The organism is Sphingomonas sp. MJ1 (PH-R8) (assembly GCF_048058635.1).
Classification (GTDB): Bacteria; Pseudomonadota; Alphaproteobacteria; order Sphingomonadales; family Sphingomonadaceae; genus Sphingomonas.
This window is the reverse complement of the sequence record NZ_JBBEFX010000009.1, coordinates 1-112,854: the sequence shown is the minus strand read 5'-3', so window position 1 is coordinate 112,854 and position 112,854 is coordinate 1. Positions and strand designations below refer to the sequence as shown.

The following is a 112,854-nucleotide window of genomic DNA, read 5'->3' as shown; positions in this document are numbered from 1 at the left end:
TCGGTGATGGAACGGGCGATCAGCGCCAGCGACGCGAACCAGCGGTTCTCCGAACTGCTCCGAGAGGTGCAGGAGGGCGAAAGCTTCGTTGTCACCTCGCGTGGTCGCCCCGTCGCCAAGGTCACGCCAGTGGACGATGTCGCTCGGCAAGGCCCCGAGATCGACGCTCTGCTCGACTTCGTCTCCGCCCTGCCCCGCCGCAGCTGCCAGGGCTGGCGACGCGAGGATCTGTACGAGTGAGCCGTGTCGCGTTCGACACCAACGTCCTGGCCTACATCGCCGGGGTCGATCGCCATCCTGACGATGCCGCAAAGATCGACGCCAGCCGCACGCTCCTGAGTCAACTACGGGGGCGGGCCTCGCTCATCGCCCCGGTCCAGGTCCTGGGCGAGCTCTACGTTGTCCTGAACCGATCGGGTGCCTCACGCGAGGAGGCGCGCGAGACGGTGCTCCGCATGGCCCGAGCGTTCGGGACAGCCGACAGCAACAGCTCGGCCTTTCTCTCGGCGCTCGATCTCGCCAGCGCCCACCAGCTGCAGCTTTGGGACGCGCTGATCCTCAACGCCGCCGCCGAGGCAGGCTGCGCGCTGCTCCTGTCAGAGGACATGTCGAGCGGCTTTGCCTGGCGCGGCACTGTCGTGATCAACCCCTTCGCGGCGTCGGTCGACGAGCGCCTCGGCCGCCTGCTCGCCTGACCCGGCACCCTCCGCCCAACAACTGAGAGAGGAGGACGCGTCGGATGGCGCGAGCCGGCGTGAGCGCACGCGGGCTCGTCACCAGGAGTGAAGACGATGATCCAGACTATCCCGCTTGCCAAGCTCGTGCCCTCCAAGCGCAATGTCCGCCGCCGCAGCGATGCCGCCGCCGACGCCCAGCTCCGCGCCGACATCGAAGCGCGCGGCCTGCTCCAGAACCTGATCGTGACCGCCAACAAGAAGCCGCGCGGCACCTTCGCCGTCGAGGCAGGTGGCCGTCGCCATGCCGCGCTGAAGGCGCTCGCCAACGACGGCAAGCTCGCCGCCGACTTCGCGGTGCCCTGCCTCGTGCTCGACGATCTCGGCAGCGCGGTTGCCGAGGCGAGCCTGGCCGAGAACTTCCAGAAGCTGGCGCTGAACCCGGCCGACGAATGCCTCGCCTTCCAGCACTTCATCGAACAGGGCTCGGACGTGGAGGGCGTGGCTCGTCGGTTCGGCGTTACCGTGCGGTTCGTCGAAGGCCGCCTCCGGCTCGCGAGCCTCGCGCCGATGGTGTTCCAGGCACTCGCCGACGGCGAGATCACCCTCGACATTGCGAAGGCCTATGCCTCGACGCCCGACCGCGAGCGCCAGGCGCATGTCTTCGACCAGATGAGCCGCGGCTATGGCGGCGCGCACCCGGATAGCATCCGGCGCATGATGACGCAGGCGACCGTCTCCGCCGCCGATCCGCGAGCGCGGCTCGTCGGCGAGGACGCCTACCTCGCAGCAGGCGGCCGCATCGACCGCGATCTCTTCGCCGACGACACCTCCACCCGCTGGCTCGACATCGCCATCCTCGAACGGCTCGCTAATGAGAAGATGGAGGAGGCCGCCGCGACGCTCGCGGCAGAGACCGGCTATGCCTGGGTCCGCCCGACGCTCGACCGCTATGTCGACTGGCAGCAGACCGAGGGTCTCGAGCGGGTCGAACTCGAGCCTGCGGCGCTGACCGAGAGCGAGCAGGAGCAGATCGCGGCGCTTGAGGCTCAGGCAGCGGACAAGATCGCGCTGCTGGAGGACGAGGCGAGCAGCGACCAAGTCCGGGCGGAGGCCGAGACAGAGCTCGAGATCATCGAGAAGGCGGTCGAGGCGATCACCGACAAGCCGCCGGTGCTCGACGAGGCGCTTCGACCCCAGATTGGCGCCTTCCTCGTCCTCGGCCCCGACGGCACGCCGCGGCTGCACCAGACGCTCTACGCGGAGCAGACGCCGCAGGACGAGAATGGGCCCGACGATGCCGATGACGAGGCGGGCGAGCCTGCCCCGCGAGCCGTCGCTCTCTCGCAGCGGCTGACCGACGAGCTCGCGATCCAGCGCCGTGACATCCTCGCGGTCCATGTCGCGGCCGATCCCGACTTCGCGCTCGATCTCGCGATCTTCATGCTGGTCGACCGCGTCTGCAGCAGGTTCAGCATCATGCGCCCGAATTGTCCGGTGGCACCGTCAGGAAAGGTGCTTCTCACGTCACGGCGCCGGAGCCGCCCCTCAAATCCCATGGAAGGGACGGCAGATGTGGGTTGAGTGTCGATCAGGAGGCTCATCAAGCGCTTCGTTATGCTCGGCTCCAGCTGAAGCAACCGCTCGGCAGGCCGGACCCGCCCACTAGGAGCGCCCCGCGTCGATAGAAGCTCATCCTCCTATCAGCATCGACCTCGACCACCACGACGCCCATTTTCGGATCGCTCCAGGCTAATCGAGCACCGGCTGCCAAGATTGCGTTCATCGCCTCCGCTGGACGTACGCCCGGTGCAAAGACCACTGTGGTGTACTTCTGTCCTGGAGAAGGCCGAAGTGACCAGGCACCTAGCCCAATCGTAACAAGGCCAACGAGAAGCACCGCCATCGTCGATGCCCCCATCCGCGTTGCGGAAGCGGCGCGTTTGCGAAGCAGCAGCCAGCCGGAAACGAGTGGTATAAGGCTAAAGGCGACAAACCAGATCAGATCCCACATTAGGGGGTTAGGGCTGTCGAGCTTGATCCTGTGGATGCCGAGCACCCAGTGGGAAAGCACGCTATCTACTAAATGCCACAAGCCGAATCCGATCAGCAATGCGCCGATTAGCGCTCGACCCCATTGTTCCTGCACTTGGGCGCGAGCGCGCCACAGCCCCCATAGGCCAACAAGAGCAATCACATACATCAACGCATGAAAGTAGCCGTCCCATAAGACCTGCGCTCGAATCGAATTAACACCCGGAACAAGACTTAGAAGATGGTGCCACTGAAGGATCTGGTGGAGCAGGATACCGTCGAAGAAGCCGCCCAAAGCGAACCCCAGGGCGCCCCCCCATCGCGTCCAAGACTGTTTCATATGGCGTTCCAAGATAACACCAATAGCGTCGTATCTCTCCAGCTTCATTCACACAGGTTAGGCAAGGCGGGCGGTGCTTCACACCGTGCGAACGATGGCGCTGGGTAACCTCGACAGCCTGTCCTTGGCATGCGCAGCAGGGCATGGTTGCTATGATCGACCGTTCAGACCCGAGCCGGCAAGTGCGGTGCAGTGCCCGCATCAAACTCAGCCATCATGCGGTTTGAAATGGTTCAGCGGCACCTTCAGGAAGGCTGTCCCACAGGGCTCAGCATCCGGAAGTCGTCCCCCTCGGATATTGACCTGAAGCGCGGCGAGCATGAGGTCGGGCAGCGGCAAGGACGCGTCGCGCTTGCAACGGGTTGCGACAAACTTGTTCTCATCGATGCCATCGTGCACATGGATGTTGGAGCGGCGCTGCTCGGCGACCGTCGAACGGCCGACGACCTCGCGGCCATCCTTGCCATAGTCGTGACCGACATAGGTCGCCGTCTTCAACGGCAGATCGAGGATCGCGCGGACCGAACGATAAAGCGCCGTCGCGTCGCCGCCCGGAAAATCTGCCCGGCTCGTGCCGCTGTCCGGAACCATGAGCGTGTCGTGCACGAACGCAGCGTCGCCGACGACATAGGTGATCGAGGCAAGCGTATGGCCGGGAGACAGCATCACCCTTCCCTCCAGATTGCCGATGTTAAAGTGCTCGCCATCGGCGAACAGCTGGTTCCACTGGCTGCCGTCGATGGGCAGGTCGGGCAGGCAATAGATGTCCCGCCACAGCTTCTGGACCTCGACGACCTTCTCGCCGATCGCGGTCGGAGCGCCAGTCCGCTCGGAAAGATACGGTGCCGCCGAGAAATGGTCTGCGTGGGGATGCGTGTCGAGCACCCATTCGACCTTGAGATCGCGGGACCGGATATAGTCGAGCAGCCGGTCGGCGTTGGCGGTCGATGTGGCGCCGGCTTTCGGATCGTAGTCGAGGACAGGATCGATGATGGCAGCAGCCCGCGTTGCCTCATCAACGACGACATATTGGAAGCTTCCTGTCCGCTCGTCGTGCAACGACGCCACGGTCATGCCCTGGTGAGAATATTCGATCATCGTCTTCCTTTCCGCGTCATGCCGCTGTTCGCCCGCGGGCGAACAGTCGGGCAAAATCCTGTTGGTCGATGGCACCGATCACGAGCATCGGTCCGGCGAGAAATCCCGGCGTGCCTGCCAGTCCGATCTCCCAGGCCTCCCGGCCATTGGCGCGCAAGCGCGCGGCGATCTGTTCGCGATGACCTGCCAGAAACGCGGTCGCTCGCGTCCAGTCTCCACCCGCGTCCGTCACGACGTCCTGAAGAAAGGCATCGTCGATGATCCGGCTGTCTGTCATCAACCGGCGGTGGACCGCTGGATAGATGCCCTGTTCGGCACTCGCGAGCGCAATGCTCGCCGCTCGCTCCGAAGGCGGGCCGAAGATCGGCCAGTCCTTGTAAATGACCTGTACGTGCCCGTCTGCGCGCACTGCCTCCTCCATAGCCGGAAAAGCGCGCCGACACGCGGGACAGCGATAATCGGTGAAGACGGCGAGCTGCAGCGACGCATCGGCAGGCCCACTCGTGGGCGAGCCCTTGCCACTCAAGATTGCCGCGGCGGCTCCGGACCGGCTTACGTCGCGGCCGATTGGTGCTGCCCGTCGGAATACTTGCCCCACTGCCCAACCGCCGACGACCACCGCGCCGAGCTGCACCGCCTGACGTCGGCTGAGCGGCGCGGGCATCTTCAGTTCCCTGCCGGCTTGGCGCGGGCAGCGGTCACCAAGCGGCGCAGGGCCGCGGCGTCGACCGCGCCGGATACGACCTGCGGTCCCACGATCAGGACTGGGGTCCCGTTGATGCCGATCGCGTTGGCGATCGCGTCGGTACGTGCCAGCAGTGCGTCGATTTCGGCACCGTGCAGCTTGAGGTCGCGTTGCAGTCGTGGCCAGTCGACTTTCGCGCGCGTGGCCGCTGCGCGAATGCCGGCGTTGTCCAGCTTACCCGACGAGGTCATCAGTGCCGCGTGGAAAGGGGCATGACGGCCCTGCCACTGGCTGGCGATGGCAAGCCGAGACGCTTCGCGGGAGGCAGGCCCGAAGATCGGCCAGTCTCGATAGACCAACCGCACTTTGGCATCGGCCTTCACGAGCGCCGACAGCACCGGATCCATGCGCCGGCAATAAGGGCAGTTGTAGTCGAAGAACTCGACGATGCTGACATCGTATCCGGCGCGCGTGAGCTTCGGCGCGACCGGGTCATCGACGATCGCCTTGCGGGAAAGGTCCGGACGTTGCTGCGCACCCGCTGGCGACAGCGGCAGTGCGAGGGCGAGTGCCGCGAGGGCAGCGCGCAAACAGAGGGTTCGGCGGTTCATCGGTGTTTCCTTGCCAAGTCGATGCCGTCCTCCAGGGCGGCACGGGAGAGCTCGCCGAGCTGGAGCTGGACGATTGTGCCGTCAGCCGCCACGAAAGCGGTCGCGGGGTAGCCGGCAGTCTCGAAGGCGCGACTGAGTTGGCGATCGGGATCAAGCGCCACGTACCGGGGATTCACGCGCTCGCGGGCGAGGAACGCGGCGACGGTCGCAGGCGCCTCGCCTTGGTCCACGAGCAGGATCGGCACCGAGCCTTCACGGGCCGCTGCGCGTGCGAGCATCGGGAGTTCGCGCCGGCACGGGCCGCACCAGGTCGCCCACAGATTGGCCACGAAGGGCCGACCGCGCAGGCTTTCGAGCGCGACAGGCTTGCCCGCCGCCGTCGTGAGCGTCACGCCATAGGGGAACGGGCCGTAGGTCACGGCCGGGACCAGCGCCATGAGGGTGAACCAGAGGCCTGCGGAAGCGGCAAGCGCGGCTCCAGCCCCGATCAGCGCACGTGATCGCCCGAGCCGCACGACCAACACCACCGCGGCACCGAGGATGCCCGCAGTGGCGGAGAAGCCGCCTTGCCAGAAGGCCAGGATCGATAATGGCTCATCGCCATAACTCGACCAGTGTGCGACTACATAACCGATCCGCGCCGTCACCAATCCCACGATAACGGCGCTGGTGGCGACGCCTGAAGCGCGCATCGCACCATAACGTTCGGCCAACGTGGTGAGGCCGAGAAAGAGTGCGATGCACAGGACCGCAAGGCCGCGATCGGCAGCGAGCATCAGCGGCCCGATGGCAATTGCGCTGCCCATCAGGGTTTGAGCCACCAGCGGAGCGCGCCCGCGACGACACCAAGCGCGGTGACGCTGGCGGCCCAGATCAGCACCAACCAGCCGAGCCGCTTCCATAAGGGGGCGGAGTCCCTCATCAGTGATACCCGTGCGTTCCGACCTTCCCGCGGAAGACCCAATAGGCCCAGGCGGTGTAGGCCAGGATGATCGGCATGATGACGGCCGTGCCGACGAGCATGAAGATCTGGCTCTTCTCGGGTGCGGCCGCGTCCCAGATCGTAAGGCTGTCAGGCACGATATAGGGGAACAGGCTGATCCCGAGTCCGGCAAAACCAAGCGCAAAAAGCAGGAGTGACAGCAGGAAGGGAGCGAGGGTCGCACCACCACGTAACAGCTTGAAGAAGAAGAAGGAGACGATCGCCGTCACCAACGGCACCTGCGCAGTCGCCAGCACACCGGGCATGTCGAACCACCGCTTCCAATATTCGAACTGAAGGAAAGGTGTCGCAGCGCTCACGGCCGCCATGGCGATCAGTGTTCCGATGCCGGCGAAGAGAGCCAGACGACGCGCGTGCGCTTCGGCCGTTCCCTCAACCTTCCAGACCAGCCATGTCGCGCCGAGCAGCGCGTAGCCGACGACGACGCCGGCGCCGGTCAGCAGGGAAAAGGGGCTAAGCCAGTCGAGCCAGCCCCCGGCATAAGCCTGGTTTTCGACGCGAACGCCCTGCAGAATCGCACCAAGGATGACCCCCTGCGCGAATGCAGCGAGAAAAGAGCCCAAGCTGAACGCCGCGTCCCAGACGGGGCGATGGCGAGGGTCACGCCAGCGAAACTCGAACGCGACTCCGCGAAAGACCAACCCGAGCAGCATGGCGATGATGAGCGGATAGGTTGCCGTCAGGATCACGCCATAAGCGAGGGGAAAGGCCGCGAAGAGGCCGCCGCCGCCCAGGACCAGCCAGGTTTCGTTGCCGTCCCACACCGGTGCGATCGAGTTCATCGCCTGATCGCGCTCCTCCCCGACCTTGAAGGACGGGAACAGGATGCCGATGCCGAGATCGAACCCGTCCATTACGACATACATGAAGACCGCGAAGGCGATGATGAACGCCCAGACGGTGGTGAGATCGAAGTTGATAGCCATTGCGCTCAGTCCTTCGCGCCCACGCCGAGCGCGGGGGCCGGAGTGATACCGGCTGTGCGGACCGGCGTTGCGTCAGGCTCGGGTTCTTGCGGCCGAGCTGCGTGCCGCATCAGATGCAGGATGTACCAGGTCCCAGCGCCAAACACGGCGAAATAGACCAGTACGAAGGCGACCAGCGAGGCGGCGACGGCGGGCGCCGCAAGCGGCGAATGGGACTGCGCGGTCAGGAGATGTCCATAGACCGTGTAGGGCTGCCTGCCGACCTCGGTGGTGATCCAGCCCGCAATGACCGCGATGAAGCCGGTCGGCCCCATGACGATTGCAGCCCTGTGCAGCCAAGGCCACTCGTAGAGCTTGCCGCGCAAGCGCGCGAGGAGACTCCACAAACCGAGCCCCAGCATGGCGAAGCCTAGCCCGACCATGACCCGAAACGACCAGAATACCACCACGACCGGCGGCTCGCGATCATCGGGTATCGTGTCGAGCCCGGCGAGCGGTGCATCAGGGTTATGCTTGAGGATCAGCGAGGAGGCTTTCGGGATCTCGACCGCATAGTCGATCCGCTTCTTGTCAGGGTTCGGAATGCCGAACAGGATCAGCGGGGCGCCATCAGGGTGGCTCTCGTAATGGCCCTCCATCGCCATCACCTTGGCGGGCTGATGCTCCAGCGTGTTGAGGCCCTGCATGTCTCCCGCGAAGATCTGAATCGGCGCGACGATGGCCGCCATCCACATCGCCATTGAGAACATCTTGCGGGCATGAACGTCGGTGCGGTCGCGGAGGAGGTGCCAAGCGCCCACCCCGCCGACGACCAGCGACGTCGTCAGGTAAGCGGCGATGACCGTGTGGACGAGGCGATAGGGAAAGCTCGGGTTGAAGATGATCTCCAGCCACGACCCCGATGGAAGGAAGCGGCCGGCAGCGTCGATCGTGAAACCGGTCGGCGTTTGCATCCAGCTGTTGACGCTGAGGATCCAGAACGCCGAGATGAAGGTGCCGAGCGCCACCATGCACGTCGCGGCGAAATGCAGACCGCGCCCGACCTTCTGCATGCCGAACAGCATCACTCCCAGAAAGCCGGCCTCAAGGAAGAAGGCGGTCAGGACCTCATATGCCATCAGCGGGCCGACGACTGGCCCGGCGCGGGTCGAGAAAACCGACCAGTTGGTTCCGAACTGGTAGGACATCACGATGCCGGACACGACGCCCATGGCGAAGGCGACCGCGAAGATCTTCACCCAGTAGCGGAACAGGTTGATGTAGATGTCGCGTCCGGTTTTCAGCCACAACCCCTCCAGCACAGCCAGATAGCTCGCGAGCCCGATCGAGAATGCCGGAAAGATGAAATGGAAGCTGACGGTGAAGCCAAACTGGATCCGCGCGAGTAGCACCGGGTCGAGATTTTCTAACATGGCCAGTCCTCACAGCGCCTGTGCGCTCTTCCAGAGCATGTAGGCGGCGACCACGAAGATCAGGAAGGCAAAAACCGTGGTGAGCTTGCCACCCGTACCCAGCCGCTTTGCGATCCGCGTGCCGACAAGGCCGCCGATGACGCCACCTCCGATGAATACGAACGCGAGCGGCCAATCGACCAATCCGGAGAAGGCATAATTGGCTGCCGTCGTCAGGCCAAAGGCGGTCACGGCGATCAGTGAGGTGCCGACCGCATTGAGGATCGGCATGCCGGTCGATCCGATCAGCCCCGGCACGATCAGGAAGCCGCCACCAATCCCGAAAAACCCCGAGAAGAGTCCAGTGCCAAGGCCATAGCCCAGCACCTTGGGTGCCTTCTCGCGATTACACTCTGCGCCGGGATTGCCGACGTTTTTGCGTCCTTTGAGCATCACGACACCGACGACGATCATCACGAGGGCGAATAGGAAGAGAAGTTTGGCCCCGTCTACCGCCTTTCCCGCTGTCGATCCGAGCAGGGCTCCAACGATCCCTGCGGTTGCGTACATACCGCCGCACCGCCATTTGACCGTATGGGCCTTCGCATGACCGATCAGTCCGGTTGCGGCGTTCGCAGCGACGGCAAAGGCGCTTGTGCCGATCGCCAGGTGAGCGTCCGGCACCTTTACGAGATAGACCATGAGCGGGACGGCGAGGATCGACCCGCCCCCGCCGACCAGTCCAAGGGTGAAGCCGACCAGCACGCCCGACAAGGCGCCGAGCAGATATTGGATCGGCTCGAGGATCATGCCGGTTCACCGATCCTATGGGGAGCGGCCATCCACTCACGCCCCTTCAACATGCCCTGCCAGTAGATCGGCGGTAGCATCCGCTCCTTCAGGAACCAGGCGGCTTTGCTCGGACGTGTGCCATCGAGCAGCCAGGGCGGGAAGCTCGGCAGCAGCTTGCCGCCGTAGCCGAACTCGGCGAGCACGATCTTGCCCCGCTCGACGGTCAGCGGGCACGAGCCATAGCCGTCGTAATCGGCGACCGGCGGCTTGCCGTCGAGCGCCGCCAGAACGTTGACCGCAACCACGGGAGCCTGCTTGCGAGCGGCCGCAGCCGTCTTGGCATTGCTGGTGCCGGCCGCGTCGCCCAAACCGAAGACATTCTCATAGCGCTTGTGGCGCAACGTCGCCTCGTCGACTTCGACGAAGCCGGTGGCAGCGGCGAGCGAGCTTTTGGCCACCACATCATGCGACACCTGCGGCGGCACAACGTGGAGCATATCGAACTCGCGCTCGATCCGCTCGGCCGCGCCATCCTTTTTGCGCTCGAAAGTTGCGACTTTCCGATCGCCATCGACGGCAACCAGGTTGGACTCGAGCCGCAGGTCGATCCCGTACTTCTGAACATACTCCATCAGAGCGGGAACGTAGGTCGCGACCCCGAACAGGACGGCACCCGCATTGTGGAACTCGACATCGATCGCCGGCAGCACACCCGCCTCGCGCCAGATATCGCACGACAGGTACATGGCCTTCTGCGGCGCGCCCGCGCACTTGATGGGCATGGGCGGCTGCGAGAACAGCGCCCGTCCCTTCTTCAGCCCCTCGACGAGTTGGTAGGTGTAAGGTGCCAGGTCGTAGCGATAGTTCGACGTTACGCCATTGCGTCCAAGCGCCTGTGTCAGACCTTCGATCTTTTCCCAAGCGAGCCGCAGGCCGGGCGCGACGACGAGGACGCGGTAGGTGAGCGTGCGACCGTCCTCGAGTTCGACTGCGTTGCGGTCTGGATCGAAGCCAACTGCGGGCATGCGCATCCACTCGACGCCGCTGGGCATGACCTCGGCTTCGTCCTTGCGGGTCTGCTCCGGTGTGAAGACGCCTGCCCCCACCAACGTCCAGCCGGGTTGATAATAATGGTCCTTGGCCGGGTCGACGATCGCGATCGTCACCTTGGAGTTGCGCTTGAGGATGCTGGAAGCGGTGGCGATGCCGGCCGCGCCGCCCCCAACGATAACGACGTCGTAGGTCATGGTACGTGCTTTTCTGCGACGCTGAAGCGCAGGCTCGAGTGCGGCGATGTCGTGGGCCGCGGAGGCTTTCCAGATGAGTGCGGTGGGGTCCGCGCGGTCGGCGTTGGCGAGCGCCCACAACGTGGTCGAGCGTGCGCCGCTGCGGCAAAACCCGAGGACCGGCCCGGGCAATGTGTCGAGCGCCCGCCGCATCTCGTCGGCATCCGCATCCGTCGCTTTTCCGGACTCGATCGGGATATGCGCGAACGCCAGGCCGTGCCGCTCGGCTTCGGCCCGGATCGTGGCAGCCGTTGGCTGCCCTGCTTCCTCCCCGTCGGGGCGGTTGGAGATGATCGCGCGATAACCCTCCCGTGCCGCGCGTGCGACATCGCCGAGGGTGAGCTGTGGCGAGACGGCGAAGCCGTCATCGAGCTGCTTGAAGGCCATGTCGCTCTCCTTGCTTCTTGGTTCGTGATGCCGGCAGCAGGCGAAACAGGCCGAAGCCGACCGCCATGCCGAGGCAGAAGATGAGTGCCGGTCCGGGCCGGATCGCCAGTGCGGCAACGGCCGGGCCAGGACACAGGCCGGCCAGGCCCCAGCCAATGCCGAACAGCGCCGCACCCCCTATCAGACGTGCGTCGATCGGCGTCGTCGCCGGCAAATGGAACTCGCTTGCCACGATGGGGCGTGAGCGGCGCCGCACGACTGCCCAAGCCAAGACCATCGGGATCAGCGCGCCGCCCATCACGAAGGCGAGCGTCGGGTCCCAGGCCCCGCCCACGTCGAGGAAATCTCGCACACGCGCTGGATCGACCATGCCGGAGACGGCAAGCCCGGCTCCGAACAGGATGCCACTTGCCAGCGAGACAACCACCTGCCGCGTCATGACGGCCATCCCGCGATCCGCAGCAGCGTGACGGTCGCGATGCCCGTCGCCATGAAGGTGGCCGTAGCGGCTATCGATCGAGGAGAGAGCCGCGCCATTCCCACGACCCCGTGTCCACTCGTGCAACCTGAACCGAGCCGCGTGCCGAAGCCGACGATCACGCCGGCGAGGGCAAGCAGAGGAAGCGACGACGGGACGTGCACCTCGACAGGACCGAGCAGAGCAATCAGTCCTGCGCCGATCGGCAAGCCGAACACGAAAGCGAGCGCGACAGCGCGTGGCGCTCCCTCGGCCGACAAGCCGACCGCTCTGGCGAACAGGCCGCTACATCCGGCGACCCGACCGTTTCCAAGCAGCATCAATGCCGCAGCCAGGCCGATCATCAGGCCACCTGCGAGGCCTTGAACCGGCATCGCTTGAGGGAACCAAGAGCTCACAGCGCATCCAGCGGTATGCGCAGATAGCGTTTGCCGTTCGCCTCCGGCTCCGGAAGCCGTCCGGCGCGCATGTTGACCTGAATGGCCGGAAGCATCAGCCGCGGCGTACCTAGCGTAGCGTCACGGGCAGTCCGCATGGCCGCAAAGGCATCTTCGTCCACGCCGTCACGGACATGGACATTGCCGGTCCGCTGCGCCTCGATCGTGGTTTCCCAGACGAACGTATCGCGACCCGGGGCCTTGTAGTCGTGGCACAGGAAAACCCGTGTTTCGCCGGGTAGCCGCAGCAGGCGGCGGATCGATCGATACAGCTCCCGTACGTCACCGCCCGGGAAATCGGCCCTGGCCGTGCCGTAGTCCGGCATGAACAGCGTGTCGCCGACAAAGGCGGCATCACCAATGATGAAGGCGACATCCGCTGGCGTATGACCCGGAACATGAAGCACGCTGGCGTCGAGGTCGCCGATGCTGAAACGGTCGCCATCATCGAAGAGCCGATCGAAATCGGAGCCATCACGGGCGAACTCTGTGCCCGAGTTGAACATCTTCCCGAAGACGTCCTGCACGCGAGTGATCGCGCGGCCGATTGCGAGCTGCCCGCCGAGTTCGCGCTGAAGGAAGGGCGCCGCCGACAGGTGATCGGCATGAACGTGTGTTTCCAGCAGCCACTCGACCGTCAGATTCTGCGCCCGGACGTGCGCAATGATCGCCTCTGCCGGAGCCGTGTCGGTGCGGCCCGCGGCCGGATCGTAGTGAAGCACGCTGTCGATGATCGCCGCCCGACCTGTCTGCGGGTCGGCGACGACGTAGCTCACGCTGTTGGTCGGTTCATCGAAGAAGGACGCGACGCTTGGGATCGCACCGGTCGAGCGCGCTGACCCGATCTGTAACGCGGCAGCTTGCAGGTTCTGATCGATCACACATACGACTCCATAACTTCACAATTAAGATATGTATGTAATCATCTTGCGTCAACCGGGCCGGCCTGCCATGTTTGCGAGCATGGATGAGACCGACACTCCCTCACGCCCACTGCGCATCGGCGACCCTGCGCCCAACTTTTCGGCGCGCACGACAAAAGGGGATGTGAGCCTCGATCAGTATCGCGGCCGCTGGCTGCTCTTCTTCTCGCACCCGGCGGACTTCACGCCGGTTTGCACAAGCGAGTTCATTGCGCTTGCCGAAGCGGCACCGCTCTTCGAGGAGATCGACTGTGCGTTGCTCGGTCTTTCGGTGGACAGCCTCTACAGCCACGTCGCCTGGATGCGTGCGATCCGGGAACTATCGGGGGTCGAGGTGCCCTTCCCCGTCGTCGAAGATCCGTCGATGGCGATCGGCCATGCCTATGGAATGCTCGATGCGAGCGCGACCGACTCCTCAGCCGTCCGCGCCACCTACTTTATCGATCCCGAAGGCGTGATCCGGGCAACCACCTGGTATCCGATGAACGTCGGGCGTTCGGTCGATGAAATGCTGCGCACTGTGAAAGCACTTCAGCGCGTCGCGGACGGCAAGGTGCTGACGCCTGCGGGTTGGCAACCGGGCGACGACATTCTGCTGCCGCCCGAATTGCCGACAGATGGTGCGGCTGACTGGTTTCACCGGTTAAGGCCGGACACATGAGCGAAATCCTCGACCGTGGTCAGGCGGATGCAATGGTCGAGCGTCTGCGCGCGATTGCACAGCCGCAGCGGCTCATGGTGCTTGCCGCGCTACTCGATGGGGAACACGCCGTCGGTGAGATCGAGGCAGCGACGGGTATCGGGCAGCCTGCGCTCAGTCAGCAGCTTGCCGAGTTGCGCCGAGCCGGTTTGGTGACGACCAGGCGAGAGGCCCGGCTGATCTACTACAGCATGGCCGATGAGGATGCAGAAGAGCGTGTCCGTGCGCTGTTCGCAGCATTTGGCGCCGCGCGTCCTGTGAAGCGCCCGTCACGCACGGATACCCCGCCTCGGCGGAGGGTCGGCAGTCCTTCCGGCGCTGCCGTATTCGCGCGCATCGGTTGATTTCAGGAGTGATGCTCGATGTTCAGGTCGCTGGTTATTGCCGCGCTGGCAGTGGGAGTCTTGGGGAGTGCGGCCATGGCCGCTGATGCCCGCCATCCGGCGGTTCAGGCGTTCGGTGCGATTACGCCTATGCCGGATGCCAAGGAGCGACCCGACCGGTCGCTCCGCTACCGGGTTCTTTTCAACATCACCAAGGCAGCGCCCGCGGCCGATCAGCTGAACCCGAGTTTGGAGAAGGTCGCACGGTTCATCAATCTGCTGGGTGCTGACGGCGTCCGCCCCAAGCCCGGCGACGTGGTCGTCATCATCCACGGACCTGCAACGCCCCTCGTCCTCTCTGACAGCCGATATGCCGATCGGAACAAGGTAGCCGGCAATCCGAACCTTACCCTGGTCGCGGCGCTGCGTGCCGCGGGCGTGTCAGTGCGAGTATGTAGCCAAGCTCTAGTAAGCAACCGGATCGATCCGGCCGACGTTGCCGGCGGCATCGAGGTGGACGTGTCCGCGCTAACGACACTGGCCACCCTTCAGCTTCGCGGATGGGCGCTAATTCCCGACTGAGACACGCAGTCAGCCCCCGTTTCGCGATCGACTGCAGGATAGTTGAGGGCGCTTAGATGAGGTGAAGCTCGCCAAGCCAGGGCGATGTTTATCTGCCATCCCGCAGACAAGGCCGAGTGGAGCCGGGGGAGCCTGCACTCGTCGCAGTCCGCCCCTGGGACATTCACGGTGCAGCGGCCGCGGGAGGGGAAGACGCTACCTGACTTACTCGACATCTCGCGGCTCTGTAGCAGCGGCTCGGGTGGGTTAGCCGCGTTCTCTGAAGGCAATTCTTGCGGGCCAGCTAATCGCCGAGATGAACAAACGGCAGCTTCCCGGAGAGCGGCGAACCGCACCTGAATGCCTGAAATTGGGTCGGTAACGGGCTGGGTGGCGTGCGATCGAATCTAGGTGACCACGTACAATTGGCCGCCATTAAACGGCAATGGCCAACCGGTCGCGGCCTTCGTCTTTGGCACGATAGAGGGCCATATCTGCCGCCTTGATGACGTCGTCGAGTGTAAGACCCTCGTTGATCTGAGTGAGGCCGGCACTGACTGTGACATGTAGCACGTGCTTATCTCCGAACGAAAAGCGTTCCGTCCCGAACTCGCGGCGCACCCGGTCGCATACCCGGTGCGCCTGTTCGATGTCGGCTCCGATCAGCAGGGCGGCGAACTCCTCGCCCCCTAGCCGCGCGACCACGTCGCTGGCGCGCACCGCCAATTTCAGCGCGTTTGAGAAGCTTTGAATGACGACGTCGCCCGCGTCGTGGCCAAAGCCATCATTGACCCGCTTGAAATGGTCGAGATCGAATACCGCGAGGCAAACGGGCGTTCCCTGCCCGATCGCGGCGGACACCGACTTCTCGAATGCCGCCAGCAGCGATCGCCGGTTCGCCAATCCCGTAAGCGGGTCCGTGTCGGCCGCGCGTGTCAAATCCAGCTCTCGCGCCTTACGGCTCGAAACCTCGCGGATGATGTTGACGGTTCCTGTGACACGCCCTTCTTCATCCACGATTGCGCGACCATGGGTTTCAAACCAGCCCAGATCGCCCGAGGCACGTGGCGCCCGAAACTCCACCATGAAGGTCTGGTCGGGGTTGGCCACCGCCTGGGCGTGCTTATCCGCGACGCGACCGACGTCTTCTGTAAAGACGATCTCGAGGGCCTTGCGGCCCAGCCACTCCCGCGGATCATAGCCGCCGATCGTGCGCAGCGATGGCGAAGCATATTCGATGGTACCGTCGAGCTTCACGGCCAGGATGATGTCGCCGGTTCGATCCGCGATCACCTTGTAGAGCGCGGAGCTCTGCTGAAGTCGGTTATAGAGCTTTTTGCGCCGCTTCAACTCGGCGGCGGCCGGCAATGCCATTAGCATTGCAACGACCAGGTAGAACTGGAAGAACTGAACCTTCAGCCCCGCGCCGCCACGGATCAGGTTGATCGGCCCTTCGCCGCCCAAAGTCAGTGCCGTTCCGACAATGGTCAACAATAGGAGCGAGGCTGTCGCCCCCAGGCGGCCCAGCCTGAACACGGCCAGCATCATCGGCGCGAAGGGCAGGAAGAGAAGCGGTAAGCGCTCCTGAGCGAACACGCCTGCGGAGATCGCCACCACCCCCAGAAGAAGGCACCCGGCCTCGAGCCACTCGGCCCGCCGCGCCTGTTTCGCCCAGCCAGAGACATCGCCATTCAGCGCTAGGTTGAGAAACGGCACGACGGTTAGGGTGCCGAGCGCATGTCCGGCAAACCAGCCCATCCAGTTCGGCCAGTACGGCACCCCTGCGAGATTGTGGGCGACAACGGCTGCCGGGAAGGCGGTCACCGCAGGCAGTATGACACCGGCGACGAGAGTAAGGGTGCCGATTTCGGCGAGCGAGGAAAGGTGGCCTGCCATGGGCCTGACTCGCCGCATTAGCACTGCACAACCAAGAGCTTCTACGATGTTGATGATCCCCAGCGGCAGCGCCGCCGCAGGTCCGAGACCGAAGAACCACGTAGCGATGACACCGCCGAAACCGCAGGCCAAGCACCGGGCAAGCCACGAGGGTTCGGGCCTGTATCGCAGGTCCGCAAACAGAATAGCATTGGCAATCCAGATCAACGCGATGCCGCCTTCGAAGCGGGCGTAGCGCACTGCGAGGCATGCCGCGAGGAAGTAGGTCGTGCCGAGCACCGCCGCGCGCATCACCTCCCGCGCAGGATTGGAAAAGATGATTGCGGACCAGGACACCCGTGAACAGTACGGGTGAAATGGTTAATGGACCGACCCCATTCGCCCTTCGGCGCACAGTATTCCGCCGCGCTGAGGCTCGAACCGGATACGGGTTTGGCTGTAGGCTGTTCGGACCTTCCGTGTGTCGTCCGTACTGTCCCTGGCTCCGAGTGCCAACGGCCTGTCAACCAGGCTAGCCAATGCTAGGCATCAAAGCGCGTGAGGAGCAGGGAAGTCCTTATGTCAGCCAGTGACATAGTCACGCTCGAGGCTGAACGAACGGCAAATTTCAGGCGACACGTTTCGACGGTCGGATGGCCGAGAGCCGGCACTGACTGTGACATGTAGCACGTGTTTATCTCCGAACGAAAAGCGTTCCGTCCCGAACTCGCGGCGCACCCGGTCGCATGCCCGGTGCGCCTGTTCGATGTCGGCTCCGATCAGCAGGGCGGCGAACTCCTCGCTCCCTAGCCGCGCGACCACGTCGCTGGCGCGCACCGCCAATTTGAGCGCGTTTGAGAAGCTTTGAATGATGACGTCGCCGCGTCGTGGCCAAAGCCATCATTGACCCGCTTGAAATGGTCGAGATCGATACCGCGAGGCAAACGGGCGTTCGCTGCCCGATCGCGGCGGCACCGACCTTCGCGGATGACATACTTGCGGCTTTTTTTGGGGGGGCTGTAGCCGTTCGGGGCCACCGTTTGGAGTTCAGAGCGGCGGGGCCGGACCACCCAAGGCTCGCATCAAAAGGCATGCCGTCTTGTTGCTTATCTGATCTACATCGCCCGCCGACCCGATCAACGTGCGATGACCAAGACCAAAGAAGCACGCCATCATGATCTCGACATAGGCCTCCAGCTCACCTGCCGTTGCCTCGGGTAGGGTGAGCGCAACCAGACCGTGAACGCCACTGCGGTAGCATTCAACAAGCGCCGTCAGTCGCTCTGCGACGCGCGGGTTGCGGCAGGCCTCCGCAAGAATTTCGAACGAAAGACCGCCGCCGCTCCTGATGATCGAGATGCTTGCAATGGCCCCGATTGCTTCGAATACCGATTTCTTGCCCTGCTCGGCCGCGCCGAAGACCCCACCCATCTCGGCGATGCGGGCTCGCGTAATCTCCTCGACAAGGGCGATGATGACGTCATCCTTGTTCTCGAACAATCGATAGATCTGGCCGATGCTGACCGCTGCTTCGGTAGCGAGTTCGGCTGTCGTCGTCGCGTGAAATCCCTTTGCGGCGAACAGCTTGCGCGCTGCCTCGATGATCCTCTGCCGCGGGGCGTCTTGTCGTACCTGGTGGTCCATATGTCGAATCTCCCAGGTTGCGCCTTGTTCTTAAGCTCACCTTGATGCAATGCTTCGAGCGGAATGAGCGCTCACTCCGCAGGTAGGAACCCGATTTGGAAAACCACAGCCAGTCGCGAAATGTCTACACGGTCTCGCGAGATTCCTTTGCGCCGGTCGGAGTACCGCCTTCATCACTTTTCCAACACACCCAGGCTCTTGCCAGCCCTCCGCGATTGGCGGCAAAGTTCCTTCGGAGCCCGCCTCCGCTATGGGCTTCGCCTGCCATTTGATGTCTACCCCTCCGGTGGACCAGGTCGGAGTGCCAGGGAACCGATCGTGCATCTGCGCCAGGAGATCGGCTCGACCAGTATATCCTGCACCGAATCAACGTCTCGATCGGGCGGCGGAGCAAGGCACCGGCGGCGATCGCCCCGATGCCGCACGCCCAAATTCGATGGCGGCCGGAGCGAAGAATTCAGCGGGTCATGTTGGGCACGCTGCGGCACCCAAGCGTCCTATTTCGGACTGATGCGAGTATTCTGTGTATGACTTCATTCAAGGGCATTGCTCACCCGACACGGTCGGCTTTGCTGTTGGCCGCCCTGGCACTTCCAGGAGCGGCCAGCGCCCAGTCACGTGACCATGTAACGCTCGGCGCCGGAGCCGGCGTCGTGCCCGATTATCAGGGTTCCGATGACTATCGTTTTCTCCCGGTGCCGGTGATCGACGCTCAGTTCGGGCAGTTCTTCGTCAGCCTGCGGAATGGCATCGGTGTCAACATCATCGAGACCGGGCCCCTCACGGCGGGAGCCAGCGTGGCGCTGGTAGGCGGCTACAGACGGCGAGACGTCCCCGACGGTGTCCAGCGCGTCTCGACGACTGCCGGCGGCCGGCTCTTCGCAAACCTCAGGTTCGACCAGCTCTCTTTCACCGTCGGCGCCACTAAGGCCGTGGCCGGGGGCACCCGGGGCGTGGTGGCGGATGCCAGCGTTTCTTACGCCCTTGCCCTTTCGGACCGGATGACAGTCATCCCCACGGTCGGCACGAGCTGGGCGAACGGCAAGCATATGAACCGCTATTTCGGGATCGACGCGGGCGAAGCCATCGCCTCGGGCCTGCCTTTCTATCGTGCCGGAAGCGGCTTCAAGGACGTATCGGGGCTCATCACCGCCCGCTACCGCCTCGATACACATTGGAGCCTTGGCGCGACCGGCGGAGTCACCCGACTGCTCAGCGACGCTGCGGACAGCCCATTGAACAAGCGTCGTTGGCAGCCGAGCGGCTTTATGTCCGTCGCTTATACCTTCTGAGTGGGGTGCAGAGTACCCGCCGCGCTGAGATCGAAGCGGCCATTCGGTGGAAATCTCGGTTGTCAATCAAGCCACCAGACACTTGGAGCGACAGAAGAACCCGGATTGCCATGCTGCGCAGGGTCCGGCCAATGACTAGATATGGTGGCGCTCTGTGGATTGCGCGCTGGTTGGCGGCGGGATCGGCCCGCGCGGAGAGAGAACGATGACGCGGTCGGATAAGGCGGGGCGTGGCGCGGAGAACGCACTGCGCGAGCACAACCGTCTCGCGCAGGTGGTCGCTCTCTTCGGGAAGCACGGTCTCAGGGCGGTAGCTGCTCGGTTCGGTTTCACCGAAGGCCAGAAGGCGCCACTCGGCAGCGCGCGCCCTGAGGCGGTTGTTGGACTTCTCCGCGATATCGGTCCGGTAGCGATCAAATTCGGTCAGATCCTGGCCATGCGAAGCGATCTGCTGGATCCCGAATGGATCGAAGCGCTCACTACGCTTCAGGATCGCGTTCCAGCACTTCCGTTCGAAATCGTGCGGCCGATGATCGAGGAGGCCATTGGCGGCTCGATCGAGTCCTGCTTCGCCCGCTTCGACGAGGAGGCGCTAGCCGCCGCCTCCATTGCGCAGGTCCACGCGGCGACGTTGCTCGACGGCCGTGAGGTGATCGTAAAAGTTCGGCGGCCAGGGATTGAGCGGATCGTCGATGTTGACCTACGACTCTTGCGGCGGCTCGCCCGAATGGCTGAGCGAAGCGTTCCGGAAATCAGGCGATTGAAGCCTGACGAGATGCTTCGCCATTTCGCCGAAAATCTTGACCATGAGATGGACCTGAGCGCCGAGGCACGAAACAGCGAGGCGATCGGCGCCTTTCTGGCCGGTCTGGGCGTCCGGACCGCGAAGTTCGAATGGGAGCTAACCGGCCGCCGCGTCAATGTGCAGGAGCGATTATACGGATCACCCGCCTCCGCCCTGGATCACGCGCGCGAGCGCGGGATCGACCTGCAGGGAATGGCGAACACCTACTCCCAAGCGGTTCTGCGGATGATCATCATGAATGGTCAATTCCACGCCGACCCGCACCCGGGCAACGTGTTTTTCCTCGCCAACAATCGCCTCGGATTCATCGATTTCGGCTCGGTCGGGACCTTGTTGCCCAAGCGGCGCGACGAACTAGTCCGGCTCGGTCTTGCGATTGCGACCGAGGACGTCGCAGGCGTCGCCGACGTCTTGATGCTCTGGGCCGGCGACCCCGAGGTGGATCGCGACCGGCTGGAACTAGCTCTCGCTGCGCTCATCGACCGCTTCCGCGACATCGTACTCGGCCAGATCGACTTGTCCGAGGTATTTCAGCGGGTGTTTGCCCTTCTCCGCGAATTCCAACTTGCACTTCCGCCTGACCTCGCGCTCGTTCTCCGCACACTGCTTACCGCCGAAGGATTCGTACGACGAATCGACCCATCGTACGATATCGCCTCTCAGCTTGCCCCCCTTGCCAAGGAGTTGCTTCGTGAGCGGATCAGCCCGGCACGGCTACGGGCCGAGGGCGGCAAGTTGTTCGGGGCTCTAGGGCGCGCCACGCTATCGGCCCCCGCCATGATTAGTCAGCTCGAGAAGCTGGCCCGGACCGGGACCATTCCCGTCAGCATCGCTGGTTCTGACCTCGACAAACTGATGCGTGGATCAAGGCCCCGAAATGGAAGTGATTACCAGGTTTACCCTGCCGCCCTCGCGATATGCGCCGCAGTTACTTACTCAACTGAGCCCACTCTCTCTCTCGTGCTCGCGCTGATCTCCGCCGGGTCGCTAGCGGTCGGGCGGTTATGGAGCCGGTGATGGCAGAGAAACAAAGACGGCATGCGACGGCGCAGGTGCGAAGAAGATAGCTCAATGGAGACAAAATCGAACTGGCTGGCAGTGGGCGTCGTCGTGACGCTGCTCGTCTCCACACTGCTTCTTGTCGTCATTTGGTTCTATCAGGCCCAAAATGCAAATGGACCAACATATGAGATCCGTTTCAAGCAGTCGGTTTCTGGTCTGGAGAAGGGTGCTGCTGTCAAGGTGCAGGGGGTGCCCATCGGCCGGGTCACGGAGGTTAGGCTGAACCCGAGTGATCCCGCATCTGCGATCACCCGCCTTGCGATCACGGAGCCCGTACCCATCCTCGAGGGAACCCGAGCATCGATCGAGAGATCACTGCTCGATGGTTCAGCGACACTTAGCCTTGACCTCGGGCGCGGAAAACATCCGCTCTTGGCGGTTCCGGGGGAACCGCTACCCGTCATCCCGGAGAAGAGCAGTTCTCTCCTGGGAGGCGGCTCCGATCCGGCGGCACTCATCGCGCGTATCTCGACGAGTGCCGACGCAGTCTCCGAACGGTTAGACGCGGACGGGCTGAGCGAAATCGAGAAGGATCTGACCAGAACCGCGAGGGAGTCCAACGCTTGGCAAAGCAACGCCGGCCGTGTGGCGGGTCAGCTAACCCGTTCCGACAAGATAGCCGCATTAGGCCGCACGATCGAGCGGGCGGGTAACGAAGCGACCAGATTGCGCCGCAGCATGGAAGTTTCGCGTGGCGCTTTGGGGACCCGCTTAAGGTGGCAACTAAAGAGGGCCGACGAAAGCGCGTCGGCAATCGGCGAGGCGCTCGAGCGGCGCCGCCCAGCAATACGTCGGCTCGACGATGAACAGAGAGAGCTTCAGCAGACGTTCAAATCGCTGCGCAATCCCATCCGGAGAGTCGGCGAGGCGGCAGAACGACTCTCAACTGACGGCATCCAATCCAGAGGTCTTCCAGACTACCATCCGACACGAGAGAAACCTTGATGAGCGGTACCTCCGCCGTACGGCTCAGACCGGCGTGGGTTCATGAGCAAGGCTTGCGCGTGTATGGCGAGCTGGAATCGCGCCTGGCGCCTCTTGTCTGGCGTCAGCTCATCGCAATAGGTAAGCCTCCCACGCGTCGTCAGCCGCGAACCTGTTACGGAACTCAGAATGTGTGCGGTCTCTGGCCAAGCCGGAAGCGTTTGCCCATCTCGAGGCGACATCCGCGGAGACCGTTGAAGAGATGCTTTGCTGGGCGGCCTGCGAACGAGTTCGGCGGCTTTCTCGTCAGGTGATATGGGCCAGGACAGCTGCTCACCAAACGTTGTCGACTTCGGCACCTGTCAGGCAGCGCTCCATCCGGCGTCGTCCATTGCGGCGGCCGCGGCGTCCGCCTCTGAACCCTCTCCCTTCCAGCGAGAGGCATCGAGCCGCCCTCCCGTCACCCCGGACGATGCTTCGGAGGCAAGCCAGAGAAGGGGCGGCACGACGATTGTCGGATTGAGCAGCTTGGCATGGCCATCCTGGGGAAACCCGTCCGGGATCATCCCCGTCGCCGTCGCGCCGCCCGGGGACAAAGCGTTCACCGTAACGCCGGTGCCTTCGAGGTCCTGCGCCCAAATGATGGTTTCGGACTCCAGCGCGGCCTTGGAGGGCCCGTAGGGCGAGAAGCCGCGCCGACGCATCGTGGCATGGTTCATGGTGATATTGACAATTCTCCCGTAACCGGCGGCGATCATCCCCGGTACGGCCGCCCGCGCCATCAGGAACGGCCCGTTCACGTTCGTGTCGATCACCATGCGCCAGACGTCCGGGTCGGTTTCCCAGAACCGAGTGGGTTCCGTCAGGAAACGCTCGCTGACGTACTTCATTCCCCGCCCGGCGTTGTTTACGAGTATGTCGAGCCGACCGAACCGGTCGTGCGCCATTGCGACAACACGGGCGCAGTCTTCGTCGCGTGCGACATCGGCGATCATCGGGACGATGCCGCCGTCTAGGCTTTCGGCTGCGATCGTCTCAACTTCAGCTGCTTCGCGAGCGGCGGTCGCGATCACGCGCGCGCCCGCCGCCGCGAGGCCAAGCGCCATTGCTCGGCCGAGCCCTCGCCCGCCGCCTGTGACGATTGCGACTTGGCCGTCAAGCCTTCCGGCGCTCACCGGTTCAGCGCCTGCATCTGCGGCGCGGCATAACGGGTCCCGGCCGCGGCACCCGGCGGCAAAATCGCGTCGATCCGCGCGCGGTCCTCGGCTGTGATCCGCACGTCGAGCGCCCGCACATTTTCCTCCAGCCGAGAGCGCTTTTTCGTCCCCGGGATCGGAACGATGTCCTCTCCCTGCGCCAGCAACCAGGCCAGCGCGAGTTGGGCTGGCGTGCAGCCCTTCTCCCGCGCCATCGTCCCGATCTCCTGCACCAGATCGAGGTTCTTCTGGAAGTTTTCGCCTTGAAAGCGCGGCGCATTGCGACGGTAGTCGTCCTCCGCGAGGTCATCGATGCTTCGAATCTGCCCGGTGAGGAAGCCGCGTCCCCAAACATCTGATGGGCAACTCGATCGTCGTCGCATTCGGCCTGACCCAGCTGCCCCTGCCGATCGCTTGGCTGCTGTCGCCCGCGCTGCTCGATCTCGGCGATTGGCAGACGCTTTACCTGTTCGAGTTCGCGCTTGCCGTGTGCACCCTGGCGGCAGTGGTGTCGCTCAAGCTGCCGCCGGGCATCCGGATCAAGGTGATCGAGCGGACCGACTTTCTCACCTTCGCACTGGTCGCTCCCGCCTTTGGGCTGATCGCGGGGGTGCTGGCGCAGGGGCGGCTGCAATGGTGGAGCGAGCAGCCCTGGATGGCCGGGGCGCTGATCGCCGCCATGGCGCTGCTCATGATCGCCTTTCACATTGAACACCACCGCGCCAATCCGCTGATCCAGACGCGCTGGATCGGGACGGCGGAGGTCGCGCGCTTCGTGATCGCTGCGCTGGCCTTCCGGCTGATCCTGTCGGAACAGAGTTTCGCGGCGGCCGGGCTGCTGCGCACATTGGGGATGGGGCCGGACCAGTTCGGGCTGTTCTACGTGGTCATCATCGCCGGCACGCTGGTGGGCATCGCCATTGGGGCGCTCACCTTCGGGCCCAAGACGATGATGCCGATGGCCATCGCCGCGGTCGTGCTGGTGCTGGCCGCCAGCCTGACGGACAGCGACGCGACCAGCGATACGCGGCCGAACACCATGATGGTCAGCCAGTTCATGGTCGCGATGGCGGGCGCGTTGGTGATGGCGCCGCTGATCCTGAACGGGGTGATGGGGGCGCTGAAACGCGGGCCGGACCACCTCGTCACCTTCGTGGTCCTGTTCACGATGACACAGAGCGCGGGCGGGCTGCTCGGTCCTGCGCTCTACGGCACGGTGCAGCAGTATCGGGAGCACGAATATTCCGGCCAGCTGACTGCCCACGTTGACCCGTCCAAGCCGGTGGTGGCGCAGCGGCTCGCGATCCAGCGTCAGATCTATGCGAGGCAGGTTACCGATCCGGTGTTGGCCGGGGCACAGGGCACTGCCCTGCTCCAGCAGGTGACGACGCGCGAAGCCAATGTTCGCGCCTATAACGACATCTTCCGGCTGAACGCCGCGATAGCCTTCGTCTTCCTGCTCTGGTGCCTCTGGCGTGGGGGCGCACAGATGCGTGCCGCGCGTAGCGCTCCGCCAGCTGCGACCGCAGCGGCCAGCTCCTCGATGTGAGATCGTCATGACCGATGCCGTTCAGACCCGCGACGCCGCGTCGCCTGCCGCCCTGTCCAATCAGGATCCGGCGACCGACGCCGGCGTGCCGGACGCACCCCCGCCGTCCAAGACGATCAAGGCCAGCGGGCGGACGATCGCGATCATGGCGGTTGTGTTCCTGGCCGGCGTGCTGCTGATCCTCTACGCTTGGCGGCTGTGGCCGTTCACTAGCCCGGTTGTCACAACCGAGAACGCCTATGTGCGCGGCCAGATCACGGCGATGGCGCCGCAGGTCGCGGGCTATGTCGTCGAGGCCGACGTCCGCGATTTCGCGCACGTCCGTCGCGGCCAGGTGCTGCTGCGTATCGACGATCGCATCTACCGCCAGCAACTCGATTCGGCACTGGCCCAATTGCAAATCGCCAAGGCCGAGCTCGCCAACTGGTCGCAGACCGTCGCCCAGAACCAAGCGACCTTGCGGACGCGGCAGGCCGATCTCGCGCAGGCAAGCGCTGAACGTGCGCGGGCGCAGGCAGATATCGCGCGGGTCAGCGAACTGGCCTCGCGCGGGTCCGTCAGCGTGCGCGAACGCGACCAAGTGCTCGCGACCGAGCGCGCCTCGGCGGCCTCGATCGAACGCGCGCAGGCCGCGATCGAGGGGCAGCGCCAGACCATTATCGCAACCCAGGTATCGCGCGAGTCTCTCGCCGGCCGCGTCGCGCAGGCGCAGGCGCAGGTCGATCTCGCCCGCATCAACCTTGCCAACACCGTGATCCGCGCACCGCGCGATGGGCAGATCAGCGAGGCTTCAGTGCGCGTCGGACAATATGTACAGGCCGGCTCGCAGCTGATGTTCCTGGTACCCGAGCAGCTGTGGGTCGCCGCCAATTACAAGGAGACGCAGACCGCCCGCATGCGGTTGGGTCAGCCCGCCAGCTTCACCGTCGATGCTCTTGACGGTGCACGGCTGACCGGCCACGTCGAGGAGCTGGCCCCCGCCACCGGGTCCGAGTTCAGCGTCCTGCGGCCTGACAATGCCAGCGGGAACTTCACTAAGGTCGTCCAGCGGATCACCGTGCGCATCCGCATCGATCCGGGGCAGCCGCTCGCCCTTCGCCTTCGTCCCGGTATGTCGGTCGTGGCGCAGGTGGATACGACAGGTGCGGCGTCCCCCGAGGATGCGGAACGATGACACTCGGACGTCTTGGAGCGGCGGCAGCGTTGGTCTTTGTTGCTGGCTGCGTGCCGGGCGATCGTCCGCCGCCATCTCGAGCGACCGTCGCGGCGCCGGTCGCCTGGCGGGAGCCGGTCCCGGGGAACAGCGTGCCAGTTACGGCAGACTGGTGGCGGCAGTTCGGCGATCCCGCGCTTGCGGCCGTCGTGGAGCTCGCGCTCGTAAACAATTCCGACGTGCTGATTGCGGCGGCCCGCATCGAGGAGGCAGAGGCGCAGGTGCGTCTGGCTGGTGCCGCGCGGCTGCCGACGCTGGCGGCAGGGGGAGGGGCGGCGTACGACCGCTCCCTGAGCGCGGCCACCGGGCGGCCGTCAGGGGTATTCGCCCTTCAGCCGCAGCTTTCGGCAAGCTGGACGCTGGACCTGTTCGGGCGACTGCGCGCGCTGACCGCCGCGGCCCGTGCTGCGTATGTCGCAACGGCGGCCGATCGGGATGCGGTGCGCCTGTCGGTCGCCGCCTCGACGGCGCAGGCCTATATCACCCTGCTGTCGATCGACGCGCAGCTCGCGGTGACGCGCCAGACGCTGACCTCGCGCACCGAGGCACGTCGGATCGCCGAAGACCGAGCAAACCTCGGCTACAGCTCACAGCTGGAACTCACACAGGCGCAGTCCGAATATGAGGCGGTGGCGCAGACTATCCCGCAGCTGGAACAGGCTCGTCAGTTGCAGGAGAACGGCCTCCGGTTGCTGACGGGTAATCTTCCCGCCGCGGTGCAGCGGGGCACGCTCGTCGCACTCGCCATGCCGCCTGTCCCCTCGTTGCTGCCATCAGAGCTCATGAGGCGCCGGCCCGACATCGCGGCGGCCGAAGCGCGGCTCGCCGCAGCCGACCGCATCATCGCCTCGCGACGGGCAGAGTTCCTGCCCGACGTCAGCCTGTCGGCATCGGGAGGAGCGCTGATTGTCGATCAGCTCAGCTACGATCCGGTTTCGATCTGGAGCCTGGGGGCGAGCATCCTTGCACCGCTGTTCCAGGGCGGACGACTGACTGCGCAGCTCGATCAAGCCAATGCGCAGCGCAATCAGGCCGCGTTCGGTTACCGAAATACCGTGTTGCGCGCCTTCGGCGAGGTGGAAAATGCGCTCACCAGCGAACGACGGCTGCGGGACCAGATCGCTCGCGCGGTTGCACGACGGACCGCCCTGCAACGGTCCTTGGTGTTCGCCAGTGATCGTTATCGGGGCGGCTATGCGTCCTATTTGGAACAACTTGATGCTCAGCGAAACCTGTTTTCGGTCGAGCTGAACGCCATCGGTGTACGCGAGCAACAGCTGAATGCAATGATCCAGCTGTGGGCGGCGCTCGGAGGCGGGTGGGACATCGCAGGAGTGGCAGCGACGACGACAGAGCCAAGCCCGTAGCTGACCTTGCCCTCCGAGCGGCAAGTGCCCGGGCATGCCTTACAAGGGAGAGTCAACGTGAAGCTATCAAAGTCGGCATCACCGGGATGCAGATCGACCGCAGCTGGGGCGCGTTTTTCGCCCGTACCGAGCGCGTGCCGCTGAGCGCGGGCCGGATCGCTGCGGAAATGGTGTCACCCTATCCGCTGGGGATCCCGCGCGTCCTTCCGGGGGAACGGATCACCCAAGCGCAAGTGAAATACCTGGAGATTTCGATGGCGCTCGGGACATCCCCCTCCGACCGGTGAGCGCAGGCTCCGCAACCGCAGACCCGGATCGGGAGCACGCCATCGGGCCGGTCGAGGTGGAAATACGCCACTGCGCTCACATCATCGCTCCGGTAGTAGTTGGTGTGCCCGTCCGTGGCCGCGGCGCGCACAGTGGAGCGCGCCGACCAGGCGATCGCGACAGTGGATGGCGGTCGCGCGGTCGCCGACCAGGCGGTGCAGGCGATGGGCCGCGTGTCCGACAGCGCCAAGGGCATCGACTCGGTGATCGAGGGCTTGGACAAGATCGCCTTTCAGACCCGGGTCTTGGCAATGAATGCCGCCGTCGAGGCGGGCCGCGCGGGCGATGCCGGCCGCGGCTTCGCGGTGGTGGCCGACCTCGTCTCCGCGCTTGCCATGCGCGCCGAGGAAGAAGCCAAACGCGCTCGCAGCCAGCTCACCGTCACCCAGACCGACATCGTCACCGCCGTGGAAGCGGTGCAGAAAGTGGACGGCGCGCTCGCCGACATCTCAGGGGACGTGGGCGAGGTGCACCAGCTGCTCGGCACAATGGCCACCGACAACCAGGCGCAGTCGTCCGCGATCACCGAGATCTCGGCCGCGATCGGCACCATGGACCAGTCCACTCAGCAGAACGCGGCGATGGTGGAGGAAACCTCGGCCGCTGCGCGCAATCTTTCGAGTGAGGTGGTCGCCCTCACCGAGCAGGCCGCCCGTTTCAAGGTCGGCGGGAGCGAGCGCTCCAGGCACGCGCCCCCAGGCAGGGCCAACCCGGCCTCGTTCGGCGGCCCCGTCCGGCCGCTCCCCGCTGCCGCCGTCTCAGCCCTGGTCCGACCCAACGGCGAGGACTGGAACAAGTTCTAGACCGCGCAGCTTTGGCCGACCTCAAAATCAGACCGATAAAAAACACGGCCATAATCGCAGGCAGATCAGAAGGTATAGGTAAGTCCGGCGGCGAACATCCACTGATCGGCCGCGCCGACATCACGTACGATCGGGCTGTCTTTGTAGCGGCCGAGCAGCCGCCCGTAGACCACGCCCGCACCTACGCCCAGGCCGCGGAGCAGGTTGCCGCTGAGGCTCTGAATCGCGAAAGCCGACAGGTTGAAACGCTTGAAGCCATTGTCGCTCGCATCATACACCCGCAGACCACTGGCGAGCGACTGTGCAGGCGTCACGCTGAAATAGGTACGACCATAGCCCTTGCCCACATAGTCGGCGGAGGCCCCAAATGACACCAACGTGCCCCGCGACAAGGGTGTCGCATAATTGATCTGCGGCGTGATTACATAACTGCCATAGGCATCCGCTACGTCGTGAACGAAGGCGACGCGGGCGGTGAGCGTGTCGAACTCGCTGGTGATCACCCCCTGTTTCGACACACCGACGAAGCCGCCAACCTCGATCGCGGTGTCGACTTTGCCCAATCGGGCCACCATCTGGCTACCCATATCGTTGCGATCGTAGTCGTCGGGCTTGCCAGTGCGCTCAAGGCGGGCCCCGGCGATCACCCCCAGTTCGACATGGACGCCGGGTCCCGGCGCGTCCGGGAGCAGGTCGACATAGAGCTGGGTGCCGCGGGTGAAGAAGCTATGTCCGGCCACTTCCCCGATCACGGCAGCGCCGGGAGTCCAACTGTTGCTGTCCGCGCCTTCATAGTCAGGCAGCGACGCCGCCCCAACCGCGATCGTGACCCGATCGCCGCTCGTGGTGGGCGGATCAGGCGGCGCCTGAGTTTGCGCAGCGGCAGGTGCCGAGAGCATCGCCCCCAGCGCAGCGGCGGCAACGGTGGAAAAAATACGTGTTGCAGGCAAGTGGATCTCCTCTGGAACGGCGGCGGTTATAGCGTGGACGTTTATACCGTCACGATGGCGTCAGAAAGAGGTAACCGCATCGGCACCTTGCTGCACTTGCGCGTGACCGCTCACAGCCGACTCGGCTGCCGCAAAGCAAGGCGACCCGAATGAACCAGGTCGGCTTCGTTCGATCACGCTGTTGTGGAAGAACGCTCGGCGCTTTCCTATCGCCGTCCATGCACGAGAAGCGGCCCAGTCCTAACGAGGCGGGGCATCGGCTTCGCGGCGATAGCGGAAGTTTTGACAGAGGTTAACGGACAGGGAGGGACGGGAAATGAATGTGGCGCGGAAGCGGCATTCGGGCGAGTTCAAGGCGCATCTATCCGATGGCGATGGTCTGAACTGCTTCATTCGGTAGCGCCGAGCTGATCGGCCCCTGCCCGACCGGAGGCTCTGACTGCGGAGATGGAGTGCAGGCAGGGAGGCACCGAGCTTCGCGGAACCCGAGGCAGCTAGACACCCTTGGCGCCTCGTTGTTTGGGGAGGTTTTCGCAATAGGTAAGCATTTCACGCGCCGTGCGTCGCCAACCTGTTGCGGAACTCAGAGTATCTACAACAAGACTGCGGTGGCTTTCGCCTAAACTGCGTACGCGGAAAAGCTGGTGCATAGGATGATGCGGTGTCGAACTGCGACACCGCACCCTGTTTAGCGGTTCAGGCGGTCTGCAACCCTGCGGCGCGGTTGACCCGTGCCTCGGCCAGTTGAGTCAACTTCTCGTCTGTCGCCTTTTCCTCGGCCAGATTTTCGTCGAGCACGGCGGCGCAATCGTTGCGGCCAAGCTCGCGGGCCCAAGCGATCAGCGTACCATATTGCGCAATCTCGTAATGCTCTACCATCTGAGCGCCGAACGCGAGCGCAGCATCCAAGACCTGCTTGTCGTCGATGTCCGCCGCAGTCGCGTTCGCTGCCTTGATGATACCGTCGATCGCGGGGCAAGTGGTCTCACCTGCTTCGACCCCGTGCTGCCGAAACACCTGCTCCAGACGCACACGCTGGTTTTCAGTCTCGCGCAAATGCTGCTCAAAGCCAGCTCGCAATTCCGGGTTAGTTGCCATCTCGATCATTTTGGGCAGCGTTTCGGCAATCTGCCGTTCGGCATAATAGATGGTCTTGAGGCCATGGACGAACAGATCGTCCAGCGTGTGGATGTCAGCACCAAAGAGGCTCATGTGGTTCTCCTGTGATCGTATCCGTGGCTGTCGAGCGCGACGGGAGCACGTCCGGCGGAGAGGTCAACGCGTAAAACACGGCGGTGTTGCGGTCACGGGGAGGTCCCCGAAGTTTGTTGAACTTCGGGTGGCGGGTTGCCCGGTTGAAGGTTGCGCGGCCATCGAAGCGGGGGCAACGGGCTTCTGGCTGAGCGCTGCTGACGGGCTATGAGGCCGCCTGGAGGATCGGTAGTTGCTAGCGGGCTTTGAGCTTGCAGACGCCTTGGACCGCCTCGCTGGTACCGGCAGCATCCATCTGAAGGCCGTCTTTCCATTGCACTATTCTCGAGCCCCACAGAAGGCTCGCGACCGCATCCGGCCGATTCTAGTTAAGCCGGCGTGCGAGGTTCCTGATATCCTCTCCACCTTATCTGCGTCATCGAGTTCCGAAGCCAGAGCAACGAACCGACACGGCGCTGCCGATTTCGACACCCCACTGCGAGGACCGCCGGTACGTCCGCCCCGGCAGCCGTACGGCCCGCCCCAACCGTCGGGTGGAGACTTGATCGGCGTCAGGTTCATCGCCCAGCGGCCGAGGCAGTCGTCCGACAGCGCCGATCCCAGCTCTAGTCGCTCCGGCCATCGATGCCGCGCAAGGCCATGCTCGCCGATCCGGTCATCACCGACGAGGAGGCGGCGCAGCAGCTCGGGGTGCAGCCGTCGAACTTGTACCGGCATATCACCGGCCGGCGCAGCTCGATTAGCCAGTCAGCATAAATGAGGTCGCCCCGATCCGGGCGGCCGGGACAAGAGCGGACGCGACCAGGAGCGGTTCACGTGCCGCGACATGATGCCGCCCGAAGCGGGGCTTGAGCCGGCTGTGGCCGGCTGGTGAGCCGCGGCGAGCATGGTCTCCCGACAGCAGCGATCGAGGGCGATCACCACCGCCGGGAGTAACGGCCTAGTGCCGGGAGGGGAGCAAAGACCGCGCTGAGTACATAGCGGACTTTGGGGACCTCGCAATCGTGGTCGGTTATGCAGCGACCGGCAAATCAGTCATGCCGGCATGGCTCTCGGTGAATGGGAGCAGATGGGCTACGCAGTGATGCGCGGGCATCTTGGATCAGGTTTTTTGCGCAAATAGCGGCGTCCGCGCTTGGCGACGCCGTCATCCGCAGCCTGCTCCTGCCGTCGCTTGAACCGGTACAAGCACAAGCGAGGCTGCGAGATCCCTGCCACGAAACGTTCGGACATCACCGGCTGCAGTTCCCCCGTGCAGTTGCGTTAGGCAGCGATGCCAGGAGGTCAGCAGGCGTCGTGTCCGCTCATCCAAGCGGGCAGCCTGGATAAACTCGGACGAGGTTAGGAAGGAGGTTGTGCTGCGATACCGGCGCGCGTCGCTGCCGTAACGCTCCGTCCCGATCCGAGCCGCGTCGAGCGCGCGGGTTAGCCGGCCGTCATCGCCGGTGCGACGAAGAGCAGGAAGACGGCAAGGGCGGCCAGAGGTTCACGACCAGATAGTACGGCTACGGCCTGGGCGACAGGCTTTCAAGCGCCCGTAACGGGTGCTAGCTGCTTGATATGATAAGCTGGCTGACCCCGCTCGCCCCCGCGCTCGCACTCATCCTCGCCGCACCGTCGTCTGCGCAGGATCTGTACCGCTCTCCACCGCCCGACGAGGAGACGCGATGGATTAGCCCGGAGAACCCGGGGGATGGGCGCGCGCCCGGTGGACAGGAAAACCGGGGTGCCAAGGGCCACGCGTTCGACACGATCCCGGTCGGGGGCGCGCTGACGCTGGCGAACATCAGCGGACCGGGCGTGATCGACCGGATGTGGATGACGATCGAGGATCGCTCTCCCCAGGCGCTGCGCGGGCTGAAGCTGGAGATGTTCTGGGACGGCGCCACGCGACCGGCCGTGTCGGTGCCGCTGGGCGACTTCTTCCTGCACGGCGCGGGCGAGATGACGGCGATGGACACCGCGCTGTTCGCCAGCCCGGAGGCGCGGTCGTTCGTGTCCTATGTGCCCATGCCCTTCCGGCGTGGTGCGCGGGTCGTCGTAACCAACGAGTCCGGCAAGCCGGTAAACCTCATCTTCTATGACGTGACCTACCGCGAGCTGAAGCGGCCGCCGGGCGATGCCCTTTACTTCCACGCCTGGTGGAGCCGCGAGCTGGCGACCACGATCGGCCGCGACTTTCGCGTGCTGCCGCGGATTGCCGGTGCGGGGCGGTTCCTGGGCATGTCGGTGACGGTGCTGACCAACCCCGCCTATGAGAAGACCTGGTGGGGCGAGGGCGAGGTCAAGGTCGCGCTCGACGGGCGGCCGGGGTGGTTGGTGGGGACGGGGACCGAGGACTATATCGGCACCGCCTGGGGCCAGGGCGCCTACGCCAACAATTATCAGGGCGCGCCGGTTGCGACCTGGGAGGGCGACGGGCGTTGGACATTCTATCGGTTCCACGTGCCCGACCCGATCTGGTTCCGACAGGGGATCGAGGTGACGCTGCAGCAGATGGGCGGCGCTCCGAGGGGGATCGTGCAGGGCTTGATTGCCAAGGGAGCGCCGCTGACACCCGTCACGATCGACCCGGGCTCGCGCACCAATTTCCAGCAGCTGCTGGCGACGGGCAAGCGGATCAGCGATCCGAGCCTGCCGGACGGGCACACCAACTATTACCGGAGCGATGATGTGAGCGCGGTCGCGTACTTCTATCTCGACCGGCCCGACGGCGTGTTGCCGGCGCTTGCCGATCCCGGTCTGCGGTTGCGGAGCCTACGGGCACCCATGAAGAAGTAAGGCCGAAGAGATGCTTTGCCGAACGGCCTGCGACGAGCTCCGGCGGCTTTCTCGTCAGGTGATATGGGCCAGGACAGCTGCCCACCAACGTTGTCGACTTCCGCACTTCAGGTAGCGCTCCATCCGGCGTCCTCTATTGCGGCGGCCGCGGCGTCCGCCTCTGAACCCTCTCCGTTCCAGCGAGAGGCATCGAGCCGCCCTCCCGTCACCCCGGACGATGCTTCGGAGGCAACAGTACCGGATCATGATTTCGAGGAGATCACACGTCGTTCAAAGAGCCTCTCCACGGTGCGCCTTAGAAAGGGCACTCCGACTTTGGGCTCGAACGTCCATCGTCGGACAAACCGACGCTCCTATACTGCACCTGACACTTGCGCGCTTATCGCTTCCTGCTCGGACGCCGGAAGGTGGCGATAGAGTGTCGGGATCGAGACACCGATCGTGGGGGCAATCTCGCGGATGGTCATTCCGGAGGCCAAAAGCTTCCGCGCTGCCTCGATACGCTTGGGTGTCATCACTGTCTTGCGGCCGCCCACCCTCCCCTCGCGTCTTGCCACGATCAGGGCGGCCGTGGTGCGCTCGCGGTTCAGGTCGCGCTCCATCTCCGCCATCGCGGCCAAGATATGAAAGACGAGCTTGCCGGCGGTTCCGGCAGTATCAATCCCATCAGTGATAGAGCGGAGGCCCACGCTGCGATCCGCAAGGTCAGCCGCGAGGTCGACAAGGCCCTTCATCGTGCGGCCTAAGCGATCAAGCTTCCAGACCACCAGCACGTCGCCTGGGCGTGCGTGCGACAAGGCGTCGGCAAGGCCGGCGCGGTTTGCCTTCGCGCCGCTTGCCTTGTCGGAAAAGGTGCGTTCGCAACCGGCGTCGCGCAACGCTTCGAGCTGAGGGGTTAGATCCTGTTCGGGCGTCGATACCCGCGCGTAGCCGATCAGCATGAGATATTCTCAAAACTCATCTCACGTGCCTACCACGAGCTCCGCAAATCGAGAAAGTGTTTTGATAAGACTCCCGAGCTTGCTACACGTTCTCACATGGTCGCGTATCAAAATCGATCGTTTGTGAGACAACTCTGATCTGGTGTTTCACCCGCCGTCGCCGGCCATCCGAGCATACCTTGTCAGACACCCACGAGCACCCGCGCGGTCCCAGGAGCGGTCGTCGGTTCAGGTGCGACTGAAGGGCCGGTAGTGGGCCGGCAGGAGATTGTCCGGTTTGCAATGATCGAGCGCAGGAAGCTGCCAGTCGGAAGCCGCTCACGTCCAGATACCAAAGGTGCAGGAATTGCCGGCCTTAGCTAGCTGGAGCGCGTAACCCTACACCTTCGGCGGCGGAGAAAAGCACGTGCGAAAGGACCAGAACGGGCTGCGTTCATCGAACTTGCACCCCTCCAGCCGCGCAAATCGCGTAGCCGAGCGGAGGCAGGGACACGCTCACGCTACCTGGCGCCGTCGCCCGCGCCGCGCATTTGCCCGCGAGGGTCGTGAAAGCACGCGAGTCCCCTTCGACCTGAACATTGCGCGTGATCGGTGCCGACGACGTGTTGAAGACGAGCAGCACTTCTCGTCCCGTGGACGGGTCGAACCGCGAAACCGCCAGCAGCCCCGGCTTTTCCTCTCTCGCGCGCAGCAGTTGCCGTCCGCGGGTCAGGGCCGGATGCGACAAGCGGATGCGGGAAAGCGATGCGATCTGTCGAAAGAGCGGGTTGGCTCGGCCAAAATTCTCGGTTGCAGTGGTCGCATCGGTGCCCAGCAAGCGATTGTCGTTATATTGGGGTACTTGGCTGGCGAACATGTCTTCGCGCGAGTCCTGATCCCCGCCGTCACCGATAAAGCCTTGTTCGTCCCCTGAGTAGATGGTGGGCACTCCTCGCAGGCTGAGCAGCATGGCGTTGGCGAGCATGACCCGGCGCATCACCTCTCCGTCACTCGCTTGGGGAAAGTTGCGACGAACCTCCGTCGCGAAGCGGCCGTCGTCGTGGTTGCCGGTAAAGGTTGGCAGTTGAACCGCGGTGGCGAAGCCGTCCTCGTACAGCGAGTCACCGTCGAGCAGCGTCTCGAACTGATCGGTGCCCTTTGTGCCCGCCACCGTCTGCACGACCGCCTCGCGGAAGGCGAAATCAAGCACCGCGGGGAAGCGATCGACGCGCGTGAACCGCGCCAGCCCGCCTGCCTCCACCGCATGAAGCGCGACTTCGCCGAAGATGTGGAAGTTCGGAATGCCGCGGTCACGCGCGCGTTGCCGGATTGCCGGGACGAACGACTGCCAGAACTCCGCATTCACGTGGCGCGCGGTATCGATGCGAAATCCGTCCACGCCGAAACGGTCGATCCATCCCCCGAATATGTCGATCATCCCCGCCACGACGCGCGGGTGTTCGGTCATCAGATCATCCAGCCCGAAAAAGTCGCCCATGGTCGAGCTCTCGTTCCGGAACGTCGTGTTGCCGCGATTGTGGTACAGCGTGACGTCGTTCAGCCAGGCGGGCACCTTGATCGTCTTTTCCGTCTCCGGAACAAACGGCGTATAGGCATAGTCCGGTCGGATCAGCTGCGCGAAGTTCTCCGTTGTCTGCACCCCGTCACCTGCAAAGCCGGGATTGATCGCCGTGCCGGTCGGCCCGCCGCGCCGCTGATACGGATAGTCCGCGACCGAGCGGTAGCTGCACTCGCGCCCGTTCTGGCACTCGCGATACTGGATTACGTCGGCCGTGTGGTTGACCACGATGTCCATATAGACCTTCATGCCGCGGGCATGGGCCGCATCGACTAGGTCCTTAAAGTCGGCATCGCTGCCGAGATGCGGGTCGACATGGGTAAAGTCGGTGATCCAATAACCGTGATAACCCGCGGACTGATGTCCTGACGGACCCTGCACCGCCTTGTTCTTGAAGATCGGTGCAAGCCAGATTGCGGTGGCGCCGAGCGACTGGATATAATCCAGCCGGTTGCGCAGCCCCTTCAGATCGCCGCCATGGAAGAAGCCCTTCGAGGTCGGGTCGAACCCGGTCACCTCGCGCCCGCCGGTCAGCCCGCCGCGATCGTTGCTGGGGTCGCCATTCTCGAACCGATCCGGAAGAAGGAAGTAGATCACCTCATCCTGCGGCAATCGCTCCCGGAAGCTGGCGGGAGTGGACGTGGCCGGCTCGGCGGCGGCGGCGGGGTGGGCCAGCGCGGCGGCGCAGGCGAGAAGGGCGGCGCGGATCATTGCAGTTCCTCGGTAGCGGCTCGGAGAAATTGTTCATGGGTGGGCATGCGCCCGACTACGGCGGCGACATGCTGGCGCTGCGCGTTCAGAAAACTCGCCAGATCACCAGCGGACGGCGCATCGGCCAGAGGGTGATAGGCGTTGGGGTGTACACCTTGGCCCAGCAAAACTTGCAGCCAGCCCACCTCTGTAAACAGCTCGTCGCCCTCGCGAACGATGCGGCCGCTGGCGCGGAACAGGTCGAGCTTGGTGGCGAGCTGGTCCGGCAGGGGCGTTGCGCGACACGCCTGCCAAAAAGGTTCGGCGCGCGTGTTCGCTCGATAATGCAGCACCAGAAAATCACGAATGGCGGTCCATTCGCGCTCCGTTTCCCGATTGAACGCGTCGCGGTCGGCATTGGCGATGTGTTCGCCCGGCCAGAACTGGAGAAGGCGGGCGATGCCGGACTGAACCAAGTGCAGGCTGGTCGATTCCAGCGGCTCCATGAAACCGCTCGCAAGCCCCAGGGCGACGCAATTGCCTGCCCAAGCATGGGTGCGGCGCCCCGTGGTGAAGCGGATCAGCCGCGGCTCGGCGCGCGCCGGCGCGTCCAGTCCACCCATCAGCTCGGCCGCGGCGGCAGCCTCGTCCATGAAGGCGCTGCAGAATACCAGCCCGTTTCCTGTGCGGTGGCGCAACGGGATGCGCCACTGCCACCCGGCTGTCCTGGCGGTCGCGCGCGTGAAGGGTGGGATTGGCTGAGTGGCCTCGCTGGGCACGGCGAGCGCCCGGTCGCAGGGCAGCCAGCGCGACCAGTCGTCGAATGGCACGCCCATCGCGCCCCCGACCAGCAGGCTGCGGAAACCGCTACAGTCGATGAACAGATCGCCCGCGACCCGGCGGCCGTCGACCAGGATCAATGCAGTGGCGTCGCCACTGAGCGGGTCGCGCGCGACATCGGCCACCTCCCCCTCCACACGCGCGACACCGCGCTCTTCGGCGTGTTGGCGAAGGAGGTCGGCATAAAGGCCGGCGTCGAACTGGTACGCCCAGGTCAATCCGGTGGGCAGGTCCGGCCGACCCAGATCGGGGGCAAAACGCCCCGCCGTCGCTGCCGCCGCCGCAACGCTGTAGTCCGACAGCGCGCCCGATTGCCCACGCAGCCAGTAATGATGGAACGGCACGAGGCCCAACCCGCGCCCGATCGTGCCAAAGGCATGGATGTAGCGGCTGTCGCGCCCGGTCCAGCCGACGAACTCGATGCCGAGCTTGATGGTGCCCTGCGTGGCAGCGAGGAACCTGCCTTGCTCGATACCCAGGCTGGCGTTGAACAGGCGGATCTGGGGGATCGTCGCTTCGCCGACGCCGACGGTTCCGATCGTGGCGGACTCGACCAGCGTCACCCGATGGTTCGCGGGCAGGAACCGCGAGAGGGCGGCCGCCGCCATCCAGCCGGCGGTGCCTCCTCCCAAAATAACGATCTGCCGCACTGCCGGCCCTCTGGGATAAAGACGGCGCCGGCCGCACAAGCGACCGGCGCCAAGGGGGAGGTCAGAACTTGTAGTTGAAGCCTGCCAGGAAGCGGCGGCCATAGGACTGATAGTCGATGACCTGATCGCGCGCGGTGCCGTTGATGGTCACAAAGGGTTCGTCCGTCAGGTTCTGGCCCTGCAGGTAGACCGAGAGGCCCTTGAAGGTCCCGCTGCGGAAATCATAGCCGACCTGACCGTCCACGATCATCTCGTCGACCGCACGCCGACGGGTGCGCGCCGCGCCGAAGCCCGACAGCTCGCCGATGAAGGTCGACCGGTAGCGGACCGAACCGCGGACGTTCAGACCCCATTTCTCAAAGAACGCCGTGCCGTTCGCCACCCAGCGCGAGTAGCCGGGGATGTCCTCCGCAGCGCCACCCGGCGTCGGCACGATCTCCGTCTTGGTGTATGACGCGCCACCGGTAACACCGAAGCCGTCGAGCGCCGAGGCGATCTGCTCGAGGGGCAGCGTGCCCGCAAGCTCGACACCGTAGATCGAACCACCCTCCCCGTTGATCGGCTGGGTGTTCCGGCCAAGCGTCGGCGTGCCCGCCGGCGCCCCGGTCGGCAGCGGATAGCCGGAGAAGTCGAACGGCACTTCGAGATTGTACACGAAGCTCTTCAGGTCCTTGTAGAACCCCTGCACCGCCAGGTAGCCGCGGTTGCCGAAATACTTCTCGATCGTGGCGTCGAACGAGTTGGAACGGATCGGGCGCAGGTACGGATTGCCTCCGCCGCCGGTGATGATCCCCTCGTTGGGGTTGTAACCGTAGCCGTTTGCAACGCGCATGTCGTCCATGCGTGGACGCTGCATCTGGCGTCCGGCCGCGACGCGGAACACCCAATCGCTGGCGAGGCGTAGCGACAGGTTCATCGACGGGAGCACGTCCGTATACGTAGCGCCGCGGATGATCTGGCTGAAGTCGGCGCCGTTGAACACCAGTCCCGACGACTTCTGCTCGGTAAAGACCGCCTGCACGCCGATATTGCCCGTCAACTCGGCCGTGCCGATCTCCTGACGAATATTGCCCTGCAGGTACGTCGTCATGATGTCCTCATCCACCCGGAAGGCGGACGAGATGACGTCGTTGGAAAGGTTCTGGACCTGCGAGTAGACGCCCCCATCCAACAGTTCGCGCGGATCGTAGCTCAGGACCGGGCCGAGGCCGAGATATTCGAGGTTTGTCGGCTTCTGCGCATATTCGGCGGGCAGCGGCTGACTCGTTGCGCCGTTCTGCAGAACCAGGAAGTACTGGGTCGGCGTCAGCGTTTTGTAGTGGTCGGTGTAGTTCATGCCGAAACGCACGGACGATAGCGGGAAGCCTTCGATCTCCTTCTCTACCTCGACGCGGTACTGGCGGATATCGTCCACAACCGAACGATCATTGTAATATCCAGCCTGGCGCGTTTCACCGCCCCAGCCCAGCGGATCAGTCAGCTGAATTAGATTGGGATCCGAATAGTCGAGCTCGTGCGTGAAGGTCGTACCGGTGGAGCCGCTCTGGAACCCGATCGTGTCGGTCGCCCCGACATTCGGACCGAAGCCGGTGCCGCTATAGGTTTCAAGCACGATCTCCGAACGGTCGGTGCGCGACAGCGACACGTCGATCTGCGCGTTCCAGCCGTCTTCCCCTTCATATTTGGCGTTGTAGCCGAACGAGTAGAGCTTTGCCTTGCGGTCGAACGCATCGTTGCGGACCACGCCTTCGACGTTGTTGAACGTGCCCGATGTGACCAATCCGTTCTCGATCTGAGCGTTGGTCAGCGGCGACTTGGGTACCGCCACGCCGCCCACGTCGACCGTACCGGCGTAGCTCAGCGGCAACTCGACGCCGCGCGAGATCTGCTCGTCCGAGAAGTCGGAGAAGAAGCCGTCCACGGTCATGGTGACGGAGTCGACCGGCTTCCACTCAACGGTGCCCTGAAGACCCAAGCGCTTCAGCTGGGTGGACGTCACGTAGGACTTGGAACCGCCGATCACCGGCGTGTCGGGCGCAGCGGCGTTGGCCGTGTCGAAGCCCCAGGCGTTGTACTGCTGGATCTGATACGGCTCGTTCAGATACGCTGCAGACAGGGCAACGCCCAACGTATCGTTGAAGAACTGGTCCACATAGGTGCCGCTGACGCGATAGCCCTTGTCGTCCGACCCGGCGTTCAGCCGGCCGATGTCGGTATAGGTACCGCGCGCGCCGACCGCGAAGACGCGGCGACCATATTCGATCGGCCGGATGGTGCGCAGGTCGACGGTGCCCGACAGGCCCTGGCCAACCAGCGAAGCATCGGCAGTCTTGTACACCAGGACCTGGTTGACGACTTCGGACGGATACTGGTCGTATTCGACGGCGCGGTTGTCACCCGTGGAGGTCTGCTCGCGACCGTTCAGGAGCGTGGTGGAGAAATCGGGGGCGAACCCGCGGATCGAGATCTGGTTCGAGCGGCCGCTGATGCGCTGCGAGGTGACACCTGGCAGACGCGCGATGGACTCGGCGATGGACGCGTCGGGCAGTTTGCCGATGTCTTCGGCCGACACCGACTCGATCACCTGCTCGCGCGATTTCTTCTCGACGACGGCGTTCTGAAGCGATGCGCGAAAGCCGGTAACGACCACGTCGGTGGCGCCGGAATCCTGCGCGGCCGCGGCCTGAGCACTCTGCGTCGCCGCATCGCCCGCGACAGCGACATTGGCGTCGCGCTGATCTTCGGCGCTGACTGCTTCGTTCGGATTCGCCGCAGTGCTGGAACTGTTCGCCGGGTCGGGCAGATTGGTCGAAGCCTGGCCGGTCTGCGCGGCGGCCGGAGCAGCCCACAACGCTGCACCCAACACTAGTGCGATGGTCGATACGCCGACCCCGGCACGGCTCGACCGGCCATGACCGAGCATCAGGGACATATTGTTCGTAAGCACCTTAGATCCTTCCCCCCAAACCCCCCGGCTTTCCGGAGCGGCAACATTGCGCAATCGATTACAGCAAACGATTGAACGGACAAGCGTCTCGAAACAAACTTGTTAACTGTTGCCTTGCGGCAACAAGCGCGCCGGTTAGCCGGCGCGCTTCTCACTTAGCGGTTGATGACGAACCGCGCCGCGCCCGGCTGATCCGGAATCGTGAAGCGGATCGTCTCCGCAACCGCATCCGCCGTGCTCGCAACCGCGCGGCTGCCGCGTGCGACCTGCGCCGGCCCCTGCCAGCCATGGACCGTGACCGCCAATTTACGCCACCAAGCGCGATAGCTGCCCTGCCGCTTGTTGAAGCTGACTTCCAGCCCGGTCGGCGTCACCTGGCAGCGCACCGTTTGGCGCAGGTACCCGCCACGCGTGAACGCCATCGAATGCCCATCATCGGCGTAAAGCTCGCCCGTGCAGTTCTCGCCCGGGTAGATGTCGAGCTGCAACGGACCTTCCGGCGTTTCGGCCGTGCTCTGCACCACGGCCTGCCGTGGCAGGATGGTGCCGGCGCGCACGAACACGGGCAGGTAGTCGAGGCGCGGCTTCTCGCGCACCGTGTCGCCCCGCGTCGTCTGCACACCGGTCGCCTGCGTCGCGGACTGGATCTGGCCGCTCTCGGCCGCCTGCGCCGTGCCTGCCCGCTTTCCCGTCCAGTAGTCGAACCAACCACCAGCCGGCAGGCAGACGTCATATTCCTGGGGCGACTCCATACGAGGCGGCGGCGCCACCAGCAGGGATTTGCCAAGCGTGAACGCCGAAGACTGGTCGCACGACATCGTGAGCGCGCCGGGATAGTCGTAAAAGACCGGACGCATGATCGGATCGCCGGTGCGCGAGTTCTGCTCGGCCAGGCCGTACAGATATGGCATCAGCTTGTACCGTTCCTCGACGTAGCGACGCCGGATCGCGAGGTGCTCCGGCCCATCCACCCATGGTTCGACCCGCGGCGTATCCTTGGCCGAATGGTCGCGGAACACGGGGTAGAACGCGCCGATCTCGAACCAGCGGGTCAACAGGTCCGGGCTCGGACCACCCGCAAAGCCGGACACGTCGGCACCCGAATAGGAAAAGCCGGACAAGCCCAAATTGATGATCTGGTGGATCGACAGCTTCAGATGTTCCCAGGTGGCCGAATTGTCCCCCGTCCAGGTGGCGGAATACCGCTGCCCGCCCGCATAGGAAGCGCGCGTCATCACGTAAGCGCGCTCGTCCGGGTTGAGGCGACGCAGACCGTCGTACGTGGCGCGGGTGTTCTGCATTCCATACACGTTGTGCATCTCGCGATGGCTTGCGACACGCGGCGCGAAATCGTCGCTGGCGATGCGATGAACATTATCCAGCGGCATGGTCTTGGTCGGCGTGTTGAAGATCGCCGGCTCGTTCATGTCGTTCCACGCGCCGGCCACTCCGTCGGCGATCTGCTGGCGGAACAATCCACCCCACCAGTCACGCGTCTCCGCCATGGTGAAATCGGGGAACACGGACGGCCCTGGCCAGACCGGCGCAACGTACACGGACCCGTCCGCCTCCTTGACGAAGTGATCGCCCGCGGCACCCGTGTCGTAGGGCTTGTAATCCTCGCCGGGCGCACGGGCGACGTGAAGGTCGGTAATCGTGATCACCTTGAACCCGTCATCCGCCATGTCGGAAACGAGCCCCTTCAGGTCCGGGAAGGTCTGCTTGTTCACCGTGAAAGGCCGGTTGCGGTCCTGGAAGTCGATGTCCAGCCAGAGGACGTCCGTCGGCACCTTCTCGGCGCGCAGCCGCGCTGCCACCTGACGCAGTTCATCCGCGCTCATGTAGCTGTAGCGCGACTGCTGATAGCCAAGCGCCCAACGCGACGTCAGCGGCGCCTTCCCCGTCAGGTCGGTGTAGCGGCGAACCACCTCCGCCATCGAGGGGCCGTTGATAACATAATAGTCGATCGGCCCATCCGGACCGCCGAAGGCGATTACGTCATCCTCCTTGTGACCGAAGTCGAACCAGGTGCGCCACGTGTTGTCGAGCAGGATGCCGTAGCTGCCGCCCTCCCCACCCGTGCCGATGAAAAACGGGATGGACTTGTAGATCGGATCGTCGCTGGGCGAGAAGCCGAACGCGTCCGTGTTCCAGTTCACGAAGCTCTTGCCCCGGCGGTCCAGTCCCCCGGTCTTGTCACCAAGGCCGAAGATATGCTCCGACTGCGGCAGCGCCTTGCGCAGCGTGAAGTCGGAACCGACAGTGCGGATCGGATCGGGCGCATCGGCGGTGATGACCTTGCCAGCCAGATCGGTGATAACCAGCCGGCCGTCCTCGAAGCGAACTCGCATGGTCCGGGTAGAGAAGCCGGTCGCGTTCGCCGTTACTGAAGCATGCCTCGCTCGCATCTCGGGCGAGACGGCCCAGCTCGCATCTTCCGGCATTTCGGTGCCGCGCGCGATGGTGACGCGCAGGATATCGTCGGTAAGCGCGGTCACCCGCACGACGTTCTCGCCTTGGCGCATCTCCATTCCGCCCGCGCGCGCGGTCACGCCCTGCGTTTGTGCCGCCGCGGGCGCGGCCATGGTGGGCAATGCCAGCGCGAGCGCGCCTGCCGCGCTCAGCAACCAGGTGCGACGATGTACCATTCAGTTTCCTCCTGCCACCGCGACCTGATCCAGCCCGGCGCTCTTATGCAATCGATTACCCTGTATCGTCGGCGGCGGGATCCGGTCAACAATCAGCGTCGCCGATGCTGGCTGCGCTCAGGCCGACTGGCGGCGGACCAAGGCCAACGGAATCCGCGCAGACGCGGTATTCTCGCCCGAGATGCGACGGAACAGCAGGTCCAGAATCGTGTCAGCAGCCACCGTCAGGTCCTGACGGATGGTGGTCAGCGCCGGCATGGCATGAGCGGCAAGGCTGACGTCGTCATAGCCCACCACTGCAACCTCCTCAGGGACGCGCTGACCCTTGTCCGTCAAAGCCCGGATAACGCCAAGCGCGATCACGTCGGAAGCGGCCACCACCGCGTCGACTTCCGGCTCGGCCGCAAACGCCTGGTGCAGCGCTGCCGAACGCGGGTCGAAGGCCAGGGGCACGGGAATATGTGGACCCGGCGCGATGCCCCGCTTTGCATGCGCCTGAAGATACCCGGCGTAGCGCGCCTCCAGCTCAGGGATGTCCGTCATCCCGGCAAAGGCGATGCGGCGCTTGCCTAAATTCAGCAGGTGCTCTGTCGCGAGTTGCCCACCCAATCTGTTGTCGGTACCGACGCAGCAATAATCCGCCTCCGTCCCGTTCGCCTCTCCCCACACGACCAGCGGCATATAGCTGCGGCCAACATGGTGAAGGACCGGCTCTTGGTCGGACTGGCATAGAACGATGATCCCATCCACGCGCCCGCTGCGCGACAGGTTCGCCAGCCAGTTCGGGTCATGAGGCGTCACCGCGGATAGCAGCATGGCGTGTTCGCGACGGGCAAGCCCGTCCATGAGGTTGCCGATCAGTGCAGTGTAAAAGGGATCGGACACCCGCTGCGCGCTCTCGTGTCCAAGCGGAATGACGACCCCGACCGACTGGGTGCGACCAAGGCGAAGGTTGCGCGCCGTCTGGTTGATCTGAAACCCGTGATCCTCTGCGATCTGAAGGACCTTCCGCCGCGTGAGGGCGCTGACACTCGCCCGGCCGGAGAGCGCACGCGACACGGTCGCCGGGGTCACGCCCGCAATCGCCGCTATGTCGGCGAGGGTTTTTACTTGGGTCGTGCTCATTTCCTTCCAGACATAGGCGACGTCGCGCCGATGACTCAAGCCAGGGCTTGGGGTCGAGAGTACTGTTCGGCTGCAATCGACCTGATCTGACGGGTTGCCGCGCCAATCAGCATTGGCCCAGACGCGAAACACTTTTAACCGGGGTCGCTGACGGAGAGTGACCATGCAGAAAAAGATCTGGGCCGGACTGCTGATGTTGGCCGGCACCACAGCCGCCGCCCCGCAGATAGAAGCGAATACGACCTGTTCCGCGGCGCCGTTCGGCAAAACCCGCTTGTACCTGCGCGGCAGCATGAGCGGCTGGGCTGCTGCCGAGGAAGACGCGTTTCGTTGGGACTGCGACGCCTATGTGATTACGACCGAACTTCAGGGCGTCCAGGACTTCAAGATCGCCGACGCAGATTGGTCGGACAAGACGACGTTCGCCGCCCCCGACGGTGCCGAGGCGGCTGGCGGGGTCGTTCCTGTCGCACGGGTCGGCGAGGGCGGCGGTCAGAACCTGCGCTATCGGTTCGACGGCTGGCACACGGTGCGGCTCGCCTTTGCAGCAGGGCGCCCGAGATTGACGGTGCAACGCGCCGCGCCCCCTGCGCCCACCGTCTTCGATCCAGTTGCGCTCAGCTTGCATCACGACACCCGCGCATTGGCGGACAAGGCGCCGTTCGGCGCGGCGAAAGCCGGCAGCGAGATCACGTTCGGACTGGATGCACTGACCGGCGTGGAGCGCGCGACGCTGGTGATCGAAAGGCGCCGGCTGCAAGGCAATCAGGAGGTCATCGACTACAGGGAGAGCGCCCGCATCCCCCTGAAACGTGTGCGAACGGGCGCCCGGGAGCGCTGGACGGCGTCACACCCTTTCACCCATCCCGGCATATATGGATATTGGTTCGAGGTAGTGATCGGCGGCCGCACCTATGTGTACGGAAACAACGCCGCGCCAGTTTACTGGACCCGCGAGCGCGGCGCCAACGGCGTTGGTACCGTGTCGACCATGCCGCGCGACCGCACCGCCATCCACCGCTTCCGCCAGACCGTGTACGCGCCGGACTTCCGGGTGCCGGATTGGGCTCAGGATGCCATCTATTACTACATCTTTCCGGAGCGCTTCCGGAACGGCGATCCGACGAACGATCAGCTGGCCGGGTTCGGCGCACGCGCCGACGCGGAGCATCACGCGACTTGGACGGAAAAGCCATACCGGCCGGGGTCCGGAGACGGGTCGGACCGGCGCTATTCAAATGATTTCTTTGGCGGCGACCTGAAGGGCATCACCGACAAGCTCGACTATATCGCGAGCCTCGGCGCGAACACGATCTACATGACGCCGATCTTCGCCGCCGCCAGCAATCACAAATACGACACTGGCGACTATACCCGGATCGATCCGGCTTTCGGGACCAACAAGGACTTCCGGCGGCTGACCGCTGCGGCGGCGCGGCGCGGGATTCGCGTGGTCGTGGACGCATCGTTCAACCATACGGGCCGCAACAGCATCTATTTCGACCGCTACGCGGTTTACCCCGGCATCGGCGCGCTGGAGGGCGGCGAGGTGCGGCGCGATAGCCCCCATGCTGACTGGTATCGGCTCGACCCCAGCCAGGCCGATCCCGACGATCGCTATGCCGGCTGGACGGGTGCCAAGGACCTTCCGGAATTGGACGAGATGTCGCCCTCCTTCCGCCGCTTCGTCTTCGGCGCACCCGACTCGGTGACGCGCCAGTGGGTGAAGCGGGGCGCCAGCGGTTGGCGCATGGACGTCGCGCCATGGGTTCCCGACGCATTCTGGCGCGAGTGGCGAACGGCGGTGAAAGCCACCAACCCGGACGCGCTCACGATTGCCGAGACCTGGTTCGACTCCTCGAAATATTTCTTGGGCGACACCTTCGACGGCACGATGAACTACATCTTTCGCAACACCGCGATCGACATTGCGTCTGGTGGGAATGCGGCGGCGAATTACCGGAACATCGAACTGACGCGGGAACTGTATCCGCCGCAATCGATGCGCGCTTCGATGAACCTGCTGTCCACCCACGACACCGCCCGCACCTTGTGGTTGCTCGGCGATCGCGGCGATGATGCCGCGCGTAGCGCCGAAGCGAAGCGGCGATACCGCCTCGCCTTGTTCATGCAGATGACGTGGCCTGGCGCGCCGACCATCTTCTATGGCGACGAGGTCGGCCTGACCGGGGGTGAGGATCCGGACAATCGTCGGACCTATCCCTGGGCCGACCGGGGCGGGCACCCGGACGAAACCATGCTGGCCGAGGTCCGTCGCCTAACTCGATTGCGCAAGGCGACCCCACTTCTGTCCCGCGGTACGCTTGGTGAACCCTTGTACGCCGACGACAACGTGGTCGTAGTGCCTCGGGAACTGGATGGAGCCTATGCCCTGGTTGCCATCAACAATGCGCCCCAGGCGCGCACGGTCAACCTGCGCCTTCCCCGCAATTTTGCCGGCGCTCAGGTGGTTGACGCGATCACCGGGGCAGCCGTTCCGAGCCACAATGGTCAGGTCCGACTGACCATCGACGCCCTTTACGGAACCGTCGCGTTGGCGAGGTGACGGAAACTGCCGCGACCAGTGAGCGCGCGGGAGACGTGCAGGTGCAAGCGCGGAGGCACCAGCTTCCGCTTCGGCCCTGCTTCGTTTCTGGCGCGTAGCGGCCTGCGCGGCACGCCGATGGGCACCCGTGCGATCGCGGAGCATTTGAATGCGCTGGGGTACAGGAACCACGGTCGTCCGTTCTTCCATAGTAGCGTGGACGGCATCCTCACCCGCCCGCATCACGGCGGTCACTATCTTAATCCAACGGCGGACAGCAAAGGTCAAAAGCCTTCAATCGAGGAGAGCATCGTCGTCTCCCGCCCGCAGATCGTGTCACCTAAGCCGTAGACTCATAAGCCCACAGCCCCAGCCGCACTGGGCTGCCGCTGCCGCCGAACCTACAGCTGAACCTGCTGCGGGAGGCGCGGTCGGCGAAGGCTGCTGATGGCGAAAAGTGACGGTATCTGCCAAGCGTTTCCTTATCCTACGCCATCTATCTTCCGGCTGCGCCTCTTCCGACCAGTGCCCAGCACCATGTCAAATCCGCTTCTTGGTTATTCAACCATGATCATCGTTCATGCTGCCGGAACGAATGGCGGCTTTGGGGCTTAACTGCCTGGCAGGTGAATGACCGCGACTAGGGCGCAAAGCTGCCGTTGCGCCTCAGCCGAACAAACGCCCGGGCAGGCAGGATCGCTGCCGGAAAGCGGCCATTCCCCTTCCCTCCAAACAGTTTGCAGAAGCGCTTTAAACCAGAACTCAGGAGAGCCGGCTTGCGCCGGTGAGCGACCGCCGTGGAGTGGAACCGAAAGAAGGGGAGCTGGCGGCTCTGGTAGGCTCTACCTGTCGGCGGCGATGGAGGCGTGGTATGGAAGACATCAGATCAAACAGGTGCTGCATGTCGGACCCATCCCCTTTCCTTCCACCCGAGCAAAATCCCGCCCGAGTCAGCGATGGATCATGGTGGAGGCGGCCTGGCACGCTGGACGGTACCCTCGCCTCAAGCCTGAATCCCGGGATGTTCACGCGCAGCGAGTCTGCTCGCCCTCCCGCCCCTTGGCATCCTCGGGCCTTGAGCGTGTGGTGGCTCGCTGCCTTTCTAGCTATAGTCGCAAGCGCGTTTGGATACTTGCTTCTGCAGTAGATTTATTGCCCCCTGCCCCAATCTCGGACCTCCCTAGCCCCGCCTCTGTTAAGCTCAACTCCGTCCAAGCCGGCTTGGCCTTCCGTGGCCAAGCGGCGGCGCTCGATGTCCCGGCGACCAGTGCCTAACGCCCTCTGAACATCGTTGCCGACGTGCTGCCCGCTCGGCCGCGTCGGCTCGGATGAGATCGCCGGCACTCTTGCGTCTACCGCTGACGTTAGAGGCATTCGAAGGCCGGCGTCGTCGATTTCAGGTACTTGTCCGTGTACTTCGGACCGGATGTGCTCGCCGACGTGCTCTACAAAGCGTTGCACGAGAAGATCGCGTTCACCGGACGTCTCTACATCAGTGCTGCTCCAGTCAGCTGCGCTGGCTGGGTCAAACCGTTTGTACACGAGTGGTGTCGAGGCAATTTCTTGACGAGCGAACTGCAAGAACTTGTCGCTCGCGTTCATCACGCCGCTCACGCTTTGCGACGAACTTGTCGACCAGCGTTGTTCAATCCGGCGAGCGTCTTCAAAGTAGCGGCGAGCCTCGGCGCTTTCAGTTTGAGCGCGGGTAGCGGAGGAGGAGATGCCGGAGGCTCGGCTTGCCACATCGGAGCGAGAAGTGGTTTCCGCCGAACGCTCGAAGCTGTCTCGACTATGGGTCCATCCCCGGTCGGAGGACCAAGACGTCAGCGCTTCTGCGATCCTACTCGAGTCCTTGCTGACGGCTGCAACATCTGTCGCGTTCCAGCGCTTTGAAGCTCCGCCAGTGACGCCGACGGAAGCTCCAAGGCGGCCTATCCCAACTGACCCGCCGACTCCCCCGTCAACGCCTATTGTCCCTGTCAGGAATTTTTCCGTGGCGATGGTATCGGCGACTTCGGCACGGAGCCCGAACCTGTTCTGCAGCATCTCCGATGCTCGGCTCACTTCGTTGAAGCCTTCCGAGATAACCGCACGATCATCATTACCGTAGCTCTCGGAAACGGAGCGGTCTGTGCTCATGGCATGGCGGAACTCCTGGAACCGAGTTACCGCGCTGCTGGTGCTCTGGACCGCTTGGTTGGACAATGTCTCACCACGGCTTCGCGTCTCCGATGCGACCTTGGCGGCCTCGGCCGCGACGGACTGGGTGACCTGCGGCATGAAGGGCAGCTTGGAGACGGGCACGTCGAGCAACTGATTGCCCGCGAAGCTCGTCGCGAGCGTGCCGGTATCATTGAACGCACGCGTCTGGGCAGCACCATAGGTGAAGCTAGGCGCCTGGTTCCACTGGTCGTGCTGGCGGGTCTGCACGGTCTGATTGTCGAAGCTGGAGTTGCCGAGCGCTATATTGCCGGTCGAAGCCTCCCGAGCGGCTTCTTCAGCGGCGTTCTGCGACGGGTTCAAGTAGCTCGTCGCCTGGCTCGAGATCGCCATCGCGCCGCGAGCGATGCCGCCTGCAAGGAACGGGATCGAGGCGACGAGATAGCCGGCGAGCAGGCCGATGTCGTCGTTGGCCTCGCTCATGCCGGTGAAGCTGGCGAGTGTCAGCCCGCTGCCGCTGCTGGCACCCGCCACCTCGGCGGCCCCTTTGAACATCATCACCATGTGAAGGATGACGTAGAGCGGTCCCCAGGCGGCGAGGTAGAAGAAGCCGGTCACGTAGCCCTTGAGGGCGTACGGCCCGCTGCGCGGCATTAGGAACAGCGGGAAGAGCACCGGGAACAGCGCGTAGAACACCACCGTCAGGACGATGTTGAGGACGGGCACCCACTTCATCGCGGCGTGCGCAATCGAGCCGTAGGTCCGCTCCGTCTGGATATCAGCGCGGGTTTGGGCATAGACGTCGACGCTGCCCGTGCCGCTGCTGCCCGCCGCGCTGTGCATCGCCTGCTGCATGGCATTGATCGTGAGCGACTGCCGCAGGATGGTGCTGGCGGACGCGGAGACGCCGGTCAGATACTGGTAGGCGACCGGCAGGTCGGCGAAGAGCTTGGCGCGGGCGAGATCGGCGGTCTGCTTGGGGTAGAGCTGCCGCCCGAATGCGCGGCCGAGATCATCGACCATGCCGTTCCACTGGCCACTGAGCGTCGTGTACGCCTCGCGGCAGGTCTGGATTGAGGATGTGACTGCGCCCGAGCCGTCGCGGGTCAGGAAACGCTGTGCACGCGCCTGGCTGCCGGGCGCGATCGCATTCCAGAGATCGGGTGCCTTTGCGAGCGTCTCCATTGAGTACCGACCGAGCAGCACGTCATAGAAGACGCATTGCTTGAAGTGCTCGTCGAGGTTGGCCGCGAACTCGGGATCGTTGATCCTGAGGCTGCGCGTCGCCTCGAACAGCCGCGAGCCGTAGATCATGCCGTTGCGGCTGTAGTCGAGATCGCCCGGCAAGCCGAAGACCAGCTCGGAGGAGCGGACGAGATAATCGCCGACCTGACTGGTGAAGCTCGCCATCATCGCCAGTCCGAGCGGGACGTTGGCGACCTGCGCGGGCGCGAGGCTCGGGTTGATGCGGTCGGTGACGTGCACATCAAGGCGCGGCACCATCAGCACCATGTACATAAGCGTCGCCTGCAGGAACCAGTGCAGCCACGCCTTCCAGTCCAGGTTGAAGGCGACGATCAGAACCGAATAGGCCAGCCCCATGACCATCACGACCTGGAGCAGGCTCTTGTAGCCCCCTGCCCCGGTCCAGGCCGCGACCGCGTTGAGGACGGCGACGATGTACTCGCCGCCGCCGATCGTGAAGAGCTCGACCGTGCCCATCTCGTCCTGATCCCGAAGCTTAGTTGAGGCCGCGCGCGGCGACGCCGCGCGACCAGTCGAGCGAGGCCGCCATGCCCGGAGACATCGAGTTGGCCAGCACGTTCTCGAGGAATTGCGTCTTCTGGATGATCGCCATGATCGCGGTTACCCGCGCCTGCGTCGTCTGCTGGCGATCAGCGAGCGTGGTCCGTGCCGTGTTGATCTGCGCGGTCCAGGCCGCGAGCTTTGCCTCGTCGGCCGCGATGAAGGTGGCCTTCGACTTGCCGACCTCGCTCACCAACTGGTCGAGGATCGCATAGAGCAAGTCGATCGACGCAATCTCGGCCAGGGTCGAACGATCGTCGGTCGAGAGCCCGCGGGCATAGGCCGCCTGCACGGTCAGGATTTTGTAGAGCGGGATCGACGAGATCTGGAGCAGCTCCTTCTGCTCCGGAGTGATCGCGGTGTCGCTCCTGATCGCCTCGACCATCCCGTCGATGAGCGCAGTGACGCGCGGGCGGAGCGCCTTGGCGGTGGGCACCGACAAGGGCGCGAGGGTCGGGTTGAGGCACTGATCCTCGGTGTCGCAATGATAGACCTGGACCTCGCCTGCGCTGGTGCCGTCGAGGAGAGCCGTCACGAGCGTCGACGTCGTGTCGCCGGTCAACGGCTGAAAGCGGCCCGGATCGCTGTCGATCGGCGGCACGTAGATGATCGTGCCGACCATGGTCATGACATACTCGGCGAGATCGCGATCGAAGCTGCCGCCGCCGTTGAAGAACTTGGAGCCGCGGAGCACGTGCCAGGTGTAGTTGCGCGGCACCGCGCTGTTCACCGCGCCCCACTTGGAGGGATCGGCACCGTTGATGGTCGAGCTCCGCTCGCCCTTGCTGCCGCAGCCGTGCTTGGCGGCCGCATAATCGGAGAAGATGCCGTCGGAGTTGCCGATCGCCTCGCAGATCGCCTTGTCGGCGAGGTCGCCCTTCGGCCACACCGAGCCGACCAGGGCCTGCGCGGCCTCGCAGCTCGAGATGTTGAGGTTGTTCATGAGCTGCGCCTTCTGGGCGAACTCATCCATGACCTTCGAGCATTCGGGGCAGACGGTGTCGATCGCAAGCTTGAAGGCGAAGCCGACCGCGTTGTTCGCGACCGCCTTCAGCATGGCGACGATCTCGCTCGAGTTGATGAAGCTGAAACTGCCCGCGAACAGATCGATGCCGCCGCACCCGGCGCGCGCCGAAGGCAGCTGGAGATTGGCGAGATTGGTCGTCTTTTGGGGAAAGCGCGTCCAGACGTTGCCGAGGCTGTAATAGCCTGCCGACTGCCCCTGAAAGGCGCTCGGGCCGGTCACGTTGGCCGCACCGCCCGCATCGGCCACGAACTTGTCCATCGCGCCGCCCACGTCGGCCGCCGCGGGGGAAGCCGGCAGCACCAGCGGTACCACGGCGCCGGCTAGGCTCAGTGAGTAGGCCAGCGTGCCGACCATGCGGCCGCAACGGCTGAGAGCAGCGCCCGTGGTGTCGAGCGCGAAAAAACGGGCGAGCGCGCGCAGGCGCTCGCCAACGGACGCTGGATCAATAGTCACTGCCGGCCTTTCGCTGGGTGAGGAGGAAGATCCGCTCCATCAGCTCGTCGGCAGCGATGATGCCGTAGCCGATGGGGATGGCGGTCTGGGTGGCGCTATCGAACAGGACCACGGCGGGCGTGACCTTGGCGGTAAGGCCCATGCGTGCCCGCTGGTTCGTCTCGACCGTGTAGCGCGGGAAGGTCTCGGACGGGCCGCCGTCCGTCGAGATCGCGCGGACGGTCAGGTGGTGCGTGTCGGCGACCGCCTTTACGATCGGGGACATGACCCGGCAGGCGCCGCAGCTCTGCGCGAAGAAATAGAACAGCCCGTAGCGTGCCCCAAGCCGACCGAGTGCCTGGTCGCGCTCGACCTTGCGGGCATCGGACCATTGCTGCTTCGCGACCGTCCCGACCGGCCGCTGCAGCGTATAGTCGAGCTCGGGCGTCTGCCAGAGTGCGCGCTGCCAGACGTCTCCGAACAGCGACGCGCGGTCGAGCTGCGCCCGCTGGAAGCGGATATAGGCCGTGACGTTGTCGGGCGTCGGCTCGAGGATCGCGCGCGCCTTGAGCTCGCGCAGCTCGGCGGTGATCGCGTCGAGCTTTTCCGCCGCGGTCTGTGCCGGCGGCACCGGCGCGGCCGCCGTATCGGACTCCTCCACCCTGGGCCGCTCGCAGTAGAACCACGTCCCGAGATGGCGATCCTGGCAGTAGAAGCGGTCGCCAATCTGGACCGGGCGAGCCGGGTCCGGCGGAGTCTGGGCCGGGGCCGATCCGGCGACCACGAGGCTGAGCGCCGTCACCAGCTGGCGGCAGAGGCGAGCGAGGTTCATCGGCCGCCTCCGTTCACCGCATAATAGTCGGCGATCTTCTGCTGCAGGGTGGCGACGGTGCCGAGCTCATCGGGAAGCTTGGCCGCGTCCTGGAACTCGGCATAGACTTCGAAGAAGTCCATGCGGCTGAGGTCGAGCCGGGCGAACTCGTCGATCGTGAAGCCCTGGCAGCTCTCCTTCTTCGGACTGCCCCACGGCTTGTTGATCTGGGCCCTGCCCTGCTCCTGCAGGATGCGGCTGAGCTTGGACTCGAAGCAGCAATAGGTCTTCTTTTTGGTGACGCAGATTCCGAAGACGCTGTCCGAGCAGTAGCTGCCGACATAGTGGCAGAGACCCTGGGCGTCGCGCTGGTGAAGCAGGACCTCCTCGCGATCGCACCCCAGCGTCACCAGGAGCTGCGAATAAGGGATCAGCGGGAAGGCCTTGCCCGCGCAGCAATTGAGGATGCCGAACACCTTGGAGTGGCAGGTATCCCGCTCGCCCTTGAACAGCGTCAGCTTGGCGGGATCGAACTCCTTGCCGGCTTGTGCAGCGGCGTTGAGCGCCACCGCCGCATCCTTGAACTCCCCATTCGGCTGGCGGTCGATCGTCTCGCACTCGCCGTTGATGCAGTAGATGTCGCCGTCACAGACATACTGCTTGGCTGGCGTCGGCCCGTCCGGGACCGTGCAGCTGTAGATCCGCTCGCGGGTCGGACACGGCGTTTCGTCGGTCAGGCACTCCTCACGTTCGAACCGGCAGTCCTTGTTCGCCTCCAGCGCATCGCAGTTCTGCGCCGGTACGGCCTTGTGGCATTCGTAGGTCCGCTGCCACGCCCAGCACGGCTTGGTCACCGAGACGCCATCGATCACTCGGGTCACCGGATCGCTCGAGGTGCAGGTTTCCGCCGTGCTCGCGCAGCCGCTGTCGCCGGCGAGGCTCGCGCAGGCGCCCTCGTCGCGGCGCTCGGCGACGCTGCTCTGGGTCTCGGTACCGCGGAGGGTGGCGCCGGGTACCGGCGCGTCGCAGAGCAGCTCCTCGACCGGCTCGCCGGGCTCGGTGCAATATTGGTAGGGCGGCTTGCTGTAGCCCTGCAGGCAGCGGCCTTCGTGCGAACCGGTGCGCTGGCACGAGGCCTGCTCGAACAGGCTGCAATCATCGACGCGGTTGAAGCCGGCGTTGAAGGCGCTGCACCAGTAACGATAGCCGGTCCTCGCGGTCACAGAAACGACCAGCGGGATCGTGCAGCTCGCCGTCCGCTGCTCCAGCGCGACCCCGTCGTTGCAGGTCGCCTCATAGGTGCCGCTGGCACCGGTCGAGGGCGGCAGCTCGCGGCAGCTGCCCTGGCCGCCGCCGACGCTCATGCCACTCACATAGGTCGCGGGATTGTCGGAGATGGTGCGTCCGCGCGCGATCGTCGCCTCGATGTCCTCGACCGCCACGCGCGGCCGGCGGTCGAGCGAGGAGCGGATGGTGGCATAGCCTTCGTTGCTCGACGCAGCGGAAGCCGCCTGGGCGGCGATCGCGTCGGGATCGTCGAACAGCGCCGATTGCGAGGGCGCGCCGGCAAAGCCCGGCACGCGATCGGCGGTGGGCGCCGTCCTGGCCGCGGCCTGCGCCTTGCCGAGCGCATCGCTGGCGAACGCCTTGCCCTCGGCGCGTGCGGCGTCAGTCTGGCTCTGCCCGACCGCCCCGCCCGTGCCGAGCCCGGCGGCGAACAGGGCGAGCGCGAGCCCCAGGCTGGTGCGGGCCGGGCTCACTGCGCCTCTCCCAGCCGGGCACGATAGACCGCCGCGACGCGAGCACCGGGACCATCGCCGCGGGCAAAGGTGTCGAGCGCGTGCGCGAGCGTGACATTGCCGTCAAGGCGGTCGTGCGGTGGCAGCGTCGTCCGGCAATCGAACCCGTCACACAGGTCGAAGTCGGTGGCAGTCACAACATACGCCGGCACCGCCTCCACGGCGAAGGCACGAAAAAGCCGCGGGTCGATGCCCACCGCCGCCTTGACCTCCCCGGGCGGCAGCACCTTGGCGAGCGCGGTCGTGAAGGTCCTGGCCGAGTTGCCCGGCAAGCCGCGGAACACGACCACGCCCCCTGCCCTGCTGACATCCGCGATCATCGCTTTCAGCGATGTCGAGGGCATCGAGAGGCTGGCGAACGCCACCAGGCGCGGCGCGTCCTCCGGCGCCATCTGCTTGCCCGAAGCGGCGACCATCCCGTCGAAGTCGAAGGTCGCGGCCGGATCACCGCTGGACCTTGTCAACGCATAGCGGGCGGCAGCGGCGCGGGCCGAGACCGCATTGTCCGCGGCTTCCCGGCGGAGCGCCTCGCCGCGCCGGGCGACGACGTTGGTGAGCGCTTCGGCTTCCTGCGGCGACAGCCTGGCGCGGGCGCGCACCTTGGCGATGTCGAGCCCGTCCACGACCTGGGCGCTCGAGGCGGCAGCGAAGCCGACCAGCAAGCCGGTAAAGGCAGCGGTGCCGGCGATGAGGGGGAGACGGCGGCGCATCACAGCACGCAGCAGTTGCGTTTGCGCCAGACGAGATAGCCCATATCTTCTCCGATTGCGGGGTAGACCTGGCCGGCTGACATGAAGGTGGTCGACGCGCCGATCGGTGCGCAGGCGTAGCGCCCGCCGGTCTGTGGATTGGGGTTGGTGGCCTGGAAGCGATATTGCTGCTTCCGCATCACCGGCATAAGGTAGCTGCCGCACAGGCCCTTGCTGCCCATCGTGCCCCAGGCGACGAGTTCGCGGTGGAGCTTGTAGGCGAAGCGGGCGAGCGCGAGCCGCGAGGCCTGCACATGGCCGATCGAGGCGGCAACGTTGCCGTTCAGCGGATACATCGTGCCCTGGCAGCCTGCGCACCAGAACAGAGGATCGGTCGGCAGCTTGGCAGTGGCGGCCACGCAGTCGGCGGCGCAGGCCGCGAGCGCCAGCGGGTTGGCGAACAGCACCGCCTCGGGGTTGATGATCGCGGTGAGCTCGGAATCCTGCCAGAGCGGATCGACCTCGGTGATGTAGAGGATGTCGATCGAACCGGTCTCGAGGCAGAGGAAGTCCGCCACGATGTTCATCCAGTAGATGAGCGGATAGGCGTACCAGTGGACGTGCCAGCCGCTGGTATTCTGCGCCTTGCCGCCGACCGCGCTCGGCCCGGCGATCGTCTTGAAGCCGATGTCGAAGCCGGGATCGAGCTTGAGGCCGCCGAGGTTCACGAAGCACCACGGCTTCATGCTGACGTCGGCGAGCCGCACCGGCTCCCAGAACCCCATGGCAATTCCGACCCGCAGGCCGCAGGCGCAGACCGGCAGCGTCGGATTGTCGGTGTCGGGACGACCGGCGAGCGACGGCCAGATGTTGAGCCCGCCCACCGACATCGGGAACAGGCAGCTCCAGCACACGTCGGTGATCGGATTGACGAAGCGGCCGGTGCACTTGCCGGGCGTGCCCTCCGCCCGCGCCGGGGACGCGAGGGCGAGGCCGGCGATGGCCACGAGCGCGACCAGCGCAGCCAGACCGAAGCGCAGGCGACGCTGCGCGGCCACACGTCGCTCACGCGAGGTGGCAAGCCACTGGCGATTGCTCATCGCACTCACTTGTGATCTCCTTTTGTTTCCCGGAGCACCAACTCACGGACGGCGAGCGTGCGGCCCTGCTGCTCGACCACGGCCGGCACGGCGCGGATGCCGAAGTGGCGGGTGAGCGTACCCTTCTGGTCGAAGTAGAAGCGGCGCTGCTCGGCCTTCATCAAAGCGAACGGCGAGCCCGACACTAGGATCAGCTTGGCGTTGAGCGCCGTCGTGGCACCTATCGCCCAGGCGACCTGGCCCTCATCGTCGCCGTCGAGGAAGACGAGCCGCTGGCGGAGCGGCACCGTGTCGAGTGGGTTCACGCGGGTGCCCGCGGCGACGACGACCCGGCCACGCGTGTCGCGCAGATCCGCGTTGACGGTGATCGTCGGATCGAAGGTCCAGCGCCGCTCTTCGGCGGCATGGCCAATGCCGGCCACCGGTGCCGGCCGGCGGACCTGAGCGGCAGTCCGCTCCGCCAGCTGGCGGTTGGCGCGGTCGATCTCGCCCGAGGCCTGCATTGCAGTCAGCCGCTTCTGGATAACCGAGAGCAGGTCGGCTTCGACAACCGGGAACAGAGCGCCCCGCTGGCCATAGTCGCGGGCGAGCGCCGGCGCGGCCGCGGCGAGGCAGGTTGCGAACAGGACGAGGTGGATGCGCCGGCTCACAGGATCGCCTCCCCGGTGCCGAGGACCTGGCGGCGGCAGACCCAGCCGATCAGGGCATAGCGGCTGTCGAAGCTGTCCTTGTTGGGCGTCGCGACGAAATAGCAGCCGCGCGGGACGGTGCCGGTGGGCCCAAGGTCGAGCGGCTCGCCGCGCAGCGTCCGGGGCTTGGCGAGTGCGACAGCGCGGCCGTTGACCAGGAACAGCCGGCCGCGCCGGGTCACCTCATCGCCGGCAACGCCATAGACAATCTTGCCAAACGGCCGGTGATCGCGCCCGAAGTGCCGCTGGAGGAGCGGGCTTGCGGGCGGATCAAAGAAGACATGCTCGCCGCGGCCGGGCATCCGGTGGCGGTCGACGAGGAACGCCCAGTTGGGCAGGCTCGTGCTCTGGTTGACCAGGAACACATGGCCGTCGCTCCAGCCGGCGAGCGCGGCATAGGCGGTACCGCTCAAGCCCAGCAGGGCGAGCGTCGCCCAGCGGCGCGCCCGCGCCGGCGACCAGAAGCGAGGATCGGCGTCAGCGTGGGTCACGGTCAGGCTCCACGGCCTTGGTGACGCGGGCCCGCACGTCGTCGGTTCGGTCCTCGACCGAGCGGCCGAGCGTCGCCTCGGAAACGAGCACAGTGGTGCCGCCTGCCCCCATGTCGGCGACCGCTTTGTTGATCGCGGTGAGATAGGTCGCGGTTCGGCGGGCCGACTGCTCGGGCGTGCCGCCGTTGCGCGCTTCCGCCGCGACGAAGTCCTCGACCAGCCGCGACAGACTCACCGAGACGATGCGGCGGTGCTGCAGCTCGAGGAGCGAGCGGGTCGCCCAAGCCGTCCAGATCAGGGCCGCGATCAGGACGATCCCGAGCAGCACGCGGGTGACCGGCCAGCCCGCGATAGTGCGCGAGGTGGTGACAGCAAGCTCAACCATGCCGGCCTCCGCGCGCCAACTCACGGCGCAGGCGGGTGGCGAAGCTGGGCAGCCGCGCCATCAGGAACAGGCCGACGACGCCGAGGAACAGTACCAGCACCTGGCCGTCGAAGTGCTTCCGCGCCGCCGGATCGGCGAAGAGGTAGTGCGTCGACAGGTTCTGGAGGTGCGCGAAGAAGCGCAACGGACGCCCGTCCGCGGCGACGATGACGAAGGCGAACACCGCACCCAGCGCCGCCAGCACCGCGCCGGCGAGCCAGAGGCTGACGCTGAGGGTGACGTGGCAGGCGTCGGCGAGGATGCGGCCAGCGCGGGCGAGCCCTGGGCGCACGTTGGGAAAGCAGTCAGCCATGATGCGGCTCCGGCTGGAGGGGTTGGGTCTCCCCGCGCGACACCGCCTCGATCGCCTCGGCGATCGTCTGGCCGCGGGCGAGGCGCCGCTCGATCGCGGCATAGGTGTCGGGCGAGGAGGAGAAGACGGTGGCGGAGAAGGGATCGAGCACGAGTCGGCCGATCGCCTGGCATTCGGGGCCGCGGATGAAGACCTCCGAATATTCGCTGCCCGAGCGCTTGAGGGACCGGATCAGCCCCTCGGTGCGGTCGTCCATGTCGAGCCGCGCAGACTTGCGGAGGTCGGCGATCGTCTCCGGCTTCTGCTGGAGCACTAGCATCCAGTCCGAATTCTCGAGCGCCGCGGTCGCGCCGTCCGATTTGTAGAAGTCGTTCAAGGACTGCGTCGCGGTGCAGAGCGCGCCGCCATATTTACGGGCGGTGCGGGCATAGGTCTCGACGAAGTCCGACATCGACCCGCCCTTGAGCATCGCCCAAGCCTCATCGATGAGCAGCAGCTTCTTCACCGACCGCGGTGAGCGGGTCATGGCCTGGCCGGTCATGAACATGATCGCGGTCAGCACGACCGAGCGCAGCTCCTCGCGCGTGGCGAGGTCGGACATCTCGAAGACGGTGAAGTCGGCTTCGAGGCGGAGCGTCGCCTCGCCGTTGAAGAATCCGCCATAGGTGCCGCCCGCGCGGAACGGTCCCATGGCGATGGCGAGGTTGGCGGCGTCGGCATTGCCGGTCGCCTCGAGCGCAAGCGCGACCGCCTCGACCGATCCCGCCCTGCCCTGCTCTTCCCACACCCGATTGACCGCCTGGTCGATCAGGCCGCGCTCGGTGTCGGTCAGCCGGTCGATGAACCGCGCCATCTGGCCAACGATGGCTTTCAGCATCGCCATGCAGTCGAGGCGGTAATCCTCGTCCTCGATCACCCGCTCGGCATCGATCATCGAGAAGGGATTGAGGCAGAAGCCGCTCGCCAGCGTGAACTCGATGAAGCGGCCGCCCTGCAAGCGGCAGCTGTTCATGAAGGAGCGGCCGTCGTCGATGACGACGACCTTGGCGCCCGCCCCGCACAGGCTCGCGCACATCTCCTGGAGCAGCACCGACTTGCCCGAGCCCGACTTCCCGAGGATCGCGACATTGTGGTTGCCGGCGCCATTCTCGAATGGCGACCAGAAGAAGGGCTGCCCGCGCCGACCGAGGAACAGAAGGTGCGGCACCGCGCCGCCGAGATACTCGCCCTGCACCGGCGCGATGTTGGCGGCGGTCGTCGACAGCATCGTCCGCATGCGCCGGCAGCGTTCGAGATCGGCGGCGAGCCCGTCGGCAAGCGTCAGCGGCATTGCGGCGAGCAGGCCTTGGACCTGGAGGAAGCGCTCGTCGGCCAAGTCCCAGCCGGCCGACTTGTAGAGCGACTTGACCATCCGCTCGTTGCGGTCGCCGTCGCCCGCCGGCGAGAAGGTCGTCACGCCGTAGAAGGCGCGGACCAGCCGGCGGCCCTCCTGCAGCTGTGCCTGGACCTCGCGCCACTCCGCCGCCTGCTCGCGCAGCTTCGGCACGTAGCGGGCGGACTTGCCCTCCGAGAGGCTGGTCGTGCGCAGGAACTTCATGCCCGCGCGCGTCGAGGCCGCCTCCTGGTCGGGATAGACGAGGCAGAGGATCGTGGCGGCCGGGCACGGATAGCGGAGCTTGTCGGTGAACAGGTCGCCGATCAGCCGCGCCGTCTCCCACGGGGTCCAGCGTGCGGGCATGTTGCGCACGCCGAAGTGGCGCACATCGAAGCGATCCGGATAGATTTCGCCGATCTCGGGCGCGTCGCCATCGCTCGCGCCGGTCGGCCGGAAGCGCTCGGTCCGGAGCAGCATCCGGCTCTCCTCAACGGTGAGCTCGATATCCCGGCGGATTGTCTGGTCGGCAATCGGGTCGAGCGGGTTGTAGTCGATGGCATCGTCGCCGCTGGCCGTGGTCGGCGAGGTCAGGTCGTCGACGAAGGCGATCAGCTCGACCGGGCCGACGTCGAGCGCCGGTACGTCAAGCGAGCGCAGCACGCCGACGAGGCTCTCGCGCACCGCGATGAGCTCGTCCTTGGTGGTGCTGCTGCTCGCGGGCACGCCGACCGAGACGAGCAGCTGATGATGGCGCGCATGGAAGGGCGCGCCGCCCGACCCGCTGGTCCAGACGAGATCATAGAGACACTGCGTACGCGCCCGCGCGATCTGCTCGTAGACGCCGCCGCGCGCGTAGCGGGGCGCGAACCAGGGCGCGATGTTGCGGCTGATCCTCGGACTTGCCCAGTGGACAATCTGGACGCAGGCGCCCGCGGGCAGGCCTTCGGACAGGAACTGACCGAGAAGGTCGCCGACGCGCTCGTCGGCCCCGACCAGCGGCGCCACGTTGAGGATGAAGCCGGTCGAGCGTGCGTTGAGGTAGAGCCGGGTCTGCGGCTCGTACACACGGTAGGGCAGGAAACTCGACAGCATGTCGAGGCCGAGCACCGGGCGATCACCCTCGCTCTCCTCGGCATCGCCGAACAAGCCCTTGAGCAGCGTGCCAGTAAGCGTCTTGTAGGAGAGGCTCATCGCGGCTGCTCCTGGCCGACGGGGGCGCTGAAGGGGCTGCCCTCTACTTCTGGCGTGACTTCGCCGACCGGCCCGGGCGTGGTGCCGAGCCGCGATAGGCTCGGCGCTGCGAGCGCGTTCAGCCTCGCGCGGGCCGCCGCCGGGTCGCCCTGCGGCAGGACGACCTTGCCGGCCGGCGGCGCCGAGGCGGGGGACACCGGGCGCTTCGGCGCAGGCGCAGGCACGGCGTCTGGCGGCTTGGTGCCGATGCGGTGCCCGGCCCGAGCAGCGGCGATCGCCGCGGCGCTGGGCGCCGCGGGATCAGGGATGCGCGCCGTCGAAGCGGTCGCGCTGAACGGTTGAGGGGCTTGAGCGGGAGGAGACTCAAGCCCCTCGATCACCGGTGCCGAAGCACCAGCGACCGCCTCGCGCAGGGAGGAAGGGGCGGGACTGCGCGAGAACTCGGAAATTGAAGTGGGCTCCGCCACCGAGGCGAAGGTCCAGGCGGGCTGCTCGACGACGGCGTGGACCGTCGCGGCATCGTGGAGCACGCCGGCTTCGTCGACATGCGCCGGAAGGAGGATGGTCAGCATGCGCTCGCCGGTACGGACGGCGACGCTGCCGCCCTTCCCGCTCACGCCCTGCCGGCGTGGGCCGACCGCGGAGGCGGACGCGCCCTCCTCTTCGACACTGCCGATCGCAGCCGCGTCGATCTTGGTCATGGGCGCGCAGGTCCCGGCCGGCGCGCGGCAGGTGAAGTCGCCCTTCACCGTGCCGCCGAGCGTGGTGCAGCCGCTCGCGCCAAGCGCGGTCGTGAGCAGCAGGGCGATGGTGGCGGCGCGGCTCATACGCGGCCTCCCGCGACAAAGGCTTTGAGCTGCGCGGCGGTGTGGAAGCCCTGCAGCACTGCGCCGTCTTCACGGATGATCACCGGCGTGCCGCCGAAGCCATGCGCCTTGGCGAAGGCCTCATTGCCGTCGAGCCCAGCAGTGTCGCACTTGGCACCGGGCGCAACCGGCCGGCCGTCATAGGCGGCGTGAACCGCGGCCTGCTGGTCGCCGGCGCAGAGCACGGCCTCGGCAAGCTTGCGGCTTTCCGCGCCGAAGATCGAGATCGGCCGCTCCTCGACATGCGCACCCATCTTCACGAGCTCGGCCGAGAGCTTGCGGCAATAGCCGCAGTGAAAGTCGCTGAGCACGACCAGCTTGGGACCGTTCGCCGGCCCCCAATGGATCGCACCGTTCGCGGGCAGCTGGCCGAGGTCGACTTTCGTGGCAGCAGGAGATGCCGTTGACGGCTGCTCGTCCCCGTCGCTGTCGCGCTTGCCGGCCGCACCGGCGGCGAGCAGGTCGGGATTGAGTTCGAGCAGCCGCGCCGCCGTCACGTCGCTGCGCGTCTCCATATCGTAGAGCCGCCCGATCATCAGGTAGCGCGCGGTCCGGTCGACGTAGAAGAGCGTGGTGCCGGCGACGACCTCGCACAGCCCGCCGAAGCGGCTGCAGTCGATCGCGCCGATCCGCGTCTTGGGCAGGCGCAGCTTGAGCGCCTCGCGGACCAGCCCCGTGTCGACGTGCACCGAAGCGATCGGGGCGGCCTGGACGCTCTTGGCGACGATGCCCGCCCCCATGCCGAGCGTCAGCGAGGCGGACGCCAGCAAGGTCCAGAAGGGAACGCCCTCCATGCGGCGCATCCTGGCCAGCTCGCGGCCAAGTCGAGTGTCAGCAGAAATCATTGGGAGTTCCTCACATAGACGCCGTCGAGGAAGACGATCTCGACATCGATGCCGGTCGGCATCTCCACGACTGGCTGATATTGTTCGGCGCGCTCGATCAGATACTTGGATACCGAGTCCGCAGCGTCAGCGACGCCTTGACCGAGACCGCCCTGAACGATGTCGCCGCCCGAGAGCTGCTGGCGCTTGCCGTCGACTCCGGTGGTGATCCCGGAGAAGACGCTGTTCGCATTGGCCGAGAAGCCGCGCCCGAACCCGCCGACAATGCCGGCGAGCAGCGCCTGGCTGACAAGGCTGCCCTCGCGGCTGACGACCCGGCCCCGCACGCCGGTCTTGCCGGCGAAGCTGATGAAGCCCTTGACCTCGCTCACCGCGACCCGGCCGCCCGGCTGGTCGCAGGTCATCTTCTGGAGCTTGACGTAGACCTTCTCGGCCGAGAGGTCGCCGCGTGCCGCGCCGTTGACGACGCAGCCCTGAAGGCGGGTGGTGAGCAGCTTGCCGTCCTTGACGACCGAGCGCGCCGGACCGGTGATCCGCAGCACGACCGGCAGCGGATCGGTCTGGCTGGCGACGCCGGCCGAAGCGTCGACGCCGACTAGCACGCGCGCCGGCGCGTAGCTGTTCGGCGGCAGATAATCGGGGCTGTCCTCGACCTCGATCGCGGGAGCGGTCGGGCGCCCGGCCCTCAGGCCCGTCTTGGCCGTGGCGCCGGTTTCGCCAGTGCCGCTGGTGAACGAGACCGTCTTCACCTGCCGCTCGGCGGCTGCCGGCAGCGCCGCACCCGAAGGACCGGCACCGTTGCTCGGGTCGAGCGGCGAGCCCGACGGGATCGACGGATCGCGTAGAGGCATCGGCGCGGCGGCCGGCGTCGGTGCCGGCTGCGACTGAGCGCGCGTCAGCTCGCCGCGGAGGGTCGCGTTCTCCTGCGTCAGTGCGTCGATCGTCTTGGTGCCGTCGGTCTTCATCGCCTGGTTCTCGGCGGCGAGCGCGTCGAGCTTGGCCTGGACCTCGGGCGAAACCGCGCGGTTCTCCTCGAGCACCTTCAGCTGGCGCGCCTGCGCATCCAGCCGGTTGCCGTAGATCGCGACGAACTCCTTCTGACTGAGGTCGCGATTGACGATGCCGTCGGTCTCGATCTTCTGCGGGGCGTCGGCCGCGGTCGTGTGGTGGCCGCTGCCGCCGAACACGAACCAGAGCGCGAGCATCGCTGCCGAGCCGCCGCCGCCGAGCAGCAGCATGCGCTGGCGCGCGCGGGTCTTGGCGTTGAGTGCGCCGAGCGCAGTGACGCTTTCCTGGCCGGTGGACGCGGCGGGTGCGGTGCCGAGCTCGCTCATGCGCCCGCACTCCCGTCCTGGACGACGTAGAGCGTCGTCGCGCCATGGGGCGCCAGCTCGCGATCGGTTACGCTGACTGCGAGGCTGCCTGCCGGCGTCAGCTGCGCCGGGTCGATTGTGACCGGCTTGGCGCTGCGATTGTCGATGCGCAGGACCTTGCCGGTAAGCGCAGCACCCCGGAACTCCGCAATCAAGCGGACGGTGACGTCACCGATGCGCGTCGGCGCCGCCGCGACCTGCCGCATCGTGTAGCCGTCGGGTGCGCTGTTCGCGGCCATGGCCTGGACGAGGCGCACCGCGGCATCGCGTGGGCTGGACTTGGCTTCCCAGGCCTGCGCTTTCTCGCCGGCGATGGCCGGGTTTGAGACGAAGATCTGCTCAGCCTCGGGTCCGCCGACGCTGCAGGCGAACTTGTAGACATAGCCCTTGCGGCTGGTGGCGAAGAAGCTCAGCCGCCCCGGCGCGAACCCCTCGGGCACCGACAGGTAGATGTCACCGCGGACCGGCTCATTCGTGACGGTGAAGTCGTTGTACGGGTAGCCGGTCGTGATCTTGCTGACGCTGGCGAAGGCGTCGCCGACCAGGCTGATGCGGGTCAGCTCATGGTTGGAGACGACGCAGTCGACCTGCGCATTGTCGGCGGCCTGCCGATACTGGTCAGCCCAGGCCGGTGTTGCGGCGAGCGCGATGGCGGCACCGATCAGCGCGAGCCCAAGCGGCCTCAGGCTGATGTCGCGCGGCCGGGACGTGCCCGCAGCTAAGGTCATCGCCCCTGCGCCCAGCAGGCAGGCGGGTGTCGTGGCGATCATTGGAGCGCCTCCCTTGAGGTCTTTGGGTGATCGGGGATGAGCGCGAAGCTCGAGAGCGAGAGGCGCAGGCCCACGTACGTCCAGCCGAACCGGAACCGCTTCTTCTCGCTGGCGATGACCTGACCGCCGACGAAGGTCTTGAGGTCACCTTCGACAGTGGAACTTAGGCCCTTGGGATCGACGGTCATGCCGGTGATCACGAAGGCTTGGGCCAGATCCGAGCCGCGCTGCTCGGTGACGATCTTGACCAGCTCGGCCTTGAGCGCCCCGTAGGCGGACGGGTCCGCCACCTTCAGGATCTGCTCCATCCAGTAGTCGAGCCCGGTGGGCGAGCGGTTGAGCAGCATCAGCGCGACGTCGCGCGTCACCAGCTCGAGATAGTCGGCCGAAACGCCCGACGAGCTGATCGCCAAAGGCCGGGTCGTGACCGGCTGCAGGATCACCTCGCGGTCGCGGCCGCTGAGCGCGGTCAGCAGTGCGAGATTGGCCAGGAACGAGGCCGCGGCGGCGACGACGAGCACCTTGCGCTGGCGAAGCAACGACTGGCTGCGCTGATGCGCGATATCGGACAGCATGGAGCCCCTCTCCTCAGCCGGCGAGCCGGCGGCAGTGGGAGGGCGGCGTGGCGCGAAGCCTGACGAAGCTTGCCCCCAGGTACCAGTAGGCCGCGTGGATGATCCAGGAACTGGCCCGGCCAGCCTTGGCCTTGCGAAGCGCGAACCACGCTCCTCCGGCACCCACGAGACCCAGCAGAATGTGCTGGGAGAAGATGCCCCAGGCGAACGGCGCCGCGAGCCCCAGGAATTCGTCCAGGGTCCAAAGGCCGATGAGCTCCGGATCGTCGAGCCGCCGGGGGACAAGGTACTTGTCAGTCATGTGCGCTGCGCCGCCCTCGCCGCCGCGATCAGATGATCGCGGTCACGGTGGAGGTGACGATCGGCACGCCCGTGCCGACGCCGATGCCGACGGCGACGGGCACCGCCACCTGCGCCAGCGTGAACCGGCCGGACGCCATGCCGATGAGACCGCCGGCCAGGCTGAGCACGGCGATGATCTTGCCGCCCGAGCCCTCCAGAAAGTCGGTGAACTTGGTGAGCGCCGGACCGAAGGTCGTGTCGGCGCCGGCATAGGCCGCGCTCGCCACGGCCATGAGGCCGATCGCCGGGATGAGATAGTCGCTGGCCCGGCCGAGGCCGGCACGGGTCAGCGGGAGAGTGAGGCTGCGCATCGAGAGCGTCTCCGTGGGGTTGGTCGCCGCGGCCGTTCTTCGACCGCAGAGCCACCTTCACGCTGGCTCCGGCCGGGCTCAACGAAAAGGAACATCCGGAGAACATATCAGCCGCTCGGTCGCGGAATGCGCGACAGGGATCGCGCTGCTCATGTGAAGTTTCCTAGCCGACCGCGATCCAAGTCGCGCCGGAATGCCCGCCCAACCCGGCCGCCGCGACCGGCTTAGCGAATCGCTCTTCTCTCCTGATTCTGGCCACTTCCACTGCTGGATCGGTCGCCAGGGACAGCAGACCCTAGCGAACGCGCGTTCTACTCGCCGCTAGGATGTTCCTGTTTTGTTTTCCTACAGCCCCGCTGCTTGTTATCCTGCGCGCGACTCACACCCTTGGAGATGGAGTAGTGGCACTTACGAGCAGTCCGGCAGCCCTGTCCTCGACACCGCTGCACATTATTGTCGGCGATCTGGTCGACCAGGCCGGGATCAGCCAGCGCGACCTCGCAGCCCAGGTCGGCCTGTCGAAAGACCAGATCTGCCGCACACTGAAGGGCACGCGGCACCTCAGCCTTGAGGAAGCCGGCTCGATGCTGACCGCCGCCGGCCTGCCGGCACGCGGCGCCCTCACCCTTGCAATCTTCGATCGTCGCGATCTCGCCAGTGATTGGTCGCGATCCGGAATGGCAGCGTTTCTCGAAACGCTCGTCGCCGCACTGCCGGATGCGCTCGCGGCCGAGCTCGGCGAGAGCAGCGATCGGGTCGATCCGCGCTGGGGGCCGGCGGTGGCGAAGTTCGTCGCCCAGCGGATCGCAAGCCACATCGATGAACTGATCGAGCGGGAGGAGAAGCTCGGTGAGTTCAGGCCGGCCGGAGGCCTGCGCGCCTCGGCCTGAGCGAGCGTCACAAACGGGAGAGAGGAAAGGAAGCGAAGCTCGGGCGGGCGAGCGACGCGACCTGGAAGCCACGCAAGCAAGAGCGAAGGTCGTCATGCGTTTTCCCCGTCTCGAACACCCTGTTTTCGAACTCCGCCGCAAGCTGCACAGCGCGCTCCGAACCGGTCGACGGCTTCACCTCGACCCGGAGCAGATGCGCGTCCTGTTCGATCGTCGTGTCCTCGAGGCGCTCTCCCAAATTGAAGCTGAGGAGCTCGAGCGACTATGCGCGCCCGCGACCGCAAACGTCACCAAGTTGGCCGGTTCTGGCTCTACCAGAGGCCGGACACGAAGTTCTGGTCCATCTGCTGGCTCGAACCAAAGTCCGCCAGCAACCCCGGAGGAGCAGTCACCCGCCGCAAGGCAATCAATGTTAGCGGCGGCACTCCAAATCGGCCGCCCCAAGAAGCTTTAGACGCGATCGCCGCCCACCACATCGAGGCCCAAACGCCGCAACAGGCGAAACCGGCTGAGGCGTTGGTCGAGCACCTGATGGCGGAGTGGCTCAAGCTCCACGTGTCGACGCTGGCCGCACCACGCCGTTATGCGGATTCCGCAGTCCTCTGGAGCGAGTTCTTCGCGCAAGAGCAGCGGGTCGGTCGGCTTGCGCCTGCCGTTACGGTTTCGACCATCAGCCCGCACCTGGTGCAACGCTTCATCGCCTGGCGTCGAGCGGCAGGTGTCGGCGGACATGGCATCAGCCGCGACCTCGCGGCCCTTCGCGGCGCTCTGAATTGGGCTCGCAAAAACCAACTTGTCGAGACCGTGCCCTTCATCGCGGATGTGCCCGCACGCGAGAAGCCGCGTTCCCGTGAGCGGGTACTCTCCATCCAAGAGGTCGCAAGCATCATCAACGCTTGCGCCTGCGTTCCGGAACGGGAGCATGTGCTGCGCTACATCATCATCGCGCTTGGAACCGCGGGACGACCTGAAGCCATTCTCGAATTGCAGGACTACAACATCGACCTGAAGCACGGTTTCATCGATCCGAACCACCCCGGCCGCATTCATGACCGAAAGCGGCGCGTTATCGTGCCGCTATCCCGCCACGTACGGCCGTGGGTTCAGGAAACGGGCAAGATCATCAAGTATCGGGCGCCAATCGCGCCGAAGAACCAGATCGAGGGCGGGCCAACCCACTTCGAGAAGGACACGGTGTCGATCAAAACGGCTTGGAACAAGATCTGCTCGGACCTTGGCATTCTCGGAGCAACACCGAAAACCCTCCGCCATACGACCCTTACTTGGTTGGCCTACCAGGGTGTTCCGAAGGAGCAGCGTTCGATGATCGCGGGTCACCTCCCGAGCGACACCACGAGCAAGTACGAGCATCTGACGCCAGATTACCTGGCTGATGCGATGGCTGCGATCGACCGTTACTTTGACGCGCTAAGGCAGCATCTTCGGGGTGATCTTCTGCCAAAGGCCACTCTGCACGCTACCGTTGCACTTACCGCGGCACCTTCGGCGAACCCGAGTTAGCGTGTTCAGCTTGTAACCCTTGATCCTGGTCGCCGGGCCGACGCGGGCACGTCATTTCCCTTCACTTGTGACGCGGTCATGCAGGGCCGCTTGAGCGAGCCCGGTCTCGGTCGCCTGCCCCGGCGTGGATGGTTCATCGCTGCGGGCCGAACACGCTAATCGGATCAGATTGCCGTCGCCAAATTATGCCGCCAACATGACGCGCATGAAGGGCGTTTTCGAGATCAGCGGTGTGTCGCGCTACGACGACCTCATCGCTGAGCGGTACCATTTCCCACGCATCTATCTTCGCGCCGCTGAGGCATGCATCGGGGACTGGATCGTCTATCGGGAAACCGGCTCGGCTGGGGGCCGCAAGGCCTATGTCGCGGCCGGTCTGGTGCAGAGCATCGATCCTGATCCTGCCGACCGCACGCTCTTCTATGCCCGCATCAGCGACTTCATCGAATTTGACCGACCTGTACCCTATCGCGATCAGGACGGTCGCTTTCTCGAGCGCATGCTGCGGGAGTTGGACAACCCGGCCATCGCTGGTCGAGCATTACGCGGCCGATCGGTACGCGCCCTCGACGATGCCGACTTTGCCGCCATCGTGAACCGCGGGCTCGTCGACACGCTGTCCCCCGAACACGCGGTCCGGCTCGAGCTCGATCCACGGCACATCGATGCGCCCACGGCTGCATTGCTAGCCTCACCGCCTGACGAGCGGCGAATCGCTCAGCTGCTTGTCAACCGCAAGGTGCGCAGCGCAGCCTTCCGCGGCCATGTGCTCGACGCCTATAACAATCGCTGCGCGGTGACGGGTCTGCGCATGGTGAATGGCGGCGGCAAGGCCGAGGCTCAGGCTGCCCACATCTGGAGTGTCGCCGATGGTGGGCCGGACGTAGTCCAGAACGGCATTGCTCTCTCCGCAACGGCCCACTGGCTGTTCGATCGGCACCTCATCAGCCTTGACGAGGAGTGCCGGCTGTTGGTCTCGCATAACAAGGTACCATCCGAACTGATCCGGCTGTTCCCGCAGCCGGGCGAGCGCGTGCACTTGCCCGCCGATCCGCGGCTCCACCCTCGCCCCGATTACGTTGCTCGTCACCGCGCCCGCTTCGCGGGCCTCGACGCGTGACCACCTACCTGGACGTCATCGCGAATTATGACGGGCAGGCTCATGTTTTGGCTGAGCGATATGAGGCAGTCTTATCCGAGCGGATGTTGTCCGAGGTGCTGCCGGTCATTCCCCGTGGCAGTGACGGCAGACTGGCGCTCGATGTTGGCGCCGGCACCGGGCGTGATGCGGCTTGGCTGACCTCGCTCGGCTATGAGGTTGTGGCAGCAGAGCCTGCTGCCGAGATGCGCCGGATCGCAGGCGAGAAGCACGGAAGCGACGGCATCCGGTGGGTGAGCGATGCCCTGCCCTCGCTCGACCATGTCCATGGGCCCGGGCTTGCTTACGACCTCGTGCTGCTATCAGCCGTTTGGCAGCATGTCGTCCCAGGCGATCGAGCACGCGCCTTCCGCAAACTCGCGACGTTGATGAAGCCGGGCGGCGTGCTGGTGATGACGCTCCGCCATGGCCCCGCTCCGGCCGGGATGCAGATGCACTCGACCTCAACCGCTGAGATCGAAGGTCTAGCTCGGGCACACGGGTTGGAGGTGCTCCGGATCGCGGCTTCTAAGGATCAGGGCGGACGCGTCGGCGTGACCTGGGACGTCATGGCACTTCGCATGCCCGATGACGGGACCGGCGCACTCCCACTTGTGAGGGGCATCGTTCTGTCCGACGAGAAATCGTCTACCTACAAGTTGGCGCTGCTCCGAGCCGTGGCCCGGATTGCCGAGTATGCGCCTGCTGCGGCTACGCCGGCGCCCGACGGCCGGGATGCGGTCGAGGTGCCGCTCGGTATGGTCGCACTTAATTGGCTGAGGATGTACCTGCCCCTGGTGCGGGCGAAGCTCCCGCAAATGCCGGGAAACATCGGGACCGAGCGGCTGGGGTTCGCCAAAGACGGGTTTGAGGCGCTTCTGGCCCTCGGCACAGCACCAGTAGAACTGCGGGTGGGCGCCGTCTTTACCGGCGATCACGCCCAAGCCATCGCTTCCGCCCTGACTCGGGCGGCCCACACGATCGCCAAAATGCCGGCAACCCATACCCGCTATCCCAACAGCGATGCGCAGGTGTTCGGGTGGACCCGCGGACGCCGGGGCTACGCGTCCGCAACGGTCCTCGACCTTGAGACACTGCGCGGCCGGGGGCTGATTGAAGTACCCGGTCATTTGTGGCGGGCCATGTCACGCTTCGGTACCTGGATCGAACCTATGCTGGTAGCCGAATGGGCCCGGCTCAGCCGCGCTTATGCTGACCGAATGGGTCTGGCGATCGCTCCCGGTGCGGCAGAGACGGCACTTGCCTGGGCCGAGCCGGTGCGCACCACGGCTCTTGGCCGTGTTGTCGCGAGGCGGCTGCTCGAGGATGGGCATCCGATGGAGTGCGTGTGGACGGGACAGCCGCTTAGGGCGAACACGTTTGACATCGATCACTGCTTGCCCTGGTCGGTCTGGCCGTGCGGCGACCTCTGGAACCTCATGCCGGCCCACACCCGTGTCAATCAGCACGAAAAGCGTGACCGCCTGCCATCCGCCACGGCGATGGCGAACGCCCGACAACGGGTCCTCGGGTGGTGGAAAGCGGCGTACCTGGACGATGACGCGCTCAGGCCACGTTTCCTCCACGAAGCGGCAGCAGCCCTACCTCTGGCTGCTGGTCTGAGCGGCGATGACGTCTACGATGCGCTGGACTGGCGGCGACTGCGGCTGTCGCAAGACCAGCAGGTTCCGCAATGGACGCCATTGAGGACGCGCACCTGAATGACCCACAAGTGGACGTTTGGCCCACCGATCCCGCGTCCCAGCTTCAGACGCTCGTTAATGTGGCCTGGTAGAATTTCTAACGGCGTCGCCGATGCGCTCACTGCGCTCAAGGCGGGCGTGAAAACGCTCTATATGCCCGATGACGTCGAGCCGGCGCCGGACGACGCGCCGTCAAGCGCGTCGTCCGGCGTGACCGGTCAGTCCGCGTTCGCCTTCATCCGCTCGACCAGCCTGATCGACATGGCGACGAGATGCAATTCGGCGCGCAGCGGCGCGCTGTCCGGATACGCAGCCTGGAGCTTCGCCTTCAGCTCGGCGAGCAGCCCGAGCACGCCATCTTTCGAGCTGGCACGCTCGACATAGGGGTTCTCACCTTCGCCCTCGCGATAATACACGTCGAAGAATTCAGGTCCTTCCATCTGTCCACGCCCGATTTCCAAGCTGAACCAGTCTTCGAGCGTCGAGCGAAGCGAGTTCAGGCGGCGATAGACGCCGTGAGGACGGTGCCGGGTTCGGAGCACCGCCTTGATGATGCTGCCGACGTCGATATGCCCCGCGACCGGCATCGTGCCGTTCGGCCGCCGCCGCTCGCAGCCCATATTGTAGCTGTAGGGAACCGAGGTCCTGGTCGCCAACGGGTAGATCGTGCCTCGGCAGCGCGCGCGGCGATGATCCTGCGGCGTCTTCGCCTTCGGGCTGACGAAAGTCTCCCAACCGGCGGCGGATACGCCAGCCCAGTCCTTGGCAAGTAGCGGAGCGGGCATCGCCTCAATTTTCGCGACCAGCGCATCGAGATCGTAGCCGGTTCGCACATCGGTCGCGACATGGAGCTCGCAGCTGTGCGGATAATACATGCCAGGCCAGTTCGTCGCGGTCACCCGCCATCCTGTGCGCGCCATCCAGTCCGCGCGTTCGGCACTATCGGGCGCGCGGCGATAGGGTTCGTCGACGAGGATGAACTGACCGGTCGCCGGATCGACCCAGTTGGTCGAATGGTCGCTGCCGGGCAATTTGTCGTCGGCTTGGCCGTTCGGGTAGGCGCGGCGGAAGTCGCGCGTGGGCATCAGCCCGGTCCGCTCCATAAAGCGTAGCGACCGCTCGGCCGTCGTCAGCCGCTCGCGGGCATAGTCCTGATTTGCCGCAATTGTGTCGCATACGAAATGATCAGGCGCCGCCATGCGCAGATTGCCGAAGCCACGGACCTGCTTCAGCAAGGTCCGGCTGCAGGTGTTGAGGATCGGGCGGGCGAGCTCGATGCTGAGCGTCTCGCGTCCCGCTTGCCACCTCTTGTCCTTATCGGTCCAGTAGATGGTCAGAAGCACATAGGGGTGCTGCACGCCGGTTCCCCGCGCGGGCAGGGTTCGTCTGGCATGCCTAAAATTCTCGCAGTCCGCTGCGCGCGCCGCGAGATCGAGGGCCTTCAAATGCTGCATGCCGCGCTCTTTGCTGAGTTGGGCGGCGAGACTCTTGACGCCAGCGAGGGTCGTCGGACGCAGATCGTCAATCACCATGGTCTTTCTCCTGGCTTGAAGTCGCAAGCGTCACTCGCCAACCGCCTCTCAAGCCGGAAAAAGCCTGTTGAAAGGGTCGTGTCACGATCAACGACAGCGCTGCCAGCAGCTTTGGAACGGCGAGTGCCATGCTCCTGCCAAGAGCCTTGTTAGTATAGCGTGGGGACCGAGTCATTTCAATCGCAGCCAAACCGCCTGAGACGATAAGCGGAGCGACCCGGGCTCCAAATGCGCCTTGAGGGTCTGGCCGTCGCAGCCCAGTAGCCACACTTTGATGTCTGCTAGAGCCGATCATTCCGGAGAGGCGGATGTCCGGACACGATCGTTAGTCGGCGCGGCCGCACGACCCAACAGCGGTCATCTCGACCGCTCTGTCCGCGTCTCAAATTCTGCCATTCGTTCATCTCGTTCGTCGTGGTCAGCTCCCGCGGCGATCAGCTGTAGAACCGGTGCCAAAGCCTGGTTAGCCGACGAGCCGCTGTCGGCTCGTGCCGGCGATTAGGGGGGCTTCGTTCAAACGGCTGGATCGTTTTTCGCGCCCGTCGAAGAAATTTCTGTATGATCGACCCATGACGGTCGATCGCACGCTCTTCGCTACCACTTTCACTACGTTGCCCGACTGGCCGTGCCCGACATGCGGCAAGGGTCACCTCAAGGCAGACAAGGACGCGCTGCTGAATCAGGAGACCGGCCCAAGCAAGGCAGCTCACGAGCATGATGCGTGGGATCCCGAATGGATCGAACGCCGTTTCGCGGCCCTGCTGACGTGCAATTTCGCCAACTGCGGTGATCTAGTCGCCGTTCTTGGTGATGTGTCGATCGTAGAAGAGTATAGTTACGACTACGACGGCGAGCCAACGCAGGAATTTAACGAGCGCCTGAAGCCACGAAGCCTATCACCCGCGCCTCTCCCCATCCGCCCGCCCGAGGATTCACCGGAGCTGGTCAAGGAGGCCCTTCGTGAAGCAGCTGGCCTGATCTGGCAAAGTGCCGAGGGAGCGGCCAATCAGGTTCGTCAGGCGGTCGAACATCTGATGGACGAGCAAGGGGTTACCAAATCAGCCCCGGGCGCCTTCGTCCCGCTCCACAAACGCATCAAGGAGTTCGAGGGCAAGGACCCTAAGAACGCGGAGATACTGCTGGCCGTGAAATGGCTCGGAAATAGCGGTAGCCACGCGGGTGGCCTGACACGTGACGACGTGTTCGACGCATTCGATATGGTCGAGCTCGTCCTTGTGAACCTGTACGATACAACCACGGCCACGATCATGGCCAAGGTCAAAGCCATCAACACCCAAAAAGGACCGGTTAAGCCGACACCGTAGAAGGGAGCGGCCGTCAGCACGACAAACGGCTCGGCCGAAAAAGTGTGTTCAGTGCCGGGAGCCGCTTCCGTCGCGTTTCCATCTGTCATGTCCATGATCGGCTTTGAACACGAGCGGCCCGACCACCTGCGGCGAGACCGACCCATTTGGCGCCGTTCGGCGTCACCCAGTTGTCACCCGAGACCAGCCCTTCGTTCATTACGGTCCGAGCGAATCGGCCAGCATAGCAGTCGCTGCATGCGTCACAGCCATCGCAGTCGATTGATGAGTTTGGGCGGACCGCTGCATCCGCGGCCCGCCCGAAGAGGCTCAGATCTGCGCCTGACCGCCGTCGACGAAGAGCTCGCACCAGTTTACGGAACCGGCTTGGCGGGCTTGCGAGGGCGGAGCATGAAGCACCCCTACCCCGCCCTGATTACCCAAAGATGCACTTGCTTTTGACAGCTTCCGGCGACGGAAACCGGGGCGGCCTGGCCCCTCGATACTCTGCTCGGAAATGAGACACGCTCTTGCCGCTATCCTGCTGATCGTTGTTGGACCACATAGAGGCCGCTTCTGACGGCCTGTGGCGGCGTCAGCCGTTGGTCGGGTCGGCTTTCTGGAGTTTGACGCCCCGGCCTGAACGACCGCAACTTGGGCGCCTTCCTGACCTTCTGCATCGGAACGATCCAAAGGCAGCTTTTTGGCCGCCTGTTCGGCTTCGTTCACAGCGGTTTGAACGCGCGTTTTTGGTACGTTCTGTCGAGAGTGTACGGCGTTAGAAGAGACCCGCTCGGCCGCCCTGCCCCAGTCCGTTGAAGACCTCGACGTTGGCGATTCGGTCGAGCCCGGCGGGCGGATCCACGTTCTCCACGATGACGAACTGACCAACGTCGCTTACCGACGCGAGGTGTTCGAAGAAGTATTGCTTCAGCGAGGATGCTGCCAGCGCGCGCTCGTCGTCCGCCAGCCTGTCGTCTTCCATCGGGTCCCGATAGGTGAGCAGGGGCGTGTCGAGCACCAGGAATCCCGGATGCGGGAGGCCTCGCTCGCGACAGAACAGCAGCAGGGCCACCTTGAAGGCCGCGTGAGTGATGGCCCGGACGCCCTTGCCATTGTGCCCCCGCAGCTTTCCATCGATCCTGAGGTCGTAGCTCGCGTCGTCGAAGGACACGTGCCGATCGCCTGGAAACTTCCAAGCGGCGAGCACCCCGCTGACCGTCTGCGCGAAATCATGAGCAGTCGTGCCATCCACGCCGACTCGCGGGCGCTCGCCGCGGCTGGCCGGCTTTCGCGCCGCCACGTCCGCTCGCCTGCCGAGCAGCGAAGCACGCTGCTCGACGAGCGACAGCCCGCGCTTCACGTGATCGCGGACCTCCATGATCTCTGTCACGGCACGGCGAGCCGCCGTCGCTGTTGGCGCAAGCCGCTCCAGCTCGTCCTCCGTACCGGACAGCTCGGCGCGCAGCGGAGACAGTCGTTCCAGAATCCGGCGTCGGCTCAAGCCGAGCTGGCGCACCGTGTGCTGAAGGTCCGCTCGCTGACGGGCGATCTTGGCCGCTTCGGCCGCCGCGGCGCCTCGTACCCGCTCCACGTCGCCAATGTCCTGATGATGGTGCTGGGCTTCGGGCGCCGCGCCGCAGAGGGGGCAGTCCCGGTCTCCGCCGAGGGAGAACAGGAAGCCGGCCTCCTCCAGAGCTTCAAGCCGCTGGATGTCCGACACATAGACGCCGTCCAGCTGGTCAAACCGACCGAGGCTGAGGTCGATCTCGTCGAGCCGACCTGCAGCCACCGAGAGCTCGATACCGAGCTGTCGCTTGCGGTCCAGCAGTTCCCTTATCGAGCCCTGCGCGGCGTCGAGATCGGCCTGTGCCTCCGCGAAGCTGTCGTCGAGCCGCCGTTCCTGATCGGCAAGGTCTTCGGTCGTGCCAAAGTCGGCCTCGATCTCCGCATCGATGGCGGCGATCATATCGTCCAGCATCTCCAGCTGGGCGTTCATCGATGACGCGAACGTACGACTGTCCGCCACCTCGACGATGGCGCTGTCGTCGATGCCCGTCAGGAGCAGCTTGAAGGTGCTGCGCTCGGCCGTCTGAGACACGGCCTGCCCGCTCTGGATCGGGGAGCCCTCGCTCTGGATGGTGGTCTCGTCGACGATGCAGAACCGGGCCACGTCGCGGAAGCTGAGGGATCGCCGCTTGCCGTTCGCGTCCACCGCTATGCGGCGCCCGTCGAGGCCGACCAGGCCGAGCAGGTGGCGGGAGATGTTGTTGTCGTCGTGAGGATCGTGCCGGGCGCCGAGCACGCGATTCGAGCCGGGCGCATCAGCGCCGATCGCCAGGCCGTCGTGCAACCTGTAGTTACCGCCAGCCAGCGCTCGGGAGATGGTCTCGTCGCCGCCGGGCGTGGCCAGCCCCAGCCACGCGCGGTCGAACGGGCGACGCTCGGCGATGTCCGGCAGTGCCTTGGACCCGCCGAGCATGTAGTCGATCGCCTTGGTGGCGAAGGACTTGCCCGTGTTCGAGGCGCCGTAGAGCAGATTGAGACCTTCGCCGAACGACAACGACGCGGCCGACGTGGCGGGCCCGGTGAAGGCGAGCTGACGTAGGGAGAGCATTGTCACGACGCGCCGCCCGGCTGCTGACCGTCCGACCGAAACTCTAGGTCCCACCTGTCGACCTGTCGCTCGATCCTGGTCGCCATGTCGGCCGTGTCCAGATCGGCGAACTCGGCGACGAGCCAGGTCGCGCACTCCTTCAGGACCTGGGCATACTCGGAGCGCATCAGGTTCACGAACGCCGGTGCCGCGTCGCCAGCACGGAAGGACACGCCGCTCTCGTCGGCCAGGGCCTCCACCAGGTGCGCCCGCCGCATCAAGGTGAGACTATCCTCGACCAGCCGCCTCCGTACCAGCAACTCGCCCGAGCGCTCGGGCAGCGAGGGGTGGAGACTCGGCGGCCCGCCGGCATCGGCCGTATGCACCACCAGATGGTCGAACCAAGTCAGGCGGGCCAGGTCCAGCGCCCGGGGATAGGCCGCGTTAAGGACGACAACCGCCCTCGTCCCGGTTTCCAAAGTGCTGTTGAACAGCGGCACCGATCCGGACCCGCCGGGCACTCCTACTTCTTCCACACGAACTTCCCGTCGTTCGCGAAGTGGTGGCAGAACCCCTGCTTCACCGGCACGCGAGCATGCCTCGCTAGCATGCCTGCCGGCATCACCGTCGCGGCCTGCGACATGACGGCCTCCACGCGGGCGAGCGCATCCGGGTGGCTGCCGCGATATGGCCCCACGACCCCGTGATACATCTCGTCGTGCAGTGCTTCGAGATCCTCCTCGAGCGTGTTGTCGCGATAGAAGCGGTTGAACGCGTCAGCTTCGAAGAAGCGGGTGCGCTGCTCCTGAAGATGGGGTCCGTACTCGACATGGTCCGACACCGCGTCGTGATCCGAGAATGCCGATCCGGCCCGCTCCCCATAGGCGTCGATAAGCTGGTCGAGGTACGGCTGCTCGCGGATATCGACGCTGGGGGGCACGATGCCGCGGGGCGGGGCGCCGGGATCGGTGTTGAACCACTTCCGCAGCACCGGACGGACGTCGTCGTCCCCCAGGATGTCGTCGACGGTGACACGGCTGACGCAGGAAAAGTCGTAGGCGTCGACCATGGCCCGAAGCGACTCGGTGAGCGCCAGCGTCCGACCCTTCACGATCTTCTTGGCGCAGACGGCATCCCACCTGGCGATCAGCTCGGCCTTCAGCTTGCTGGGCTTGTTCACCAGTGCTTCGAGGTCGCGGCCCATCCCCTTCGGAACGACGAAGACGTATGCCGTCGGTGGCGTGAACTCGCCCTGATCCGAATGGAAAAGGATCTTGCCGAGTTCGAGCAGGGCGGTCGAAACGGGCAGCAAGGTCCCGTATTGCTTGCACTGGTAGTTGTCCCAGGGCCCTTCGTGGCGACTTGCCGTCCTGAACCCAACCACGTCCCGCCCGAGGTCGCCGGAGCCGGAGAAGCGCTGCACCTCCACGTACCTGGACTTCTTCTGCGCGATCCAGTCGCGAACGAACCGCTCCAGGTTCTCGTCGTCGAGCGCAAGTACATCGCGGTGGTGGCGCATCGGCGCCGCATAGCGAGCCGGGCGTTCGCTTCGCAAGATGTGAGCATGCGTCGTGGTCGTTCCCGACGCAGGGATCCGGTCCGTCAGGCTGTTGATGGTTTCGTTCATGAAGCTCGATCGTCGGCCGCCATTCAGGTCCGCTCGCCGCGGCGGCGGATCCAGCCAAGAACCCGCCGTACGCTAGTCGCGCGGCCGCCGCCGAAGATCGATGTAGAAACCCTCGCTGATCGGCGCCTCCGCGTAACTCCGCTCGCGCTCGGCGCTCTTCTTCGGGCAGGGCGCTGCGTCCCGGTCGAACGGGGGAAGGTTTCCCGACCGGGTGATGTATCGCGCGGGATCGTTCCTGACCCTTGCCATCAGTGGTCTCCGAGAAATGTCCTCACCTGCCTGTCGGTCATGCCGGCGGTGCAGCCCTCGCCGAACCGCCTGCGCTGCCCCGCGCCCGCCGTCTTGTAGCACGTCGTTCCACCAGCATCGGCGAGCTCGAACTCGTACTTTGTTCCTTCTACGTTCTTTTCCCAGCGCTGGCAACCGGCGGGTTTGGAGTACCGCCAGTCCAGCGTCGAGTCGTCGATTAAGGCCAGCGCGTTCGCTACCTCCAACGCGGACTGGAAGCGATCGTTCGGATCCACCTGCAGGCATTTCCGCACCACCGTGCGCAGGCGCTCGGGGACGTGCGCAGGGAAGCTGCGCCTGTCGGGAAACTGGCCGTTCACGACGGCCACCCTGAACGCATTCCGGTCGAAGGCACCACCGGGGAGGAAGGCGGCGAACTGGCGATCGAACTCACCGTTGCCGCAGCACATGCGGTACAGCAGCATGCCGACCTGATAGATGTCGAAGGTGCGCGGGAACTCGTATCTCCCGGTCGCCTCCGGCGGCTGGGTACGGATGTACCATTGGTCCTGTTCGGCCATTCCGCGGGCCCCGATCGGCCTAGCCAGCCCAAAATCGGACAGCAGGCCCTCTCCTCGCTCGGACAGAAGCACGTTGTCCGGCTTCACGTCGAAGTGGACGAGGCCCTTGGAGTGAACGTGCTGGAGCCCGGCCAGTACCTGGCAGCCGATCGTCACGATCTCGCGTACCGTCAGGAACTGCCGGGAGATAAGATCCTTGAGGGAGCCGTTGCGGTACAGCGGCATGGCCACATAGACGTTCTCGTCGTCCTCGCAGGCATAGTGGATCTGCACCACGTTCGGGTGCGTGCTGGCATATAGCGCCTGCGCCTCCGCGAAGAAGCGGCCGGTGTCCAGCGTCGTCTTCGCAATCTCCTTGATAACGATGTCGGCGGCCAGCTGATGGTCCCGCGCGAGATAGGTGTGGCTGTTCTGGCCGTGCTGTCCGATCTCGCGCTGGTATTCGAAGCCGACCTCGGCGCGCCGATGAGGTCTAAGCATTCGCGGCACCCATCGCGTAGAGCACGGCCTCGCGTCGAACCTCGCTCATGTCCTCCCACCCGTCGACTTCCATGTCGTTGCGCCCCTCTTTCGTCATCGGCTTGAAGCTCGCCCGGTCGACTGCCAGCCTTGATGCTCCGACGGCGATCGGACCGGCGAAATATCCTTCCAGCGCGCTGCTGGCGAACGCCTCCTGGATCACCCCCTCGACCTGGACGCGCTCTACGGACAGGCTCTTCGCAACCGGCTCGCTGGTCCGCACTCCGGCCCGCTCGACTCGATACTCGCGCAACACGTCGAGCACGCTGCTGCGCACGTACTTCAACGCGACCGGCCATTCGAACGCGGCCGGGATCTGGATGTCCTCGACGTTGACGATCTCGTTCGCCTCACTGTCGAAGATCGCGAACGTCACGCACTTCGGCGCGGCCCGAAGGCCCATGGTGATCATGTATGGCGTCCCCCCCGTTGTTCCGCCCATTAGCCGTCTTGTCTTTCCAGTCTACGATGAATTGGGCCGCCCGGAGCGGAAGCCTGGAGGATGCGCTATTGGGCTATCGTGGCACCAGCACAGCTTTGGAAAACTTGGAAGAGCCCGCCAGCATGCCGAGGGTGACAATGGGGGTTTTGAGCGGGGAGCGGGAAGCAGGTTCGGAGCGCGTAGCCACCGCGCCAAGTAACTCTAACGAAGGTCCGCTATCCTCAGCTGAACGCTGCAAAGCGGCCGTTCCGATTTCCCCCAGCAAAGCCGTTAGGAGATCGCTACATAGCGTTCGCTGTCAGCGGACCAATCCGCGGTTCTCGGCGCCCGGAGGCGCGGCGGGTAACCGGCCAGAGGATCGGAACGTTACCCGAACATGTCGCCCTGCGATCCGTGTGCGATCCGCCAATTGGAACAAACCGCAACCACACGGGCGGAGGGTCCCGAGAGAACTTTAGACCGATCAAGTACTTAGAATGGTGGAGCCGAGGGGGATCGAACCCCTGACCTTCGCAATGCCATTGCGACGCTCTCCCAGCTGAGCTACGGCCCCACGCCGTTTTTGCCGTTCGTTTCCGAAGCGGCTCCGGGAACCCCGTGTCCGGGGAAGGCGCCCTCTAAGCGGGCCCTTTTGGTTTGGCAAGCGCCTTTTCGACGCTTGCCGCACCTTTTTCGTTTTTGCCGGCCTAGGCCGGCGCGAGGATCAGTTTTCCTCGTCTTCGTCCTGGGTGTTCACGCCCAGATCGTCGTCGCCGCCGAGATCGACGTCGTCGTCGGCCGAGGGCTCATCCTCACCGTCGATGTCCAGATCCTCGTCACCGAGATCGGCGTCCTTGTCCGCCTCCTTCTCGCTGATGGGCTTGGCAGCTTCGAAGGGAAGCGGCTGCTTGGACTTCAGGATAGGCTCCGGATTCCAGGTCACGCCGCATTCGATGCAGGTGACGGGATCTTCCTTGCCCAGGTCATAGAAGCGCGTCGCGCATTTCGGGCACGTCCGCTTCGTGCCCCATTCCGGCTTCACCATGTGCCGCTCTTGCCTTTCGGTGTGGGATTTTGGGTATCGGGACTGGTGCCCGAGAAGTGGCGCGCGCCTTGCCATAGCGCAAGGGCGCTGTCAAAAACCGCCGCCTGCCGCCCGCCCAGCAACGACGGATGCTTCGAGGCGAGGCAGATCTGCGGCCCACCGCGCCCGGCCGCTTGACGACCGCTCCGGTTGCGGCAAGGGGTCGCCTATGATCATTGCAGTCGACGGACCCGCCGCGTCGGGTAAGGGCACCATCGCCCGGGCACTTTCCCGCCACTACAACCTGCCCCATCTCGACACCGGGCTGCTCTATCGTGCCGTCGCCGCAACCGTGCTCCGCGACAAGCTCACGCCCGAGCGCGAAGCCGATGCGATCGCCGCCTGCGGCTTCGAGGATCGGCTGCTCGAGGATCCGTGGCTGCGGAGCGACGAGGTCGGCCAGATCGCGTCGGTCGTCTCCGCGCATGCGCTGGTGCGCGCCGCGCTGCTCCAACGCCAGCGGCGCTTCGCGGCGCAACCGGGCGGCGCCGTCCTCGACGGCCGCGACATCGGGACGGTGATCGCCCCCGACGCCCACGCCAAGCTGTTCGTGAAGGCGACGCCTGCCATCCGCGCACGCCGTCGCCACCTGGAGCTTCAGAAGCAGGGCTCGCCCGTCACCTACGACAAGGTTCTGGCCGACATCCGCGCGCGCGACGAGCGGGATGCCGGGCGTGCCAATGCGCCGATGATGATGGCCGCGGACGCCGCCCCGCTCGACACCAGCTTCCTGTCGATCGAGGCCGCCGTTCAGCGCGCGGTGGAACTGGTGGACGCACGCGTCGCCGCCTGATCGGGGGCACCGGTCCGGCCGCCCCCTCAAGCTTGCGAATTGCTTGCATTCGGGCTATGCGTGCGGGGTTCGACGAGCGATTGCTCGCGGGGCCGGCGCGGAGGCGATTCCTCACGCGCCCTTTTTCGCATGAAATTGCAGGCCTTTGCAGCAAGCGTCCGACGAATGCCGCGACCGGCATTCGGCCGCCGCGGCGACACCGGTCAAAGACCGCCGGAACCAACCGGCCGGCCGGAAAAACGTACAGGAACCAGGAACTCTAATGGCCTCTTTGGCAAACCCGAGCCGCGACGATTTCGCGGCGATGCTTGACCAGACCCTGGGTCAGGCCGACAGCTTCGAAGGCCGCGTGGTCATCGGGACCGTCACCGGCATCGAGAACGACCTCGCCGTCATCGACGTGGGCCTCAAGTCGGAAGGCCGCGTGCCGCTGCGCGAGTTCGCAGCGCCGGGCCAGAAGGCAGACCTGAAGGTCGGCGACGAAGTCGAAGTCTATGTCGACCGCGTCGAGAACGCGAACGGCGAAGCGATGCTCAGCCGCGACCGCGCCCGCCGCGAAGCCGCCTGGGACAAGCTGGAAACCGAGTTCGCCAAGTCGGCTCGCGTCGAGGGTGTCATCTTCGGCCGCGTCAAGGGCGGCTTCACGGTCGACCTCTCGGGCGCCGTGGCCTTCCTGCCGGGCTCGCAGGTCGATATCCGTCCGGTGCGCGACGTCACGCCGCTGATGGATATCCCGCAGCCCTTCCAGATCCTCAAGATGGACCGCAAGCGCGGCAACATCGTCGTCTCGCGCCGCGCGGTGCTGGAAGAGACCCGCGCCGAGCAGCGTTCGGGCCTGATCCAGTCGCTGCACGAGGGCCAGGTGATCGACGGCGTCGTCAAGAACATCACCGATTACGGTGCGTTCGTCGACCTGGGCGGCATCGACGGCCTGCTGCACGTCACCGACCTCAGCTACAAGCGCGTCGGCCACCCGTCCGAGATGCTGAACATCGGCGACACGGTGCGCGTGCAGATCATCCGCATCAACCGCGACACGCAGCGCATCTCGCTCGGCATGAAGCAGCTCGAGAGCGATCCGTGGGATGGCGCGTCGGTCAAGTATCCGGTCGGCGCCAAGCTGGCTGGCCGCGTGACCAACATCACCGAATATGGTGCGTTCGTCGAGCTGGAGCCGGGCATTGAGGGCCTCGTCCACGTCTCCGAGATGAGCTGGACCAAGAAGAACGTCCACCCGGGCAAGATCGTCTCGACCTCGCAGGAAGTCGAAGTCATCGTCCTCGAGGTCGATCAGGAAAAGCGCCGCATCTCGCTCGGGCTCAAGCAGGCCCAGGCGAACCCGTGGGAGCGTTTCGCCGAGCAGCACCCGGTCGGCTCGACTGTCGAAGGCGAAGTCAAGAACGCGACCGAGTTCGGTCTGTTCGTTGGCCTGGACGGCGACGTCGACGGCATGGTCCACATGTCGGACATCGCCTGGGGCATCTCGGGCGAGGACGCGCTCAACCTGCACCGCAAGGGCGAGATGGTTCAGGCCGTCGTGCTCGCAGTGGAGCCGGACAAGGAGCGTATCTCGCTTGGCATGAAGCAGCTCGAGCGCGGCGCGCCGGCGGTGGGCGTTGCCACCACGGGCGACCGTCTCAACAAGGGTGCGATCATCACCGTCACCGTGCTTGAAGTCCGCGACGCGGGCCTCGAAGTGCAGGCTGGCGAAGACGGCGCGACCGGCTTCATCAAGCGCACCGACCTCGGCCGCGACCGCGACGAGCAGCGTCCGGAGCGCTTCCAGGTCGGCCAGAAGTTCGACGCGATGGTGTCGGGCTTCGACCGCTCCAAGAAGCCGACCTTCTCGGTCAAGGCGATGCAGATCGCCGAAGAGAAGCAGGCAGTTGCACAGTATGGCTCGTCCGACTCGGGCGCGTCGCTGGGCGACATCCTGGGTGAGGCCCTCAAGGCCCGCGGCGAAGGCCGCTAAGCATTGCGCCGCGGCGGGAAGTTGCTTCCCGCCGCGGCAAATGCCTTAACTTGTGTTGCAGTTCGGCTCCTGCCGAATTAGCTGTTCGGTTCCCCTGCGTAATGACCGCTTCCGCCAATGCGTGGTGGGATGGATGAGGCCGACATGATCCGATCTGAACTCGTACAGCGCCTGGCCGCCGAGAACCCCGGCCTCTCCGCGCGCGACGTGGAACGGATCGTCACCGTTTTCTTCGACAGCATCGTCGAACAGTTGAAGGCGGACGGTCGCGTCGAGCTGCGCGGCTTCGGCGCCTTCTCTACCCGCGCACGCGATGCCCGGACCGGTCGCAACCCGCGCACCGGCGAAACCGTCGAAGTGGATGCCAAGCGCGTCCCCTATTTCAAACCCGGCAAGGAAATGCGCGCGCGCCTGAACGTGTGACGTTCCGCCTTGGCGCAACGCCGCGCTTGACGCGGGTGCAGCCTTGCGGTTCCCGTGCCGCGACGCGGACGTGGCGAAACCGGTAGACGCAGCCGACTTAAAATCGGCTTCCGAACAGGAGTGCGGGTTCGAGTCCCGCCGTCCGCACCACCATGTGGCGCTCCGCCGCCTTCGATGGCAGGAAGGGGCCATGGCGCCCTTCCCCTTCTCGCACGCCCGCTTCCCGCTGCTGCTCGCCGCGGCTGCGCTGGCGCTTGGCGGCTGCGACCGCCGGCCCGACGATACGGCGGTGGCGGTCAGCGTCGTGGGCGGAACGGCTCGGGTGGCCGATCCTTCGCGTACGGAGCTCTCCCCCGCCGAGCGCGTGCTGATGGGCGCGACGGCACAGGGCCTCGTCCGCTTCGATGCCACCGGGCAGGTCGAGCCCGCGCTTGCCGAGCGCTGGATCGTGATCGACGAGGGCCAGAGCTATATCTTTCGCCTGGGTGACGCGCGGTGGCCGGACGGCAACCGCGTCACCGCGAGCGAGGTCGTGGCAACGCTCAAGCGGGCGGTCCGCCCCGCGCACCATAAGCCCCTGGCCGGCGCCTTGCGGCTGGTCGACGAGATCGTCGAAATGACGCCGGAGGTGGTCGAGATCCGCCTGCGCCGGCCGCAGCCGGAGTTCCTGAAGCTTCTCGCCCAGCCGGAGCTTGCCATCTTCCAGGCACGCGGCCTGCGAGGGACGGGACCGTTCGAGCTCGGCCAGCCGGTGCGCGGCGCGCAACAACTGCGGCCGATCCGCGGACTGGACGACGAGGATGCCGACACGCCGCCCAGCCCCGCCGAGAGGATCGAGCTGCGCGGGGACCGGGCAGCGCGCGCGGTCCTGCGCTTTACGCGGGGCGACCTCGATCTGGTGCTGGGCGGGGGCGTGGACGACTGGCCGTTGCTGGCCGTCGCGGAGGTCGCGCGGGAGAGCATCCGCGTCGATCCGGCGGTGGGGCTGTTCGGACTGGCCGTCGCACGGCGGCAAGGCTTCCTGTCCGAAACCGCCAACCGGGCCGCGCTGGCGGGCGCGCTCGACCGGGGCGCCATTGCGGCGGAGGTGCGCGAGGAATGGGCGCCTGCCACCACGCTGCTTCCGGCGCAGCTCGACTCCGCCGCCGCCCCTGCCGAGTTCCCCTGGCCCGCCACGCCGACGGAGGACACCATCGGGCAGGCGCGTGCGCGGGTCGCAATCTGGCTGGCGGACCATCCGGACATGGCGCCGCTCCGGATCGCACTGCCGCAGGGACCCGGCGGCAACCTGCTGTGGCGCGGCATCGCCCGGTCGCTGCGCGCCATCGGCCTGCCCGTGGAGCGAGTGGCGATCGATGCACCGGACGCGGACCTGCGCCTGGTCGACAAGGTCGCGCCGCTCGATTCGGGCCGCTGGTACCTCGACAACGCCTGTGTCGCCTGCGACCCGATGATCCGCTCGATCATCGACAGCGCCGCCGATGCGCCGGACGCGGAGACACGCGGGCGGCTGCTGGCGGACGGGGACGCGGCGCTGGCGGCGGACGCGAGCTTCGTGCCGATCGCCCTGCCACTGCGGTGGTCGCTGGTGTCGCCGCGGCTGCGCGCCTGGACGCCGAACCCGCGCGCGTGGCACCCGTTGAATCACCTGCGCAGCGACCCCAGCTAAGATCCATGAACCGCACCTCCCGCATCCCGCCCGAAGCGTTCGACCGCCTGGCCGAAGTCGTGCCCCTGGGCCGCGACGCCGCTGCCGTGCGCAAGCGGCTGGTGGCCCTGGAGCGGCTGCTGGAGCGCAGCTTCGTGATCCCGGGCGTCAAGGTGCCGGTGGGCCTCGACTTCCTGTTCAACCTGCTGCCGGTGGGCGGCAGCTTCATCGGTGCCGCGATGGGCAGCTACATGATCTGGGAGGCCCGCAACCTGGGCATGTCCAAGCTCCAGATGGCGCGCATGGCCGGCAATGTCGGCGTTGACTGGGCGGTGGGCCTGATCCCGGTGGTGGGAGCGGTGCCCGACCTGCTGTTCCGGTCGAACACCCGCAACCTGCGCATCATCAAGCGCCACCTGGACAAGCACCACCCCGGCACGGCCACGATCGACAACCCGTGACCGCGCGCGGGGCGCTTGGCCGTTACCGGCCGCCCCGCCAGATCTTGAGCGGAGCGTTGGCGGTGACGCCGCCCTGGTGCGCCGGGCAGGCGCGGTAGCGCAGCCGCTTGTCCAGACACAGCCAGACCTCGTCCAGCCAGCCGTCGCGGGTGGCGGTGATCCGCATCATGTTGGCGGCGATGCCGGGGTTCGCGCGGGCGATCGCCTGCGCGAGCTGGCCGGCGGTGAGGCGCGAGCGGCGCGAAAGCGCGTCCATGTCCGGGAAGCGCAGCCGACCGTAGAGCGCGTTGGAGCGCGCAAAATAGGCCGCGGGCGTCACCCCCATGCAGCTGCCGTGCCTGGCATATTCATGCTGGAGCAGCTGCACCGAGGGCGTCGCGCACAGGTTCTTGCGCACCACCGCCTGCGGCAGCAGCGCAACGGGCTTGCAATATTGCGGCCACGTCTTCCCCTCCCCGTCCGGCCAGAGGCCGTGCAGGGTGAAGCCGAAGCGGTTGCCCTGGCCGCACTGGAAGCTGTCGTCGCCCGCCCGCTTGCCGCGGCAATATTGCGGCGACCAGGTGAGCGCGAGCGTATAGCTGCCGATCGGGATCACCCGGCGCGGCTGCTTGGGCGTCGGCAGGTCGGCATGCGGCCGCGGCAGCGCCGCCGGCACGCTGCACTGGGTGCTTTGTGCCAGGGCGGTGCCGGGAAGCGCGGCGGCGAGGAGCATCGCCGCCTTGTGCCAGAGGCGGATCATTCGAACGGCGTTTCCGCAGGGCCGGTCGGCTGCCCCTTGAACCAGGCGACGGCGTCCGGCTTGAACAGCATGACGACGGCGGCGGCCTGAAGCGCGGTCGAGAGGATGCTGAGGATGCCGGGGACGCCGCCCGGATAGGCGCCGTTCAGGAGGGTGAACAGCAGCGAGATCACGCCGATCACGAAGAAGATCACGATGATCCACCGGGCGATGTTGCTGCGCATGCGCGAGGTGAAGAACCACAGCAGCAGCGAGATGCCGAAGCCGACGATCACGCTGCCCAGCATGACCGGCGTGGCGATGGCGGCGGTTGCGGGGTCCGCCTGCATCCGCTCCATGGTGGCGTTCCAGCCGATGGCCGTGCTGATGAGGCCGAGCGCCAGCGCGCCCAGATAGAAGATGTCGAAGCGTTGAATGGACTTGGGACGCATGGTGTTTCTCCCCCTGTAAACAGCGCCGAACCTAGCCGACCCGCCCCTTTGGGCAAGCGAATTAGAGGGCGGTGAAGTCGAGCCCGATATCGGCGGCCGGCGCCGACTGGGTGAGCCGGCCGACCGAGACATAGGTGACGCCGGTCGCGGCGATCGCGGCGATGGTGTCGAGCCGGACGCCGCCCGAGGCCTCGGTGGGCACGCGTCCGGCGACCTCCGCCACCGCGGCGCGCAAGGTCGGCGGGTCCATGTTGTCGAGAAGGAGGTGGGTGGCGCCGCCGGCAAGCGCGGGCGCGATCTGGTCGAGCCGGTCGACCTCCACGATGATCGAGGCGATGCCGGCCTCCGCCGCCCGGCGCGCCGCGGCCTCGACGCCACCCGCCACCGCGACATGGTTGTCCTTGATCATCGCCGAGTCCCACAGGCCCATGCGGTGGTTGGTCGCACCGCCCATGCGGGTGGCGTATTTCTCCAGCCGGCGCAGGCCCGGCAGCGTCTTGCGTGTGTCGAGCAGCGTGGCGCCGGTGCCGCGGATCGCGTCGACGCAAGTAGCGGTGAGCGTGGCGATGCCGGAGAGATGCTGCACGGTGTTGAGCGCCGAGCGCTCGGCCGTCAGCAGCGCGCGGGCGTTGCCGCGCAGGCGCAGCAGGTGCGAGCCGGCGGCGGCGCGATCGCCGTCCTGCACCAGCGCCTCGATCTCCACCTGCGGGTCGAGCGCGCGGAAGAAGGCTTCCGCGATCGGGAGGCCCGCGACGGTGATCGCGTCGCGACTGTCCATGACCCCGGCGAAGCGCGCGTCCGCGGGGATCACGGCGGCGGAGGTGATGTCGCCCCCCTCCCCCAGATCCTCGGCAAGCGTCTCGCGGACGAAGCGATCCAGATCGAAACCTTCGAGCGACCAGTGCATGCGCGTTCTCCGCCGGACGTGAGGAAGGGCGCGCGGTAGCGTGCCCGGGAGAGCCGCCGCAAGGCGGAAAGTGCGTCGGGAGTCCGTCCACGAACGCGTGTCGCACCGGTGTCCGGGGCCTGCCGCGCGGCGTGCTGCACTGCGGAAGGTTAGGCTAAGGTTAGGCCAAGAACGGCTGGTGCGAGCGTGGATCGTCGTCGCGACGATGCTGCTGGAGGTGGGTGATCCCAGGCGCGGCCGATCCCTTGGTGTGCGTGCGAAGGGGGACCGTTGCTCTGCCGGGCCTTGGGTTCCTGCCTGCGCAGGAACACGGTGGAGGCCGAAAGCGCGCGCGATACCTGTCCGGGCGGAGTCGCGGTGTCGGTTGAAAGGCGTCCGGACGCGGTGCGCGTGATCGGCCATGGCAGTCCTCCCCCGATGCGGGGAGGACTGTGGCGACGTCCGCGCGTGTAGGACAGCCCGGGCGTGTGGCCCGGGCGTGCCGTCAGACCTTGGCGGCGTAGAGCATGCGGCCGTTGCCGAGGTGGCCGAACACCTGCGCCAGCTCGCTTTCGCCGACCGCGAAGCAGCCCTGGCTGCGGCCGAGCTTGCCGTGGGTGCGCAGCATCGAGGCGTTGGAATACCAGGCGCCGTGGATCACGATCGCGCGATCGAGCGCATTGTTGTTGGTTGGATCGAGCCCGATCAGCCGCTGCGACTTGCCATGCTTGCCGACATAATAGTCGGAGGCGAGGAAAGCGCCTTCGCACGAGGCGTTGGAGCCGTTGAGGTTGGAGAAGCGCTGCAGATAGCCGCTGTGCGCGGGATCCGAGCCGCTGCCATGGGCCACCAGCAGCGTCGTCGTCTGGCCGCTGATGAGGTCGACGAGGTGGAAGCGCGGCACCGACGAGGATGCGGCGAAATCGGCAATGGCGATGCGATCACGATTGGCGACGCGGCCGCCATGCGCCTGGAGTGCAGCGACCGCACGGCGGAACAGCGCCGGGCGCACCATGCGCGGCGAAGTGAGCGGGGCGACGGGGGCCGCCGGCACGGCCGCACGGACCGGCGAGGCGAAGGCGCCGGATGCGACCACGGCGCCCGCGACCGTGAGACCCGAGGTGAGGAATGCGCGGCGCGAGGGCGCCGTTTCGACGATGTTGTGCACGTGGATGTCCTGCCCTGAAGCCCGCTCTGGACACCGCATCGCGCTGCCCGGCACCCTTTTAGCCAAGAAATCCAAACCGTTCCTACTCGCGCACGCGCTCTGCCGCAGCCCTGCCGCGGCTCATCGCAGGATCGCGGGGTTGGCGGGTTGAGAAAGGTTCCGTTGTGCAGGCGGCAGATTCTTTCTCGCCTGTCAATGGCACAAAATAGACTTACCTACGTTTAGAAAGATGTGAAGCGGATGGGTCGCACTTCCCCCCACCCGCATGACGATGATGTTGAGGTGCGTAATGAACATTCGCAATTGTCGCGCCTGGCTGGCGGCCGGGGCGCTCGCTCTTTGCCTGCCGGCGGCTCCCGCTTTTGCGCAGGAAGCCATCGCGCAATTCGACATTGCGTCCAGCCAGGCGCTGAAGCCGGGCCAGTTTGTTTGGAAGGACAGCGGCGATGCTTCGGAACCGGTGACGGTGACCGTGAGCATCCCGTTGCAGCGGGCCTATGTCTTCCGCGGCAGCACCCTGATCGGCGTGTCCACCGTTTCCACGGGCAAGCCTGGCCATGAAACGCCCACCGGCGAGTTCGAGATCCTTCAGAAGAAGGTGATGCACAAATCCAACTTGTATGACGACGCACCCATGCCGTTCATGCAGCGGCTGACCTGGGACGGCATCGCGCTGCACGCGGGCAACATCCCGGGCCGCCCGGCCTCGCACGGCTGCGTCCGGCTGCCGTCTGCCTTCGCCAAGAAGCTGTTCGCGGCGACCGAGATGGGCGCGCTGGTGTCGATCAACAACGACCCCTACGACCCGCTTTCCGCGCCGCCGCTGCCGGCCGAGAATTTCGAATCGTCCATGTCGGGCACGGTGACGGCGTCGCAGGACGTGGTGCCCGGCCGCGGCATCCGTACCGCGACGGCGCCCTGAGCCGGGGCTGGCGGACGCATCCGGCGCTTGACCCCTGCCGTTGAAGGAGCGGCCGGGTCTGAGCGCAGGACGTGTCGGGTCGCGGCCCCGCGGATCTCACCAGCGGCGTGGGCCTGCGATCAGCTAACCGCCCCGTTTGCGGCGCCCCTCGACCAGGACTGCCTGCTGCCACCGCCCTGGCGCCTTGTCGGTCCGGTGCGTGCACCCTGCCCAGCAGCAGGGCCGCTTCTTGCCGGCCAGCAGCTCCTCGCACATCCGCTGCAGGCGGCGTTGACGCGTCGCTGCCTGCTTCGCGTCGATGACCCAGCAGATGAACTCGTTGCGGCCAAGGGGCGTCAGCTCCTGCCAGCGCGACGACAGGTCGGTGCTTGCTTGCACGGCGGCCTGAAGATCCTCGGGCGCGTCGTGGACCGTGCCGTGCGGAAACGAGTCAGCCATGGGATCTCCAGACTTCCGGAGCCGGCCGCACTGTGCCGGGCTGGCGGATATTCGCACGCATTGCCGCGCGCGCAATCAGAACCGCAATGCTCCGGGCGCGCGATGCGCCACTCAAAGGAAGGAACTACCGGCTTCATCGAAGTGTCACGCTCCCCGCCTAGCGCTGGATTCTCCACATTCATCCTTCCGGGGGGCAAGGACTTTGAAGCTTCATCCCATCGCCGCGGGCTTCTTCCTCATTGCGGGCGCGCCTGCTGCCGCCCAGGAGGCCAGCTTCTGCGAGCGGCTTGCGCCGCAACTCGGCATGGCCCCGATCGAGAAGGGACGGCAGGGGCAGACCACTGGGGAATGGCGCGTCAACACGCTGGCAGGGCTGAAGACGGTGTTGTTCGGCGGCAGTACCCTGATCTCCTTCGGCATGCAGCCGGCTGGGGACAGCGCAACGGTCGAGGACTATGCGCGCCTGCAAAAGGCCTGCGAACAACAGAAGAAGAACTTTCTCTGCCGGATCGAAGGCCCGATGATCCTCACCGTATCCACCGGGAAGGGGAAGGCCGAAATCGAGGCCTTGCCCGGCGAGCGCGCCGAAGTCGAAATGAAGGGGACGACGATCCTCTGCCGGGATCCGCGCGCGATGAAGAAAGCCTAGGGTTCGCCAGACTGGCACCCGCAGGAACAGGCCGCTTCCTGTATTCGGCTAGGGGCTCGCGATGCTGGCGAGGGGCGCGCGAACGGCGTAGCCTGCCAGGCGAGAACGGGCGGCCGCTCCTGCTTGGTGCGCCAACGCCCCCTTTGCCTGGGAGGGCGGGATGCGGGTTCGGGTTGCAAGCTGCCGGTGCGGACAATTGCGGGCGACCTGCACGGGCGAGCCGGTGCGGGTGTCGGTGTGCCATTGCCTGGAGTGCCAGAAGCGCAGCGGCAGCGCCTTTGCCGTGCAGGCGCGCTGGCCCGACGCACAGGTGGCGCTTGCCGGCGAGTTCCGGACCTGGGCCCAGCAGGGCGACAGCGGCGCGGTGGCGCGCTTTCGCTTCTGCCCCACCTGTGGCGCGACTTTGGTCTATGCGAGCGAGGGCATGCCGGGGCTGACGGCAGTTGCGGTGGGCGCCTTTGCCGATCCCGGTTTTCCGCCCCCGCAGTACTCGGTGTGGGAAGACCGCAAGCACGGCTGGGTCACCGTGTCCGGGGACGGGATGGAGCACTTCGACTAGCGCGGCGCGGCTAGGCGGCGACCAGTTCGATGTTGGGATGGTCGGCGAGGATGTGGAGGATGGTGTCGAAGTAGGTCGGCCCCTCGCCGCGCTCGATCGCGTCGAGCTGGCGGCGGATCCGGGCCACGTCGAAGAGGTCCGGCCGCTGGAGCTTTGCGCGCAGGTGGGCGGCGGTGGCCTCTGGCCCGAGCGCCGATCGGCTCGCCTCCAGGTCCTTCCAGACGAGCCGCACGGGTTCCCGGCCCGCGATCGCGCCATAGCCGCCGTGCAGCAGGTCCTCGAACGCGTCGAGGCTTTCGCCCAGCGTCCAGTCCTCTCCGGCCATGAGGACGCGGTTCACCTCTGTGTAGAAGGAGGCGACGTCGCGGATGCGGGCGCCTTCGAGCGTGAGGGTCTTGGTCACGGACGCGGCTATCGCGCCTTGTCCTGGAGCACGGAGGCAAGGTCCGGGCGCGGGAGAATCGGCGGCGTGCTGTCCATGTAGGTGAGCCAGTGGCTCCAGATCACATGGGTGCGCAGCTTCGTGAGGCGCGTGTGGCAGGTGATGCTCATGTGGGTGCGGATCGTGCCGCCGATCCAGTTCTGGTACACACTCGCGCATTCGGCGTCGCGGTAGCGGATCCAGGCGCGCTGGGCCTCGACCAGTTCCTTGGCGGTCTGCGCCTCTCCTTCGCTGCGCAGCCGGCGCATCGCGGCCTGGTAATAGCGGTTCAACTCGGCATCGGCCGCGGCGAGTTCGGCGGAGGCGCAGGCGTCGACCGAGGGCGTGTCGACCCCGGGGCAGGATACGGGCTCCGCCGACTGGAGGAACAGGGCGAGCGCGAACAGGGGCATGGGGAGTCCTTGGAATTGCCGGTTACAGCGATGCCGTGCCGACCAGAAGGCGGGATCAGCGTTGCGCTACATCAGCGGGCGGCGTTGCGGATCGAGGACGATCACCTCCTCGAAGCCGGCGGATTGCAAGCTGTAGATCGCTCCGCCGATGCAGCGATACGGGACGTCGTTCGTGTTCAGCAGGATGCGGGCGCTGCGTCCGGGCTTCGCTTCGGGGCGAGCGGTGGCGAGCAGTTCCTGGGGGGTGACCGGGCGCCCCCCGACTTCGATGGTGCAGCTGGCGGCTGACCCTCGGACGACGATGTCGAACGGCGCGGGCGCCGCCCTGCCCGTCGCATGTCCGGCAAGGGCGAGCGCCAGGGCCGCGATGATCGTGGATGGACGTACCGGCTGCATGGGCGGAGGATGCCGCATGTCCGGCACGCTAGCAACGCGCCTGCCGAGGTGCGGCGGGCACAAAAAAGGGGGCCGGAGCCCCCTCTTCGGTTAGCCGCGCGGGCCGCCGCGGGAACGGAACGGGCGGGCGTGGTGGCGCGGCTGGTTGGGGCCACCGCGGGGCGGGCGCGGACCGCCGGTGCTGCCCGGGGGCGGCGGACCGTCCATCGGCAGCACGCGCAGGTCGTCGTCGCCCTCGCCCGCGGTACGCTTGATCGCGGCCACGAAGCGGCTGGCGACGGCGCGCGGGATCTGGAAGGCGGTCTCGTCCGCGGCGATGCGGATCGCGCCGACTTCCCCCTTGGTGATGTGGCCGCGGCGGCAGAGCAGCGGCAGGAGCCAGCGCGGATCGGCGTTCTGGCGGCGGCCGATGTTCATGCGGAACCAGACGCTGTCCTCGAAGCCCGCACGCGGGCCGTCGTCGCGCGGACCGCGCTCGCCGCGGTCGTTGCCGCCGACGAGGTCCTCGGCCGCGGGCAGCTTGGCGCGATAGGCGCGCACCAGCATGGCGGCGATGTCGGCGGGCTCGCGCCCTTCGAGCAGGCGGGCGCCCAGTGCGCGATCCTCCTCGTCCAGCTCCACCGTGTCGCTGAGCTTGGCGAGCAGGCGCTCGCGATCGGCCTCGCGGATCGCGTCGGCGCTCGGCACCTCGACCCATTCGGCGTTGATCTTGGCACCGCGCAGCATCATCTCGACGCGGCGGCGACGCTGGTACGGCACGACCAGCGCGGCGATGCCCTTCTTGCCCGCACGGCCGGTGCGGCCGGAGCGGTGCTGAAGCGCCTCGGCGTCGCGCGGCAGCTCGACGTGGATCACCAGGCTGAGCGAGGGCAGATCGATGCCGCGTGCGGCGACGTCGGTGGCGACGCAGACGCGGGCGCGGCGATCGCGCAGCGCCTGGAGGGCGTGGTTGCGCTCGTTCTGGCTGTGCTCGCCCGAGAGCGCCACGGCGTCGAAGCCGCGCTCGACCAGGCTGGCGTGGAGGCGGCGGACGGCTTCACGGGTGGCGCAGAAGAGGAAGGCGGTGTCCGGCTCGTGGAAGCGCAGCAGGTTCACCACTGCGTGCTCGATGTCGGACGGGGCGACGGTGACGCACTGATAGGCGATGTCACCGTGGCCGCGATCGGCCGAGAGCGTCTCGATGCGGAGCGCGTCGCGCTGGTAGCGCTTGGCGAGTGCGACGATCGGGCGCGGCATGGTCGCGGAGAACAGCAGCGTGCGGCGGCCGTCGGCGGTCGCGTCGAGGATCTGCTCCAGGTCCTCGCGGAAGCCCATGTCGAGCATCTCGTCGGCCTCGTCGAGCACCGCCACTCGGATCGCCGACAGGTCGAGCGCGCCGCGTTCGAGATGGTCGCGCAGGCGGCCCGGCGTGCCGACGACGATGTGGGCGCCGTGGCTGAGGCTGCGACGCTCACGCGACGGGTCCATGCCGCCGACGCAGGTGGCGATGCGGGCGCCGGTCTGGCCATAGAGCCAGCCGAGTTCGCGCGCGACCTGGAGCGCGAGCTCGCGGGTCGGGGCGATGGCGATGGCGAGCGGGGCGCCGGCGGGGCCGATCGCGCCATCCTCCCCCAACAGTTGCGGAGCCATGGCGAGGCCAAAGGCGACGGTCTTGCCGGAGCCGGTCTGGGCGGAGACGATGAGGTCGCGCCCTTCGGCTTCGGGCTGGACGACGGCGGCCTGGACGGCCGTGGGCGCTTCATAGCCACGCGCAACAAGCGCCGCGGCGAGCGGTTCGGGAACTTTACCAAAGGGCATGGGGGCGCAAATGGCCCTTTCCGAGCCGTGGCACAAGGGCTTACGGTACCGGAGAGTCCCGGCGCGGGAGGCCGGCGCCGCCCCAGGGCGCGGCTTGGGGCGGATGCGACACTGGCGCACAAGGCCGATCGCGCTTCAGACTCCGCCCGTTCGTTCCATCCTCATCAAACCGCTGGGATAGGGCATCCCCGCCAGGCAAGCCGCACGCGGCGCGCGCTGGTAGGACCGGAACACGCAACCCCGGGGCTCAGTTTCCCTCGACCGGCTCCGAGGATTCGGGCTGCGGGGCTGGGGTTGGCTTCGGCTCCAGATACTTGGGGACGAACGGGTTCACGCTCGGCGGCGGCCCCGACATGCCGGCCGGATCGCCCTCGACGCGCCCGCGCAACTGGTCGATCTCGGCCTGGCGTCGGTTCAGATAGAATGCCCGGGTTGCGGCATAGGGATCGGGCGAATTGTCGTGCAGGTCCTTGAGCGTCTGATCGAATTCGGAACGATGATCGAGCGCGCCCAGGACCCCGGCGGGCACCGAATAGCTCAGGCTCGTGAACGGACTGCCGACGCCGACCGGCAGGACCAGCCGATCGACGGCGCCGCCCAGCAAGTCCCGGACGGTCGTGGGGCCGACCAGGGGCAGGAACAGGAACGGCCCGTTCTTCACGCCATAGAAGCCCAGCGTGTTTGCAAACCCGTTCGACCGCCGCGGCAGATGGAACGGCTTCCGCTTGGCCATGTCCACGAACCCGGCAGCGCCGACGGTGGTATTGATCACGAAGCGGCCGACCGTCTCCGCTGCCTTCCCAGGCTTGAGCTGAAGCAAGAAGTTCAAGAACACGATCGGTTCACGGATGTTGTACAGGAAGTTGTGGATCCCCTTGCGGATCGGGCTGGGCACAGTCTTCTTGTAGGTTCTTGCGACAGGTCCGATGACGGTGTCGTCGACCTTCTGCGTGACGGCAAAAGACTCGGCATTCACCGCGCGCAGCGGGTCTCCTGCCGGCTCCCGGCGCCCCGTGATGACGATGTCACCGTGCGCCGCCTCTTCGGCAGACGGCACCTGGAGGGGCGTAGCCGAGTCCGACGGGGGCACCGTACCCGGCGAGTCCGGCGAGACTTGAACCGGAACGACCGCCGGCGGAGCCGCCGTGCTGGACTGAAGCGGCTGCGCCGGAAGGAGTGCCGGATCGACAAGCAGGACGGAGGGCGAAGCCAGGGTTGCCGAGGCAGCGCTCGCCGCGGTCGGGAAATCCGCCGCCGGCACTGAGCCCAGGGGGATGACCGCGAGCAGTAGCGCACCGGATACCGTCAACATCTACGCTCATCATCCTGTCGACTGGCTTCACCCGAATCTGAAGCACTGCAACCGGTAACATGCGCTTTCGAAGCCAAACGGCATAGGGATAATCGGCGCACGAAGCGCGTGCCGCTGGGCCTCGGGGGGAGAAGAGCGGGCCATGGCGGCCCCGGGCCTGCCTGGTTGTTGCCGCCGACGAAGTCGCCGAGGGCGCCGAGGTCGAGCGCGGCGACGCGACGGTGCCCCCAACCCTGCCCGCCCAGCACGCCTGATAGCGGCCGATAAGGAAGCCTGCACCCGGGTGGATCGGAACCGGCAGCTTGGAACGACGACTGCCGCGCTCAGTGCCGAAAAAGCACGGTGCCGCAACTTCAGCCACAATAACGATGATGCCATGAAAATGCAGCGGAACAATTCTACTCTATACTTGTATTCGTATTGATCAACAGGGGTGTTGTTTCATGAGATCGCTGGCTCGCGTCCTTTCGGCGCCGTTTCTCTTTTTGTGCCCCGCGCTCTCCCAGGCACAGGAGCAACAGAGCGTGACCACGGCCACGACGGAGTCGCAGCAGCGATTTCTAAAAACCCTCGATTTTTCCGACACCTCCGATTTTGAGGACGCGAAAAAGGGGCTTGTTGAAGCGTTCAACGATGTCATCCGCGATGCGGAAGGCAAGGTCGTGTGGGACATGAAGTCCTATGCGTTCGAGAACAACGCGCAAGCACCGGCGACCGTCAACCCGAGTTTGTGGCGCCAGGAGCGGCTGAACAATATCGCCGGATTGTTCAAGGTTTCCGAACATATCTACCAGGTTCGGGGGCTCGACCTCTCCAACATGACGATCATCGAGGGCAAGTCGGGCCTCATCATCGTCGACCCGCTGATTTCTTCCGAGACCGCGGCGGCCGCAATGGCGCTCTATCGGAAGCATTTCGGCAACCGGCCCGTCGTCGCCGTGATCTACTCGCACTCTCACGTAGATCATTATGGCGGCGTGAAAGGCGTGGTCAGCGAAGCGGATGTTCTCGCCGGAAAGGTGAAGATCTACGCGCCTGACGGCTTTCTGGAGCACGCCGTTTCGGAAAACGTCTACGCCGGCACCGCGATGAGCCGCCGGGCACAATATATGTACGGTGCCCTGCTTCCGAAGAGCCCGACCGGACAGGTCGGCGCCGGCCTGGGCAAGACCACCTCCCGCGGCACCGTGGGCCTGATCGCGCCGACCGACAGCATCGGCGTGGGCGGGAAAGCAGTCGAACAGGTCACCATCGACGGGCTGCAGATCGAGTTCCAACTGACGCCGGGAACCGAAGCGCCGGCGGAAATGAACATGTACATTCCCGCCTATCGCGCGCTCGGCGCCGCCGAGAACGCGACGCACACCCTGCACAACGTGCTGACCATCCGCGGCGCGCAGGTGCGCGACCCCAGCGTCTGGTCTTCGTACCTCGACGACACGATCGCCCGCTATGGCGCCACCACCGAGGTATTGTTCGCGCAGCACCACTGGCCGACCTGGGGCACCGCGCGGATTTCGGCCATGCTTGCCGACCAGCGGGACATGTACCGGTACATCAACGATCAGACGCTGCGGCTCATCAACCTCGGCTACACGCCGATGGAAATCGCCGAGGAACTAAAGACCCTTCCGCCGGCACTCGGCAAGAAGTGGTATAACCGGGACTATTACGGCTCGATGAGCCACAATGTGCGCGCGGTATATCAGCGCTACATGGGGTTCTACGACGGGAATCCGGCGAACCTGAACCCCCTGCCTCCCGTGGAAGCCGCGAGGAAATACGTCGCCTCGATGGGCGGCGAGGACAAGGTCATCGCGCTGGGGCGCACGTCCTTTGCCCAGGGCGACTATCGCTGGGTCGCCGAACTCATGAAGCACGTCGTGTTCGCGAACCCGCAGTCGGCGGCGGGCAAGGCCCTCCTGGCCGAGACGCTCGACCAGATGGGCTTTCAGTCCGAGAACGGAACGTGGCGCAACGCGATGCTGATGGGCGCCTTCGAGCTGCGCAACGGCGTACCCAAGGGCGCCGGGGGTACGGCATCCCCGGATACGATCAAGGCCATGCCGCTCGCCATGTACTTCGACTATCTGGGCATCCGGTTGAACGGTCCCAAGGCTGCTGCGAGCGGAGACCTCAAGCTCAACTGGGTGTTCTCCGACCCGGCGGAGACCCATGTCGTGACGGTGCGGGGTGGCGCGCTCACCCATCGCAAGGACGACGCATCTTCGGACGCGACGGCAACCCTCTCCCTGTCGCGCAAGACGCTGGATGCGATCACGCTGGGCCAGACCAGCTTCGATCGGGCGATCGGGGACGGTTCGATCCGGATCTCGGGAGATCGCAGCGCCGTCACCAGGCTGTTCTCCAACCTCGACACCTTCCCGATCTCCTTCAACATCGTGACGCCGTGAGGTCGCGACCATGAGCAAGCACCATGCCGCGTTCGCGACCGTTCTAGCCGGCGGGCTGATCCTGGCGTCCCCGTCCGCCTTCGCCCAGGGCGCCCGGGACTGGGAGAATGTCCCCGTCGATACGAACATCCTGTTCCTCTACTATACCTATTCGAACACCGAGGCCTCGGTCGATCCGTCGCTGCCGATCGAGGGCGTATCGGTGGACGCGCATGTGCCGATCGCGCGCTATGCGCGGTCCTTCGGCATCGCGGGCCAGGCCGCGGGTGTTCAGCTGATCGTCCCCTATGGCTTCGTGACGGCACGTCTGGATGGGACGAACCTACAGACCTACAGCGAGGGCCTGGGCGATGTGAACGCCGTCTTCGTCATGAACATCGCGGGCGCGCCTGCCCTGACCCGCCGCGAGTTTGCCACGTGGCAGCCGAACGCCTACCTCACCGGGTCGATCGGCGTGACGGCGCCGACCGGAGCCTATGACGCGGAAAGTCTCCTCAACATCGGCAAGAACCGGTGGATGGTGAAGCCGCAGCTTTCGTACGGGAAATACTTCGGCCCGCGCACGCTCTTTGCCCTGAACGGCAACGTCCAGTTGTTCGGCGCGAACGACGCATATCGAGGCGACGGCAGGCTGCAGCAAAAAGCCCTGTTCGGCGTCGACGGGCACCTCAGCCACGACGTGGGCGATCGGGCCTGGCTGTCGCTGGACGCCGTCTACGCCCATGGCGGGACCACCAAGGTCGACGGCGTCGGGCAGGACAACCGGCAACAAACGCTGAGGCTCGGGGCGAGCGGCAGCGTCAGTCTGGACCGGGCGACGGCGATCAACATCGCCTTCACCCGCTCCGCGGCGAAGAAGGACTATACGCCCTCGGCCACCACCTTTTCGGTGAACCTGAACAGAGCGTTCTGAACAGACGCGCGCGCTTGCCCTAGTTGTTGCCGCCGACGAAGTCGCCGAGGCCGCCGAGGATCGAGCCTTCGCCGCGGTTCTGGCCGCCCCGGCTGCCGGCGGCCGCCAGCATCCGGCCTGCCAGGCGCGAGAAGGGCAGCGACTGGATCCAGACCTTGCCGGGGCCGCGCAGGCGGGCGAAGAACAGGCCCTCGCCGCCGAACAGCACGCTCTTCACGCCGCCTGCCGTCACCAGGTCGAAGTCCACCGTGTCGGTCATGGCCGCCAGGCAGCCGGTGTCGACGTGCAGTTCCTCGCCCGGTGCCAGCGTGCGTTCGACGACGGTGCCGCCCATCTGGACGAAGACCCAGCCGTCACCCTCCAGCTTCTGCATGATGAAGCCCTCGCCGCCGAACAGGCCGGTGAGCACACGCTTCTGGAAGTGGATGCCGATCGACACGCCCTTGGCCGCGGCGAGGAAGCTGTCCTTTTGGCAGATCAGCCGTCCGCCGAGGTCGCCCAGGCGCAGCGGCAGGATCGCGCCGGGCGTGGGCGAGGCAAAGGCGACCCGCGCCTTGCCGTGGCCCTGGTGGGTGAAGACGGTGGTGAACAGGCTCTCGCCCGTCACCAGCCGGCGGCCGGCGCCGAGCAGCTTGCCCATGAAGCCGGCACCCTGCCCGCCGCTGCCGTCGCCGAACACCGTGGTCATGTCGACCGCGGCATCCTTCCACACCAAGGCCCCCGCCTCCGCCACCGCGCTTTCGCTGGGATCGAGCTCGATCTCCAGGAACTGGAGCTCCTGGCCCTTGATCTCGAAGTCGATGTCGTCGGCGATGCTGCTGCTACGATGGTGCTGCCAGGGGCTCGGATGCGGCATGGGAACTTCCTCTCGCGGGTGGGTCAGGCGCGGGCCATCAGTCTCCGGTGACGCGGACGGGGCCGAGGTCGCCCATGCCGACCGTGCCGCTGGCCATGCCGAGCATGCGGTCGAGCGAGACCTTGGCCTTGAGGCGCAGGCTTTCCTCGATCTCGATGCGCGGCTCCAGGTCGCGCAGCGCCAGGTAGAGCTTCTCGATCGTGTTGAGCGCCATGTACGGGCAGATGTTGCAGTTGCAGTTGCCGTCGGCCCCGGGCGCGCCGATGAAGCGCTTTTCCGGCATCGCCTTTTCCATCTGGTGGATGATGTGCGGCTCCGTCGCGACGATCAGCGTGTCGCCGGGAACGGTCTGCGCGTACTCCAGGATGCCGCGGGTCGAGCCGACATAGTCGGCGTGGTCGAGGATCACCGCCGGGCATTCCGGGTGCGCCGCGACCGGCGCGCCGGGATGCTCGGCCTTGAGCTTCAGCAGTTCGGTTTCCGAGAACGCCTCGTGCACGATGCACACGCCCGGCCACAGCAGCAGGTCGCGCCCGGTCTTGCGTGCGAGATAGCCACCGAGATTGCGGTCCGGGCCGAAGAGGATCTTCTGGCTGGGCGGGATCTGGCTGAGGATCTTTTCCGCCGAGGACGAGGTGACGATGATATCGCTGAGCGCCTTCACCTCGGTCGAGCAGTTGATGTAGGTCAGCGCGATATGGTCCGGGTGCTGGGCGCGGAAGGCGGCGAACTGCTCGGGCGGGCAGCTGTCCTCCAGGCTGCAGCCGGCGGCCATGTCGGGCAGCACCACGATCTTTTCGGGGCTCAGGATCTTAGCGGTCTCGGCCATGAAGCGGACACCGCAGAAGGCGATGACTTCGGCGTCGGTTGCCGCGGCCTTGCGCGAGAGGTCCAGGCTGTCACCGACGAAATCGGCGAGGTCCTGGATCTCCGGCTTCTGGTAATAATGCGCGAGGATGACGGCGTTGCGCTCCTTGCGCAGCCGGTCGATCTCTCCGAGCAGGTCGACGCCGGCCAAGTTGCCGCCGATGCCGTTGCGTGCGTCCATTCCAACTTCCCCCGCGTGCCCATGATGCGGGCCACAAAGCGCCCACATGGCCATTTGCGCACGGTGCGGCAAGATGGCTGACATGCGCGACCGCGCTCGATAGGCTGCGCGTCAGGGACAAGGGGGAGAGGACGAATGCGTCGGTCGATACGGCTTGCGTCGATGATCCTGGCGCTGACGACGGCGGCGGTGCCGGCCAGGGCGGAGTGGTACCAGGCGACATCCAAGCACTTCATCGTCTTTGCCGAAGGCAATGCGGAGTCGGTCAAGGAGCGGGCCGAGGAGCTGGAGCTGTTCGACGGCGTGTTCCGCTACTTCCAGAACGTGGCGGCGCGGCCGGAGGACGAGTCCAACAAGGTGACGCTCTATGTCGTGCCGAACGACAGCGCGGTGCGGCGGCTCTACGGTTCGAACAGCGCCAACATCGCCGGCTTCTACGACGGGCGGGCGAGCGGTTCGGTGGCCTTCACCCCGCAGCGAGGCCTGGGCGGCGAGGGATCGGATCGCGAGCAGGCGCGGATCGTGCTGTTCCACGAATATGCCCATCACCTGCTGCTGGGCAATTTCGCCGCCGCCTATCCGGCCTGGTTCTCCGAGGGCTATGCGGAGTTCCTGTCGACGGTGTCGTTCGACAAGGAGACGGCCTGGATCGGCAAGCCCGCGCAGCACCGCGCCTATTCGCTGCTGCACGGCGATCCGCTCCCCGCCTCCGAGCTTCTCTCCGTCAACATGAGCACGATCCGCAGGGACCAGATGGACGGGCTGTACGCGCGCGGCTGGCTGCTCACCCACTATCTCACCATCGCGGCGCCGCCCGAGCGGCGGGCGCAGTTCGCCAAGTATCTGGCGGCGGTGAACCAGGGGAAGCCGAGCGTCGAGGCCGCGCGCGAGGCGTTCGGCGACCTGAAGCAGCTCGACAAGGAGCTGAACGCGCGGCTGAAGGGGCGGACCTTCCCCGCGCTGCGGTTCGGGCTGGACAAGCTGCCGAAGCCGGTGGTGCAGGTCCGGCCGCTCAGCCCCGGCGAAAAGGCGATGATCGGCCTGCGCATGCGGTCCGACCGCGGGGTCAATACCAAGACCGCACAGCCGATCCTGGAGGACGCGATCCCGATCGGCGCGCGCTATCCGGGCGACGCGGTCGTGCAGGGCTGGCTTGCCGAGATGGCGCTGGACGCGCGGCGCTATGACCTGGCCGAAGCGGCGGCCGACCGCGCGCTGGCGATCGACCCGAACTCCTCCCAGGCGCTGGTCTACAAGGCGCAGGTCCTCCTCAACCGGGCACGCGAGGCGCAGACGACCGACCCGGCCGTGTGGAAGGAGGCGCGCAGCTGGCTGTTGAAGGCGAACAAGATCGACCCGAACGACGCTTATACGCTGCTGCTCTTCTATTCGAGCTTCGGCATGGCGGGCGCGGTGCCCACCGCCAATGCCAAGCAGGCGCTCGCCCGCGCGCATGAATTGGTGCCGCAGGACGATGCGGTGCGCTTCGCCTATGCGCACCAGTCGCTGATCGACGACCGGGTGGACGACGCCAGGCGGGCGCTGCGCCCCCTCGCCTATTCGGCGCACGCCGCCCCGGACAACGGCGCAGCGCGGCTGCTGGCGCTGCTCGACGCGAAGAAGTCCGGCAAGGAGGTGGTGGCGGCGATGGAGGCGGAAGGTGCGGAAGGTGGCGGTGCCGACTGAAGCGCCGACTGGCACGACCCGCACGAGCAGACACCGCCTGCGGACCCGATCGCAGGCGCGGCAAGGATGGAGACAGGCATGATCGTGAACCGTCGAGGATGGATGGGGCTGGCTGCGGCACTGGGGCTGCCGGTGCTCGGATCGCGCGCCGCGGCCGCGGCGGCGCCCCGGCAGGGCCAGATGGTGCATCACGTCTTCTTCTGGCTGAAGGAGCCGGGACGCGCGGGCGACCGGGAGAAGCTGATCGCCGGCCTCAAGACGCTGCGCGCGATCCCCGAGATCCGGGAGCTGCGGGTCGGCGTCCCCGCCCCCACCGAGCAGCGTTCGGTGGTGGACAGCAGCTATCATGTGTCCGAGCTGATGGTGTTCGACACGGTGGCAGACCAGGCGCGGTACCAGGATCACCCGGTCCACAAGCGCTTCGTGGAGACGTGCGGCGATCTGTGGGCGCGCGTCGTGGTCTATGACAGCATCGACGTCTGAGGCGCCGCCGCGGGTTCAGGCCGCGAAGGTGACGAAACCGTTCTCGTCGATGGCCCAGGCCGGGTTCCACGCGATTTCCCAGGCGTGCCCGTCCGGGTCGGCGACATAGCCGCGATAGCCGCCGTGCGGCGGGGCATCCGCCGGCCGGAGGGTGCACCCGCCCGCCGCGACCAGTTGCTCCATGACGGGTTCGACGTCCGTCTGGGCCGGCACGTTATGCGCCAGCGAGAAGGCGCCGCCCGCCCCAGAGCCGAACCGATTCATGTCGCGTTCCAGCGCCGCACGGTCGAAGGTGCCGAGGACCAGCCCGTTCATCTGGTAGAAGACGATCTCCGCATTTTCGAACACGGGCGTCCAGCCGAAGCCATGCATGTAGAAGCGCCGGGATCGGTGCAGGTCCGCGACGCCGAGCGTGATGACCGAAATCTGCTGCTGCACGTGCGCGCTCCTCCTATCGGTTTCCTCGCCATGGTCGAGCGGAGCGCCGGTCCTGGCAAGAGGCCTGTCCGGCAGGGGCGAAAATCCGCAGCCAGCCGCGGGTCTGCGCGCCTGCCCTCTAGCCCGTTCGCGCCGGTGTCGCTAAGGGCTCGCGCATGACCCAGATCACGCCCGAGATCGTCGCCGAGCACGGCCTTTCCCCCGAGGAATATGAGCGCGTCCTGCACGCGATGGGGCGCGAGCCCAATCTGACGGAGCTGGGCATCTTCTCGGTGATGTGGTCCGAGCACTGCTCGTACAAGTCGAGCCGCATTCACCTGAAGAAGCTGCCGACCGAGGGACCGCAGGTGATCTGCGGGCCGGGCGAGAACGCGGGCGTCGTCGACATCGGCGACGGCCAGGCGGCGATCTTCAAGATGGAGTCGCACAACCACCCGTCCTACATCGAGCCTTACCAGGGCGCGGCGACGGGCGTCGGCGGCATCCTGCGCGACGTGTTCACCATGGGCGCTCGGCCGGTCGCGAACCTGAACGCGCTGCGCTTCGGCCGGCCCGACCATCCCAAGATGCGCCACCTGATCGCGGGCGTGGTCCACGGCATCGGCGGCTATGGCAATTGCGTGGGCGTGCCGACTGTCGGCGGCGAGGTGAACTTCCATCCCGCCTATGACGGCAACATCCTGGTCAATGCGATGACCGTGGGCGTCGCCGACACCGACAAGATCTTCTATTCGGCCGCCTCGGGCGTCGGCAATCCGATCGTCTATGTGGGGTCGAAGACCGGCCGCGACGGCATCCACGGCGCGACCATGGCCTCGGCCGATTTCGGCGAGGATTCGGAGGAGAAGCGTCCCACCGTCCAGGTCGGCGACCCCTTCACCGAAAAGCTGCTGATCGAGGCGTGCCTGGAGCTGATGGCGTCCGACGCGATCGTGGCGATCCAGGACATGGGTGCGGCGGGCCTCACCTCCTCCTCGGTCGAGATGGCATCCAAGGGCGGCGTGGGCATCGAGTTGGTGATGGACGATGTCCCTCAGCGCGAAGAGGGCATGACGCCCTATGAGATGATGCTGTCGGAGAGCCAGGAGCGCATGCTCATGGTGCTGAAGCCCGGCCGCGAGGACTTCGCCGAGGCGATCTTCCGCAAGTGGGAACTCGACTTCGCGATCATCGGCCGCGTGACCGACACCGGCCGCATGGTGCTGAAGTGGAAGGGCGACACGGTTGCCGACATTCCGCTGGCGCCGCTCGCCGACGAGGCGCCGCTCTACGACCGCCCGCACGTGCCGACGCCCAAGCCGGCCGAACTGACCAACGTGCCGGCCTGCGGAGATCCGGCGGCGGACCTGCTCAAGCTCATGGGCTCGCCCGACATCGCCAGCCGGCGGTGGATCTGGGAGCAGTACGACCACATGGTCGGCGCCGACACCGTGCAGCGCCCCGGTTGCGACGCCGCGGTGGTGCGCGTCCACGGCACCAAGAAGGCGCTGGCGATCACCACCGACTGCACGCCGCGCTATTGCTTCGCCGACCCGGTCGAGGGCGGCAAGCAGGCGGTGGCCGAGGCGTGGCGCAACCTGACCGCGGTGGGTGCCACCCCGCTCGCGATCACCAACTGCCTGAACTTCGCCAACCCGCAGCGGCCGGAGATCATGGGCCAGATCGTCGGCTGCCTGGAGGGCATGGGCGAGGCCTGCCGCGCGCTCGACTTCCCGATCGTGTCGGGCAACGTGTCGCTCTACAATGAGTCGAAGGCGACCGGCGGCGGCTCGGCGATCCTGCCGACGCCGGCAATCGGCGGACTGGGGCTGATGGCCGACTGGGAGAAGTCGATGACCATCGCCTTCAAGCAGACCGGCGACATCATCATCGCGCTCGGCAACCGCTCCGGCCATCTCGGCCAGTCGCTGTGGCTGCGCGAGATCCACGGCCGCGAGGAAGGCCCGCCGCCGCCGGTGGACCTGGAGCAGGAGCGCCGCACCGGAGACTATCTGCGCGCCGCGATCACCGCGGGCGTGGTTACGGCCGCGCACGACGTCTCGGATGGCGGCCTCGCAGTCGCGCTCGCCGAGATGGCGCTGGCCGGCAACATCGGCGCGATCCTCGACAAGAAGCAGCCGTACGATCACGCCTGCTCCTTCTTTGGCGAGGACCAGGGCGTCTACCTGGTGACGGTGCACGACCACGCGCTGCTCGACTTCCTGAAGGGCGCGCAGGCCGCCGGGATCGACGCGGAGCCGATCGGCCGCACCATCGGCAGCCGGCTGATCTTCGAGCTGGCCGACGGCGACTTCGTCGTGTCGCTCGACGCGCTGCGCACGGCGCATGAGGGCTTCTTCCCCAATCTGATGGGCAGCGACGCCGCCCTCGCCTGACGGAACTGCCAGGGGCTGTCGATCGAGGCAGCCCCGGCCCACCCCACGCACTCCCCGCAGGCGAGACCTCTGCGAAACTCCTGACCGTGCTCCTGCGAAGGCAGGAGCCCCGGGTTCCAGGCGCCGCGAGGGGTTGGTCTGCCTGGCCCTGGATTCCTGCCTGCGCAGGAATACGGTGTGACCCTGGGGCGGCGGCCCCTGCTTTGCAGCGGTTTCCCGTAGGCGGGATCGAAGGTCTAGCCGGGCAACGGGCGCTGGCGCTCGGGACCCTGGGCTCCCGCCTTCTCGGGAGCACGGAAGAGAGCGCGAGCGGGTTGCCCCGTTCATCCGCCTTCGCGACTGGACCCCGGCCTTCGCCGGGGTACGGGAGAAGAAGGGGTCGGGGCCGGTTCGACTTCTGCCGGGCGCGTTCCTGTTCTAGAACCCCGTCGGGGCGAATGGGGGAACAGCGATGGCGACGACGCAGGCCGACCGAATCGGGTCGCTGGATACGGTGCGCGGGTTGGCGGTGCTCGGCATCCTGCTGATGAACATCGTCGCCTTCGCGATGCCCGATGCGGCGTACATGAACCCGAAGGCTTATGGCGGGCACCAGGGGATCGACCTGGCGGTCTATCTGGTCAACTTCGTGCTGTTCGATGGCAAGATGCGGGGGCTGTTCAGCTTTCTGTTCGGCGCGTCGATGCTGCTGGTGATCGACCGGGCCGCGGCTAAGGGCGAGAGCCCGGCGCGGGTGCACTTCCAGCGCATGGCCTGGCTGTTCGTGTTCGGCATCGCCCACCTGCTGCTGCTGTGGTGGGGCGACATCCTGAACCAATATGCGGTGATCGGGGCGATCGCCTATACGTGCCGCAACGCGAGCGTGCGGGCGCTGGTGACCCGCGGGGTGGTGCTCGCCGGGGTGGCGTGGCTGTTGTACGCCATGATGCCGCTGGGCGTAATGGCGATGCAGGCGGGCATCCATGACCCCGACCCTGCCAAGGCCGCCGAAGCCGCCAAGTCGCTGCGCGCCTTTATCGACACCATGGGCGTCCCCGGCCCTGCCCATATCCAGGAGGAGCTGGCGCTGCATCGCGGCAGCTGGAGCGGCCTGGTCGCGCATCGCTGGGGAGAGCTGGCGCATTCGCTGTCGACCACGCTGTTCGTGGGGGCGGAGACGCTGGGGTACATGCTGCTGGGCATGGCGGGGTTGCGTTCGGGCATGCTGACGGGCGGCTGGTCGCGGGCGCGCTATGCGCGGTGGATGCTGGTGGGCTTCGGCGTGGGCATCCCGGGCTATGCGCTGCTCGCGGCATGGCTGGTCTCGCGCGATTTCGAGCTGCTGACGGTGGCGACCGCAACCATGCCCCTCGCCGCGCTGCTGCGCGTGCCGATGATCCTGGGCTGGGGGTGCCTGATCCTGCTGGTGGCGCGGCCGGGCGGCGGGCTCACCGAGCGGCTCGCTGCGGCCGGGCGGATGGCGTTCACCAACTATCTGACCACCAGCATCGTCATGACCACGCTCTTCTACGGCTATGGCCTGGGCTGGTACGGGACGCTGTCGCGGGCGGCGCTCTACCCGATCGTGTTCGCGATGTGGGCGGCGATGCTGCTGTGGTCGCCGGCTTGGCTCGCCCGCTTTCGCTACGGGCCGTTCGAGTGGCTGTGGCGTTCGCTGGCGCGACTCGAACTCCAGCCGATGCGGCGGACGTCCGTTCTGCCCCGTTGATGGCGCAGACCCCCGATTTGCGAATGCGTCGCAAAACAGTTGCGAGCAATTCGCAATGGCGCTACCCGGTTCTCGTCAACAAGGAATCGGCAATGGTCGTCTGCGTTTGCAATGCGATTCGGGAAGACGAAGTCCGGCGGGCGGCGCGGTCCGGCGCGATGAGTGCCTGTCAGGCCTATCGGGCGCTTGGCCGGCAGGCGAAGTGCGGACAATGCGTGCCATTCGCACGCGAGATCATCGACGAGGAGCGCGCGATTGCGTGACGCTTGCAGGTAGAAAAACCGCAGATTTCCGCCGTTTTTTACCTGTTCAAACCGGGATCAGCACCGTAGATTCACGCCCATAATTTACCAGCAAGGGCATGTGAACGTGAAGGGTGATCCCAAGGTCGTCGAATTCCTCAACGAGACGCTCCGCAACGAGCTGACGGCGATCAATCAATATTGGTTGCACTACCGGATGTTCGATCACTGGGGGGTGTACAAGCTCGCCAAGTTCGAGCGCGAGGAATCGATCGAGGAGATGAAGCACGCCGACCGGCTGGCGGAGCGCATCCTCTTCCTGGACGGCCTTCCCAACTTCCAGCTGCTCGGGCGCCTGCGCATCGGCGAGACCGTGGTCGAGGCGATCAAGGCCGACCTGGCGCTGGAGCTGGAAGCCGTCGCGCAGCTGCGCGAGGCGATTGCGTACTGCGAGAGCGTCCGCGACTTCGTCAGCCGCGACCTGTTCGCCGAGATCCTCGAGAATGAGGAAGAGCATGTCGACACGCTGGAGCGCCAGTTCGAGATGATCGAGCGCATGGGCCTAGAGAACTACATCGCCCTCAATGCGAAGTCGGAATATGACGTGAAGGAAGGCTGAGCCTCCCTACCCGTTTCCGAAAAGATGGGGCCGGCGGCGACGCCGGCCCTTTTTTGTACGCGGACGAATTGGCTCAGCCCTGATCCGCATCCGCGCCGTCGAAGCGGCGTCGGGCGGCTCGAAACGCGTCTGCGTTGTCGATCACCCAGGTCCAGAGCGGCAGCATGCCCACCAGCAGCCCGCGCCCAAGCTCCGTCAGGCGATAGTCGACCCGCGGCGGCACCTCCCGATAGTCGTGGCGGGAAATCAGTCCGTCGCGCTCCAGCTGGCGCAGGGTACGCGTGAGCATCCGCTGGGTGACCCCGTCCAGCCGCCGGGCGAGTTCCGCGTGGCGCAGCGTTCCAGCGACCCCCAGCGCATGGACGATGCCCAGCGACCAGCGGTTGCCGGCATGGGCCAGCACCTCCCGCTTCAGGCCGTCGTCCGCGTCGCTCAGCGCCGCACAGGCGGCCTGCGATTGGGCGATCACGTCTTCGAAGCTGCTTTTCGGGTGCGGTATCACGCCTGTGCCTTCTTTTGCTCGCGGATCGGCGAGCCATCTCCCCCACCCGATTGGAGGAGATACGAATGCACGACACCGAACCCAAGCCCGATGCGACGCTCGTCCTCGGCGCGGGCGAACTGGGCATGGCGATGCTGGAGGCGCTCGCCGACGGGCGCACGGCGGACGGACGCACGCTGAGCGTGTTGCTGCGGCCCCGGCAGGACCCCGACGCTGCCGAGGAGCGGATCGACGCACGGTTGCACAGCCTGGGCATCGACATCGTGCGCGCGGACCTGGCCACGGAGACGGAGGACGCGCTTGCCGCGGTGTTCGCGCGCTTCGACACCGTGATCTGCTGCACGGGCTTCGTCGGCGGGCCCGGCACCCAGCGCAGGATCACCGCGGCCGTGCTGAAGGCAGGGGTGGAGCGTTATGTCCCCTGGCAGTTCGGCGTCGACTATGACGTCGTAGGGCGCGGCAGCGGCCAGCCGGTGTTCGACGAGCAGGCCGATGTGCGCGACCTGCTGCGCGGCCAGTCGCGCACGCGCTGGACGATCGTGTCGACGGGCATGTTCACCAGCTTCCTGTTCGAACCGGCGTTCGGGCTGGTCGACCTGGAACATGGCCGGGTGCATGCGCTCGGCAGCTGGGAGCATCGGCTGACGGTGACCACGCCTGAGGACATCGGCCGGCTGACGGCGGCGATCCTGGCGCATCGGCCGCGGCTGGACGATCGGGTGGTGTACGTGGCGGGCGACACCGTATCCTATGCCGAGCTGGCGGACCGGGTGGAGGCCTATCTGGGGCGGCCGGTGGAGCGCGTGCTGTGGAGCATGGAGCAGCTGCGTGCGGACGCGGCGGCGCATCCAGGGGACGGCATGCGCGCCTACCGGCTGGCGTTCGCGCGCGATACCGGCGTCGCCTGGGACCGGGAGCGGACGTTCAACGCAGCGCAGGGGATCGCCGTCACCGATGTCGCCCGCTGGCTGCGGCAGCACCGCGCGGCGGGAGGTGGTCGCGGCTAGGCCAAAGGCGGCGGGCGCGGTCGGCCGCGCCCGCCGCCGCGGTCAGCCGGGGGACGCGGCGGAGCCCGCCAGCAGGCCGCCGTCGACGTGGATCTCGGTCCCGGTGACGTAGGTCGCCTCGTCCGAGGCGAGCGTCACCGCGATGGCGGCGACTTCGTCCGGCATGCCGAAGCGCTTGAGCGGGGTGTCGGCCACCAACGCCTGCATCCTCGCCTCCCGGTCCCGGCCGCTGCCCAGCATCGGCTCCCAGATCGGGGTGAGGATGGCGGCCGGGTGGATCGAGTTGCAGCGAATCTGCCAGCCCTGCTGCGCGCAATAGAGCGCCACCGTCTTGCTGTGGTTGCGGATCGCCGCCTTGAACGCGGCATAGGCCGCTGCCCCCGGGATGCCGACGAGCCCCGAGCGCGAGGAGATGTTGAGGATCGAGCCCCTTCCCGTCCCCTTCATCGCGCCGATCGCGTAGCGGCAGCCGAGAAAAGTGCCGTCGAGGTTGACGCGATGCACCGCGCGCCAGTCGGCGAGGCTGGCGTGTTCGGGATCGTGGGGCACCATGCCCCCTTCAAACCCGGTGATGCCGGCGTTGTTGACCACGACATCGGCCACCGGAACGATGCCGGCCAGCCGCGCCCAGTCGGCTTCCTCGCGCACGTCGACGGGTTCGAACCGGCAGCCGATCTCGGCGGCCGCAGCCGCTCCCATGGCGGCGTCGATGTCGGTGGCGACAACGATCGCCCCTTCGTCGTGGAAGCGGGCGGCGATGGCGCGGCCGATGCCACGCGCGGCGCCGGTGACGACGCACGTCTTGTTCTTCAGTCGTTGCATGATGTTCTCGAAACAGAGTCCGGTCGGCGGATCGCTCCGCTGGCGCAGGTTTTTGCCGCGTTAGAGCATTTTCCGATCAGTCTGCATCGTAGCCGGCGTTGGCGAAGTAGTTGGCGCACTCCTGTGGTGAGTAGAGGTCGAGGATGCGGCCGATGGCGTTCCACAGGCCGTGGATAGTGCGTTCGGC

At 66.0% G+C, this 112,854-nt stretch carries 106 protein-coding genes, 2 tRNA genes and 2 pseudogenes; 41 read left to right on the top strand and 69 right to left on the bottom strand.

Annotation, left to right across the window (positions count from 1 at the left end):
• The first annotated feature begins 6 nt into the window (after window positions 1-6).
• From VPH46_RS09775 to VPH46_RS09765, 3 genes are all read left to right on the top strand, one after another.
• Window positions 7-240, top strand: coding sequence for a type II toxin-antitoxin system Phd/YefM family antitoxin (locus VPH46_RS09775; RefSeq protein WP_416610829.1), 234 nt, complete (start codon window positions 7-9; stop codon window positions 238-240).
• Window positions 237-695 (top strand): PIN domain-containing protein, encoded by a 459-nt coding sequence (locus VPH46_RS09770; RefSeq protein WP_416610827.1) that lies wholly within the window; start codon window positions 237-239, stop codon window positions 693-695. The genes VPH46_RS09775 and VPH46_RS09770 overlap by 4 nt, the downstream gene beginning before the upstream one ends.
• 96 nt (window positions 696-791) lie before the next feature.
• Window positions 792-2,258, top strand: coding sequence for a ParB/RepB/Spo0J family partition protein (locus tag VPH46_RS09765; RefSeq protein WP_416610825.1), 1,467 nt, complete (start codon window positions 792-794; stop codon window positions 2,256-2,258).
• A gap of 31 nt (window positions 2,259-2,289) precedes the next feature.
• Here VPH46_RS09765 and VPH46_RS09760 read toward each other — a convergent pair whose 3' ends face one another.
• The 13 genes from VPH46_RS09760 to VPH46_RS09700 all read right to left on the bottom strand — a co-directional run bounded on the left by VPH46_RS09760 (window position 2,290) and on the right by VPH46_RS09700 (window position 13,023).
• Window positions 2,290-3,096, bottom strand: a complete 807-nt coding sequence (locus tag VPH46_RS09760; protein ID WP_416610823.1) for a DUF2243 domain-containing protein — start codon at window positions 3,094-3,096, stop codon at window positions 2,290-2,292.
• Window positions 3,097-3,255: 159 nt separating this feature from the next.
• The gene (locus VPH46_RS09755; RefSeq protein ID WP_416610821.1) at window positions 3,256-4,146 is read right to left on the bottom strand and encodes an MBL fold metallo-hydrolase; all 891 of its coding nucleotides are present in this window, start codon (window positions 4,144-4,146) and stop codon (window positions 3,256-3,258) included.
• Between the two features lie 16 nt (window positions 4,147-4,162).
• Window positions 4,163-4,810: a DsbA family protein gene (locus tag VPH46_RS09750; RefSeq protein WP_416610819.1), complete on the bottom strand. Its 648-nt coding sequence runs from the start codon at window positions 4,808-4,810 to the stop codon at window positions 4,163-4,165.
• A gap of 2 nt (window positions 4,811-4,812) precedes the next feature.
• On the bottom strand, window positions 4,813-5,442 hold the full coding sequence (locus VPH46_RS09745; protein ID WP_416610817.1) for a DsbA family protein: 630 nt from the start codon (window positions 5,440-5,442) through the stop codon (window positions 4,813-4,815).
• Window positions 5,439-6,218: a prolipoprotein diacylglyceryl transferase family protein gene (locus VPH46_RS09740; RefSeq protein ID WP_416610815.1), complete on the bottom strand. Its 780-nt coding sequence runs from the start codon at window positions 6,216-6,218 to the stop codon at window positions 5,439-5,441. Before VPH46_RS09740 ends, VPH46_RS09745 begins: the two co-directional genes overlap by 4 nt.
• 29 nt (window positions 6,219-6,247) lie before the next feature.
• On the bottom strand, window positions 6,248-6,364 hold the full coding sequence (locus VPH46_RS09735; protein ID WP_416610813.1) for a DUF2474 domain-containing protein: 117 nt from the start codon (window positions 6,362-6,364) through the stop codon (window positions 6,248-6,250).
• A complete protein-coding gene (gene cydB / locus VPH46_RS09730) occupies window positions 6,364-7,371 on the bottom strand; it encodes a cytochrome d ubiquinol oxidase subunit II (protein ID WP_416610812.1) in 1,008 nt (335 codons plus the stop codon). The genes VPH46_RS09735 and cydB overlap by 1 nt, the downstream gene beginning before the upstream one ends.
• A gap of 5 nt (window positions 7,372-7,376) precedes the next feature.
• On the bottom strand, window positions 7,377-8,783 hold the full coding sequence (locus VPH46_RS09725) for a cytochrome ubiquinol oxidase subunit I (RefSeq protein WP_416610811.1): 1,407 nt from the start codon (window positions 8,781-8,783) through the stop codon (window positions 7,377-7,379).
• Window positions 8,784-8,792: 9 nt separating this feature from the next.
• Window positions 8,793-9,572 carry a sulfite exporter TauE/SafE family protein gene (locus VPH46_RS09720; protein WP_416610809.1) on the bottom strand — a complete coding sequence of 260 codons (780 nt, stop codon included), beginning with the start codon at window positions 9,570-9,572 and terminating at the stop codon, window positions 8,793-8,795.
• Window positions 9,569-11,227: a TIGR01244 family sulfur transferase gene (locus tag VPH46_RS09715; protein ID WP_416610807.1), complete on the bottom strand. Its 1,659-nt coding sequence runs from the start codon at window positions 11,225-11,227 to the stop codon at window positions 9,569-9,571. The genes VPH46_RS09720 and VPH46_RS09715 overlap by 4 nt, the downstream gene beginning before the upstream one ends.
• Window positions 11,205-11,675 (bottom strand): DUF6691 family protein, encoded by a 471-nt coding sequence (locus VPH46_RS09710; RefSeq protein WP_416610805.1) that lies wholly within the window; start codon window positions 11,673-11,675, stop codon window positions 11,205-11,207. Before VPH46_RS09710 ends, VPH46_RS09715 begins: the two co-directional genes overlap by 23 nt.
• Entirely contained in the window at window positions 11,663-12,049 is a 387-nt protein-coding gene (locus tag VPH46_RS09705) for a YeeE/YedE family protein (RefSeq protein ID WP_416610803.1), read from the bottom strand. Before VPH46_RS09705 ends, VPH46_RS09710 begins: the two co-directional genes overlap by 13 nt.
• Before the next feature lie 50 nt (window positions 12,050-12,099).
• Window positions 12,100-13,023 carry an MBL fold metallo-hydrolase gene (locus VPH46_RS09700; protein ID WP_416610801.1) on the bottom strand — a complete coding sequence of 308 codons (924 nt, stop codon included), beginning with the start codon at window positions 13,021-13,023 and terminating at the stop codon, window positions 12,100-12,102.
• A gap of 82 nt (window positions 13,024-13,105) precedes the next feature.
• On the opposite strand from VPH46_RS09700, the gene VPH46_RS09695 reads away from it, so the two are divergent.
• The 3 genes from VPH46_RS09695 to VPH46_RS09685 are packed head-to-tail and all read left to right on the top strand — an operon-like array spanning window position 13,106 to window position 14,670.
• The gene (locus VPH46_RS09695) at window positions 13,106-13,726 is read left to right on the top strand and encodes a peroxiredoxin (protein WP_416610799.1); all 621 of its coding nucleotides are present in this window, start codon (window positions 13,106-13,108) and stop codon (window positions 13,724-13,726) included.
• Window positions 13,723-14,109 (top strand): ArsR/SmtB family transcription factor, encoded by a 387-nt coding sequence (locus tag VPH46_RS09690; RefSeq protein WP_416610797.1) that lies wholly within the window; start codon window positions 13,723-13,725, stop codon window positions 14,107-14,109. Before VPH46_RS09695 ends, VPH46_RS09690 begins: the two co-directional genes overlap by 4 nt.
• A gap of 18 nt (window positions 14,110-14,127) precedes the next feature.
• Window positions 14,128-14,670, top strand: coding sequence for a DsrE family protein (locus tag VPH46_RS09685; protein WP_416610795.1), 543 nt, complete (start codon window positions 14,128-14,130; stop codon window positions 14,668-14,670).
• A gap of 414 nt (window positions 14,671-15,084) precedes the next feature.
• Here the strand turns inward: VPH46_RS09685 and VPH46_RS09680 are convergent, their stop codons facing one another.
• From VPH46_RS09680 to VPH46_RS09670, 3 genes are all read right to left on the bottom strand, one after another.
• Window positions 15,085-16,824 (bottom strand): diguanylate cyclase, encoded by a 1,740-nt coding sequence (locus VPH46_RS09680; protein ID WP_416610793.1) that lies wholly within the window; start codon window positions 16,822-16,824, stop codon window positions 15,085-15,087.
• Window positions 16,825-17,106: 282 nt separating this feature from the next.
• On the bottom strand, window positions 17,107-17,397 hold the full coding sequence (locus tag VPH46_RS09675; RefSeq protein WP_416610847.1) for a diguanylate cyclase: 291 nt from the start codon (window positions 17,395-17,397) through the stop codon (window positions 17,107-17,109).
• Between the two features lie 174 nt (window positions 17,398-17,571).
• Window positions 17,572-18,168: a TetR/AcrR family transcriptional regulator gene (locus VPH46_RS09670; protein WP_416610791.1), complete on the bottom strand. Its 597-nt coding sequence runs from the start codon at window positions 18,166-18,168 to the stop codon at window positions 17,572-17,574.
• A 527-nt stretch (window positions 18,169-18,695) separates the two neighbouring features.
• Between VPH46_RS09670 and VPH46_RS09665 the strand changes: the two genes are divergently transcribed.
• The 3 genes from VPH46_RS09665 to VPH46_RS09655 all read left to right on the top strand — a co-directional run bounded on the left by VPH46_RS09665 (window position 18,696) and on the right by VPH46_RS09655 (window position 22,272).
• Window positions 18,696-19,460, top strand: a complete 765-nt coding sequence (locus tag VPH46_RS09665) for a MipA/OmpV family protein (RefSeq protein WP_416610790.1) — start codon at window positions 18,696-18,698, stop codon at window positions 19,458-19,460.
• A 205-nt stretch (window positions 19,461-19,665) separates the two neighbouring features.
• The gene (locus VPH46_RS09660; protein WP_416610788.1) at window positions 19,666-21,282 is read left to right on the top strand and encodes an ABC1 kinase family protein; all 1,617 of its coding nucleotides are present in this window, start codon (window positions 19,666-19,668) and stop codon (window positions 21,280-21,282) included.
• Between the two features lie 54 nt (window positions 21,283-21,336).
• Complete coding sequence (locus VPH46_RS09655; protein WP_416610786.1) at window positions 21,337-22,272, top strand: MlaD family protein; 936 nt, start codon at window positions 21,337-21,339, stop codon at window positions 22,270-22,272.
• A 341-nt stretch (window positions 22,273-22,613) separates the two neighbouring features.
• Here the strand turns inward: VPH46_RS09655 and VPH46_RS09650 are convergent, their stop codons facing one another.
• Window positions 22,614-23,426 carry an SDR family NAD(P)-dependent oxidoreductase gene (locus tag VPH46_RS09650; RefSeq protein ID WP_416610784.1) on the bottom strand — a complete coding sequence of 271 codons (813 nt, stop codon included), beginning with the start codon at window positions 23,424-23,426 and terminating at the stop codon, window positions 22,614-22,616.
• Window positions 23,423-23,830, bottom strand: coding sequence for an aldo/keto reductase (locus VPH46_RS09645; RefSeq protein WP_416610782.1), 408 nt, complete (start codon window positions 23,828-23,830; stop codon window positions 23,423-23,425). The genes VPH46_RS09650 and VPH46_RS09645 overlap by 4 nt, the downstream gene beginning before the upstream one ends.
• On the opposite strand from VPH46_RS09645, the gene VPH46_RS09640 reads away from it, so the two are divergent.
• From VPH46_RS09640 to VPH46_RS09620, 5 genes and pseudogenes are all read left to right on the top strand, one after another.
• Window positions 23,806-24,996 carry an MFS transporter gene (locus tag VPH46_RS09640; RefSeq protein ID WP_416610780.1) on the top strand — a complete coding sequence of 397 codons (1,191 nt, stop codon included), beginning with the start codon at window positions 23,806-23,808 and terminating at the stop codon, window positions 24,994-24,996. The two genes, VPH46_RS09645 and VPH46_RS09640, sit on opposite strands and share 25 nt — an antisense overlap.
• Window positions 24,997-25,003: 7 nt before the next feature.
• Window positions 25,004-26,170, top strand: a complete 1,167-nt coding sequence (locus tag VPH46_RS09635; RefSeq protein ID WP_416610778.1) for an HlyD family secretion protein — start codon at window positions 25,004-25,006, stop codon at window positions 26,168-26,170.
• Window positions 26,167-27,576 carry an efflux transporter outer membrane subunit gene (locus VPH46_RS09630; RefSeq protein WP_416610776.1) on the top strand — a complete coding sequence of 470 codons (1,410 nt, stop codon included), beginning with the start codon at window positions 26,167-26,169 and terminating at the stop codon, window positions 27,574-27,576. The genes VPH46_RS09635 and VPH46_RS09630 overlap by 4 nt, the downstream gene beginning before the upstream one ends.
• A gap of 86 nt (window positions 27,577-27,662) precedes the next feature.
• Window positions 27,663-27,863 (top strand): hypothetical protein, encoded by a 201-nt coding sequence (locus VPH46_RS09625; RefSeq protein ID WP_416610774.1) that lies wholly within the window; start codon window positions 27,663-27,665, stop codon window positions 27,861-27,863.
• A gap of 114 nt (window positions 27,864-27,977) precedes the next feature.
• A pseudogene (locus VPH46_RS09620) lies at window positions 27,978-28,706 on the top strand (methyl-accepting chemotaxis protein); the annotation flags it as partial.
• 65 nt (window positions 28,707-28,771) lie between these two features.
• Here VPH46_RS09620 and VPH46_RS09615 read toward each other — a convergent pair.
• The 3 genes and pseudogenes from VPH46_RS09615 to VPH46_RS09605 form a co-directional block, all read right to left on the bottom strand.
• Window positions 28,772-29,656 carry a MipA/OmpV family protein gene (locus VPH46_RS09615; protein WP_416610772.1) on the bottom strand — a complete coding sequence of 295 codons (885 nt, stop codon included), beginning with the start codon at window positions 29,654-29,656 and terminating at the stop codon, window positions 28,772-28,774.
• A 696-nt stretch (window positions 29,657-30,352) separates the two neighbouring features.
• The gene (locus VPH46_RS09610) at window positions 30,353-30,868 is read right to left on the bottom strand and encodes a ferritin-like domain-containing protein (RefSeq protein ID WP_416610770.1); all 516 of its coding nucleotides are present in this window, start codon (window positions 30,866-30,868) and stop codon (window positions 30,353-30,355) included.
• 426 nt (window positions 30,869-31,294) lie between these two features.
• Window positions 31,295-31,453: pseudogene (locus VPH46_RS09605) on the bottom strand (IS256 family transposase); the annotation flags it as partial.
• A gap of 39 nt (window positions 31,454-31,492) precedes the next feature.
• Between VPH46_RS09605 and VPH46_RS09600 the strand changes: the two are divergent.
• Together VPH46_RS09600 and VPH46_RS09595 are read left to right on the top strand one after the other, a co-directional pair.
• Entirely contained in the window at window positions 31,493-31,624 is a 132-nt protein-coding gene (locus tag VPH46_RS09600; protein WP_416610852.1) for a hypothetical protein, read from the top strand.
• An 804-nt stretch (window positions 31,625-32,428) separates the two neighbouring features.
• Complete coding sequence (locus VPH46_RS09595; protein WP_416610768.1) at window positions 32,429-33,649, top strand: glycoside hydrolase family 172 protein; 1,221 nt, start codon at window positions 32,429-32,431, stop codon at window positions 33,647-33,649.
• Window positions 33,650-34,002: 353 nt separating this feature from the next.
• Here VPH46_RS09595 and VPH46_RS09590 read toward each other — a convergent pair whose 3' ends face one another.
• The 6 genes from VPH46_RS09590 to VPH46_RS09565 form a co-directional block, all read right to left on the bottom strand.
• The gene (locus VPH46_RS09590) at window positions 34,003-34,590 is read right to left on the bottom strand and encodes a recombinase family protein (protein WP_416610766.1); all 588 of its coding nucleotides are present in this window, start codon (window positions 34,588-34,590) and stop codon (window positions 34,003-34,005) included.
• A 433-nt stretch (window positions 34,591-35,023) separates the two neighbouring features.
• Window positions 35,024-36,859: an alpha-amylase family glycosyl hydrolase gene (locus VPH46_RS09585; RefSeq protein ID WP_239436725.1), complete on the bottom strand. Its 1,836-nt coding sequence runs from the start codon at window positions 36,857-36,859 to the stop codon at window positions 35,024-35,026.
• The gene (locus VPH46_RS09580; RefSeq protein WP_342453543.1) at window positions 36,856-38,328 is read right to left on the bottom strand and encodes a tryptophan halogenase family protein; all 1,473 of its coding nucleotides are present in this window, start codon (window positions 38,326-38,328) and stop codon (window positions 36,856-36,858) included. The genes VPH46_RS09585 and VPH46_RS09580 overlap by 4 nt, the downstream gene beginning before the upstream one ends.
• A gap of 61 nt (window positions 38,329-38,389) precedes the next feature.
• A complete protein-coding gene (locus VPH46_RS09575) occupies window positions 38,390-41,260 on the bottom strand; it encodes a TonB-dependent receptor (protein WP_239436730.1) in 2,871 nt (956 codons plus the stop codon).
• 170 nt (window positions 41,261-41,430) lie between these two features.
• A complete protein-coding gene (locus VPH46_RS09570) occupies window positions 41,431-43,923 on the bottom strand; it encodes a TIM-barrel domain-containing protein (protein ID WP_125960863.1) in 2,493 nt (830 codons plus the stop codon).
• Between the two features lie 117 nt (window positions 43,924-44,040).
• On the bottom strand, window positions 44,041-45,048 hold the full coding sequence (locus VPH46_RS09565) for a LacI family DNA-binding transcriptional regulator (RefSeq protein ID WP_274616105.1): 1,008 nt from the start codon (window positions 45,046-45,048) through the stop codon (window positions 44,041-44,043).
• 163 nt (window positions 45,049-45,211) lie between these two features.
• Here VPH46_RS09565 and VPH46_RS09560 point away from each other — a divergent pair, with 163 nt between their 5' ends.
• A complete protein-coding gene (locus VPH46_RS09560; protein ID WP_416610762.1) occupies window positions 45,212-47,614 on the top strand; it encodes an alpha-amylase family glycosyl hydrolase in 2,403 nt (800 codons plus the stop codon).
• Between the two features lie 18 nt (window positions 47,615-47,632).
• Window positions 47,633-47,944, top strand: coding sequence for a recombinase family protein (locus VPH46_RS09555; protein ID WP_416610760.1), 312 nt, complete (start codon window positions 47,633-47,635; stop codon window positions 47,942-47,944).
• A 798-nt stretch (window positions 47,945-48,742) separates the two neighbouring features.
• On the opposite strand, the gene VPH46_RS09550 is transcribed toward VPH46_RS09555, so the two are convergent.
• From VPH46_RS09550 to VPH46_RS09465, 18 genes are all read right to left on the bottom strand, one after another.
• Window positions 48,743-51,475 (bottom strand): conjugal transfer protein TraG N-terminal domain-containing protein, encoded by a 2,733-nt coding sequence (locus VPH46_RS09550; protein WP_416610758.1) that lies wholly within the window; start codon window positions 51,473-51,475, stop codon window positions 48,743-48,745.
• Between the two features lie 19 nt (window positions 51,476-51,494).
• Entirely contained in the window at window positions 51,495-52,940 is a 1,446-nt protein-coding gene (locus tag VPH46_RS09545) for a conjugal transfer protein TraH (protein WP_416610845.1), read from the bottom strand.
• An 88-nt stretch (window positions 52,941-53,028) separates the two neighbouring features.
• A complete protein-coding gene (locus VPH46_RS09540; protein WP_416610756.1) occupies window positions 53,029-53,850 on the bottom strand; it encodes a conjugal transfer protein TraF in 822 nt (273 codons plus the stop codon).
• The gene (locus tag VPH46_RS09535) at window positions 53,847-55,589 is read right to left on the bottom strand and encodes a conjugal transfer protein TraN (protein ID WP_416610754.1); all 1,743 of its coding nucleotides are present in this window, start codon (window positions 55,587-55,589) and stop codon (window positions 53,847-53,849) included. Before VPH46_RS09535 ends, VPH46_RS09540 begins: the two co-directional genes overlap by 4 nt.
• The gene (gene trbC / locus VPH46_RS09530) at window positions 55,586-56,338 is read right to left on the bottom strand and encodes a type-F conjugative transfer system pilin assembly protein TrbC (protein WP_416610752.1); all 753 of its coding nucleotides are present in this window, start codon (window positions 56,336-56,338) and stop codon (window positions 55,586-55,588) included. Before trbC ends, VPH46_RS09535 begins: the two co-directional genes overlap by 4 nt.
• Window positions 56,338-57,426: a conjugal transfer pilus assembly protein TraU gene (traU, locus tag VPH46_RS09525; protein ID WP_416610750.1), complete on the bottom strand. Its 1,089-nt coding sequence runs from the start codon at window positions 57,424-57,426 to the stop codon at window positions 56,338-56,340. The genes trbC and traU overlap by 1 nt, the downstream gene beginning before the upstream one ends.
• The gene (gene traW, locus VPH46_RS09520; RefSeq protein ID WP_416610748.1) at window positions 57,423-58,067 is read right to left on the bottom strand and encodes a type-F conjugative transfer system protein TraW; all 645 of its coding nucleotides are present in this window, start codon (window positions 58,065-58,067) and stop codon (window positions 57,423-57,425) included. The genes traU and traW overlap by 4 nt, the downstream gene beginning before the upstream one ends.
• Window positions 58,064-58,597 (bottom strand): S26 family signal peptidase, encoded by a 534-nt coding sequence (locus VPH46_RS09515; RefSeq protein ID WP_416610746.1) that lies wholly within the window; start codon window positions 58,595-58,597, stop codon window positions 58,064-58,066. Before VPH46_RS09515 ends, traW begins: the two co-directional genes overlap by 4 nt.
• The gene (locus tag VPH46_RS09510) at window positions 58,584-58,982 is read right to left on the bottom strand and encodes a TrbI F-type domain-containing protein (protein WP_416610744.1); all 399 of its coding nucleotides are present in this window, start codon (window positions 58,980-58,982) and stop codon (window positions 58,584-58,586) included. The genes VPH46_RS09515 and VPH46_RS09510 overlap by 14 nt, the downstream gene beginning before the upstream one ends.
• On the bottom strand, window positions 58,975-59,334 hold the full coding sequence (locus VPH46_RS09505) for a hypothetical protein (RefSeq protein ID WP_416610743.1): 360 nt from the start codon (window positions 59,332-59,334) through the stop codon (window positions 58,975-58,977). The genes VPH46_RS09510 and VPH46_RS09505 overlap by 8 nt, the downstream gene beginning before the upstream one ends.
• Window positions 59,327-61,900, bottom strand: coding sequence for a type IV secretion system protein TraC (gene traC, locus VPH46_RS09500; protein WP_416610741.1), 2,574 nt, complete (start codon window positions 61,898-61,900; stop codon window positions 59,327-59,329). Before traC ends, VPH46_RS09505 begins: the two co-directional genes overlap by 8 nt.
• A complete protein-coding gene (locus VPH46_RS09495; protein WP_416610739.1) occupies window positions 61,897-62,727 on the bottom strand; it encodes a hypothetical protein in 831 nt (276 codons plus the stop codon). Before VPH46_RS09495 ends, traC begins: the two co-directional genes overlap by 4 nt.
• On the bottom strand, window positions 62,724-63,560 hold the full coding sequence (locus VPH46_RS09490; protein ID WP_416610737.1) for a DsbC family protein: 837 nt from the start codon (window positions 63,558-63,560) through the stop codon (window positions 62,724-62,726). Before VPH46_RS09490 ends, VPH46_RS09495 begins: the two co-directional genes overlap by 4 nt.
• Before the next feature lie 47 nt (window positions 63,561-63,607).
• Window positions 63,608-64,945 carry a TrbI/VirB10 family protein gene (locus VPH46_RS09485; protein ID WP_416610735.1) on the bottom strand — a complete coding sequence of 446 codons (1,338 nt, stop codon included), beginning with the start codon at window positions 64,943-64,945 and terminating at the stop codon, window positions 63,608-63,610.
• Entirely contained in the window at window positions 64,942-65,754 is an 813-nt protein-coding gene (locus tag VPH46_RS09480; protein ID WP_416610734.1) for a type-F conjugative transfer system secretin TraK, read from the bottom strand. Before VPH46_RS09480 ends, VPH46_RS09485 begins: the two co-directional genes overlap by 4 nt.
• The gene (locus VPH46_RS09475) at window positions 65,751-66,329 is read right to left on the bottom strand and encodes a type IV conjugative transfer system protein TraE (protein ID WP_096342263.1); all 579 of its coding nucleotides are present in this window, start codon (window positions 66,327-66,329) and stop codon (window positions 65,751-65,753) included. Before VPH46_RS09475 ends, VPH46_RS09480 begins: the two co-directional genes overlap by 4 nt.
• 13 nt (window positions 66,330-66,342) lie before the next feature.
• Window positions 66,343-66,630, bottom strand: coding sequence for a type IV conjugative transfer system protein TraL (traL, locus tag VPH46_RS09470; RefSeq protein WP_097064904.1), 288 nt, complete (start codon window positions 66,628-66,630; stop codon window positions 66,343-66,345).
• 28 nt (window positions 66,631-66,658) lie between these two features.
• The gene (locus VPH46_RS09465; RefSeq protein ID WP_096342265.1) at window positions 66,659-66,982 is read right to left on the bottom strand and encodes a hypothetical protein; all 324 of its coding nucleotides are present in this window, start codon (window positions 66,980-66,982) and stop codon (window positions 66,659-66,661) included.
• 326 nt (window positions 66,983-67,308) lie between these two features.
• Between VPH46_RS09465 and VPH46_RS09460 the strand changes: the two genes are divergently transcribed.
• The 4 genes from VPH46_RS09460 to VPH46_RS09445 all read left to right on the top strand — a co-directional run bounded on the left by VPH46_RS09460 (window position 67,309) and on the right by VPH46_RS09445 (window position 72,252).
• Entirely contained in the window at window positions 67,309-67,872 is a 564-nt protein-coding gene (locus tag VPH46_RS09460; RefSeq protein ID WP_416610731.1) for a hypothetical protein, read from the top strand.
• Window positions 67,873-68,136: 264 nt separating this feature from the next.
• Complete coding sequence (locus tag VPH46_RS09455; RefSeq protein WP_416610729.1) at window positions 68,137-69,393, top strand: tyrosine-type recombinase/integrase; 1,257 nt, start codon at window positions 68,137-68,139, stop codon at window positions 69,391-69,393.
• Window positions 69,394-69,598: 205 nt separating this feature from the next.
• Complete coding sequence (locus tag VPH46_RS09450; protein ID WP_416610727.1) at window positions 69,599-70,513, top strand: HNH endonuclease; 915 nt, start codon at window positions 69,599-69,601, stop codon at window positions 70,511-70,513.
• Complete coding sequence (locus VPH46_RS09445) at window positions 70,510-72,252, top strand: methyltransferase domain-containing protein (RefSeq protein ID WP_416610725.1); 1,743 nt, start codon at window positions 70,510-70,512, stop codon at window positions 72,250-72,252. Before VPH46_RS09450 ends, VPH46_RS09445 begins: the two co-directional genes overlap by 4 nt.
• A 200-nt stretch (window positions 72,253-72,452) precedes the next feature.
• Here the strand turns inward: VPH46_RS09445 and VPH46_RS09440 are convergent, their stop codons facing one another.
• Window positions 72,453-73,766: a DUF5623 domain-containing protein gene (locus VPH46_RS09440; RefSeq protein WP_416610723.1), complete on the bottom strand. Its 1,314-nt coding sequence runs from the start codon at window positions 73,764-73,766 to the stop codon at window positions 72,453-72,455.
• A gap of 569 nt (window positions 73,767-74,335) precedes the next feature.
• Here VPH46_RS09440 and VPH46_RS09435 point away from each other — a divergent pair.
• Window positions 74,336-75,091, top strand: coding sequence for a DUF4145 domain-containing protein (locus tag VPH46_RS09435; protein ID WP_416610721.1), 756 nt, complete (start codon window positions 74,336-74,338; stop codon window positions 75,089-75,091).
• Between the two features lie 757 nt (window positions 75,092-75,848).
• On the opposite strand, the gene VPH46_RS09430 is transcribed toward VPH46_RS09435, so the two are convergent.
• The 8 genes from VPH46_RS09430 to VPH46_RS09395 all read right to left on the bottom strand — a co-directional run bounded on the left by VPH46_RS09430 (window position 75,849) and on the right by VPH46_RS09395 (window position 82,087).
• Window positions 75,849-77,693: a hypothetical protein gene (locus tag VPH46_RS09430; protein ID WP_416610719.1), complete on the bottom strand. Its 1,845-nt coding sequence runs from the start codon at window positions 77,691-77,693 to the stop codon at window positions 75,849-75,851.
• The gene (locus VPH46_RS09425; RefSeq protein WP_416610717.1) at window positions 77,690-78,166 is read right to left on the bottom strand and encodes an ABC-three component system middle component 2; all 477 of its coding nucleotides are present in this window, start codon (window positions 78,164-78,166) and stop codon (window positions 77,690-77,692) included. Before VPH46_RS09425 ends, VPH46_RS09430 begins: the two co-directional genes overlap by 4 nt.
• Before the next feature lie 23 nt (window positions 78,167-78,189).
• Complete coding sequence (locus tag VPH46_RS09420) at window positions 78,190-79,185, bottom strand: ABC-three component system protein (RefSeq protein ID WP_239434681.1); 996 nt, start codon at window positions 79,183-79,185, stop codon at window positions 78,190-78,192.
• 180 nt (window positions 79,186-79,365) lie between these two features.
• Window positions 79,366-79,542: a hypothetical protein gene (locus VPH46_RS09415; protein WP_239434680.1), complete on the bottom strand. Its 177-nt coding sequence runs from the start codon at window positions 79,540-79,542 to the stop codon at window positions 79,366-79,368.
• A complete protein-coding gene (locus VPH46_RS09410; protein ID WP_239434679.1) occupies window positions 79,542-80,582 on the bottom strand; it encodes a serine/threonine-protein kinase in 1,041 nt (346 codons plus the stop codon). Before VPH46_RS09410 ends, VPH46_RS09415 begins: the two co-directional genes overlap by 1 nt.
• On the bottom strand, window positions 80,575-81,033 hold the full coding sequence (locus tag VPH46_RS09405) for a hypothetical protein (protein ID WP_416610714.1): 459 nt from the start codon (window positions 81,031-81,033) through the stop codon (window positions 80,575-80,577). The genes VPH46_RS09410 and VPH46_RS09405 overlap by 8 nt, the downstream gene beginning before the upstream one ends.
• A gap of 507 nt (window positions 81,034-81,540) precedes the next feature.
• A tRNA-Ala gene (locus VPH46_RS09400) sits at window positions 81,541-81,616 on the bottom strand.
• 150 nt (window positions 81,617-81,766) lie between these two features.
• Window positions 81,767-82,087 carry an FYDLN acid domain-containing protein gene (locus VPH46_RS09395; protein ID WP_125962413.1) on the bottom strand — a complete coding sequence of 107 codons (321 nt, stop codon included), beginning with the start codon at window positions 82,085-82,087 and terminating at the stop codon, window positions 81,767-81,769.
• A 208-nt stretch (window positions 82,088-82,295) separates the two neighbouring features.
• On the opposite strand from VPH46_RS09395, the gene VPH46_RS09390 reads away from it, so the two are divergent.
• The 6 genes from VPH46_RS09390 (at window position 82,296) to VPH46_RS09365 (ending at window position 87,423) form a co-directional block, all read left to right on the top strand.
• Window positions 82,296-82,919, top strand: coding sequence for a (d)CMP kinase (locus tag VPH46_RS09390; RefSeq protein WP_125962414.1), 624 nt, complete (start codon window positions 82,296-82,298; stop codon window positions 82,917-82,919).
• Between the two features lie 262 nt (window positions 82,920-83,181).
• A complete protein-coding gene (gene rpsA / locus VPH46_RS09385; protein WP_125962415.1) occupies window positions 83,182-84,891 on the top strand; it encodes a 30S ribosomal protein S1 in 1,710 nt (569 codons plus the stop codon).
• Between the two features lie 144 nt (window positions 84,892-85,035).
• Complete coding sequence (locus VPH46_RS09380; RefSeq protein WP_416610711.1) at window positions 85,036-85,314, top strand: integration host factor subunit beta; 279 nt, start codon at window positions 85,036-85,038, stop codon at window positions 85,312-85,314.
• A 64-nt stretch (window positions 85,315-85,378) separates the two neighbouring features.
• A tRNA-Leu gene (locus VPH46_RS09375) sits at window positions 85,379-85,464 on the top strand.
• Between the two features lie 40 nt (window positions 85,465-85,504).
• A complete protein-coding gene (locus VPH46_RS09370) occupies window positions 85,505-86,983 on the top strand; it encodes an ABC transporter substrate-binding protein (protein WP_416610709.1) in 1,479 nt (492 codons plus the stop codon).
• Between the two features lie 5 nt (window positions 86,984-86,988).
• Window positions 86,989-87,423 (top strand): DUF4112 domain-containing protein, encoded by a 435-nt coding sequence (locus tag VPH46_RS09365; RefSeq protein WP_317892298.1) that lies wholly within the window; start codon window positions 86,989-86,991, stop codon window positions 87,421-87,423.
• Window positions 87,424-87,445: 22 nt separating this feature from the next.
• On the opposite strand, the gene VPH46_RS09360 is transcribed toward VPH46_RS09365, so the two are convergent.
• From VPH46_RS09360 to VPH46_RS09345, 4 genes are all read right to left on the bottom strand, one after another.
• Window positions 87,446-88,162: a ribonuclease T2 family protein gene (locus VPH46_RS09360; protein ID WP_416610706.1), complete on the bottom strand. Its 717-nt coding sequence runs from the start codon at window positions 88,160-88,162 to the stop codon at window positions 87,446-87,448.
• Window positions 88,159-88,593, bottom strand: a complete 435-nt coding sequence (locus VPH46_RS09355; protein ID WP_416610705.1) for a hypothetical protein — start codon at window positions 88,591-88,593, stop codon at window positions 88,159-88,161. The genes VPH46_RS09360 and VPH46_RS09355 overlap by 4 nt, the downstream gene beginning before the upstream one ends.
• Window positions 88,594-88,654: 61 nt before the next feature.
• Entirely contained in the window at window positions 88,655-89,500 is an 846-nt protein-coding gene (gene nadC / locus VPH46_RS09350; protein WP_416610703.1) for a carboxylating nicotinate-nucleotide diphosphorylase, read from the bottom strand.
• Window positions 89,501-89,984: 484 nt separating this feature from the next.
• Window positions 89,985-90,647, bottom strand: coding sequence for a murein L,D-transpeptidase catalytic domain family protein (locus tag VPH46_RS09345; RefSeq protein WP_241212053.1), 663 nt, complete (start codon window positions 90,645-90,647; stop codon window positions 89,985-89,987).
• 289 nt (window positions 90,648-90,936) lie between these two features.
• Here VPH46_RS09345 and VPH46_RS09340 point away from each other — a divergent pair, with 289 nt between their 5' ends.
• On the top strand, window positions 90,937-91,569 hold the full coding sequence (locus VPH46_RS09340; protein ID WP_239434671.1) for a L,D-transpeptidase family protein: 633 nt from the start codon (window positions 90,937-90,939) through the stop codon (window positions 91,567-91,569).
• Window positions 91,570-91,692: 123 nt separating this feature from the next.
• Here the strand turns inward: VPH46_RS09340 and VPH46_RS09335 are convergent, their stop codons facing one another.
• Window positions 91,693-92,007: a YdeI/OmpD-associated family protein gene (locus VPH46_RS09335; protein ID WP_416610700.1), complete on the bottom strand. Its 315-nt coding sequence runs from the start codon at window positions 92,005-92,007 to the stop codon at window positions 91,693-91,695.
• A 304-nt stretch (window positions 92,008-92,311) separates the two neighbouring features.
• Here VPH46_RS09335 and VPH46_RS09330 point away from each other — a divergent pair, with 304 nt between their 5' ends.
• Complete coding sequence (locus VPH46_RS09330; protein ID WP_416610698.1) at window positions 92,312-92,656, top strand: hypothetical protein; 345 nt, start codon at window positions 92,312-92,314, stop codon at window positions 92,654-92,656.
• A 196-nt stretch (window positions 92,657-92,852) separates the two neighbouring features.
• Window positions 92,853-93,215 (top strand): GFA family protein, encoded by a 363-nt coding sequence (locus VPH46_RS09325; protein WP_416610697.1) that lies wholly within the window; start codon window positions 92,853-92,855, stop codon window positions 93,213-93,215.
• Between the two features lie 10 nt (window positions 93,216-93,225).
• Here the strand turns inward: VPH46_RS09325 and VPH46_RS09320 are convergent, their stop codons facing one another.
• From VPH46_RS09320 to VPH46_RS09300, 5 genes are all read right to left on the bottom strand, one after another.
• Window positions 93,226-93,618 (bottom strand): barstar family protein, encoded by a 393-nt coding sequence (locus VPH46_RS09320; RefSeq protein ID WP_416610695.1) that lies wholly within the window; start codon window positions 93,616-93,618, stop codon window positions 93,226-93,228.
• Window positions 93,619-93,626: 8 nt separating this feature from the next.
• Window positions 93,627-94,049, bottom strand: coding sequence for a lysozyme inhibitor LprI family protein (locus VPH46_RS09315; protein ID WP_416610693.1), 423 nt, complete (start codon window positions 94,047-94,049; stop codon window positions 93,627-93,629).
• Between the two features lie 66 nt (window positions 94,050-94,115).
• Entirely contained in the window at window positions 94,116-94,445 is a 330-nt protein-coding gene (locus VPH46_RS09310; protein ID WP_416610691.1) for a hypothetical protein, read from the bottom strand.
• A gap of 90 nt (window positions 94,446-94,535) precedes the next feature.
• On the bottom strand, window positions 94,536-96,242 hold the full coding sequence (locus tag VPH46_RS09305) for a DEAD/DEAH box helicase (protein ID WP_416610689.1): 1,707 nt from the start codon (window positions 96,240-96,242) through the stop codon (window positions 94,536-94,538).
• Between the two features lie 247 nt (window positions 96,243-96,489).
• Window positions 96,490-97,554 carry a VacJ family lipoprotein gene (locus tag VPH46_RS09300; protein WP_416610687.1) on the bottom strand — a complete coding sequence of 355 codons (1,065 nt, stop codon included), beginning with the start codon at window positions 97,552-97,554 and terminating at the stop codon, window positions 96,490-96,492.
• 524 nt (window positions 97,555-98,078) lie between these two features.
• On the opposite strand from VPH46_RS09300, the gene VPH46_RS09295 reads away from it, so the two are divergent.
• Both VPH46_RS09295 and VPH46_RS09290 read left to right on the top strand, forming a co-directional pair.
• Complete coding sequence (locus VPH46_RS09295; RefSeq protein WP_416610685.1) at window positions 98,079-99,968, top strand: alkyl/aryl-sulfatase; 1,890 nt, start codon at window positions 98,079-98,081, stop codon at window positions 99,966-99,968.
• A 10-nt stretch (window positions 99,969-99,978) separates the two neighbouring features.
• Window positions 99,979-100,881, top strand: coding sequence for a transporter (locus VPH46_RS09290; protein ID WP_416610683.1), 903 nt, complete (start codon window positions 99,979-99,981; stop codon window positions 100,879-100,881).
• Window positions 100,882-100,900: 19 nt separating this feature from the next.
• On the opposite strand, the gene VPH46_RS09285 is transcribed toward VPH46_RS09290, so the two are convergent.
• The gene (locus VPH46_RS09285) at window positions 100,901-101,737 is read right to left on the bottom strand and encodes an AIM24 family protein (protein ID WP_416610682.1); all 837 of its coding nucleotides are present in this window, start codon (window positions 101,735-101,737) and stop codon (window positions 100,901-100,903) included.
• 37 nt (window positions 101,738-101,774) lie between these two features.
• Window positions 101,775-102,785, bottom strand: coding sequence for a quinolinate synthase NadA (gene nadA / locus VPH46_RS09280; protein WP_132884415.1), 1,011 nt, complete (start codon window positions 102,783-102,785; stop codon window positions 101,775-101,777).
• A gap of 135 nt (window positions 102,786-102,920) precedes the next feature.
• Between nadA and VPH46_RS09275 the strand changes: the two genes are divergently transcribed.
• Together VPH46_RS09275 and VPH46_RS09270 are read left to right on the top strand one after the other, a co-directional pair.
• Window positions 102,921-104,471: a hypothetical protein gene (locus VPH46_RS09275; RefSeq protein ID WP_416610680.1), complete on the top strand. Its 1,551-nt coding sequence runs from the start codon at window positions 102,921-102,923 to the stop codon at window positions 104,469-104,471.
• A 78-nt stretch (window positions 104,472-104,549) separates the two neighbouring features.
• On the top strand, window positions 104,550-104,954 hold the full coding sequence (locus VPH46_RS09270; RefSeq protein ID WP_416610678.1) for a Dabb family protein: 405 nt from the start codon (window positions 104,550-104,552) through the stop codon (window positions 104,952-104,954).
• A gap of 15 nt (window positions 104,955-104,969) precedes the next feature.
• Here the strand turns inward: VPH46_RS09270 and VPH46_RS09265 are convergent, their stop codons facing one another.
• A complete protein-coding gene (locus tag VPH46_RS09265) occupies window positions 104,970-105,392 on the bottom strand; it encodes a VOC family protein (protein ID WP_416610676.1) in 423 nt (140 codons plus the stop codon).
• Between the two features lie 155 nt (window positions 105,393-105,547).
• Here VPH46_RS09265 and purL point away from each other — a divergent pair, with 155 nt between their 5' ends.
• From purL to bfr, 4 genes are all read left to right on the top strand, one after another.
• Complete coding sequence (gene purL / locus VPH46_RS09260; RefSeq protein ID WP_416610674.1) at window positions 105,548-107,767, top strand: phosphoribosylformylglycinamidine synthase subunit PurL; 2,220 nt, start codon at window positions 105,548-105,550, stop codon at window positions 107,765-107,767.
• 451 nt (window positions 107,768-108,218) lie between these two features.
• Window positions 108,219-109,475, top strand: coding sequence for a DUF418 domain-containing protein (locus tag VPH46_RS09255; protein WP_416610672.1), 1,257 nt, complete (start codon window positions 108,219-108,221; stop codon window positions 109,473-109,475).
• Between the two features lie 92 nt (window positions 109,476-109,567).
• Complete coding sequence (locus VPH46_RS09250; RefSeq protein ID WP_125961363.1) at window positions 109,568-109,738, top strand: (2Fe-2S)-binding protein; 171 nt, start codon at window positions 109,568-109,570, stop codon at window positions 109,736-109,738.
• Window positions 109,739-109,844: 106 nt separating this feature from the next.
• Entirely contained in the window at window positions 109,845-110,336 is a 492-nt protein-coding gene (gene bfr, locus VPH46_RS09245) for a bacterioferritin (RefSeq protein WP_125961468.1), read from the top strand.
• Between the two features lie 73 nt (window positions 110,337-110,409).
• On the opposite strand, the gene VPH46_RS09240 is transcribed toward bfr, so the two are convergent.
• Window positions 110,410-110,838 (bottom strand): winged helix-turn-helix transcriptional regulator, encoded by a 429-nt coding sequence (locus VPH46_RS09240; protein WP_416610670.1) that lies wholly within the window; start codon window positions 110,836-110,838, stop codon window positions 110,410-110,412.
• Between the two features lie 65 nt (window positions 110,839-110,903).
• On the opposite strand from VPH46_RS09240, the gene VPH46_RS09235 reads away from it, so the two are divergent.
• Window positions 110,904-111,845, top strand: coding sequence for an aromatic alcohol reductase (locus tag VPH46_RS09235; protein WP_416610668.1), 942 nt, complete (start codon window positions 110,904-110,906; stop codon window positions 111,843-111,845).
• 42 nt (window positions 111,846-111,887) lie between these two features.
• Here VPH46_RS09235 and VPH46_RS09230 read toward each other — a convergent pair whose 3' ends face one another.
• Entirely contained in the window at window positions 111,888-112,667 is a 780-nt protein-coding gene (locus tag VPH46_RS09230; RefSeq protein WP_416610666.1) for an SDR family oxidoreductase, read from the bottom strand.
• Window positions 112,668-112,854 lie beyond the last annotated feature (187 nt).

Bases quoted from the DNA above. Each gene is read 5' to 3' on its own strand.
- VPH46_RS09775 (WP_416610829.1), top strand. From the start codon at position 7: ATGGAACGGGCGATCAGCGCCAGCGACGCGAACCAGCGGTTCTCCGAA.
- VPH46_RS09765 (WP_416610825.1), top strand. From the start codon at position 792: ATGATCCAGACTATCCCGCTTGCCAAGCTCGTGCCCTCCAAGCGCAAT.
- VPH46_RS09760 (WP_416610823.1), bottom strand. From the start codon at position 3,096: ATGAAGCTGGAGAGATACGACGCTATTGGTGTTATCTTGGAACGCCAT.
- VPH46_RS09755 (WP_416610821.1), bottom strand. From the start codon at position 4,146: ATGATCGAATATTCTCACCAGGGCATGACCGTGGCGTCGTTGCACGAC.
- VPH46_RS09750 (WP_416610819.1), bottom strand. From the start codon at position 4,810: ATGCCCGCGCCGCTCAGCCGACGTCAGGCGGTGCAGCTCGGCGCGGTG.
- VPH46_RS09745 (WP_416610817.1), bottom strand. From the start codon at position 5,442: ATGAACCGCCGAACCCTCTGTTTGCGCGCTGCCCTCGCGGCACTCGCC.
- VPH46_RS09740 (WP_416610815.1), bottom strand. From the start codon at position 6,218: ATGCTCGCTGCCGATCGCGGCCTTGCGGTCCTGTGCATCGCACTCTTT.
- VPH46_RS09735 (WP_416610813.1), bottom strand. From the start codon at position 6,364: ATGAGGGACTCCGCCCCCTTATGGAAGCGGCTCGGCTGGTTGGTGCTG.
- cydB (WP_416610812.1), bottom strand. From the start codon at position 7,371: ATGGCTATCAACTTCGATCTCACCACCGTCTGGGCGTTCATCATCGCC.
- VPH46_RS09725 (WP_416610811.1), bottom strand. From the start codon at position 8,783: ATGTTAGAAAATCTCGACCCGGTGCTACTCGCGCGGATCCAGTTTGGC.
- VPH46_RS09720 (WP_416610809.1), bottom strand. From the start codon at position 9,572: ATGATCCTCGAGCCGATCCAATATCTGCTCGGCGCCTTGTCGGGCGTG.
- VPH46_RS09715 (WP_416610807.1), bottom strand. From the start codon at position 11,227: ATGGCCTTCAAGCAGCTCGATGACGGCTTCGCCGTCTCGCCACAGCTC.
- VPH46_RS09710 (WP_416610805.1), bottom strand. From the start codon at position 11,675: ATGGCCGTCATGACGCGGCAGGTGGTTGTCTCGCTGGCAAGTGGCATC.
- VPH46_RS09705 (WP_416610803.1), bottom strand. From the start codon at position 12,049: ATGATCGGCCTGGCTGCGGCATTGATGCTGCTTGGAAACGGTCGGGTC.
- VPH46_RS09695 (WP_416610799.1), top strand. From the start codon at position 13,106: ATGGATGAGACCGACACTCCCTCACGCCCACTGCGCATCGGCGACCCT.
- VPH46_RS09690 (WP_416610797.1), top strand. From the start codon at position 13,723: ATGAGCGAAATCCTCGACCGTGGTCAGGCGGATGCAATGGTCGAGCGT.
- VPH46_RS09685 (WP_416610795.1), top strand. From the start codon at position 14,128: ATGTTCAGGTCGCTGGTTATTGCCGCGCTGGCAGTGGGAGTCTTGGGG.
- VPH46_RS09670 (WP_416610791.1), bottom strand. From the start codon at position 18,168: ATGGACCACCAGGTACGACAAGACGCCCCGCGGCAGAGGATCATCGAG.
- VPH46_RS09665 (WP_416610790.1), top strand. From the start codon at position 18,696: ATGACTTCATTCAAGGGCATTGCTCACCCGACACGGTCGGCTTTGCTG.
- VPH46_RS09660 (WP_416610788.1), top strand. From the start codon at position 19,666: ATGACGCGGTCGGATAAGGCGGGGCGTGGCGCGGAGAACGCACTGCGC.
- VPH46_RS09655 (WP_416610786.1), top strand. From the start codon at position 21,337: ATGGAGACAAAATCGAACTGGCTGGCAGTGGGCGTCGTCGTGACGCTG.
- VPH46_RS09640 (WP_416610780.1), top strand. From the start codon at position 23,806: ATGGGCAACTCGATCGTCGTCGCATTCGGCCTGACCCAGCTGCCCCTG.
- VPH46_RS09645 (WP_416610782.1), bottom strand. From the start codon at position 23,830: ATGCGACGACGATCGAGTTGCCCATCAGATGTTTGGGGACGCGGCTTC.
- VPH46_RS09635 (WP_416610778.1), top strand. From the start codon at position 25,004: ATGACCGATGCCGTTCAGACCCGCGACGCCGCGTCGCCTGCCGCCCTG.
- VPH46_RS09630 (WP_416610776.1), top strand. From the start codon at position 26,167: ATGACACTCGGACGTCTTGGAGCGGCGGCAGCGTTGGTCTTTGTTGCT.
- VPH46_RS09625 (WP_416610774.1), top strand. From the start codon at position 27,663: ATGCAGATCGACCGCAGCTGGGGCGCGTTTTTCGCCCGTACCGAGCGC.
- VPH46_RS09610 (WP_416610770.1), bottom strand. From the start codon at position 30,868: ATGAGCCTCTTTGGTGCTGACATCCACACGCTGGACGATCTGTTCGTC.
- VPH46_RS09600 (WP_416610852.1), top strand. From the start codon at position 31,493: ATGCCGCGCAAGGCCATGCTCGCCGATCCGGTCATCACCGACGAGGAG.
- VPH46_RS09595 (WP_416610768.1), top strand. From the start codon at position 32,429: ATGATAAGCTGGCTGACCCCGCTCGCCCCCGCGCTCGCACTCATCCTC.
- VPH46_RS09590 (WP_416610766.1), bottom strand. From the start codon at position 34,590: ATGCTGATCGGCTACGCGCGGGTATCGACGCCCGAACAGGATCTAACC.
- VPH46_RS09585 (WP_239436725.1), bottom strand. From the start codon at position 36,859: ATGATCCGCGCCGCCCTTCTCGCCTGCGCCGCCGCGCTGGCCCACCCC.
- VPH46_RS09575 (WP_239436730.1), bottom strand. From the start codon at position 41,260: ATGTCCCTGATGCTCGGTCATGGCCGGTCGAGCCGTGCCGGGGTCGGC.
- VPH46_RS09570 (WP_125960863.1), bottom strand. From the start codon at position 43,923: ATGGTACATCGTCGCACCTGGTTGCTGAGCGCGGCAGGCGCGCTCGCG.
- VPH46_RS09565 (WP_274616105.1), bottom strand. From the start codon at position 45,048: ATGAGCACGACCCAAGTAAAAACCCTCGCCGACATAGCGGCGATTGCG.
- VPH46_RS09560 (WP_416610762.1), top strand. From the start codon at position 45,212: ATGCAGAAAAAGATCTGGGCCGGACTGCTGATGTTGGCCGGCACCACA.
- VPH46_RS09550 (WP_416610758.1), bottom strand. From the start codon at position 51,475: ATGGGCACGGTCGAGCTCTTCACGATCGGCGGCGGCGAGTACATCGTC.
- VPH46_RS09545 (WP_416610845.1), bottom strand. From the start codon at position 52,940: ATGGTCGGCACGCTGGCCTACTCACTGAGCCTAGCCGGCGCCGTGGTA.
- VPH46_RS09540 (WP_416610756.1), bottom strand. From the start codon at position 53,850: ATGAACCTCGCTCGCCTCTGCCGCCAGCTGGTGACGGCGCTCAGCCTC.
- trbC (WP_416610752.1), bottom strand. From the start codon at position 56,338: ATGCGCCGCCGTCTCCCCCTCATCGCCGGCACCGCTGCCTTTACCGGC.
- VPH46_RS09510 (WP_416610744.1), bottom strand. From the start codon at position 58,982: ATGGTTGAGCTTGCTGTCACCACCTCGCGCACTATCGCGGGCTGGCCG.
- VPH46_RS09505 (WP_416610743.1), bottom strand. From the start codon at position 59,334: ATGGCTGACTGCTTTCCCAACGTGCGCCCAGGGCTCGCCCGCGCTGGC.
- traC (WP_416610741.1), bottom strand. From the start codon at position 61,900: ATGAGCCTCTCCTACAAGACGCTTACTGGCACGCTGCTCAAGGGCTTG.
- VPH46_RS09495 (WP_416610739.1), bottom strand. From the start codon at position 62,727: ATGAGCCGCGCCGCCACCATCGCCCTGCTGCTCACGACCGCGCTTGGC.
- VPH46_RS09490 (WP_416610737.1), bottom strand. From the start codon at position 63,560: ATGGAGGGCGTTCCCTTCTGGACCTTGCTGGCGTCCGCCTCGCTGACG.
- VPH46_RS09485 (WP_416610735.1), bottom strand. From the start codon at position 64,945: ATGAGCGAGCTCGGCACCGCACCCGCCGCGTCCACCGGCCAGGAAAGC.
- VPH46_RS09480 (WP_416610734.1), bottom strand. From the start codon at position 65,754: ATGATCGCCACGACACCCGCCTGCCTGCTGGGCGCAGGGGCGATGACC.
- VPH46_RS09475 (WP_096342263.1), bottom strand. From the start codon at position 66,329: ATGCTGTCCGATATCGCGCATCAGCGCAGCCAGTCGTTGCTTCGCCAG.
- traL (WP_097064904.1), bottom strand. From the start codon at position 66,630: ATGACTGACAAGTACCTTGTCCCCCGGCGGCTCGACGATCCGGAGCTC.
- VPH46_RS09465 (WP_096342265.1), bottom strand. From the start codon at position 66,982: ATGCGCAGCCTCACTCTCCCGCTGACCCGTGCCGGCCTCGGCCGGGCC.
- VPH46_RS09460 (WP_416610731.1), top strand. From the start codon at position 67,309: ATGTTCCTGTTTTGTTTTCCTACAGCCCCGCTGCTTGTTATCCTGCGC.
- VPH46_RS09455 (WP_416610729.1), top strand. From the start codon at position 68,137: ATGCGCGCCCGCGACCGCAAACGTCACCAAGTTGGCCGGTTCTGGCTC.
- VPH46_RS09450 (WP_416610727.1), top strand. From the start codon at position 69,599: ATGAAGGGCGTTTTCGAGATCAGCGGTGTGTCGCGCTACGACGACCTC.
- VPH46_RS09440 (WP_416610723.1), bottom strand. From the start codon at position 73,766: ATGGTGATTGACGATCTGCGTCCGACGACCCTCGCTGGCGTCAAGAGT.
- VPH46_RS09435 (WP_416610721.1), top strand. From the start codon at position 74,336: ATGACGGTCGATCGCACGCTCTTCGCTACCACTTTCACTACGTTGCCC.
- VPH46_RS09420 (WP_239434681.1), bottom strand. From the start codon at position 79,185: ATGCGCCACCACCGCGATGTACTTGCGCTCGACGACGAGAACCTGGAG.
- VPH46_RS09415 (WP_239434680.1), bottom strand. From the start codon at position 79,542: ATGGCAAGGGTCAGGAACGATCCCGCGCGATACATCACCCGGTCGGGA.
- VPH46_RS09410 (WP_239434679.1), bottom strand. From the start codon at position 80,582: ATGCTTAGACCTCATCGGCGCGCCGAGGTCGGCTTCGAATACCAGCGC.
- VPH46_RS09405 (WP_416610714.1), bottom strand. From the start codon at position 81,033: ATGATCACCATGGGCCTTCGGGCCGCGCCGAAGTGCGTGACGTTCGCG.
- VPH46_RS09395 (WP_125962413.1), bottom strand. From the start codon at position 82,087: ATGGTGAAGCCGGAATGGGGCACGAAGCGGACGTGCCCGAAATGCGCG.
- VPH46_RS09390 (WP_125962414.1), top strand. From the start codon at position 82,296: ATGATCATTGCAGTCGACGGACCCGCCGCGTCGGGTAAGGGCACCATC.
- rpsA (WP_125962415.1), top strand. From the start codon at position 83,182: ATGGCCTCTTTGGCAAACCCGAGCCGCGACGATTTCGCGGCGATGCTT.
- VPH46_RS09380 (WP_416610711.1), top strand. From the start codon at position 85,036: ATGATCCGATCTGAACTCGTACAGCGCCTGGCCGCCGAGAACCCCGGC.
- VPH46_RS09370 (WP_416610709.1), top strand. From the start codon at position 85,505: ATGGCGCCCTTCCCCTTCTCGCACGCCCGCTTCCCGCTGCTGCTCGCC.
- VPH46_RS09365 (WP_317892298.1), top strand. From the start codon at position 86,989: ATGAACCGCACCTCCCGCATCCCGCCCGAAGCGTTCGACCGCCTGGCC.
- VPH46_RS09360 (WP_416610706.1), bottom strand. From the start codon at position 88,162: ATGATCCGCCTCTGGCACAAGGCGGCGATGCTCCTCGCCGCCGCGCTT.
- VPH46_RS09355 (WP_416610705.1), bottom strand. From the start codon at position 88,593: ATGCGTCCCAAGTCCATTCAACGCTTCGACATCTTCTATCTGGGCGCG.
- nadC (WP_416610703.1), bottom strand. From the start codon at position 89,500: ATGCACTGGTCGCTCGAAGGTTTCGATCTGGATCGCTTCGTCCGCGAG.
- VPH46_RS09340 (WP_239434671.1), top strand. From the start codon at position 90,937: ATGAACATTCGCAATTGTCGCGCCTGGCTGGCGGCCGGGGCGCTCGCT.
- VPH46_RS09335 (WP_416610700.1), bottom strand. From the start codon at position 92,007: ATGGCTGACTCGTTTCCGCACGGCACGGTCCACGACGCGCCCGAGGAT.
- VPH46_RS09330 (WP_416610698.1), top strand. From the start codon at position 92,312: ATGGCCCCGATCGAGAAGGGACGGCAGGGGCAGACCACTGGGGAATGG.
- VPH46_RS09315 (WP_416610693.1), bottom strand. From the start codon at position 94,049: ATGCCCCTGTTCGCGCTCGCCCTGTTCCTCCAGTCGGCGGAGCCCGTA.
- VPH46_RS09310 (WP_416610691.1), bottom strand. From the start codon at position 94,445: ATGCAGCCGGTACGTCCATCCACGATCATCGCGGCCCTGGCGCTCGCC.
- VPH46_RS09305 (WP_416610689.1), bottom strand. From the start codon at position 96,242: ATGCCCTTTGGTAAAGTTCCCGAACCGCTCGCCGCGGCGCTTGTTGCG.
- VPH46_RS09300 (WP_416610687.1), bottom strand. From the start codon at position 97,554: ATGTTGACGGTATCCGGTGCGCTACTGCTCGCGGTCATCCCCCTGGGC.
- VPH46_RS09290 (WP_416610683.1), top strand. From the start codon at position 99,979: ATGAGCAAGCACCATGCCGCGTTCGCGACCGTTCTAGCCGGCGGGCTG.
- VPH46_RS09285 (WP_416610682.1), bottom strand. From the start codon at position 101,737: ATGCCGCATCCGAGCCCCTGGCAGCACCATCGTAGCAGCAGCATCGCC.
- nadA (WP_132884415.1), bottom strand. From the start codon at position 102,785: ATGGACGCACGCAACGGCATCGGCGGCAACTTGGCCGGCGTCGACCTG.
- VPH46_RS09275 (WP_416610680.1), top strand. From the start codon at position 102,921: ATGCGTCGGTCGATACGGCTTGCGTCGATGATCCTGGCGCTGACGACG.
- VPH46_RS09270 (WP_416610678.1), top strand. From the start codon at position 104,550: ATGATCGTGAACCGTCGAGGATGGATGGGGCTGGCTGCGGCACTGGGG.
- purL (WP_416610674.1), top strand. From the start codon at position 105,548: ATGACCCAGATCACGCCCGAGATCGTCGCCGAGCACGGCCTTTCCCCC.
- VPH46_RS09255 (WP_416610672.1), top strand. From the start codon at position 108,219: ATGGCGACGACGCAGGCCGACCGAATCGGGTCGCTGGATACGGTGCGC.
- VPH46_RS09250 (WP_125961363.1), top strand. From the start codon at position 109,568: ATGGTCGTCTGCGTTTGCAATGCGATTCGGGAAGACGAAGTCCGGCGG.
- VPH46_RS09235 (WP_416610668.1), top strand. From the start codon at position 110,904: ATGCACGACACCGAACCCAAGCCCGATGCGACGCTCGTCCTCGGCGCG.
- VPH46_RS09230 (WP_416610666.1), bottom strand. From the start codon at position 112,667: ATGCAACGACTGAAGAACAAGACGTGCGTCGTCACCGGCGCCGCGCGT.